Origin of the sequence: Robertmurraya sp. FSL R5-0851, from assembly GCF_038002965.1 — a bacterium.
Lineage (GTDB): Bacteria > Bacillota > Bacilli > Bacillales > Cytobacillaceae > Robertmurraya_A > Robertmurraya_A beringensis.
The window spans coordinates 2,187,459-2,302,801 of sequence record NZ_JBBOOE010000001.1 but is presented as its reverse complement, the minus strand read 5'-3'; the positions used below and the strand labels follow the sequence as shown (position 1 = coordinate 2,302,801).

The window sequence follows — 115,343 nt, the reverse complement described above, 5'->3', positions numbered from 1 at the left end:
CAGTGGACGGGAAATTCTACGGAATGGGTTATTCTGATTCAGGCGTAGCCATCATGTATAACGAAGACATGATCAATGCACTACCTGAAGATATAAAAGCATTAGTTCCATCACTGGATCAAGACTGGACATGGGATCAATTTATTGAGTTATCAAGAAAAGTGGACGAGTTTGCAAAATCGTCGAATGATCCAGTGTTTGCAAATTATGAAGCGGCTGTAAGTCTATTATTAACAGACATTACTGCAGGTGCCTATGAATTAGGAACATACTACTTCACACCACTTCTTTGGGGAAATGATGCAAACATCGTTGCTGAAGATGGTGTCACTGTTGATGGCGTCTTAAACAGTAAGAAAAGTGTAGAAGCATTAACAAAATATGCGCAATTATTTGCTGAGCCAGCACTTGCTAGTGCGACAGAATCTGAAAAAACATTCCATACAGGAAAATCAGCACTATCTGTTAGTGGATTCTGGTATGTAAATGAACTAATCAATAATTATCCTGACTTAAAATTCAAGACCGTTCGTTATCCGAAAATGAGTGAAGACTTCGACGGGTTATACACACCATCTGGTTCTTGGGCATTTGTTCGAAACGGACAAGAAGAAGACGAAGAACGCGTTAAGCAAATCGTTGAAGTCATGGAATGGTTAACAAACGACGAAGCATCAAAAGAATACTTCGCTAAAAACGGTTCTATTCCAACCAGAATTAATTCTGTTGACGCGATTGATACCAATACGGACAACCCATATCACAACGATGCATGGACCGTATTAAAGTATCAAGTTGAAAACACAAACAAATCTCGTCCGGTATCACCTGGATATCCTTATCTTTCTGAAACCTTTGCAAAAGACGTTATTCTAAAAATCGCTCAAAACAAAGCGACAGATGAAGCAACAATCAAGAAATATGTAGACGATGCATCGAAGAAAATTGAATTAGAATTTGCCAAGTACAAAAAATAATCGGTTGTTAAAAGTAAGAGGTGAGGGAATGACCTCACCTCTTACTCTTTTTAAAAAGGGGTGTGGACCATGAAGAAATTGATCAAACGTATTGTAAAAGTGAGAAATACAACTGAACACCTCAAACAAAGTGAACATTACAAAACAAGAGATATCGTGTCCGCTTACGGATTTTTAACACCTGCTTTAATACTGGCGATTCTCTTTATTGTATTACCTATTATTCTAGCGTTTACGTACGGGTTTACAGATTACTATTTATTAAAACCAAACGACAAGGAATATATTGGACTTGAAAACTTTAAGCGAATGCTGACAGATGAAGTGTTGATCCAAAGTTTTAAAAACACGTTAAAGTTTGTGGTGTTTGTTGTTCCTCTGCAACTGTCAATGGCACTTGGACTTGCTCTCATTGTTAACAAAAAAATCAGAGGTGTAGGATTCTTCCGTACTGCTTATTTTTCTCCAGCTGTTTTATCTCTTGTTGTGATCTCAATCCTTTGGACGGTCATGTTAAACCCTACATCTGGTTTAATTAATGAACTCCTTGCGAATGTTGGGATTTCCAAGCAGCCTTTCCTCTCCAGTGCGTCTCAAGCAATGTATACGATCATTGGGATCTCTGCATGGTCAGGGTGTGGGTATCAAATGATGATCTTTTTAGCGGGACTTAAAAATATTGATGGAAGCCTTTATGAGGCAGCGGATATTGATGGAGCCAATGCGTTTCAAAAGTTTTTATTTATTACCATTCCTTCATTAAAACCCATTCTGATGTTTTTAGTGATTACCACTACGATTCAGGCTTTTAAACTCATCGTTCAACCGATGGTTATGACAGGTGGAGGTCCAGATTACTCCACGATTACCATTTTGCAATATATTTATGAGTATGGATTCCGTCATCGAAACATTGGATATGCCAGTGCGATTACGTTAGTATTCACGATTTTCTTAGTCGTAATTTCAATCATTATTAAAAAGCTATTTAGAGAGGAGAAAGTAGCATGAAAATTGTAAAGAAAACCTTATTTTATCTCTTCGCCTCTATTGTGGCCTTACAATTTTTACTTCCTCTCATTTGGATGATTCTTTCTTCATTTAAAATCGATGAAGTGATTTACAAGGATATGGGTACAATCTTTGCCTTTGTTCCAAGATTTTCTGATCTTTCGTTTGACTCTTATGTGGAGTTATTAGGTTTTTATAACATCTTTAAGAACGTTGGAAATAGTTTGATTTATGCATCCGTTACAGTGGTTGTAGGATTAACCATCAATTCATTGGCAGGGTATGCTCTTGCAAGATTTAAATTTCCATTGAAGGATTGGATTTTAATTTTTATTATCGCACTTATGATTGTGCCAATTGAAGCGACCATTCTTCCATTGTTTTTAGTGGTAAATGAGATGGGATTAATCAACACAATTCCAGGTTATTTGCTGCCATTTATCATCAATGTGATGAACATATTCTTATTCAGACAACATTTCTTATCCTTTCCTGGTGAATTAATTGAATCAGGAAAAATCGATGGACTAAGTGAAGTAGGATGTTTCTTCCGAATCGTCATGCCATCAAGCTTAAATATGTATATTACCGTTGGAATTTTAACGTTCTTAGCATCATGGAATGATTTTTTATGGCCGGTAATGGCGTTATCAAACGCAGATTTGATGCCGATTCAAGTTGCGCTTAATGCAGTTTTTGCAGACACGTATAACATTTTCACAAGTCATATGATGGCAGCACTAACCATCGTAACGATTCCTATTGTTATTCTTTATATCATTTTCCAAAAATACATTGTGGAAGGTTCCATGCAAAGTGGAATTAAATAAAGGCTATTTTCTTAAACTTTGTTGCTTTTTGGAACCTAATTTTAATAATTGTGCTAAATATCAGCAGAAAATAGCATGAATTTAATAAGAAAAGAGCCTGCAAACTACATTCTTAAGCGCAAAATAGCTATTTCCACGTTAAAATCGGCTTTTAGATTTTAACAACAAGCTTTGCGAAAACAGCCTAAATAGAAGAGGTGCCCTATGAATCGACTACAAAAAGCAAACGACTTTATTAAAGAAAACAAACATAAAACAAATAATCGCCCCCTTTATCATTTTTCACCGGAAATCGGATGGCTCAATGACCCGAATGGCTTTTCCTTTTACAAAGGGAAATACCAGCTTTTTTATCAGTATTACCCGTACGACATTGTATGGAATGACATGCATTGGGGTCATGCAACAACCAATGATTTTGTCAATTGGGAGTACCTCCCTGTAGCGATGGCCAATGACAAAGCGTATGATGCAAACGGGTGTTTTTCCGGAAGTGCGATTGAAAAGGATGGGAAACTCTATCTCATTTATACAGGTCATATTGATCCTAACTTAGGGTTTGATAAAGATGAATCACAAATTGCTGAACGTCAGTGTGTGGCAGTGTCAGAGGATGGTATCCATTTCGAGAAGTCTTCATTGAATCCCGTGATTGGTGAAAAAGAGTTGCCAGAAGGGTATCTCATTTGTGATTTCAGAGACCCTAAAGTGTTAGAGCATAAAGGGGTATACTACTGTGTTTTAGCGGTAAGAAACGCGAAACGTCGTGGTGAAATCATCATGTTCCAATCAAACGATTTACTTCAGTGGAGCTTTCATTCTTCCATATTTCAAATGTCATTTGAAGAAAATACGTTACTAGAATGTCCGGATCTCTTCCATTTAGACGGAAAAGATGTGCTAATTTTCTCTGAAATGCCATGCGACCCTGAATTTGACGGAGAAGTAGAGAAAAAGACATCATATGTGATTGGACACATGGATTTTGAAAACGGAGCATTCATACCTGAGGCAAAGGGCTTGCTAGATTATTCAACGTTTTATGCACCTCAAACAACGGACGGTCAAAACGGAGAAAGACTATTAATTGGATGGATGCACCGTTGGTCAAAAGCAACGCCACCAAAAGAGTACGGTTATAACGGCATGATGAGTTTACCAAGAAAGTTACACATCAAAAACAACACACTCATTCAACAAGCTTATATTAGCCATGACGATTATTTCACAACGGTTGCTGTTCATGAACATGTTACATTAAATGAGGACTTGACCATTGAAAGCGGAAGAGCAGGATATTTATCCCTATCACTGTTATCTAAGAGTGAATCGTTTGTTGTTGAATTAAACAAGGAAGATCAAAAAGCAACACGTGTGAGTGTGAATCCATCATCCAATTCTGTTGTGATTACTTCTGATTATGGAGATAGTGAACCAATTACCGTACATGACTGCTTTAACAATGATGAAAACACACTAGAATTTTACGTGGATCTTCATTCAATTGAACTCTTTGTGAATAAGGGCGAAAAAGTGGTAACTTTTACGGCATATGAAAAAGATAAAGGAACAAGCATTGTCCTTTCAGGCAAAGGAGCCCAATTAAAAGAAGTTCGTTATGAGGCGTTTAGATCTTAATATATTGAAATAAATAGAAAAGGGGTACCCAGTAAAATTTTACTGAGGTACCCCTTCATCTTTATTTAAAATACTTTCGTAGTCCAATCCTCACAATTCCAAATATCAGTCGCAATTTCACGATAGAAATCAGGTTCGTGGGATACCATCAAGATACTTCCGCGATAGGCCTTTAAAGCACGCTTCAATTCTTCTTTTGCATCCACATCCAAGTGATTGGTAGGTTCGTCTAGAATTAATAAATTCGTTTCTGTGTTTAGAATTTTACACAATCGAACCTTGGCTTTTTCTCCACCAGAAAGGACTTCGATTTTACTTTCAATATGTTTCGTCGTTAATCCACATTTTGCAAGAGCAGCACGGACTTCAGCCTGATTCATACTTGGGAACTCGCTCCAAATCTCTTCAATACAAGTGTTGTAGTTGGACTGTTTCACTTCCTGCTCGAAGTACCCGATGTATTGATACTCACCACGTTCCACTTTACCCTCCAGCGGATCAATCAACCCAAGAATACTTTTTAAAAGAGTAGACTTCCCAATACCGTTTGCACCCACGAATGCAATTTTTTGTCCGCGTTCCATTTTTAAATTCAGAGGGCGAGAAAGGGGTTCATTGTAACCAATAACCAGATCTTCAGCCTCGAAAATCCAACGACTAGAAGCACGAGCTTCTTTGAAAATAAACTCTGGTTTCGGCTTCTCTTTCCCCAATTCAATAACTTCCATTTTGTCGAGCTTCTTTTGACGAGACATCGCCATATTACGGGTCGCAACACTTGCCTTGTTACGAGCAACGAAATCTTTCAAATCAGCAATTTCTTGTTGTTGACGCTTGTAAGCAGATTCTAGCTGTTGCTTCTTCATTTCATATATTTTTAAGAAGTTATCATAGTCACCAACATAGCGGTTCAACTCTTGGTTTTCCATGTGATAGATCAAGTTCACCACATTGTTCAAGAATGGAATATCATGTGAAATCAAGATAAATGCATTCTCATATTCCTGTAAATAGCGCTTCAACCATTCAATATGCTGTTCATCCAAATAGTTGGTAGGCTCGTCTAGTAATAGGATTTCAGGTTTTTCTAGCAAAAGCTTAGCTAGCAAAACTTTCGTACGTTGCCCACCGCTAAGATCATCTACATCTCGATCGAGTCCAACAGCGTCTAATCCTAGACCACGAGCCACTTCCTCAACTTTTGAATTAATTTGATAGAAATCATTACTATCTAACGTTTCTTGTAGCTCTCCAACTTCTGCGAGTAATGCATCGATATCGGCACCTTCATCACCCATTTTTGCATAAAGTTCATTGATCTCTGCTTCAGCATCAAATAGATATTGAAAAGCAGTACTCAAAGCGTCACGCATCGTAGTACCTTTTTGAAGTACAGCATGCTGATCTAGATAACCAACACGAACTTTTCGTGACCACTCCACTTTTCCTTCGTCAGGTTGTAACTTCCCAGTAACAATATTCATGAAAGTAGACTTACCCTCACCATTTGCCCCAACTAATCCAACATGTTCGCCTTTTAATAGTCGAAAAGACACATCATTAAAAATGGCACGATCACCGAAACCATGACTTAAATTTTGTACGTTTAATACGCTCATTTTTTTAACCCCTTATCTAATGTCACATGAAGATATCTTACTAGATTTAGACTAGATTTTCTATCTTGAATTTATTTTATTTGCAAAATGTACTATAATTATTAGGTTAAATGGAGTCTGACCTTCGTTATTAAATGGGGTTATGTAAGAAGCCAGAGACGACAAAATGTACGTTATTACTGATGAAATAGCAGATGTGGTGATCTACGCATTGCTTCTATCAAATGAGCTAGAAATAAATTTAGAGCAGGCCACCGAAAAAAATGGTAAAAATAGACAGGTGGTGCCCAGTAAGTAAATCTTTTGGATCGAGTAAAAAATATACTAAATTATAAAGTACAAAGGGGAAGAGAGATGACTAATACAGAAGAATTCAAAGATTCCGGAAAACACTTCTCGGATGAAAAGTTTTGGGGGAAATTAAAGAAGTTTGCTAAAAAAGCAGGTTCTTCCGTTGTGTATGCAGTGTTACTATTATACTTTACTCTTCAAAAACCAGAAGTACCAGTAAAAGCAAAGACCATCATCATTGGAGCATTAGGATACTTTATTCTTCCGCTTGATTTAATTCCAGATGTAGTGGTAGGCGTAGGGTATACAGATGATTTAGGCGCTCTAGGAGTTGCCTTGTTCCAAGTGGCTATGTATATTGATGAAGATATTAAGAGTAAAGCAAAAGAGAAATTACAAGAATGGTTCGGAGATAACGTTGATACATCTGACATCGATGGAAAGATTGGTTAATAAACATGAAAACTAGGGATTATGCCCTGGTTTTTTCTATTTTTAGCGAAAATTCTCTTTGCGGGAAATAGGGAATGTTCAGAAGGGATGGATATAGAAGAGGAATTGTATCAAATTCCTTACCAATCGTACTAAGATCATTTCCATTTTCTTTGAAAAATGAATGACGCATACAAGGTTTTCTCTCCCTATGCTATGAATATTTTCAAGAAAGAAATATTCAATAAAAGGCGGATCTAAACTTCATTATCTGAAATTTAGATTCGCCTTTATTCAACCAAGAGGAGTGACCCATATTATTTATTATTCCTTTCCTTTGCAAGCGATTCTCGGTCACTTGCTAATGGAGGCTGCTCTAACCATCCATTTTTTATCATTATGTTCGCTCCGTCATCAGCAAAGTGTAAAAGTTCTAAAATGAGTCGTAAGTATTTAGCACCTAGATCTCTTCTTGCATTGACACTCAAAGCAGAACCATAATATGAAAGGCTTAATTGTGCAGACAATTGAATTTGATACATCATATATTTATCTGAGAAGGTCACAGAGGTAGAGTTCGTGATCATTGATTGCCAGGAAATAGGTGAATTTAAATTATCTTCCTTAAATACCGATTCAAATATATTTATATGTTTATTGGCAATGTCAAGTCCCCTCGTGAAATGTTGACGAACCTCTTTTGATTGAGCTACTTGGATGAATCCGACTTTTAAAGCAGCATGTAAATGCATTTTCAACAAATTGAAAGAAATATCTCCAATTTCGATAGCATTCAGTGGACGACGATCTCCTAACCATCCAGTTAAAAAACTTTGGTGCTTTACAAAATCGATCGATTCGGGTGGTGTAATAATAGGAGGTCGAGTAAAAAGTCCTTTTGAAAGCATTAAATCAATGGATTGATCAAAAAGCTCCATCGTTTCGGACATACAGGTTTTGAAATACTTCCGTAAATCAGAACGAATAGAATTACTAACAGATAAAGCATACCCAGTCATTCCTTGCAAAGTCATGATATAAATATAATTTAGGTAGAAAGGGTCTTGAAAAAGACGTGGTGCGTGAATGTTTACGTCCTCTTTTTCTGTAAACCCACGTGGAATAGGGTGATTTTCTTTTAACAAAAATACTGTAATTTCTTCGACATGCTTTTTTGATATTTCAAGAGAAGTTTGGTAGATCGATTTGACTTCGTAATCTTCGATATGTTCGAGTGCATAACGAAAGAAACAAATGGACATTGTATCAAAAATGTATTGTGTCCAAAGGCTTGCAATTTCCGGAGCACTTAATCGAATTGGGCTATTTGTCTCCAAGGTTCATCCTCCGATTCACGAAATTATTTAGTATTTTTATTGTTTTCTTAGAGTATAAAAAGTATGTAACAAGTTAGAAAATCCAACCATCACAAGATTTTATAAAATAGGTTGATTTTCTAAAAATAATTATTTTATATAGAACTATTAGTATGTAAAAGTGGTTTCATAAATCGGCAGGCAAGATCTAGATTGGCTGGGATATATTTATTTTGGAGAAAAAGTCGCAACATTTACGGCATACAAAAGACCATCAAACGTTTAAAATGTTTGATGGTCTTTTATCTCTATTGTTGAAGATGATATTTTTTAATTTTAAGATAAAGTGTATTTCGACTAATTTTTAGGATCGTAGCTGCCTTACTAATATTCCAACTTACATATTCCAACGTTCTTCGAATCACCTCTTTCTCTGAATGAACCAGAGAGGTAAGGGGATCCTTTTCTTCCTGTAGAAATGGTTTATCCTGCTCGTATTCGATTTCAAAATCCAAGTCCTCCGCTTGAATCTCATTTCCATCAGCGAGAAACGAGGCCTGCATGAGAACACTTTTCAGCTCTCTCACATTTCCTGGCCATTGATACGAAAGTAGCTTCTTTTTTGCCTCTTTTGAAAGAGGCAAAGATGGGTATTCTAAATGTTTCATTAAGTGATTGGACAATTCAATCAGGTCTGAACGCTCGCGGAGAGGAGGTAGTGTCAGAACCACACCTTTCAGTCGATAATACAAGTCTTCTCGAAAACGTCCAGCTTCTATTTCTCTTCTAAGGTTTTTATGTGTCGCTGCAATCACTCTTGTGTTTATTGGGATGGGTTTCGTTCCACCTACACGGGTCACTGATTTTTCCTGTAAAACTCTTAATAAAACCGCTTGTGCCTTTAGGGACATGTCACCAATTTCATCAAGAAAGAGGGTCCCACCATTCGCTGCCTCAAATTTCCCAATCCCTCCATCACGATTGGCACCGGTAAAGGCTCCCTTTTCGTAACCAAACAATTCGCTTTCAATGAGGTTTTCCGGTATGGCGCTACAATTAACCGCAATAAAAGGCTGATCTCCTCTTGGTCCAGATGTATGTAAAGACTGTGCAACTAACTCTTTTCCTGTCCCACTTTCTCCATATACAATGATTGGGAAATCGGTTAGTGCCGCTTTTTTAACGATCCTTCTGATTTCATTCATCTTTGGGCATGACCCGACAATATCCTTAATGGTATATAGAGATTGTGGAGTCAATTTCTTATTTGTTGTTTGATTTAAAGCTAATATGGATCGATATTGTTTACGTGTTGGATCAGACACCACTTTTGTCGGATATCCCTTTGTATTGTGAAATTCTTTTCCATAACAGTCATCACCTAGTAATTTACGTGCTGACTGATTGGCACGGATGATTCTATTGTCATCATCGAGTGAAAGAAGGGGGACATTTGCCAAGTTCGCAGTCGCTTCTAGTTCTTTCATGGTCAAAACCTTTTCATTTTTTGCTATGTCTAAAAGCAAGCCATTTTGAATAAAAGTCGCCATGATGTTGGTTAAGGAGAAAATAAATGGATGATACATTTCCTTTCTTGCACTGATATTAACGGCACCAATCAGCTCACCCGTTGGTGAATATATAGGGCTTGCCGCACATGTTAGAAAATGATTTTTCACATAGAAGTGGTGATCCGCATGAGTGATAATGGGTTCTTTCGTGTAGATGGCAAGCCCCATGGCATTGGTTCCTTTGTTTTCTTCTGACCAATTAGAGCCTATGGATAGCACATCAACAGAGCTGGTTCCATCCAATTGCCCCACTCTATGTATGATGGTTCCATTTCGATCAACAATGATGATCACTAGACCCGAATAGTAGTTGGGAAAGAGTGTGTTAATAGCAGAAGAGGCATGGTTGATTAACTGTTCATTTTCTTTAATCAGATCACTCAAAGCCTTACCAGTCAAAATAGAGTCCTCAAAAGGATCGGTTGGTGAGAGGCCAAAATCATGACAACGCTTCCACGATTGACTAATGAGATTATACTTATCGAAAAGAACTTCTGTAACCATATGACAAATATTACCTCCTTTTCACATTAAGGCCATTCAGTCTTTGTCCATATTATACTATTATTTCAATATTCAGGAAATGATTAAAAGTCATTTGTCTTAAAATAGGACACCCTTTGCTCATTTATTGAACACGCTTTTACCAGGGGTCGTGTGGAATCGCTTACATAATCGCCTTTTAGAGTTGGCATCAAAATTGCAATGATATGGTTGTAAATAAAACTTCATAACAAAAGGGGAGGATTTTCACATGAGGGGAAATAGAGCAGTAGCTTACATGGGTGCAGGTAAAGTAGAGGTAATGGATATTGGTTATCCAGATTTAGTTTTAAGAGATGGACCTGGAGTCAATCCTTTAAACGTAGGACGTAAATGTGAACACGGTGTGATCTTGAAGGTAGTAACAACAAATATTTGTGGAAGTGACCAACATATGGTGAGAGGGAGAACGACTGCTCCCGAAGGACTTGTGCTTGGGCATGAAATAACGGGAGAAGTCATTGAAGTTGGTCGTGATGTGGAATTTATCAAAAAAGGGGATCTGGTGTCTGTCCCGTTTAATATTGCGTGTGGACGATGCAGAAGCTGTAAAGAGCGCAACACACATATTTGTGAAAATGTAAATCCTGACCGTCCGGGTTCAGCGTATGGTTATGTAGATATGGGAGGCTGGGTAGGAGGTCAGTCTGAATATGTAATGGTACCGTATGCTGATTTCCAATTATTGAAATTTCCAGATAAAGATCAAGCGATGGAAAAAATTAGAGATTTAACAATGCTATCTGATATTTTTCCAACCGGTTATCATGGGGCAGTGAGCGCAGGTGTTAAGCCAGGAGCGACTGTTTATATTGCGGGAGCAGGTCCTGTGGGGCTAGCAGCTGCCCATTCAGCACAACTATTAGGGGCTGCTGCCGTTATTGTAGGGGACTTAAATGAAGAAAGGCTTGCCCAAGCAAGAAGCTTTGGTTGTGAAACCGTCAATCTACGTAATCACCCTGATTTGGGAGAGCAAATTGATCAAATTCTAGGCAGTCCTGAGGTTGACTGTGCAGTAGATTGCGTAGGCTTTGAAGCATCTGCACATGGTGCCAATGCGACAGAAGCACCGGCAACGGTTTTAAATTCCATTATGCAGGTCACTCGTGCTGGGGGACGACTGGGGATTCCAGGTCTATATGTAACAGGAGATCCAGGTGGAGTGGATGAGGATGCAAAAATTGGTACATTGAGAGTTCGTTTAGGATTAGGGTGGGCGAAAGCACATACATTTGTTACAGGTCAAACACCAGTCATGCAATACCACCGTGACTTAATGCAAGCGATCTTAAGTGGAAAAGCACAGATTGCAAAAGCGGTTAATGCAACGGTCATATCCTTAGATGAAGCGCCAAGGGGCTATGCAGAGTTTGATAAAGGGGCTTCAAGAAAATATGTCATTGACCCTCATGGACTTGTGAAATAAGGCTGGCTGCTGATGGAGACACCCAGCCTGTTCAAACGATGTTTTGGTGAAGGTATCGGTACGGCTTTATTAGTTCTAATTGGTCCAGGCACAGCCGCTTTTAATGGAATAATTACGGCTAATAACAACGAGTCTACCACATTGGCTGATATTGGAGTGATAAGCTTTGCCTTCGCAATTATTGTTATGGCAATGATCTATTCAATAGGAAGATTAACGGGTTGTCACATTAACCCAGCTGTCACAATCGCACTAGCTTCAACAGGTCATTTTCCATGGAAAGAGGTAGGACCCTATCTACTTGCACAATGTGTAGGTGGTACCATTGGCGCGTTTGGAATTGTAAGCGTTTTAGGCATGGATGGAGTATTAATAGGTAATTTAGGAGCAACTGTCCTTGCCCCATCTACCGGGTATATTCAGGGGATATTTATCGAAGCCATTGCAGCGTTTATTCTTATGTTCGTCATTATGGGAGTTGCAGTAGACTCCAGGGCCCCAAAGGATTGGGGTGGGCTTGTGATTGGTTTAACGGTTGGTGGGATCATCATGATGACCGCCGGTCCTACGGGAGCATCATTTAATCCCGCAAGAACCTTCGGACCATATGTTGTCGATAGTTTACTCGGCGGCAATATCAACTGGGTTCAATTTCCTGTGTATGTAATTGGTCCAATCATGGGTGCTGTTGCAGCGGCGGTACTTTATAAGTATATATATAGTTCGGAAAAGCTACCGTTAATAAAGGAAAACTCTCATAAAGAAATAGGTAAATAGCGTAAGGATGAAAACTAGGGGATGACTCCCTAGTTTTTTTCTTTTTATTTCGTATGTCTAACTGCTGTAAGTTTAATAGTGTTTTAATCTTGAAGATCACAACTTTGTTCGATTGCCGTGTCTTAGAAAAAGCAAGTAATCTTTGATTTTCTCCATCAATTTTGACAATCAAGTGAAATATGTCTTATCAGTGAGTTATATCACACCTACTTTTTCTGATCGTTGTTAAAGTGAAATCATTATTGAATGACTATGTAAAGTCACCTAATGATTAGAAGGTAGGGGGAAGTTAAATGAGTATGTTTTGTTATCAATGTCAAGAAACAGCAAATGGAACAGGTTGTACGATTGCCGGTATTTGTGGAAAAAAAGATGATTTAGCAAATATGCAAGATTTATTGGTTTATGTGGTAAAGGGTCTGGGGATTGTTCATACAGAAGCTAGAGAACTAGGATTGAAGCATAGTAAGGTAGATGAGTTTATTGTAAATAGTCTTTTTATGACGATTACAAATGCCAACTGGGATAAGAATGACTTTTATAATAAGGTTAGAGAGGGTCTAAACATTCGTGAAGAGATCAAGTTCTCGATTGAAAAGGCTGGCTCACAATTAGCTAATACAAGTGATTTTGTGACCTGGTATGGTGAGACTACTCTTGAGTTTGAAAACAAAGCCGCTTCACAAGAGGTAAGTATTCTTGCCACAAGAGATGAAGATATTCGCTCGTTAAGAGAACTAATTACATATGGTCTAAAAGGATTGGCTGCATACCTTCAGCATGCCGCACATTTAGGCTATAAAGAGGACTCTCTGTATGCTTTTATGCAAAAGACATTGTCGCAGATCACAGATGATACATTAACATTGGATGAATTGATTGCACTTTCTATGGAAGTTGGAAAGTATGGGGTTCATGGAATGGAATTATTAGATACCGCAAATACTTCCACTTATGGACATCCGGAGGTTACAAAAGTAAACATCGGTGTTGGTAAAAATCCTGGAATTTTAATAAGCGGTCATGACCTTAAAGATATTGAACAATTATTAAAGCAAACAGAGGGCACGGGTGTGGATGTGTATACACATAGTGAAATGCTCGTCGCCAATTATTATCCAGCATTTAAAAAATATGATCACTTTGTAGGTAACTACGGAAATGCTTGGTGGGAACAAAAACGTGAATTTGAAAGCTTTAATGGTCCGATTCTAATGACAACAAACTGTATTGTACCACCGAAAGCTACCTACAAGGATAGAATGTATACAACTGGAGCAACAGGAGTAGAAGGTGTTACGTATATCGCGGAGAAAGAAGATGGAACAAAAGACTTCTCAGTGATTATTGAGCATGCGAAACAATGTGATCCTCCTATTGAGATTGAAAAGGGTGAAATTATTGGAGGATTTGCACATAATCAAGTCGCTCAAGTGGCTGATCAAGTGGTTGACGCAGTGAAGAATGGAGATATTAAACGATTCTTTGTTATGGCAGGCTGTGATGGACGCCATAAAAGTAGAACGTATTATAAAGAGTTTGCTGAAGAACTTTCTAACGATACCATCATCCTAACAGCTGGTTGTGCGAAATATAGATATAATAAGCTTGATTTGGGTGATATCAATGGGATTCCAAGGGTACTTGATGCTGGTCAATGTAATGATTCTTATTCACTTGTCATGACCGCATTAAAACTAAAGGATGCCCTTGGCTTGGAAAGTATTAATGACCTTCCATTGTCTTATAATATCGCATGGTATGAGCAAAAGGCGGTCATTGTATTCTTATCCCTTCTATATCTAGGTGTGAAGAATATTCATGTTGGTCCTACATTACCAGCATTCCTTTCACCAAATGTAACAAACTTCTTGGTAGAAAACTTTGGTGTAGGAAGCATTACGAATACAACGGATGATATTGATATGTTTATGAATGTGGTAGCTAACTAACTTTCAGTCGTTTCATTAAAATGATAAAAACAAAAGTGGGAAAACATGAATGATTAATGTTTTCCCACTTTTCTTATCTTTTATTTAAGTTACATATAATCATAAACTGAATCATCAAAATAGAGCCAGTGGTAATATTCAATCTGTGAATCTGTCATTTTAGAAATTTCTTTCTCATTGAATTTTTGTAGCTCAATTAATTTCTGCACTTTTGTATTTCTTTCAACTTGGCTCATTTTATATCCTCCTATAATATGAGAAGTAACTATGTATTTGAATGTTGTTGAAAACGTTTTCTTTTCTTGTTTTTATTATATATCTAAATATTAGATTAAACCAATATCAAATTTAGATTGTTTTTTAGAAAATAATATAGAAATATTATTTGTCTTCTTACTTTGATGATGAAAAAAGGGTATGGGTTGCCAGGCTGTAGGCTGTATCCATTCATTCAATTGGTTTATCCTTAGGTCGTTTGAATGGTGGCCCATGTTGAAACAAGCCCTTATCCTATTTTTAAAGTATAAAAAATCACTTAAATGAGTTGACAATAATAAGTACATATAATAAAATTATCTCAGGTTAAAGATATTTGGTTTCGAAATAAAATAAAAACATTATTTTTTTGATTATATATCTCGAAATCGAGATAACTGAAATAGAAGGATCATTCATGTGCATACTAAAAGTTCTACATCATGTCACAGCAATAATCCGTATTTCAGAACATAAAAGGAGGTGAAAGTAGGAAATGGGATTTTTAGATAAATTATTTGGAAAAAAACAAGAGGAGGAAGAAACAATGACAAAATTAAACATTGGGATTATTTTAGGTTCAACACGTGAAGGTCGTGTAAGTCCACAAGTAGGTGCATGGGTAAAAGAAATTGCTGACAAACGTGGCGACGCTAACTATACCATTATTGATATTGCTGATTACAAATTACCATTACTTGGTGAAGCTGGTGCAGATGCTTCAGGGGCTGCTGCTTGGTCAGAAATAATCGCTAATCAAGATGGATTCGTATTTATTGTTCAAGAATACAATCACTCGATTACTGGAGCACTGAAAAATGCATTAGACTATCTACGTGTTGAGTGGAACAATAAAGCAGCTGGAATCGTTTCTTACGGTTCCGTAGGTGGAGCTCGTGCGGCTGAACATTTACGAGGTATTTTAGGTGAGTTATTAGTGGCTGACGTTCGTGTACATCCAGCCCTATCGTTATTCACTGATTTTGAGAATGGAACAGTCTTTAAACCACAGGCCGTTCAAGAGGATTCTGTCAATCAAATGCTAGACCAATTAATTCCTTGGTCAAAAGCATTATTCACGATCCGATAATTTACTTAAAAATGTGACTGAAGTGTAAAATATGTACATGAGTATTTTTTATACCCATGTACATATTTCCAATCATAAAAGGAGTATGAAGGTTGAGCAGGTCATATTAAGCAATATTGATAGATGTGCTCAGTAGTTATGCTAAAGAATGAAACCAAGCTTACTATTGAATCTGAATTTTCAGGAGGAAAATAAAATGAACCAACTAAAGGGAATACACCACGTAACAGCTATTACCAGTAGTGCAGAAAAGAACTATGAATTTTTCACCTATGTATTAGGGATGCGTTTAGTTAAAAAAACAGTCAATCAAGATGATATTCAAACCTATCATTTATTCTTTGCTGATGATAAAGGCAGTGCGGGCACAGACATGACATTCTTTGACTTCCCAGGCATCCCAAAAGGTATGCATGGTACAAACGAGATTTCTAAGACCTCTTTCCGTGTACCAAATGATGCAGCATTGGATTATTGGGTAAAACGGTTTGATCGTTTAGACGTCAAGCATACTGGAATTAAAGAGCAATTTGGCAAGAAAACTCTCTCTTTCGTTGATTTCGATGATCAACAATATCAATTAATTTCAGATGAATTAAATAGAGGCGTAGAATCTGGTACCCCTTGGCAAAAGGGTCCTATCCCATTGGAGCATGCCATTACGGGTTTAGGTCCTGTCTTTGTTCGGATTGCGAACTTTGATTACTTCAAAGAAATATTGGAAAAAGCACTATTATTTAAAGAAACGGCTCAGGAAGGATCCTTCCATTTATTCGAAGTAGGAGAAGGCGGTAATGGAGCATCCGTTATTGTAGAGCACAATACTGTTCTCCCTCAAGCTCGACAAGGGTATGGCACCGTACACCATGCTGCATTCCGCGTAGAGGATCGCTCCGTATTGGATGAATGGACAGAAAGATTGAGTAGTTTGGGATTCTCGACATCCGGTTATGTCAATCGTCACTTTTTTGAGTCTTTATATGCAAGAGTTGCTCCACAAATTTTATTTGAGTTTGCTACAGATGGCCCTGGTTTTATGGGGGATGAACCTTACGAAACCCTTGGGGAAAAACTATCTTTACCTCCGTTCTTAGAGCCTAAACGTGAACAAATTGAAAAATTAGTACGCCCTATAGATACAGTGAGAAGTACGAGGGAAATCATCAAAGAATAGTAACTGTTTCATAATTTCAATCCCTCCGATAAATAGGAAAGAGATTTTAATAAGCCAGTACATTAAGAATGAATTTCTTGAATGTACTGGCTTATTTTTTTGTTTAGTATCAGCGAGAAAACACTCAAATGGCTTTATTTACAAGTGGGGTAAGAAGTCTAACAAATGGAGGGGTGTAATTCTACCTCATGCTTACCAAGTACATAAAAGAGACGGAGAATATAAAGACTATTACTTGTAGAATAGGTAATTATATAATAGTTTGCTATAATAAGGGAATTATATAGTGGGTCATTTGGAGGGGTATTCATGTTTGAAATTTTAGAACCCATTCTTATCAAGAGTGGATTAGCTAGAATGTTTGATTTAAGAATTAAGGATGATAACACAGCAAATTCAAGACCATGGGTTTCATATCGAGTTAAGAGTAATATTTATAAAATAAGGGCGTTTGAACTATGGGGAGAAGGTCCCGAACTATTTAGGATTTATCACGCGGATAATATAAATGGCAGCCTTAAAACATTGTTGGATTCCTTTCCAGAGGTGTCAACCTCCAAAAGATCATATACGGACTTTAAGACAGATGATTATGTTTCTTTAGCTACTAAAATAGCTGATATTCTACAATCAGATGAAATCATAATAGAGAGCAAAGCCAACAGTAAGCTAGCTCGTACATCCAAATTTGAGGGGCTTGAACTACCTGATGTGGATACATCACTAGAAAATGTCTTAGGACAAACCTTTACATGGAGAGAAGTAATTGCTATTTGGGAAGATAATTCAGAAGATAATAAGCTAAAACAGGTTTTGCGTCAAAATGGGATTTACATTCAACGATCCGAAGATGGAAAAAGTAGATACATAGGAAGTGCCTATAACAGTGACGGAATTTTAGGTAGATGGATGGCTCATTTAAATTCACTTGGTGATGCACAACATCTTAATTTGTTTGTTCTAGAAAACGGTTATAATTCAGTCATCTTTTCAGTCATTGAATTTATGGAAGGGACGGATTCTGAAATCATCAAGCGAGAGTCGATGTGGAAAAAGACTCTTGGAACGATCAATCGTGGTCCTTATAATGGAATTCAGTTAAATAATAATTAATAGAATAAGAGCGTTGGATATATAGTTAGAACAACATCCTATGCAATATTTTGATTGCAACAAAGAACGAATAGAATCAGATGCTAGTGGTCCAAGGGAGGATACATATCAATGACAGAAGAACATCACAAACATGACAATAATTTTAAACAGTTATTCAAGTTTTCCGTGAAAGACTTTATGAAGCTCTTCTACAATAAATTATATCTAGACTTGGACACAAACGGGAGATGGTTGGCATTAAGCGAGGATGTCACGTCACCTTATAGGCATCTATATCAGCACTTGCTAGAAAAAGATGATGGAAAGAAGTATTTAGACAGAGCCTTTTTGGTTCGAATGGATAATGTAGACAAAAACGAAATTATTCTTCATTTTGAGTATCAATCAACGAACGACAACAATATGGATGAAAGGGTAAGGGACTATCACAATCTTCTTACTCACACATTCAACAATATTCCTATTCTTTCAATTTTAATAGGTTTTAGAGGGTTTAAACACACAACTACAAAGAAGTTCGCTTATAATTTTATGAGTTACGGAATGAAATCTCACAAATCCTTTGATTATGATTTGATTAACTTAACTGAGCGAAAATGGGTATGGAATGCGCCGCTATTTTATAACACGAAGGACCCGAACCCCGTCGCTATTGCATTTTGGGGATTAATGTCAGATAATAAAGTTATTAAAAAAGATGGTGTTATGATGATGTTGGAAGGGCACAGGTTATTAGCCCAAATACAATCTAAGGCAGACTATCCCGAACAATTATCTCAACCTTACAAATTCCTTTTTGATTACGTTTATAACGATATGAGCTCTAAACAAATAGACGAGTTTGAAAAGGGTCTTGAGGAATTAAAGAAAAGTGATGAGGGGGAAAAAGTCGTGGAATTAATCAAAGTTGCACAAAGAGGACTGCATTACAAATCTGAAACCGATAAAATTGTAGAAGGTTTAATTAAAACTTCTCTTGAGACAAACCATGTTTCTGGGAAAGAGAAAATCATTGAAGAATTAAATCACACGTTTGATAGCAGCATCATTTCTCATTCTTGGGAATTAATTAGCCAGGACCCTACAGGAGAATCTTTAAAGAAATTCTTGAACATAGAAGAGAGCAAGGTTATCTAATCTAGCTCTCTTTTTTATTTGTCCAATTTTCTAGGAACTGTACCGCCACATCGATCCCTTCAGATAAGTCCCGTTTCTGTTTCTTGAGCTGGGTAATTAAATCGGTAATATCTTTTTGAAGCGGGTGTGTTTGCATCCGCTTAAATTCATGAATAAGCAAATTAAGTTGCTGGTAGATATCCATGCTATGAACGTGCAGTTTCTTCCTTATATCACCGATATGTCTAAACTCATACTCCGATTGCATTTCAAATACCTTCTTCAATATTTTTCCTACCTGTTCCTCTGATTCACAATTCTTTAATTCAATCATATATTCATCCGTTAAGGGAGCGTTTGGCTGAAATGGTATTGGATCTATAGAGAGTATGAGTTCATTTTTATCCGGTGATAGTTCCATCTTCTTGTTTAAGTATTCATATATAAAGCGTTTTCGCTCTTCAAATGTATCCCTAACCGGTTCCATTTCATACACCTCCTGTCAAATTCATTAATATATCTATTACCACAATATATAATTTATAACCTTTAATATATTTGGTTTCAAAATAAAATCAAAACTATATTCTTTTGGTTATATATCTCGGAAATTGATATAAATGAAATAGAGGGATCATTCATGTGCATAGGAGATATTTGTTGAAGTTGGCAATAAAGTATGAAGTAACTGAGTGTATCTGGCCTTATTCCTAACCCTGTTGTGTCCCGCAAAGGTAGGATAATGAATAGCATTGAAAAAATGATTATCAGATATTAATACAAAATATCACATTTGGTTATATAGTTTAATAATTTTTTATTTTTATATCAGCATTAAAGATAACATTTTTCTAATTTATTGCAATTTAAACCGATTAAATAGTATTATATGGTTATATACTAATCGATATGGGGTAAATACAATGACATTAGATAAAAAGGATGCTTTACCTTTATACAAACAGCTGACCGATCTAATTCGTAGTGATATTGAAGTAGGAAAGTTTAAAAAAGGTCAAAAAATTCCAACAGAAGTTGAATTGAGTAAACTCTATAATGTTAGCAGAATTACGGTACGTAATGCTCTAGAAGAGTTGGCGAAAGAAAATCTTTTAATTCGAAAACAGGGGAAAGGCACATTCGTAAACACTGAGAAATTAAGTAGAGGGATAAGTGGTTCTATAAGTTTCTCAGATATGTGTCGTGAATCTGGTTGTAAACCGGGTGCAAAGGTTATTAAGTGTGTAATTGAAGATGCAAATGATAAGGATACTGAGGTGTTACAATTAGAACCCAACTCAAAGATCATCGTAATCGAGCGTATTCGTTATGCGGATGGGGTACCAGTTGCATTTGAAATTTCCCGATTACCGGAACGCTTCACTTTTTTATTGGATGAAGACTTGAACGATACTTCCATGTTTTCAATTCTGGCTGAAAAGTATGGTATTGTCTTTACGAATCCTAGAAAAGAAATTGAGTTAACGTATTCCACATATGAAATGTCACGTTACCTTAGTTTATCATTAAGTCATCCACTTCTATTAATAACGGGTCTATCTTATGATAAAGAAGGTATACCAACCCATCGATCCATGCAATTTATTGTCGCAGACAAGTTCAAATTCGTTGTATAAGTAGATGTTTACAAGAAGCGTTGAAAGTAGCCATTCAATTGCTTTATAAAAGACTAGCACATAATTCAAACAATTTTCCATTCGTTGTTTGGGTTATGTGCTTTTTGTTCTATCGGCATTCAATTGTATTATTCTGAAAATAAATATAATTCAATGAAATCATATTGACATATTAGAATGAAGTTGTAATACTATTTGTTATAACCTATAAACTCCACGATATAACCTTCTGTAACAATTAGCATTAAGATCGTCATTTGTACCATTCACAACTAACGCTTTACAGTTGTTTTAAAAGAATCAGTGTGTTTTGACTTTATTTCTATTGAGAAAAATAGATATTAAACCAATAAAGTTACTAAATTGTTATAATATTTCAAAAAGTTATTGAAATACTCCGCATATATGGTACTATATTGTTATGGAAAGTAGATATACAATATAATACAAATAGAGAGGGAGTACATAAACATGGAAATTAAATCAATTATTAGTGAAATTAAACAGAAGGTAGATGCAGCAGGTGGATTAAAAGTAGTTTATTTCGTTGCATGTGGTGGATCTCAAGCTGCTATTTATCCGGCTAAGTACTTAATGCAGAGTGAAGCGAAAAATATAGCAACTGCAATTTATAACAGTAACGAGTTTGTACATGCTACTCCAGCAGCCTTAAATGAACAAACAATTTGTATTATATGTTCTTTAAATGCAACTCCAGAAACAGTAGAAGCTGTAAAGGTGGCAAACAATGCAGGTGCTATTACCATCGCAATGACTGGGTCACCTGATACGTTAATGGCACAAAATGGTCAGTATAAAGTGATTTATTCAAATGGAGACAATCAGGTATACTCTCAGGCAAACCAAGCGCTAGCTTTAAAATTAGGATTTGAAATCCTTCATCAATTTGAAGATTACCAAAACTATGAAGTTGCTATGGCTGCATATGATCAAATTGATGATATTGTTGCTTCTGCGAAAGAGAACCTACTTCCAAAGGCTCAAAGATTTGCACTAGATTTTAAGGATGATGAAATCTTTTATGTGTTAGGTAGTGGACCGCTATTCGGTACAGCTTATACAATGGCTTGCTGTCACTTCATGGAGATGCAATGGAAACATGCTGTTGTGTTAAACTCTGGCGAATATTTCCATGGTCCATTCGAAACAACTGACAAATCTCTTCCATTCGTATTACTAAAAAGCTTAGGACGTACTCGTCCGATGGATGAAAGGGTAGAAACATTCTTGAATCAATACGCAGAGCGATTTATCGTAATCGATGCAGAAGAGGTAGGCTTAAACGAAATCGATCCTTCTGTTGCTGAATTCTTCAATTCTGTTGTAATGATACCGGTAGAAAGATATTTCGTTTACCAAATGTCGCTTATTCGAAATCATTCAATGAATGACCGCCGTTACATGTGGAAAGTTGCGTACTAAAATAAATCACGCCTTCTTTTTGATGGATATTCGGCCTCTAACAAAGGGGCCGTTTTCCAAATAAAAAAGTATTAATAGCAAAGCGATTTTAGAGAAAAGGTGACAGGAAGTATAGATATTTAAGAAGAGGTACTATTTTTATATTTACAGAATGATTCTAAATAGGCTTTATTGACAAAATTATAAATTTTCTGTAAATATAGTTACAAAATTGTTACATATTTAAGTTTGTTAGATTAATAGGGTAATGAATTTCCAAAAGGAGGAAACTGTATGAGCTACATGGTAGGCGTGGATGTTGGGGGGACTTTTACAGATGTTACATTGGTTGATAGTAAAACGGGAGAGATCAAAAATCACAAGGTTTCTTCAACCCCTGAAGATCCTTCACGGGCCATTATGAAAGGTATAAAAGATATTCTAGAAATAAATGATATTGCCGAAAGTGATGTCCAATATTTAGCGCATGGAACGACTGTTGCTACCAATGCCCTAATTGAACGAAAAGGTGCGGTTACTGGTCTTATCGTTACAGAAGGATTTCGTGATTTACTTGAAATTGGACGTCAAACCCGTCCTAGTTTATACAATTTCTTCGAAGAAAAACCTCAACCCGTTATTCCTGGCAATTTAAGATATGAAGCTAGCGAAAGGCTTTTAGCAAATGGTGAAGTGTATAAGGTCATTAATGAAGACAGCCTACACAAAGCCATTGATGCATTAAAGGAACAAGGGGTAAAATCGATCGCAGTTTGTTTCCTATTCTCTTATTTAAATCCAGAGCATGAAAAATTTGCAGTTAAGGAAATTAAAAAGCGTTTTCCGGATGTATACGTTTCAGCTTCCCATGAGATTGTTCCTGAGTTTCGTGAATACTCCAGATTAAGTACAACAGCATTGAACGCCTACTTAGGGCCAGTAATGAAGAACTATATGGAAAACTTCTTGAATTCAGTAAAGGAATATGGAATTCCGGTGGAACCCTATATCACACAATCTAATGGTGGAATTATCTCCATTCATGAATCAGTTGCCTCACCTTTACGTACTGCTGTATCAGGCCCTGCTGCAGGAGTGGTAGCAGCTAAGAATTTAGCAGAGCTTACTGGATATAAAAATATGATTACTTTCGATATGGGAGGTACATCAGCGGACTTTAGTTTAATTGAAAATGGAGAACCTAAGATTTCTATGGAAAGAGAAGTGGAAGGTTTTCCTGCCCGTATCCCTATGTTAGATATTCATGCTTGTGGTGCTGGTGGTGGCTCGATTGCTTATATTGATAACGGTGGAGCATTAAAGGTGGGTCCTGAAAGCGCCGGTTCTACACCTGGTCCTGCGTCTTACGGTCGAGGAGGCACAAGGCCAACTGTTACGGATGCAAACCTTTTACTTGGTCGGTTAAATCCGAAAGAGATATTAGGAGGTCGTATGTCAGTAGATATGGATGCTGCAAAGCAGGCCATTCAAGAACACATTTGTAACCAATCGAAGCTTACTTTAGAAGAAGCAACAGCGGGGATTATCTCTGTAGTTAATGCTAATATGTCACGGGCCATTCGATTAATCTCTATTCAAAAGGGACATGATCCAAGAGACTTTACTCTTGTATCATTTGGTGGAGCGGGTGGATTGCATTGTAGTGCTCTAGCTAAAGAGTTAAATATTCCTAGAGTCTTAATTCCACCTTCACCAGGAACCTTTTGCTCATTAGGCTTGTTGGTTACAGATGTAAGAACAGATTATGTTCGTTCAACATTGGAAGATGCCTCACCAGAAAGTATGAATGTAGTTGCCTCGCATTTTAAGGAGTTAAAAAATGAAGGGGTTAAATTACTGGAAAAAGAGAATATCCCTGAGTCAAAACGCAAATATGAGTTGGTTATCGACGTACGATTCAAAGGGCAAAACTATGAAATTCCCATTCCGGTTGAATGGGCTGAGTTGACATCAGCTGGTTTTGCGGCATTAAAGGAACGTTTTCAAGAAGAGCATGAAAAGATTTATGGTTATGCCAAGAAGGATGGGATTTTAGAATTTGTAAACTATCGTCTAACTGCTGTAGGTCAATTACCTAAAGCAAGATTTGAAAAATCAACTGCTGCAAACGAAACGGCAATCCCTAGAGCTGCTCGTCAGGTTTATTTTTCTGAAATTGAAAGACCGGGGTATTACGAAACAAAAATCTATGATCGCAAAAATCTTAAGCCAGGGAATAAAGTTCAAGGTCCTTTAATCGTCGAACAAATGGATACAACGATATTAGTCCTACCCGACCAAACTATGGAGGTAGATGATTATGGGAATCTGATTATAAATACGTTTGGTGGGGAGGAGTAAAAGAATGGTGAATCAAGTAGATCCTATTACTCTAGAAATTGTTGGGAACTTATTGCTTTCTGTGGCTGAAGAGATGGGAATCACTCTTGTTAAAACAGCTTTTTCAACGAATATCAAAGAACGGAAAGATTGTTCAACGGCTGTTTTTGATGCAAAGGGAAATATGACAGCTCAAGCGGAGTATGTACCGATGCATTTAGGCTCAATGTTAGATGTAGTCAATGAAGTCCTAAAAAGATACCCTACAGATTCAATTTATCCAGGGGATATGTTTGTTACGAATGATCCTTACTCAGGTGGGGGGACTCATTTACCGGATATCACCATGGTTGCGCCAGTATTCGAGACAGATAAATTAGTAGGTTTTGTAGCGAACATTGCCCACCATTCTGATATTGGTGGAATGGTTCCAGGTAGTGTATCGCCTGATTCAACGACGATTTATCAAGAAGGCTTGCGTATTCCTCTTGTGAAAATTTGTTCTAAAGGTGAATTAATAAGAGAAAGTTATGATTTTATCACACTCAATACGAGAACTCCGGTCGAAAGACAAGGAGACTTAGATGCTCAGATCGCTTCCAATAAAGCGGGTGTTAGAAGACTACAAGAAGTAGTTAGAAAATATGGTGTAGATTATTTTGAAGCATGCACGGATGCACTACTGGATTATGCAGAAGAGTTAATGCGAGCTGGAATTCGTTCATTACCAAATGGTACCTATACATTTGAGGACTATTTAGATGATGCGGGAACACATTCACAGGATCCGGTTCTCATTCGTGCCCAAATCACAATTGATGAAAGCAATGCCATTGTGGATTTTGAAGGAACCAGTCCACAGGTTCCGGGACCACTCAATATGGTATATTCCGGCTTAGTTACAACCATCTTCTATTGCTTTAAGGCGGTTGCTGGGCAAAATGTTTTCTCGAATCAAGGTATTTATCGTCCATTAACAGTGAAGGCTCCAAAGGGTTCCATCGTCAATTGTACATTGCCGGTCCCGGTAGGACAAAGGATTGATACTTCGCAACGTGTGGTAGACGTCATTCTTGGGGCGCTCTCCAAGGTTGCACCTGAACGAGTATTGGCAGCATGTAACAGTGTTGTAACCTCGGCGATCTTCTCAGGAACCAACCCAAACACAGAAAATTACTTTGTCTATTTAGAAACCATTGCGGGTGGTTCGGGTGCACATGCATTTGGAGATGGACTTAGTGGAGTACAGGTTCATATGACCAACACTTCTAATCTACCAGTAGAAGCACTTGAAAGAGAGTATCCAATCTTAATTGAGAAGTATGCGCTTCGAACGGATTCGGGTGGAGCAGGCTTACACCGTGGAGGATTAGGAATTCAACGTGACTATCGTATTTTAACCGATGGCCTTTCCTATACCGGTCTTGGGGATCGACATAAGTTTGCACCTTGGGGAATTAATGGTGGAAAAGAAGGAAGTCCTGGTATTTTCTCTTTTGCAAAGAACGGAAAAGAAGAAATTAAATTAAGTTCAAAAGTATCAGAACTACCATTAAATAAAGGTGATGTTGTTAGAGTAAGTTCACCTGGATCAGGAGGTTTTGGATCACCATTTGAAAGAAATCCAGAGTTAGTTTTATTTGATGTTATTGATCAGAAGGTCTCAGTAGAAAAAGCTTTAGAAGACTATGGTGTTAGTATCATTTATAACAATGGAACCTACTCTATTGATATAGAAGAAACAAAGAGAAATAGGCTTGGTGTCTTGCAAAATAGTATTTAATAATAGAGCGCTCTCTACAGGTTTAATAAGAAAGTCAAGGTAGGAGCGCTTTTTTATCTAAATTTGTTATTAATATAATAAGAGTTTTGTGTTAATTTTCAAATAAGATTGAATATTCTCACAAGATGACTTATTATATATTATAACAAAACAATACCATTAGGCGTTCTAATAGGAGTGAGGAGGGATGTTTGTGGGGAATGCACTTCTTGATATAAAGGGTTTATCGACTGTATTTAATACAGATTATGGTGTTTTTCCAGCCATAAAGGATGTCAACTTGTCCCTAAAAAAAGGTGAAACGTTATGTATCGTAGGTGAGAGTGGGAGTGGAAAAACCATTACATCTATGTCACTTATGCAGCTTCTACCTTCTTCCGGGAAAATAGCTTCAGGTGAGATTCTTTTCCAAGATATAGATTTGGTGAAATTAAACAGAGTAGAGATGAACAAAATTAGAGGGAAGTCTATCTCTATGATCTTCCAGGATCCAATGTCAGCCCTTGATCCTGTATTTACTTGCGGAAGTCAAATAACGGAAGCCATCCAAATTCATGAGGACATTTCGAAAGAAGAGGCTAAAAGGAGAGCAATCGAACTGTTGAAGGAAGTTGGAATCCCTCACCCTGAAACCATATTCGATGCATATCCCCATGAACTCTCGGGTGGAATGTGCCAACGTGTCATGATTGCGATGGCCCTATCCTGTAAACCAGACTTATTAATTGCCGATGAACCGACAACTGCTTTGGACGTGACTGTGCAAGCTAGAATTTTAGATTTATTAAATAAAATCAAAAAAGAGTTTAATATGGCCATTCTGCTAATTACCCATGATTTAGGAGTAGTAGCCGAAATGGCTGATCGAGTTGCCGTTATGTATGCGGGGCAAATCGTCGAAGAAGCAGATGTAATGACCATATTTAAAAAGCCCAAACACCCGTATACGAAAGGGTTAATCAAATCAGTTCCACCATTACATCAGGTTGATAAAACCCTATATAGCATTCCAGGAAATGTTCCGACAATTAATTCAATGCCAAAAGGCTGTAGATTTAATCCACGTTGTTCTTTTGCTACAGATTTGTGTGTTGAAAAGGAACCAGAGTTACAAAAGATCAAATCCAATCATACGGCTAAATGTTGGCATATAAACGAAGGAGTGTGAGGAGACATTGAAAAGTAACACTCTTTTAGAGGTTAAAAATGTAAAAAAACACTTTCCTGTTAGTGATAAAAAATTATTTTCTACACATAAAAATTATGTTCAAGCAGTAAATGGTGTTAGCTTTACCATTAATGAAGGAGAAACCTTTGGTTTAGTTGGTGAATCCGGATGCGGTAAAAGTACTTTGGCACGTTTGATTATGGGGTTAATCAAAGCAGATAGTGGTGAAATCAACTTTGAAGGTAGAAATTTCCTAGAATTACGTGGGAGGGAACTACGTAAAAGCCGAAAGCAAATGCAAATGGTATTCCAGAAACCCTATGAATCCCTCAATCCTAAAATGACCGTTGGACAGATCATTAGTGCACCGTTTGATATACATGGGGTTTATAACAAACAAGAACGTGTACAAAAGGTTAAGGATTTACTAGAAATGGTGGGCTTAAGTCAGCAGTATATCAATCGATATCCACATGAATTTTCTGGAGGTCAAAGACAGCGAATCGGAATTGCGCGTGCGATTGCCTTAAACCCAAAATTAGTTATTTGTGATGAAGCGGTATCTGCGCTTGACGTCTCTATTCAATCTCAAATTTTAAATCTATTAAATGAATTACAAAAAGAATTTAAACTAACTTATTTGTTTATCTCCCATGATTTATCAGTCGTAAAACATGTGAGCGATAAAATTGGTGTGATGTATTTAGGAGAAATCGTTGAGGTTGGGGACGCGGAGAAGATCTACAAAAATCCTAAGCACCCATATACGCAAGCTTTACTTTCAGCAATTCCAATCCCAGATCCTACCTTTAAAAAGGAACGAATTGTCCTCGATGGAGATCTACCTAGTCCGATTAATCCGCCGAGTGGTTGCCGATTAAGTACAAGATGTCCTTATGTTATACCACTTTGTAAAGAAATGAAACCAGAGCTAAGTACGATAGGTTCCAATCACATGGCTGCTTGTCATTTATTCTCTGAATCCAAATTACAAAAGATCAATTAAATTTTCCGAGAAGTTGGGGGTGAGATTATTGCTTCGTTTTGTATCGAAAAACGTTGGAGTAGCTATTGTTCAAATTTTCATCGTTGCGACCCTGGTATTTTTATTGCTTCGTTTCATGCCTGGAGATCCTGCAGTTTTAGTATTAGGTACAGAAAGAGGCGCTGATCCAGCTGCTGTTGAAGCGATGCGTGCGACCCTTGGTTTGGATCAGCCACTATTAACACAGTACTTTACTTGGTTTGCAGATATACTCAGATTGGACTTTGGACAATCTCTATTTAATAACATTGATGTTACTACATATCTAGCTGAAAGGCTTCCCAAAACTCTTGAATTAGCAGTTGTTGCAATTATTATCGGGTCAATTATCGGAATCAGTCTTGGAATTATTGCTGCTGTCAAACGAGGCGGAGTTGTAGATATGATTGTTTCATCTATTGCAGCAGCTGGATTATCCTTCCCAGTGTATGTAACTGGTACCGTGTTAATTTTACTTTTAAGCTTACAATTGAATTTGTTACCTGCAAGTGGGTATACCGCTTTTTCAGAAGACCCGGTTGCCCATATCCAAAAGTTGTTCCTCCCTGCCATTACGGTAGCCCTACCGCTGGCTGCATCGATCGCGAGAATGACTCGATCCTCTATGCTTGAGGTCTTGGGCAAGGACTTTGTTCAGACGTTACGTGCTAAAGGCCTAGCTGAAAAAATGATCATTTTCAAGCATGTACTTAGAAACGCCATTATTTCTGTTATCACAGTAATAGGCTTAGAGTTAGCTAATTTAATTGGTGGAACCGTATTAATTGAGTTTTTATTCAACTGGCCTGGATTAAGTTCATTATTAGTAGAATCCATTAATAACCGTAACTATCCGATTATTCAAGGTTCAATTATCGTAATCGCAGCATTCTACATTCTTATTAATAGAGCGGTTGAAATCATTTATGGGTTAATGGATCCTAGAACACGTTAACCAAGTATTTTTATAGAAAGAGGGTGGGAGGATGGCTCGGAAGTTTTTACATCACAAAACATTCATCGTTAGTTTTATCATACTTCTTCCGATTCTCATTATTGCACTTATTGGTCCATGGATTGCCCCAAATGATCCTTTAGAAATCGATTCTACCAACGTACTAAAAAGCGGTACATCCGGGCATCTATTAGGAACCGATGAATATGGAAGAGATATACTTAGTCGTCTAATCTTAGGTATTCGTCCAACTATGCTTGTGGCAATCGGAGCAACGTTAATCGCATTTTTTGGAGGAGTCGGGTTGGGTGTAATAGCCGGTTATGCTCGAGGATTTACTGAAAAAATGATCATGCGAGCAATCGACATTGTTTTATGTTTCCCACCGATTCTACTTGCCTTAATGGTTGTTGGATTTTGGGGTTCTGGTGTAAAAAACCTTATTTTGATTATCGGTGTACTTTATATCCCGCGTTTCGCACGGATTACCCATTCAGCCACACTTCAAGTTAAAGGATTGGAATATGTACAAAGTGAACTTTCTTTAGGAGCTTCTCATTTTAGGGTCATCACCAAAGCGATTCTACCCAATATCATGTCTCCGTTAATTATCCAAATCAGCTTAACGATAGCGGCCGCTATTTTACTAGAATCTGGATTAAGTTTCTTAGGGCTAGGAGTGGTTCCGCCTGAACCATCATGGGGACAAATGATTGGTGATGCTCGAGGTTATATTTATAACAATCCAATGTATGTTATCTGGCCTTCATTATGTCTGGGTGTAACGATGCTTGCCATTAATTTAATGGGAGATAGTTTTAGAGATATCTTAGACCCGAGACTGAAGAATAAACAGTAGAAGGTATTAAAAGCGTTTACCATATATTTTTATTAAAGGGAGTGAAAGTATGGCTAAAAGATTGATGGTATTGGTTGTCTTATTGTTTGGGTTAGTAGTGTTCTTAGGAGCTTGTTCAAGTAAGGAAAATGCATCCTCTGATTCAAAATCGGGGGATGCAACAGGAGATAAATCCGGAGGTTCTTTAACGTTTGGTTTAGCTGCAGAACCTACAACCATGGATCCTTATATCCAAAATGGAACTCATGGTAGAACGGTTAAGTTTGCGATTTTCCGTGGGCTTTATAATTACAATGAAAAAGGCGAGTTAGAAGCAGAGTTAGCAGAATCGTACACAACAAATGACGAATTGACACAATACACATTTAAACTTCGAGATGCAAAATTCCATAATGGAGATCCGGTAAATGCAGAAGATGTTAAATATACTTACGAGCGTATATTAGCTCCAGATAGCAAGGCGACTTTCAAAACAGAACTGTCAATCATAAGTAGCATTGAAGTGATAGACGAAAAAACTATTTCGTTTAATCTTTCAGAGCCTTCCGCTCCTTTCATTCACTATACGGCACTTCCAGAATCTGTTGTAGTATCAAAGTCTTATACTGAAGAAAACGGAGAAGATATCGCGACTAAGCCAATGGGTGCAGGACCTTTTAAGTTTGTTTCATGGGCTCAAGGAAGCAATATCATTGTTGAAAAGTTTGATGATTACTACAAAGAAGGCAAACCTTATTTAGATGAAATCAAGTTCCAATTTTATACAGATGAGAACACACGTGTAAATGCTCTTCGTGCGGGCGATGTCACTTTGATTGAGAACGTTCCTTGGAAGGATACAGAATCCATTGGTCAGATGGAAAACCTAAAGCTTGAAAGTGCAAATGGACCATTTATGGCATTACAATTTAATACTGACTATGAACCATTCAATAATCCAAAGGTAAGACAGGCGATTGCCTATGGTATTGATCGTAAAGCCATCCTTAATATGGCATTTAGCGGACGTGGAGAGGCAATCTATGGAATGGCGATTTTAGAAGGTTATATGGGCTATGACGAAAAGTTCACTAAATACTTTAAGCATGATGTCGAAAAAGCAAAAGAGCTTCTAGCTGAAGCCGGTTATCCAAACGGGTTCAAAGCGAAACTATTATCCACTTCTCAGTATGGAATGCACGAGCAAACAGCTGTTGCAGTACAATCAGAGTTAAAGAAAATTGGTATTGAGGTAGAATTAGAACTTCCTGATTGGGCAACTAGAATTAATAAAAACGTTCAAGGGGATTATCAATTCCTAGTCGCAGGTACTTCTGGAGACATTACAGATGGTGATTGGATGAGTAACTTCTACCAAGGCGGACCGGCAAGATTAAATAACTCAGCAAACTTTGATGATGAGCAGATTAATAGCTTACTAGCTCAAGGTAAGAAGGAAAAGGATCCTGCAAAACGTGAGGAAATCTACCAACAGTTGATTGAAAGAGCAATGGAATTATCACCATTCGTTTACTTGAATTGGAGAGAACAAAGCTATGGAATGCAAAAGAATGTTGATGGTTTTGTAAACCTTGATGGTTTCCTATCTTTCCAATCAGGTTTAACTTTAGAAGACACATATCTTAACGATTAGACTCTACTAAAAAGTCATGGAGTGGAAGGTTTATGAAGTTAGTTGGAATAGGTGATAATGTCGTCGATTTCTACGAAGATCAAAGCACGATATATCCTGGTGGAAATGCTCTAAATGTAGCTGTTGTTAGTAAAAGAAATGGAGCAGAGAAGAATGGGTACATTGGAATTATCGGTGATGATTTAGAGGCAGAACATATATTAAATACTCTAAGACAAGAAGAGATTGATGTGACGAGAATTCGTAAAATGTATGGCCCAAATGGTAAAGCGTATGTTGCTTTAGATGAAAACGGAGATCGGGTCTTTAAGAAAACCAATCGAGAGACCCGAGTACAATCGATAGCAACTTTGCAATTTACGGATGCTGATCTAAATTATATTAACGAATTTGATGTTATTCATACGAGCATAAACAGCAACATTGAACATGAACTGCAAAGATTAAGTTACAAACCCATTTCTTATGATTTTTCAATAAAAAGTAAATATAGTAAAGAGTATTTAGCAAAGGTTTGTCCTTTCATACAATTTGCCTTCTTTTCCGGAAGTGGAATGAATGCGGGTGAAATTGAAGAATTAATCCAATACGTCCACACATTCGGCGTAAAAATTGTTGTGGTAACAAGGGGCGGAGAGCCAGCTATTTGTTCAGATGGTCAGAAACAGTATTTGCAGCCACCAAACGAAACAGAAATTGTTGATACAATGGGGGCAGGAGATTCTTTCATTGCAGGCTTTATTACATCCTATTTCGATACACTCGATATACCGACAGCCTTAAGGAATGCCGTGTTTTCGGCAGGGAAAACCTGCAAGACTTATGGTGCATTTGGGTATGGGAAAAAGGTGTAGAAGAATATTTGTTTATTTATTGAGGAGGGTGTTCAGCGATTGTGCTGAGCACCTTTTTGAATGTGCATAAGAGTATGTGCACATGCGAAAAGGTGTAAGATCCGAACTAACTAGTTACTTACAGAAAGAAAGAGGTGATTCGAAGAAAGTTGGATTATGTCAGCATAGACCGAATCGAAGATGCTGAAATAAAAAAACACTATTGGGTTAGAAAAACTGGTTGAAATGAGCACAGGCATTGCCATCGGAGCTGGTATGGATGCAGATGAAAAAAGGGAAATCGATCTAGACTTGAGAAGTTTTATTCTAGTGATATTTTCCAAAAGTAAAGATCTGGTTAAAATAGAATGTAATAATGCTGATAATAAGGTAATCAGAGAATAGGAGAGAGCGCGTATATGTATGAACCGAAGATGAAAGAAACAGACAATAGTGTTATTGAATTTATTGAACGGGTGGAAAATGAAAAGAAGAAGGCAGATGCCTATCAGTTATTAGAAATTTTTGAAGAGGTAACAGGTTTTGACGCAAAAATGTGGGGTCCTAGTATTATAGGCTTTGGTAGCTATCACTATAAGTATGCATCAGGACATGAAGGGGATGCGCCTTTAGTGGGTTTTTCACCAAGAAAGGCGAAAATTAGTCTTTATTTAGCCTATGAAAGTGAGGAAAGGGACAAATTATTAGAAAGCTTTGGTAAACACACGAAGAGTAAGGCTTGTATTTATGTAAATAAATTAGCTGATATCGATACCAATGTTTTAAAGGATTTAATTATACATACAGTAGAAACCTATCAGAAACTTTATCCAAATGAATAAAGTTATTTCTATTGTTCTACATCCATTTCCTGGTAATTCTCTTACTGCACTCATTTAGTTGAAGGACATTACCGAAAAAAGGCAACCTTTTAACAAAGGATGCCTTTACATAGTAAATGAGATTTAGACAAAAAAGTAAAATTGATGATTTAACATTTTTGTTTTTCATCGGAAATTATTTTGTAGGTAAATGACAACCTTCAGGAGCACAGGAATTGCTATCGTATAGAGTTGCTTCTTGTGCTTTTTCTTTCGCTAATTGTTCTTGTTGCCATTCCATGTCAATGGTGGGTGAAAATTTTTCTGGATAACGGATGTACCATCGTTGTTTGCGAATAAGAAAGTTATCTGTATCCAAAAGAAGAGCCTCATCAAGTTCTTTTAATGCTTCTTCTTTCTTGCCATTATTGGCATATTGCAATGCTAATTTAAACTTAGTTTCTGAAAGCTGTTTTTCCAAGTGACCAACATCGTTGACTGGAACAAGGTTTTCATCATCTAGAACAACTGTTTCTTCGTTACCATTGATTAATTTTTCTATTGCATTCAAATGTTCTGGGTCAGTGACATAAAATCTTTGTTTAATTAAACGAATAATGCCGTTTTTATCAATGAAAATTCCATTCGGTACGACTTTGAATCCAAAATAATTTGCCATTTCATTTTCAAGATCTATTACTGTTGTATATGATTTATTTTGTGCATATGGTTTTACTACCTCTGCCCCTTGAACATCAACTGAAACCGAAAGTATTTCAAAGTCCTGATTCTTATGTTTTTCATGAAAATCCTGCCAACCTGGCAGCTGTTCACGACATCTTCACTAGGATGCCCACATAAATATTAAAGTATTTTTCCCTTTAAAATCACTGATGGATACAGTTTCTCCGTTTATATCTTTGAATGAAAAGTTCTTGATTTTTGTTAAAAGCATATTATCCACTCCTAAAGTTATATTATGTATATTCTGTTATTGCAATTGTTCACTTTGAGAGAAAATGTTCTATATCTGTAAATGTTTAAAGAGATCCTTCTACTTACCAAAAGAAATAGGGGATTATATGCGAGTTTCTTTAATAGGAGTACTAAAACCTTATTTATATAAAACCTCACCGTTTGGCATCAAAATGAGGTTCTCTTGGATTTTTAAGTTAAACCTCACTTGTTTAAATAAGATGTCTTGTCTTTAATCGAGTAGCTAGTAAAAGAAAGTAAGCGGAGTATTTCCGGTTAGATGCAGAACGGAGCCCGTTTCGGGGGTTAATAACGGGAGATTTTCCGTTTATACAAAGGAAAAACCCCTATTTTCATGTTTTTTGAGTCTACAGGCGGAATTTCTCCGTCTATATATGCTATTTTTTATTGTATTTACTAATTAAGCGAAATTTTTCCTTCTATTTATCAGATTGGGTGTATAACCTGATCTCACACAAATAAGTGCGGGCCTTTTTGATCCTAGATGCGGGGAATCAGAATTTATTAGGAGGGGTTCTTTTGAAAGCAGAAAAAAGTCTAAGGGTTTGTGAAAAAGGACATAGGTATTACAAAAGTAGTGAATGTCCAAGTTGCCCTACCTGTGATAAAGAAAATAAGCCTGAAAGCGGATTCCTTTCGAAACTCAGTTCACCTGCTAGAAATGCATTGGTTCACGAAGGAATTGACACTTTGCAAGAATTATCAAAGTTCACCGAAAAAGAAATATTAAAAATCCATGGTATTGGACCAGCTTCCTTACCAACTCTGAGAACTTCATTAGAAGAAGGTTTATCATTTAGAGAATAAATAATTGCTTGGTAGATGAAGTATTTTGTAGCAAATACGTAGATAAGGAGATTTAGTTCTTCATAATAACCTGTTTTAGTTATATTTACTTTGTAAAGGAGTGTGTTCATTATGGTTGGTGTAGAACTTTATATGGTTGTGAAAGATAGCTTTAAAGGTTGATGAAACGGATAACGATAGTTCAAGTTAACCGCCTTTTCAAAGGGCGGTTTTCTTGTGCAACTGTAACATTGAATAATGGAGCTGAATGGGTTGCTATTCCAAAGCACTTAGGGCATAGATCACTAGAATTCGCACTTTTTCCTTGTTAATAAAACTCTTTGTATGGAGCTAAAAAGAAGGGCATTCTAATAACTAAAAAGGGGGGCGATTCATGTTGGGTCGAAAAATTCTATTTCTACTATTTTGCACACTTATCTTTTCAAAGGTAGCAAGCGCAGAAGTACCCTTAACAGCTGCGTTTATTCGTGATCAGCAATTATGGATAAAACAAGGAGATCAAGAAACGCAACTGACTCATTCACGATATGTGCATTCGCCAAAATGGTCCTATGATGGCCGATTCATTGCTTACATTGATGGTGATGAGCAGAGGGAGAAAAAGGATCTATTCATATATGATTTAGAGAAAAAGGAAAGTTATCAGCCATACATAAAGGTGGAAGCAAATGATTTCAAATGGTCACCTACAAGAAATCAACTAGCTTATAATGATAGGGGCTTACTAAATGTGACTCATATGGAAGATGGACGACCCATGGGTTTTGAGAACGTTTCATTAGGTGTGAGTGGATTTGAATGGTTTCCAAACGGGAAAGAATTTATTGTCTCATCACAATCTAATTTGCTTCCAACCGGTTGGGGACCTATCGAATTGTATAAAATTCCAGCGGATGCTAATCTAAAAATTGATAAAAAGAATCATTTGTATACCATTCAGACCAATGATGATTTATTCGCGATAAGGACGGATTACTTTAAATGGAGCCAGGATGGAAAGTGGGTTAGTTTTATAGGAATTCCCACAGCTTCTTGGTCCAATGATAGTAATTCACTTTGCGTACTCTCTCCTGATGGGAAGAATTTCCAAGAAGTAGGAAAAATGCTTTGGTATAAAGATTGGTTCAAATGGGCTCCATCTAAGAATCAGTTGGCTTATATATCTGGAGAAGGTAGATTCTTCGTGGAAAATAAGAGAACAAAGATTGCCGAGATGCCTGTTGCTTTGCAGCAGAAAGAATATACCCCAAAAGGTTATGTTGACCTAGACCTGGAATGGTTTTCACCAGAGAAGGTGATTGTGGCGCGTTCAAAGGAAAATCTAGAGTGGAAAGAAGGGCCCGTTCCAACCATGTTTACAAGTCTTTATTTGATTGATATAAAATCTGGAGAACAAAAACGGATGACTTCTCCTGGAGAACATAAGAGAGATGTAGCCCCACAAGTAATCAATGACTATGTAACTTGGGTTCGTCATATTGGAAAGGAAATAATAGGTGATGTTTGGATACGGGATGGATTAAAAGGAAAGGATCAGTTGTGGATCAAACATGTTGATGATGCACCAGTATTTTTAAAAGGAACAATGGGAGCCACCAATCCATAGGATGATGCACCAGACCCTTTAATAATTTCTAATATCTTTTGTAAAGAGGTTGGATCTCCACCATTCAGTTCGGTCTGAATATTGTGGGGATCCTTTTTTCTATTAGATAAAGATCTAACATGATTAATAAACAGGTTCTATAAATGAACAAAACCAAATTTTAAAAACACAAGAGTAATATTTTATAAATCAAGTAGGAATTTAATCTGTTAATATTTAAAATAATTAGAAACTAATAATAGTGGAAATGTTAAAAGATCAAAAGAAGATTTTAAAACAAAGTATTCGGAATTTTCTATACTATCTAGTTAAGGGGGAACATGCTTGGCTGAAATCTTGATTGTTGATAATGATATCGAAGCAAGAAAAGAGCTATGTCAGTTAATTAGAGAAAGTAAGTACAGCTATTTAACGACCTATGAAGCCAGTACCGCCCAAAGAGGATTACTACTTCTCAAGCAAAATCAACCTAGTGTCCTTATCATCGATCTTTCTTTACCTGAAATGAATGGCATGAATTTTGGAAGGGCGGCTTTGGAGCTTTATCCTAATCTTCCTATAATTATTGTCACACAGTTAAAAATGTTTGATTTAGCACAGGAAGCAATTAATTCCGGTTTTTCCTCCTATTTATTGAAACCGCTTACTAAAAATGAGTTGATTCATACCTTTGATCGCGTGTTACCAAAAGGGATCAGTAAGGAAGTCACGCAAAGCATGAATCCAGTAAACCGATTGGATTCCAATGATTTGAAGAATCCGATTGAAAGTGCCATCCAGTTTATTCAATCGAATTATGGTGAGCCACTCTCCTTAAAGGGAATTTCCGATCAAGTTTATTTAAGTCCTTCCTACTTTAGTAAACTCTTTAAGGAAGAAACGGGGATGACCTTTGTAGAATACATGTCTTTTGTCAGAGTCCAAAAGGCCAAAGGGATGCTAAGACTCTCTGCCCTTCCTATAGATATTATTGCTCATAATACAGGTTTTTCTAATCAAAGCTATTTTTCAACCACGTTCAAAAAGATCGTTGGGAAAACACCAAGTGAATACAGGGACCAATTTCATTGGGAGTATCACAAGGAAGTCAAAGTTTAGGAGGTGGATAAATGATTTCAATACATAAAGAAATAATGAGATGTCAACAAAATCAACTGAGGGGTGTTCTCGGTACGATCATTTCAACAGAAGGTTCTACCTATCAAAAGCCAGGGGCTAAATGCTTCATTTCCAGTGACGGAACCTTAACTGGCCTCTTAAGTGGGGGCTGTGTTGAAAGTGATCTTATCGAACATGCGTATAAGGTTCTAGAAAGCGGAGTTCCACAAACCCTCCATTATAATTTCCAAGATGAGGGTGACATTGTTTGGGGGCTTGGACTTGGCTGTAATGGAAAAATGAATATATTACTTGAACCGTATGAACCTGAGATGAACCTAGCATCCCGTATTATAGAAGAGTTTTTTACCACTTCCTTAACCAAGCAAATTGGGCAGCTAATCGTTGTAGAGGCGAATAAGCCTCATTTGATTGGGAAGCGATGGCTGCTTGATCCTCAAAATGACCAAGAAGAATTACTGAATATCGAATATCCTGAGATTTCTAATTACTTTTTACAAAATAACATTCCATTAAAACCTGGAGTTACCTTCGTGGGTGGAGAGCATCAACTTCATATCTATAGCGAAATCACGACTCCACCTCCTAACTTAACCATATTTGGTGCTGGCCCTGATGCTATTCCACTTGTACGAATAGCCAAACAATTACATTGGTATGTCACCTTGGTCGATCATAGAGCTGCCTATGCAAACTCTTCTCGATTTCCAGAAGCAGATGAGATTATCGTCTATAGCAAAGATCAATACCCACCGGTTACGATCACAAGTCAATCCTACGTTGTGTTAATGACCCATCATTTCTTACAAGATCAAATGATTTTAGAAGGATTGTATCAATCAGATGCTGCTTATATTGGTTTACTTGGTCCGAGAAAAAGAACCAGGGAGCTGATTTCAACCAGTCAGAAGCTGAATACTATTGATGATTTTTCAAACATCCATAGTCCGATTGGGCTTGATATCGGTTCAAAAACACCAGAAGAAATCGCCTTAAGTATCTTAGCAGAAATCACGTTGGTTCACCGCGGGGGATCTGGATTAAAGCTCACTGAGTTAAAGGGAAGTCTATCGTTCTCCCCAAAAAGGGGTGTGATGAATTATTGAAGCTCAACATCAAGTATGGGGTGTAATCCTAGCTGCTGGCTTTTCCAGAAGAATGGGAACGGCAAAAATGCTACTACCTTATAGAGGGAAATCGATTCTTCAACATGTGATTGATCAGGGGTTAAGCTCTTCATTATCTGGCATATCCGTTGTCATTAATCCGGATGTCCCTGGACTTTATCAAGATGTGTCTGTCACGGGAGTGAATCAGATTTTGATCAATGATCAAGCTTCGAATGGGATGTCCTCTTCTTTCAAGCTAGGCTTACGTTCCATACCGAATCATATAAAGGCTGTCGTATTTTTATTAGGAGATCAGCCACTTCTTACGTCTGATGAGATTAATAAGGTGATCAATGATTACTATTGGCAAAAGGACAGACCATTAATCGTGCAAGCCTCCTATCAAGGAGAGAAGGGACATCCAGTCTTATTTGATAAGAAACTGTTTCCTTATCTTTTCGATGCAAAAGGGGATGAAGGTGGTCGTTCGGTTTTGAAAAAATTCCAAAAAGAAGTGTTTTATTCAGAAATGGGGAAAAAGCAAATCCCAGATATTGATACGTTAGTAGACTATGAACATTTACTTCGGGAGGAGGTCGTGTAATGGAAAAAGTCATAGGCCAAGCGGTTACAAGAGTAGAAGATGGAAGACTCTTAACCGGACAAGGGAAGTATATTGATGATATTGGAACACCTGCTAACACCGCCCATATTGCCATTTTAAGAAGTACGTACCCACATGCCAAAATCATCTCCATCGATACCTCTGAGGCGATGAATCTACGTGGTGTGAAGGGAATTGTGACGGGAAAAGATATCTTGCCCTATGTTCAACCCTTTAGCGTGGGGGTGAGTGCTCCAGTAAAGTATTATCCGATGGCGATTGATAAGGTGCGCTATGTAGGTGAACCGGTCGCAGTCGTGGTGGCGAAAAATCGTTATATTGCAGAGGATGCTTTGGAGAAAATTAAGGTTGTCTATGAATCTCTTACACCCATCGTAGATATTGAGAAATCGTTAGAGGAGGATGCTCCACTTCTTCATGAACATATCGGTTCTAATATTGCGAACCATCGAACCTTTCATTACGGAAAGGTGGATGAAGCCTTTGAAGAGGCGGATCGCATTGTTACACATAAGTTTCACTTTCCGAAATATTCAGCCACACCCGTAGAAACCTATGGAATGATTGCGCAATATGAGGAGAGTTCCAATCAATATACGATTCATGCCAATTTTCATGGCCCCTTCGTTATTCAATCGGTCATGGCGGGTGCCTTAAAAATACCTAGTAATCGATTAAGAATTATCGTTCCAAAAGACATTGGTGGCAGTTATGGAATTAAGGCTGGAACTTATCCATATATGGTTTTATGCGCCGTCGTTAGCAGAATTGTTGGCTGTCCTGTGAAATGGATTGAGGACCGCCAAGAGCATTTATCTGCTAGTTCGAGTGGAACCGACCGTGTCACTTATATAGAAGCTGCTGTCAAGGAAGATGGGAAGGTACTAGGTTTGAAAATGAAGTTAATTGATAATGTAGGGGCTTATATTCGAGCACCTGAGCCCGCGTGTTTGTACAGAACGCATGCCAATTCAACCGGTGCCTATGATATTCCTAATTTAATGATTGATGCTTACGCCATTATGACCAACAAGCTACCAACAGGGCTGATTCGAGGCTATGGGGGCCAAGAATTATATTTTCCACTAGAGCGAATCATGCAAGAAATTGCCCATCAATTACAGCTGGATCCTGCTGATGTGCTCAGAAGAAATTTAATTAAAAAAGAACAATTCCCTTATCAAACAGCCTCTGGCGGTATGTATGATAGCGGAGATTATGAAAAGGGCTTTGAGCTTGCCTTAGACATGGGGAACTACAAGGAAATTGAACAAAAAAGAGAAGACGCCAGACAAAGAGGAAAATTATTTGGGGTCGGCTTAGCCTGTATTGTTGAACCGTCAGGCTCGAACATGGGGTATATCACCATTGCCCTCACACCGGAGGAGAGAGCTTCCTCTTTACCGAAGTCAGGCTGTGCCGAAGCAGCGACGATCTCCATGGATCCGATGGGCTGTGTGAATGTTCGCATCAGTACGACGCCTTCTGGGCAAGGTCATGAAACGGTTTCTGCCCAAATTGTCTCAGACGTATTAGGAATACCAAGAGAACAAATTAATGTCGTCGCAGAGCTCGATACCTCAACGAGTGCCTGGTCGATTGCTTCAGGCAGCTATTCCAGTCGATTCGCGTCTCTTGGGTCTAGTGCGGTATTTTACGCCGCGCATAAAGTAAGAAAAAAATTAATCAAAATCGCGGCTTATCATCTAAAAGCTAACGAGGATGACTTAACCATTGAAAATGGATCCATCGTTTCTAAAAAGGATCCTTCCATCAAATATTCAATGAAAAGAGCGGCAGGTTCTGCTCATTGGAATCCGCTCTCTCTACCAGATGGCATGGAGCCGGGAATTTATGAAACCTACTATTATACCGCAAAGGTCGCAGAGCCACCGGATGAAAATGACTTAGTGAACTCATCTGTTACCTATGGTTTTGTTGCAGATATGGTGACCGTTGAGGTTGATCCTGATACTGGTGAAGTTCAGATTATCGATTATTTTACCGTACACGATGCTGGGAAACTATTAAATCCGTTAATTGTAGATGGTCAAATATACGGGGGACTGGTTCATGGGCTAGGAGGAGCTATGTATGAAGAGCTTGCCTATGATGAGAAAGGCCAATTTTTAACCGGGTCCTTTATGGATTACTTATGCCCAACCGCACCAGAAATTCCAAACATCACCATTAAACATATCGAAACTCCCTCGCCTCTTACTCCCCTAGGAGCGAAGGGATTAGGAGAAGGAAATACGATGAGTGCACCAGCCGTTATTGCCAATGCCGTGAATGATGCGTTAAAGCCGTATGGAGTAATGATTGATACTTTACCTTTAAGTCCGAATCGAATTTGGAATCTATTAAATCAGGCGAAAGAAAAGAAAGGGGCGAATCAAGTATGAATGGAGAAGGAAGCTTAACGCTTGAAGCAGGATTGCAACAATCATGGGATATTCTACTAGATCCAAATGTTTTGCAAAAATGTATTATGGGCTGCAATAAACTAACTCAAGTCGAGGAAAACAAATATAAGGCGGAGTTAGCGATTGGAATTGCAGCGGTTAAAGGAAAATATGAATCTACCATCGAAATCGCCGATATTGAAAATCTAAAAAGCTATAAGTTGATTGTGAAGGGTGAAGGGGGACCAGGAAATGTGGAAGCAACCGGTGTCATTCATCTGGAGCACCAAGACGAAAATCAAACCTTACTGTCGTATACGTATGAAGCAGAAGTAGGCGGAAAGGTCGCGATGGTCGGTCAACGAATGTTAAGCGGGGTGGCCAAACTGATTATTCAAGACTTTTTCAAGAAGTTTGGGAAAGAGTTAAAGAACATCGAAAAAAGTGCTTGATGAAAAGAAAGGAGGGATGATAGCGATTGAAACCAGCTCAATTTGACTACTATTGTCCAAAAACCGTAGATGAAGCACTTACTCTATTAGAAGAATCTGGTTTTGATGGAAAAATCATTGCAGGGGGCCAGAGTCTCGTTCCCATCATGAATATGAGGCTGTCTACCCCTGATTGTTTAATCGATATTAATCGCTTGCAGGATTTAGACTTTATCGATTACGAGGAAGGACTTGTAAAAATCGGAACCTTGACAAGACAAAACCGGGTGGAGACATCGGATCTCATCCGTCAGCACATCGGTTTATTGAGTGAAGCGGTTCCGTTCATCGGCCATGTCCAGACTCGGAATCGTGGAACCATTGGTGGTAGTTTGGTTCATGCAGATCCTACCGCCGAAATCCCTCTTGCCTTAATGACCATGGGTGGTTCCGTTCATATCGCATCCACAGATGAAGTGAGAACCGTAAATGCGGAGGATTTCTTTGTCACCTACTTAACAACTGATGTGATGCCTACGGAACTTTTAACGGAGATCCATATTCCTATCTGGGAGGGAAGAGTGGGTTATTCCTTTCAAGAAATCTCACGCAGGCACGGGGATTTTGCTTTAGTTGCCTCTGCTTGTCAACTAAGCGTGGATGATCAAAATCGTATTTCAAACGCACGATTGGTTCTTGGTGGTGTCGAATCGGTTCCTTTATTAGTGACAGAGGCGAATGAACTTTTACAAGGCGAAAGATTAACGGATTCGCTTCTAGACAAAGTGGCATCCATTGTTTCAAAAGTGATTGAGCCTGAATCCGATCTCCATGCTTCAGCTGACTATCGGAGACATTTAGCTCAATCATTATCAAAACGAACGTTACAAGAGGCATATGTAAAAGCTGGGAGGTGATGACCATGACGGTTCATGAAGTGGAAGTGAAAATTAACGGAAAAACATACAAAGAAGAAGTCGAATCCAGAATGTTACTAAGTGACTTCTTGCGAGAAACCTGTGGATTGACCGGAACACATGTAGGTTGTGAACATGGTGTTTGTGGAGCCTGTACGGTCATTGTGAATGATTCGGCTGTTAGAAGCTGTTTAATGTTTGCTGTTCAAGTGGATGGCCAAGAGATGCAAACCGTGGAAGGCTTAGCGCAGAACGGTCAGCTCAATCCCTTACAAAAGAACTTTGTCCAATGCCATGGATTACAATGTGGATTTTGTACACCTGGAATCTTAATGTCCACTACAGATTATTTGAAGAAACATTCAACCCCATGTAAAAAAGATATTCAAGACATGCTGTCTGGGCATCTCTGCCGATGTACTGGTTATGACGGCATTGTAAAAGCGATTGAAAAAACAGTAGAGGATCAAAAAATAAACATCTAAATGTTTGAAGGGAGTTGCATGAATGAATCTTTCAACGATTTTTAATTTTGCGGTGGAAAGGCATCCGAATCGGGTTGCAGTTGTTGAAGGGAGTAGACGCTACACCTATAACCAATTAGACAAAGAAATTATGAAAGTAGCAGCTTCTTTACAAAGAATCGGAATTCAAAAAAATGATCGGGTCACGCTTTTATTAAAAAACCGCCTTGAGAATGTCATCCTATATTGGGCCATCCAGTCCTTAGGGGCTGTTTACACCCCAATCAATTTCAGATTATCGGCAAAAGAAGTGGAATATTGCGTAAATGATTCCGAATCTAAGGCAGTGATCTATGAAAAGGCAAGTGAAACTTCGGTATTAAAAGCAACCTTTCATACAAAACCCATTTTATTAGGGGTCGGAGAAGTAGAAGGGGCAGATATTTACTATGATGAGCTCGTTCAGAGAAGTCCTGAAACCTTTGTTAAACCAGAAATCCATGATGATGATATCGCTCTTATGCTGTATACATCAGGGACAACCGGGAAACCAAAAGGAGTACCAAGAAGCAATAAAAATGAGTATTCGGCAGCGGTTGCTCACATTATACAAAATAAATACGAGGATAATGAGAGCACACTTGGTACGATGCCCCTTTACCACACGATGGGGATGAGATCTCTTCTATCGATCGCCTTTTTAAATGGGAAATATGTGGCTTTACCTGATTTTGATGCAAAAGAGGCACTAGAAATCTTAAGCTATGAAGAAATTACCTGTGTGTATTTAGTTCCTACTCTCTTTCACGATATGCTGAATCACAAGGATTTTCACCAATACAATCTTCAGAGGTTAAAGAAAATCGGGTATGCAGGTGCATCGATGACCACCGCCTTAACGGAAAAATGTGTCGAGCTATTAAAGCCAGATGTATTTGTTAATCACTATGGTAGCACAGAAATCTATACCTTCTCTATTTGCCCAAATGTGGCTGAGAAACCCGGATGCGCCGGGAAACCAGGATTTCATCAACGGATTCGCTTAGTGACAGCAGATGCGGAGGCGAATTCTACACCTGAGGACCAGATTGGAAAAGGAGAGATTGGGGAGATTATTGTTTCTCTTGATTCGATCGAAAGCTTCAAAGGATATTGGAACAGACCGGATGCCACGAAGAAGGCGATTCGTGAGGGCTGGTATTTTACTGGTGATCTAGGTGTCATGGATGATGATGGTGACTTATATGTAGTAGGCCGAGTCGATGACATGATCATTTCAGGCGGAGAAAATATCCATCCACTAGAAGTGGAAGATGTCCTTTCAAAGCATCCGAAGGTTTACGAAGTTGCGGTAGCTGGTGAAGATGATGATCGTTGGGGTCAAATTGTAACCGCATTCATTGTTCCGAAGGATGGAACTGTAACCGTGCAAGAGTTAGATGAATTTTGTAAAAATAATCCGAAATTATCAAATTTTAAACGACCAAGAAAATATGTGTTTATCAAGCAAGTTCCAAAGAGTCCAGTAGGAAAAATCCTACGACGTAAATTAAGAGAAGGCGAGTTTGAAGTCTTTCAGAAAGATAATAATTTAGTAGGTTAAAAGAGAGGGGAAATCATAATGGTAGAAACTGCAAAAAAATATGATCATATTAGAGTAGAGAAAAATATAGAGAAGCAAACGGCAACCATTGTGTTTGATCGTCCAGAAAAAATGAACTATATCAGTATGCTGGCAAGAGCCCAATTTGCTGAAATATTTAAGGAACTAGATCAAGATGATGAAGTTCGCGTGATTATTATTAAGGGTGAAGGGACTCAAGCATTTAGCGCAGGAGGAAGTATTCCTGAATTTATGGAAACACATCAGGAAGAATTATCACATCTCGCGGTTCATGTTGCAGCCCCGGAACGTTCACCAAAGCCCGTTATTGCTCAATTACAAGGATACACATTTGGAGTGGGATTTGAAATTGCCATGGCCTGTGATTTTAGAATAGCAGCAGATGATACGCTTATGGCATTACCTGAAATGAATCTTGGTATGATCCCAGGAAGCGGTGGAACCCAACGTGTAGCAAGAGCGGTAGGATTGACTAGAGCCAAAGACATGATTATGAGAGCCAGAAGAATTCCAGCTGATGAGGCCTATCAATGGGGATTAGTAACAAAAGTGGTGTCTAAAGAGGAATTAGATAAAGAAGTGGAATTATTAGCCGAGGAGCTAGTGAGATTTTCACCGCTTGCTCAAAAGGTATGTAAAGCGGTGTTAAATGCAGCAGAGGAATCGCCGCTAAGTGCTGGACTAGATATTGAAGGAAAAGCATACGGACTGTTAAGAACAACAGATGATTTCCGTGAAGGGGTAGCTGCATTTGCTGAAAAGAGAAAACCTCATTTTACAGGGAAGTAAGAGAAGGGGAGATTACCTCCCCTTTTTGGGGGGCGAACCTTAACTTCAATTTATGATTAATTTTCCGAATTTTCAAATAAAAGGAGGATTCGAAATGAGTGAGTTTAATCTAGGTCAAAGTTTAAAAGGTGTGCCTAAATTCTTAAATCTTAACACCTTAAGCGCGGGAACTCTTGCAGCTATCTTTGGATGTACAGGTCCAGCGTTGATTGTTATTGGTGGTGCAGCAAGTGGAGGATTAACCCATCAACAAGCGATTTCTTGGTTATTTGCCATCTATTTCTTCGGAGGACTTTTAGGTATTTATTTAGCTTTAAAATATCGTCAACCCATTGCTGGTGCGTATTCGATTCCAGGTGCGGTGTTGGTTGCAGGTGCCCTTACGCAATTTTCATTAAATGAAGCAGCTGGAGCTTATTTCGTTGCTGGTGTCCTAGTTCTTATTCTCGGTGTGACAGGACTCATCGGAAAAATCATGAGGTGGATCCCTTTACCAATTGTCATGGGAATGATTGTTGGAGCCATGATCCGTTTTGGAACGGGTATGATTACCTCTATTGAAGCAGCACCATTAATTGCTGGTTCTGCTGTTGTTGTCTATTTACTTTCCTCAAGATATCTCAAAAAAGTGCCACCTATTGTCTCTGCATTTGTCGTTTCCATGATTGTAGCCCTACTTTTAAATCAATTCAAAATGGGAGATGTTGAAAGCGGATTCATAACCCCTCAACTCGTTATGCCAAGCTTTAGTCTCGATGCCATTGTTTCCATCGCTATTCCACTTGCTCTGTTAGTCATTGGGGCAGAAAATGCACAAGCCACGGGGGTATTAATGGCTCAAGGCTATAAACCACCAGTCAATGCCATGACGGTTTGGAGTGGAATTGGAGGAATTGTCACCTCATTCTTTGGAGGTCATAATGCAAATATAGCTGGTCCGATGACAGCCATTTGTTCATCTCAAGAAGCAGGTGAGAAGAAAGAAGGTCGCTATGCAGCGGTAATTGTAAATGGAACATTATTTGCTTCCTTTGGTTTATTTGCAGGTGTCGTTGTTCCATTTGTCTCTGCCATGCCGGGAGTATTAGTTGCTACCGTCGCAGGTCTTGCTATGATTGGTGTTCTCTTAAGTTCCCTCCAAGCCGCTTTCTCTGATAGTAAATTTCAAATAGGGGCTTTCTTCGCATTAATTATCGCCATGTCAGGTGTAAGCTTCTTTAGTGTAAGTTCACCGTTCTGGGCCATTATTGGTGGGGTGGTTGTGTCTTTAATCATTGAAAAGAGTCATTTTACGGTTAAAAGTGAAGAAACAAAGAGAGATGAAACTGCTGGGGTTGAAGTGGTTTGATTGAAAATAATTATTGGAATACTTAGAGGGGATAGCCTTAACGGGTTATTTCCTTTTTTATGTTTATTTCAATAAGGATATTACTAAATAATTTACTAGTTGGGAATTAATCATTAATAAAAAAATCGTACTATACCAGTGTTTATACAATAAAAAAACTATATTAATTTTTAGAAAATTTAGTTTTTATACTTGTAAGCCCTTCCATAAGATGTTATTATTCAAATATACCCAGTAAATATTTTAGTAATCCGTAAGTAAAAAATTTACGGGTGTCGAAAAGAACATGAAGAGGGTTATGAGATGGCTACTATCAAGGATATTGCGGACAAGTCGAATGTGTCGGCATCTACGGTTTCACGGGTCTTAAATAACGATGATACGATTTCCGTTCAGGATGAAACGAGGGAACGTATTTTTCAGGTCGCTAAGGAACTTGGATACGAAACGATTTTAGAAAGACGGTTGAAACAAAAACAGCAGACTTCGAAACATGTCGGGATTATCGTTACCCAATCATTGGACGAGGAGATCAATGATCCCTATTTTTTATCGATCCGCCAAGGCATTGAAATGGAACTTGCGAGTCATGGGATCAGAACCGTTACGCTCCGTTTACATGAAACGGAGACCAATCAAATGATTGACGGCCTTGATGGACTCATTGTCGTGGGCAGGGTAAAAGAAATGGCGCTCAAGGCGATCAGTAAAGTGGAAAATGTGGTGTACATTAACCATTCGCCTAACGAGGATTTGTATGATGCGGTGGTGATTGATTTTGAAAAGGCCACAGAGAAAGCGATCAAGCATCTATTAGCCACCGGCTACAAGAGAATCGGGTATATCGGAGGAAGGGAGAAGGAGCATAGTAAAAATCAAAAGTTCCTCTCTGAAGATAAACGTCTCACTACCTTTGAACGCTTGATGAAAGAACAAAAAATGTTCCAACCAGAGGCAGTTTTGATCGGTGAGTATACAATGGCACAGGGTTATGAATTAATGAAAAATGCAATTAAAATGAGGAATTTTCCCGAGGCGTTTTTTATTGCCAGTGATCCGATGGCGATTGGGGCGTTAAGAGCCTTACAAGAAGCCAATCTCAACGTTCCTGAGGATGTAGCCATTATCGGCTTTGACGATATTGAAGCTGCCTCATTCGCAAGTACACCTTTGACGACCATCAGAGTGCATACGAAGGAGATGGGGAAAACAGGAGTAAAACTTTTACTAGATCGCTTGAATGGAAGAGAACTTCCATTAACTGTGACCTTGCCGACTGAATTGGTGATAAGGGAAAGCTGTAGGAAAAATAAATAACTTTTTAGGAGGTGGTTCTAGGAATTTACGACCATGTAGATCTTGTTCACCTAATTAATGCCCACCCTGCACAGCATGAAAGCTTACAGGGTGCAAAGTGACTGCCATCACATTGCATTGGGCGAAAACTAACTACTCCACCAATGAACGGGAGCTAATTCTATTATATAGTTGCTCCCAAACGTCAGCAAGAAAATGAACTCATTTGAATAGGTAATTTTACTTATTGTTTAAAAAATGACTGAGGGGGCGTTTATTTTGAAAAAGCTTTTAAAGACGGTGGCGGTTGCAGCCGCGTTGACAACGATTGTGGCTGGATGCAATAAAGCATCCGGGGGGAATGAAGCAAACAGTGATCTGACGGTTGTAAACTTGTATTCGACGGTAACGAATGAAGCAGATAAAATCACGCTGCAAAATGTCGTAAAAAAGTTTGAAAAAGAAAATCCTGATATCGATATTAAAGAAAATTATCCTGCTGACGGGTATGAAGGAATGCTGCGAGTCAAAATGGCGGCAAATGATATGCCTGACTTATTTGATACCCACGGCTGGGCAATTCACCGTTACGGGGAATATGTTGAAGATTTAAAAGATATGGACTGGGTGAAGGATCTGGATCCAGCACTGGAGCAAATTTTAAAAGATGAATCTGGAAAAGTCTATGCGTACCCTCTAAATCAGGCAAAAGACGGACTTACATATAACGCAACCTTGCTAGAGGAATATGGAATTGAGCCGCCGACCACCTTTGATGAGTTCGTGACAGCACTTGAAACCATCAAGAAAAAAGGAAAGGGCGAAGTGACTCCACTTTGGTTTGCTGGTTCTGATAAATCCGCATTCGGACAGTATTTTGATCAGTTTTCCACACCACTCTTAATTACTGGAGAACAAAACTATCAAAAAGAATTGCTAGATGGCACGTTTGATTGGTCAAATTATACGTTTTTAGCAGAAAAACTAAAGGAAATGCACGAGAAGAAGCTCCTGAATGAAGATATATTGACGGCCCAGAATCATCAGATGGTCGACTTAATGGCGCAGAATAAAATTGGATTTATCGTTGGCGGCGGAATGCTCGGTCCTTCTGTTGAAGAGGTAAACCCAGAGGTCAAGCTTGGGGTTATTCCCATGCCTGTGATCGAGGAAGGCGACGAGCCGAGCTGGATTGGTGGCGAGCGTCATACATTAGCGGTTTGGAAAGATTCTAAAGTCAAAGAAGAAGCGAAAAAGTTCTTAGAATTCATTTCGCAGCCGGAGATAGTGAAAGAGATTGCGGAGGGGACGTCTCTTCCAAGTGGTCTGACCAATACGGAATCGAAAAACTATTACTCTGAATACTACGAAAAATACGCGGATGTGAAAGTGGAACCTTACTTCGACAGAATTTACCTTCCAAGCGGTATGTGGGATCCAATGGGTGCTACTGGTCAGGAATTATTGTCTGGAACAATGACACCGGACGAGGTTTCGAAAAAGATGGAAGAGGAATATAAGAGATTGCTAGCGCAGAAGAAATAGTTTTGTGAGGGAGGAAGGTTTTCGCCTCTCCTCCAAATCTAACATTCTAGGAGTTGGTGACGTTGATAGGAGTGGAGACAAGAAGCAAGTCGATGGCCGGCTCTTCTGTAGAAGTGGAAAGGAAACGTAAAACGCGGAAGGAATCCTCGCTTTGGTGGATGTATCTTCCCGCTCTAGCTGCTGTCTGCTTTTTCATCCTTTACCCATTTTTAAACGGAATTAAAATTTCTTTTACCAACTGGAACGGGTTTTCACAAACGTACGACTATGTTGGCTTCAGTCAATATACGAGGATGCTGAAGGATCCGGATACGTGGCTGGTCGTAAAAAACACCCTGCTGTATGGTGTGGGCAGTACCATTTTGCAAAACGTGATCGGTCTTGGGTACGCCCTTTTATTAAACCAAAGAATCTACATGAAAAATTTTACGAGGACAATTGTGTACCTTCCAGTGATTATCAGCCCGCTGATTATGGGCTATATCTTCTACTTTTTCTTTGCCTTCCAAGGCGGGGCACTGAATGATCTGCTTGTATTTTTCGGATTGGATAAAATTAATGCATTAGGTGATCCAAAAATAAATATTTGGTTGATCGTTTTCGTTAATACCTTCCAGTTTGTTGGAATTGCGATGATTATTTACCTGGCTGGATTGCAAAGTATTTCAAAGGATTATTACGAAGCCGCACAAATTGACGGAGCGTCTAGTTTTCAGCAATTTAAAAATATCACCCTGCCGATGTTAATGCCGTCGATCACCATCAACATGGTGATCAACATTATTGGGGGATTGAAATTGTTCGATGTGATCATCTCGCTGACAGGCGGCGGACCGGGCTATGCTTCGCAATCCATGTCTACGTTTATGTATGATCTTTATTTTAATAGACAAGATGCAGGATATGCCGCGACGCAAGGTGTATTTATGGCCATTATCATTTTGATTCTTAGTCTGGCAGCGCTTGTGTATTTCAAACGGAAGGAGATTGAGGCGTAATGGACTATATGGGTAAAAAGAAAAAGTGGTTACTCTCAGGAGTCGCGCTTTTGATCTCAGCCTTCCACCTTATTCCTTTTTATATTTTGATTACGACCGCATTAAAGGAAAGGGGAGATTTTAGTTCGAAATGGGTGTTTCCCAAGGTCCTGGCGTTTGAGAACTTTGCAGAGGCGTGGGAAACGGCGAGTCTTGGCAATGCGCTCTCGAATACTTCGATTATTACCTTTGTAAGTGCTTTATTATTGATTGTTTTTGGCTCGATGGCCGCCTATCCCTTGGCCAGAAGGCAGACGAAACTAAATAAATTTGTTTTCATGATCTTTATTGCGGTGATGGTGATTCCGCCTTTAACCGCTTTGGTTCCATTATATAAGCTCGTAGTCGACATCGGAATGATGAATACGCTCGAAATTGCCATCTTGAATAATGTGGCGTCCTTCCTTCCATTAACCATATTCTTGTATTCAGGCTTTATTCGCTCGACGATACCTAAGGAATTGGAAGAAGCCGCAAAAATGGATGGTGCTAGTACACTGGGAATCTTTTTCCGAATTGTATTCCCTTTATTGAAGCCGGTTACGGCATCCATTTTAATCATTTCATGTGTATTCATTTGGAACGATTACCAATTCGCCATCTTCTTCCTTCAAGCAGAAGAAGTGAAGACCAGCACCGTTGCACTGGCAGGATTCTTTGGGGAAAATGCCAACCGAATGAATCTTGTTGCTTCCGCAGCCATCATGGCTGTCCTTCCAATGGTCGTATTGTTTCTACTATTACAGAAGCACTTTGTTAAAGGGTTGGCATCTGGATCGGTTAAAGGATAATTTACGAGAAAAAGCTTCATATATTTAAACAAACTCACTTAAAAAATTGGAGGTTCACTTATGTCTAAAATTACTTTTCTTGGAGCAGGTAGTACCGTATTTGCAAAAAATGTGTTAGGAGATTGCATGTTTGTTGACGCGTTGGATGGCTTCGAATTTGCCTTATTTGATATTGATGAACAACGTTTGCGTGATTCCGAACAAATGCTAAACAATTTAAAGGAAACACTCGGGAAAAACCTAACGATTAAAGCGTATACGGATCGGAAGGAATCTTTAAGAGGCGCGAAATATGTTATCAATGCGATCCAGGTTGGAGGCTATAAACCGAGTACCGTGATCGATTTTGAAATTCCGAAAAAATATGGCTTACGGCAGACCATTGCCGATACAGTTGGAATCGGCGGAATCTTCCGTAACCTACGAACGATTCCGGTGATGCTTGATTTTGCAAAGGATATGGAGGAAGTTTGTCCGGATGCCTTATTTATGAATTATACCAACCCGATGGCTGTGCTGACTGGGGTCATGAATCGATTTACCAATATTAAAACGGTTGGCCTCTGTCACAGTGTGCAGGTTTGTACAAAAGATTTGTTTGAGGCATTGGGGATGGATCGTGCAGGTGTGAAGGAGAAAATTGCCGGGATCAATCACATGGCGTGGTTGCTTGAGGTTAGCAAGGATGGCGTGGACTTGTATCCTGAAATTAAGAGAAGAGCCCGTGAATTGCAAAAAACAAAGCATGGCGATATGGTTCGATTTGAATTAATGGATAAATTCGGGTTTTATGTGACGGAGTCATCTGAACACAATGCGGAATATCACCCGTACTTTATCAAATCTCGTTACCCTGAGTTAATTGAGCGTTTCAATATACCGCTAGATGAATACCCACGTCGCTGTGAAAAGCAAATTAATGATTGGGTAGCCATGAGGGAGGATCTGGTTAATAATCATTCCTTGAATCATGTTCGTTCTCGTGAATATGGATCGCGCATTATTGAAGCCATGGAGACAGATGTTCCGTTTAAATTTGGTGGGAATGTCTTAAACACCGGAAGACTGATTAGCAATCTTCCAGAAAAAGCTTGTGTCGAAGTGCCTTGTATCGCGGACCGCAGCGGAATCACTCCAACCTATGTGGGGGACCTTCCAGAGCAGCTCGCAGCATTAAACCGTACGAATATCAACACACAACTCTTAACCATCGAAGCAGCAGTCACGTTGAAAAAGGAATATATTTACCAGGCTGCCATGCTTGACCCGCATACCGCCGCTGAGTTATCCATGGACGACATTATCTCTCTATGTGACGACTTAATTGAAGCACATGGTGAATGGCTGCCGAAATTTACAAGTGAGAATGGTGTAGCTGTTACGTTATAGTTCCTAGTTCCATCATAAAGGAGACCGGATTCTGAATGAATCCGGTCTCTTCGACTTAGCGGCAAATGAGTTTTAATAGACGGAAAAATTCCGCTTAATTAAAAAATACGATAAAAAATAGCTTTAATAGACGGAGAAATTCCGCCTATAGACTCGAAAAACGTGAAAATAGGGCTTTTTCCTTTGTGTAACCGGAAAATCTCCCCTTATTAACCCCCGAAACGGGCTTCGTTCTGCATCTAACCGGAAAAACTCCGCTTATTATACTTTGGAAGCTACCATCCTTTTAATAACTTACTTATCTTAATAAATTCACATCTGAGTCTGATCAAGCACATGTGGGGAGGAAAGATTATTATATAATAAGAAAATGTAAATTCCTAACATAAAATTAACATTCCATCCTCGCCAAAACCTTCTGAAAACCACCTATTCTAGTAAACAACACTTTCTAAAAAGGTAAAGAAAGCAAAAATAAAAATGTTTCCCTTTACAAGAAATTTTCAAAAAATTAGTCGTGCGTCTAATGTCTCTTAATATCGATCTATTACACTTACATCTATAGTTTCGGAGAGGAGGCTGGATTACATATCCAATCCGTGTATTCAGACGAGCAATAGTAGGCATCGTTCATAGAGAGACTTGCAAAAATTACATACGATTCATTAAATCAACCTTTCAATTCACAAAAACAACATTCTTAAGGAGGAAGGAAACATGAAAAAAGTAAAAGGTGGATTACTATTAGGTCTTGTATCATTCGCACTTGCTGGTTGTGGGAGTGAGGAAAGTAATGCAACGAGTGAAAGTGCAGCTGCCATTGAAGGAGATCTATCTTTTTACACCTCACAACCAGATGAAGATGCACAAAAATTAGTAGATGCATTCACACAGAAATATCCTGATGTAACTGTTCAAACGTATCGTTCAGGAACAGAAGAGGTCGTTAGCAAAATTAAAGCGGAGCAAAAAGCGGGAGATATTCAAGCAGATGTCTTATTAGTAGCGGATTCGGTCACGTTTGAGGATTTGAAAGAAGACGATCTATTACTTGAATATAAGTCAGAGGAACTCAGTGAAATTCCTTCTAATCTAGTCGATCCAGATGGCATGTATGCGGGGACAAAGGTGATGGCGACAGCCTTAGTAGCAAACACAGCGAATGTATCGGAAATGCCGGACTCATGGGATGTTTTAACAGATGAGAGCTCTAAAGGGGAAACTATCATGCCAAGTCCTTTTTATTCAGGAGCAGCTGCTTATAATTTAGGTGTATTTACACGAAATGAAACTTTCGGCTGGGACTATTTTAAGAGTTTAAAAGAAAATGACATGACGGTGACAAAAGGGAATGGAGCGGTTCTTCAAGCGGTTGCAGGTGGTGAAAAATCATATGGGATGGTTGTGGACTTTATCGTTGCACGAGCAAAAGCTGAAGGGTCTCCAGTAGAACTGATTTATCCAAAAGAAGGAGTACCAGTGATCACAGAACCAATCGGGATTATGAAGGATGCGGAAAACGAAGCAGCAGCCAAAGCGTTTGTTGATTTCGTTTTATCAGAAGAAGGTCAAGAATTAGCCGCGGAAATTGGTTATACACCAATACGCAAAGGTGTGGAAGCGCCAGAAGGGTTACAAACGATTGACGAAATGAATGTGATGGATGCAGATATTAGTGAATTATATCAAGCAAGAGAAGATGATAAAAAGGAATTTGAAACCATTTTTGGACAATAGAAGTTCTTCATAGCTATAAGGCTACTCAAATTCTTCCGTTGAGTTAGCCTTATTTCATAAGGTCATAATCATCTAAGGAGAGAAATCCTGAATGTTGCAAAATGTTATGAGTCGAGTTCAAAACCAAAATAAATGGTTGTTATTCATAGGTGTAGGTTTCGTCGTGGTCTTTTTTGTTTTACCTATATTTAGACTGGTTTTTCTAAGCTTTTCTTCCGAGGGTAGCTTCACCATAGGAAATTATACGTCCGTCCTTCAAGATCGTTCTACATGGAAAACGATTGAAAACACGTTATATGTCGTTGGAGGTTCGTCGATTATTGCGATCGTCTTAGGGGTGATGACGGCTTGGGTAGTAGCGTACACCAATATTAGGCGAAAAAAGCTGATTCAAGTTTTTATTTTTTTACCTTTTATTATTCCGTCTTATATCACAACCTTAGCATGGACTCAGTTCATGAATAAAAATGGATTTTTCGCTCATCTATTAAGCTTGCTTCCGGGATCAGTAGAACCTTTGAATATGTATAGTTTACAAGGAATCATTATGGTTATGGGATTCTCGCATTATCCACTTGTCTATTTATTGACGGTGGGTGTTCTTAGAAAAATTCCTCGTGATCTGGAATATGCGGCAAGGGTGTCAGGAGCAAGCAAGTGGCAGTCTTTCCAAAAAATCACCCTTCCGCTAGCAATACCTGGAATAGCGAGTGGTGGGTTTCTTGCCTTTCTTGCCAGCTTGGATAATTTTGGTATTCCTGCGTTTCTTGGAATACCAGGTAATATCCGAGTGCTAAGCACATATATCTATGAGCAAATCGTAGGGTTTGGGCCAAATTCCTTTGAACGGGCAGCGACTTTATCGGTGATTTTAGGATTCATTGCCTTAACAGGTACGTTTGTTCAGTGGTTGCTACTCAAAAAGGCTAAACATACGGAAACAGCGGTAGAGGATAAAGAACCTCGATTCCTATTAACTAAAAGAACCCGTCTTACGATTGAACTGCTGTTATGGAGCTTTTTGCTAGTAACCACCATGGTTCCGCTTCTATCTATGCTTTCTGCCTCACTGATTAAAGCATATGGGTTGCAGTTTGCACTTGAAAATATAAGTTTAAAAAACTATCAATTTGTGTTGCTTGAGAATCAAAAGGCCATCACTTCTTTAAAAAACAGTGCTAACTTAGCGATCTTCACGGCGGTTGTTTGTTTGGTGATCGGTACGGGAATAGCTTACGTTAGGACAAAAAAGCCCTCTATGATCTCAAAAGGGGTAGAAATGATTATTGGCATTCCTTATGCCTTACCTGGTACGGTTTTAGCCTTAGCGATGATTTTTGCTTGGATGGAACCCATCCCGGGTTGGAATCCCGGAATCTACGGAACCATCACGATTTTATTCATCGCTTATGTGACCCGTTTTTTAATTTTACAGGTCAGGGGAAGCATTACCGCGTTTATGCAGGTTGACCCTTCGATGGAGGAAGCAGCGAGAGTGAGTGGTTCGAATGGATTTTATAAATGGCAGCAAATTTTAATACCATTGATTTTTCCTGGAGTCATCAGTGGTGCATTACTTGTCTTTTTAACCGCACTAACGGAACTAACGGTTTCCTCCCTTTTATGGTCTAGTGGATCGGAGACGATCGGGCTTGTGATCTTCAATTTTGAACAAGCAGGGTATTCCACTTACTCCACTGCTTTCTCAAGTATCATTGTTTTGTTTATTTTATTAGCCATTATGATGGTAGCGGTCTTGCAAAAGGTATGGGATAGGAGGATGTTGCATCATGACCACTCAAATTAAGAACGTAAATAAAAATTATGGTTCCTTTAACGCCTTGCGTCAAATCAACTTGGATATAAAAGAAGGGGAGTTTGTTGCAATTCTTGGGCCATCAGGCTGTGGGAAAACCACATTGCTTCGATTATTAGCTGGTTTTGATTCACCATCTTCAGGAGATGTGTGGATGAATCATAAATTAATCGCGAACTCAACCTTCTTCTTGCCACCCGAAAAGCGTAATATCGGAATGGTCTTTCAATCCTTTGCTTTGTGGCCGCATATGAATGTAAGGGATCATATTCGTTTTCCTCTAAAACACCATCAATTTTTAAGTGAAGAACTGAAACCCAGCATCGATCATCGAGTGGACGAAGTGTTAAAAATGGTAAATATGCATCATCTTGGAGAAAGAATGCCAAGTGAACTTTCAGGAGGTCAAAAACAAAGGGTGGCTTTAGCACGTGCGATCGCTCCTAAACCCGCCTTATTGTTAATGGACGAACCACTTAGTAGCTTAGATGCTGAATTGCGAATGGGGATGCGAAAGGAGATTCAGCAACTTCACCAAGTGACAAAGGCTTCAATTGTGTATGTGACACATGACCAAAGTGAAGCACTAGCCATGGCGGATAAAATCGTTGTCATGAATAAAGGAAAGATTGAACAAGTAGGAACTCCGAAGGAAATTTATAGCTCACCAACCACATCATTCGTTGCCTCCTTTGTGGGGAAAGCGAACTTAATAAAAGGAAAATGGGAAGGTACGGCCTTTTATCCATTTCATCAACCTTCTATTAAATGGGATGGAACGGCGGTCACCTCAGAATTAAGAGCGAAAAACCTCTTTCCAGCTCGACCCGAACAACTAGAACTCTCATTGAGTGACGATGGTGTAAAAGGAATAATCACGAATGTGCAATATCAAGGAAAAGAGATTCACTATACGATTATGGTTGAAGGGGAGCAGTGGGTAGTTCATCAAGATATTTTTGCTGAATTTTCCATCGGGGAAGAAGTATATGTTCATTTAAAGGAATGGACATATGGTAAGAGAATGGATGAGAGAAAAGAACTTCATTTTGCATGAATCAAAAAACAGGGCTGACTTAAGGAAGGTATAAGTCTGCCTTGTTTTATTTTTTTACCAGAATAGAAAATTAATATTTATAGGTGTACAATCAATCACATTATAGGTTAATGATATTTTGGTTAAAAATATAATTGACCAACATAAAAAAAGTTTAGTAATATAGGATTTACAAAGGAAAACGTTTTCTCCAATTCGAGGTGGTGATTGTATGTCCATTACTATTCAAGATATTGCTAAAGAGGCACAGGTTTCAATCTCAACTGTTTCAAGAGTCATTAATAAATCAAAAACAGTTAGTCCGGAATTACAGAAGAGAGTAGAAGAAGTAATTAAAAAAAATGATTTCAAGCCTAATTCCTTAGCAAGAGGTTTAATTACTAATCAAACAAACATTATCGGAATTATAGTACCGGATATCTCAAATCCCGTATTCGGTGCTTTAACGAAGGGAATTAACAGTGTTTGTGAACAAAAAAATTATACTTTAATGGTTTGTGAATCGGGGGGGAAACAGGAAAAGGAAATTGAACTATTAAAGATATTAGGAGATAAAAAAATAGATGGTGTTTTATTTGCAGGAGTCGATGTAAACCCTACTCTAATAGATGGAATGAAAAAGAATGAATTCCCAGTAGTTTTGGTCACTCAAGAAGCATCAGGTGGGGAAGAAATATTATATACAGTCGTTCATGACAATATTCGGGCAACATACGATGCGGTCTCTTTTTTAATTGAAAATAATCATAAAAAAATCGCATTTATAGGCGGACCCGAAAATGATTATTCGTCTGGGCAAAAACGGATGAAAGGATTTCAGTTAGCCTTAAAAGAAAACGAACTTGTAGTTCCGGATTCATATATTGAACATGGGGATTTCACCTTTGACTCCGGATATAATTGTATGAAGAGAATTTATGAAGAAAATTTAGTATTACCAACTGCAGTAATGGTCTGCAACGATGTAATGGCTATTGGGGCGATCAGATTTTTAAAAAGTGCTCAAGTTTCAGTTCCTGACGATATTTCCATTTTAGGGTTCGATGACTCAGAAATAGGAAAATACTTTACCCCTGAATTATCGACGGTTAGAATTTCTTACTTTGATGAGGGTGTTAAAGCAGCAAAGACGCTTTTTAAGCTTATGAGTAAAAAGAATACAACGATACCAAAGACACAATTTGTACCACATAAAATAATTAGAAGAAATAGTGTGCGTAGAATATAGATAAACTTTAAAGATCAGGAAATCCTTTTCCTGTTCTTTTTGTTTTTCTTTTTTATTTTTTACATAAATGACACTATTTTAGTATTTAGAGGGTAGAATTAAAGAAAACCTATTAAAATAATATAAATTTTTTAAAAATTTTGATTGATTTGAGACATCCTTATAATCTATAATTCTATTTAACGGAGGAAAACGTTTTCACATTAGGAAAACGTTTTCCTAAATTTAATTTAAGGTGGGGGATACTTAATGAAGCAAAAAGTTAAAAAATTATTGGCACCATTAGTTGCAGGTTCACTCATTTTTTCTTTAGCAGCATGCAGTGGTAAATCTTCAACTTCAAACTCGGAATCATCAAATGAACCTGTGACAATCACGTTCTCATTTGACCAAGGAATTGGAAAACCGGCTCAACAATTGATCGATGAGTACAATGCAAGTCAAGACAAAGTGAAAGTGGAAACGAATATTTTGCCACAGGATGCAAACGTGGTTCATGATGATTTCGTCAACAAGTTAGCTTCTGGTGATACAAGTGTAGATGTTATGGCTGTGGATGTGGTCTATGTATCAGAGTTTGCTGCCGCTGGCTGGTTAGAAGATTTAACTCCACATTTTGATGAATCTACACAAGATAAGTACCTGCCTGGAACCATTGATGCGGCAACGTACGATGGGAAACTGGTATCGTTCCCATGGTTCACTAATGCAAGCGCTCTATTTTACCGTAAAGACGTGCTCGAACAACTGGGAGTACAACCGCCTACTACATACCAAGGATGGATGGATCTTTCAGAAAAAGCAAAGGGTGTAAATGGGGTTGAATATGTGGCAGATTTCCAAGCCGCACAATCGGAAGCTTTGGTTTGTAACTGGGTAGAATTTGTAGCGAATAATGGAGGGGAAGTATTAGACTCTTCTGGCAAACCAGTTGTAAATTCTGAAAACAATATCGAAGCTACAAAAATTATGGCTGATTTAGTGAAAAATTATGCTCCAGAAGGAATTACCACCTATACAGAACCAGAAAGTGAACAAGTATTTTTAGATGGTAAAGCTTTATTTTTACGTGATTGGTCTGGATTCTGGAGCCAAGCAAACCGTGAGGGTTCAAAAGTAAAAGACCTAGTTGGAGTAGCTACTTTACCAATTGGTCCAAATGGGGATGAACCACATTCAACTTTAGGTGGCTTAAATCTTGTCATCAATAAAGCCATAGACGAAGACCAAAAAGAAGCAGCTGTTGACTTCATAAAATATTTGTCTGGTGAAAAAGCACAAAAAGAAATGAATTTAATCGCGGCACAACCACCAGTATTACAATCGGTTTATACAGATCCAGAAGTTCTAGAAGTCAATCCGTTTTACGAAGAGTTTTATGGAATTATTATGAATGGTAAAGCAAGACCGATGTCTCCTAAGTACGCAAAGGTTTCTGATGCTATTCAAAGAAATATCCACTCTGCTTTAACTGGAGAAGTGAGCGTGGAAAAGGCGCTAGATAAGACCCAAAGCGAACTTGAAGAGTTAAGCAAATAAGAAAAAATGAATATCACCTGCAGAATACCTGACTTTCTGCAGGTGATTTCATAAGAAAGGATAAATGTGGGAATGAAAAGTTCACTGCAAAAACAGGAAACGAGAGACGCCTGGATCATGATGTCCCCAGCGATTATCATGTTGTTGATTATTGCTGTTTATCCAATCGTAAGAACTTTTTGGATTAGTTTGCATGAAATGGTGTTGACAGACCCAGGTTCTGGATTTCCGTTTATTGGGATTGAGAATTATGTGAAATTGTTTCAAGATCCAAGAGCATTAGCTTCCATTGGTTTTACATTTAAATTCACGATAACGACCGTTGTATTGGAATTGATCATTGGTGTGGGTGCTGCACTCATCATGAATAAAACGTTTAAAGGACGAGGAATGGTCCGGGCAGCCATTTTGATTCCATGGGCGATTCCAACAACTGTATCTGCTCTTATGTGGAAATTTATCTATAATGACCAGTATGGCTTGTTTAATGATGTGTTATTTCGAATGGGGATTATTGATGAATATAAAGCTTGGTTAAGTACAGAGAGCGGTACCTTCATGGCGCTTGTGATCACAGATGTGTGGAAGACGGCTCCGTTTATGGCTTTATTAATACTAGCTGGACTTCAAATGATCCCGAATGAATTGTATGAATCTGCCAAAATTGATGGAGCAAATGCCTTTCAGTCGTTTGTGAAAATTACTTTGCCAATGGTAAAAAGTACGATATTAGTTGCTTTGTTATTCAGAACATTAGATGCATTTAGAGTCTTTGATTTGGTTTCCGTTATGACCGGTGGGGCCAATGGATCTGAAAGTGTATCTTTATATGCGTATAATAACCTGATGAAATTCCTAGATTTCGGATATGGTTCTGCGCTGTCTATTCTGATTTTTATCATCGTCTTTATCATTAGTCTGATTTACATGAAAGCTTTAGGCAAAAATCTAGCTTAGTTTCAGGAAAGGAAGGTATAAGATGGATGTTAAAACGAAGAAAATGCTAAAAAATTCCTTGTTTTATATCATGGTCCTCTTGTTTTTAGTCTTTATTATGCTGCCATTTATCTGGCAATTTTTAACGTCAATAAAACCGCTGTCGGAAATAGCATCTATACCTGCAAAATGGTTTCCGAGCAAAATAAACGTCCAATTTTATTTTAACGTGTTTGAAAAACATCCGTTTGCACGGTATTTATTAAATAGTTTTATCGTTGCTTCGATTACAACATTTTTAAGCATCTTGATTGGCGCTTCTGCCTCCTATGCTTTGGCAAGGCTCCGCTTTAAAGGGAAAAAAGTAGTGCTTATGGCGATTTTAAGCATTTCGATGTTCCCTACAATTTCAACCGTAAGCCCATTGTTTTTAATTTTAAAGAATCTGGGGTTATTGAATACATATGCCGGGTTAATCATTCCTTATATCACATTCGCTTTGCCGTTATCGATTTGGTTGTTAACTAATTTCTTCAGTCAATTACCGAAAAGCTTCGAGGAAGCAGCTATTCTTGACGGGTGTACTAGGATGCAAATTTTCTTTAAGATCATGCTGCCATTAATCAAGCCTGCCACATTCTCGGTAGCTTTGTTGGTGTTTATCAATTCATGGAATGAATATATTTATGGATTAACGTTTATGACAGATGACAATATGAGAACGGTACCGGTGGGAATTTCTCTATTCCCAAGTAACTATGAACTTCCATGGGGTGATATGGCTGCCGCTTCGATTGTCGTAACCGTACCGCTAATTATTTTAGTCTTATTATTCCAGAAGAGGATTATTGCAGGGTTAACATCAGGTGGAGTAAAAGAATAAAGGAGGAGTCAACATGGGGAAAATTCGATTTGGACTAATTGGTTCTGGGTGGCGTGCTGAATTTTACATACGAATTGCGAGGGCGATTCCTGATCAATATGAATTAACAGAAGTATTGATCAGGGATAAAGAAAAAGGGGAGAAATTCGCTGAAACCTTTGGGGTGAAAGTGGTGAATTCTTTAGATGACTTGATGCAAAGTAATCCAGATTATGTGGTATTGTCGATTAAGAGAGGTACAGTTACCGATTATTTGATAGATTTATTCAAAAAAGGGATTCCAGTTTTATGCGAAACGCCTCCTGGCGAAACCATTGAATCGTTGGAAGAACTGTGGGAACAAGCGAAAAAATACGATGCAAAAATACAAATAGCCGAACAATATTTTCTTCAGCCTTTATATGCTTCCTGGCTGAAAGTCATTCAAGACGGAAAACTTGGAGAAGTAAGTAACGTTAATCTATCATCGCTGCATGGATATCATGGAACGAGTATGATTCGGAAGTTTCTTAATATTGATTTTGATAACTGTGTGATGTACGGGAAAAGGTTTTCCTTTGATGTAACAGAGACATATGGGCGTGAAGGCATGCTTTTCGACGGGGAGACTTTTTCTTGTAGAAGAGACCGTTTGACTTTGGAATTCGAAAACGGAAAAGTCGCGTTTTTTGATTTTTCCGACCCTGCTCAGTACCACTCATTTATACGAACACGTCAATTGACTATACAAGGGGTTAGAGGAGAAATTGACGATTTGACCGTTCGATATCTTACACCTGATAACGTACCTGTTACACAAGAATTAAACCGAATCGATTTGGGAAGATACAGCAATCAGGAATGGTCGCATTTCGCACTGATGCTAGGCGAAGAATTTGTTTATAAAACTCCTTTCAAGAATGCTAGATTGAATGATGATGAAATTGCCGTGGCTACCTGCATGCTTTTGATGGGTGAATATTTGTCTACCGGCAAGCCCTTTTATTCGTTAGATGAAGCATTACAAGATACATATCTTTCTCTAATGATGGAAGAGGCTCTTAACCATCCGAATATAGAAATTAGAACGTCAATCAGAGCTTGGGCGGAGGCGTAACACCTCTTTATTAAGAGATTCGTCGATCTCATCAAGTTGATCAGATTCTGAAATGAATACGATACTTTTAATTGGGAATTTTCTGTACTGGATTCGGCCAATGATGAAATCAGATTTTATGGAAAAAACATGATGTGCGTTGCACGTTGTTTATCGATTTGAAAACAAATCAATCAGTCATTAATTATGTAGATGAAAACGGGGAAATTGCTCAATATTTGATATAAAAGGGAGAGAGTATGTATGAAATTACCAATCAATGAAAGTGGATTAGCGGCTAGTCAACTTATTTACGGATGCATGGGGCTTGGAGGGGGATGGAATCGAGATCCGATCCAATCTGAGCATATTACGCAAGCACACGAAGTAGTGGAACTTGCGCTGGAAAACGGAATTAATATGTTTGATCATGCTGATATTTATGCATTTGGAAAAGCGGAAACAGTCTTTGGTCAAGTATTGAAAGAAAAACCAACTTTACGTGAAAACATGATTCTTCAATCGAAACTTGGGATTCGCTTTCCTGATGAGGAAAAAGGCTTGCCTGCACGCTATGATTTTTCAAAGTCTTATATACTTGATAGTGTCGATGGTATTCTTTCTAGGTTAAATATAGATTATTTGGATGTTCTCTTGTTACACCGTCCAGATGTCCTTATGGATTCAAGAGAAGTAGCAGAGGCTTTTCACCAATTAAAATCTTCAGGAAAGGTCCGTTACTTTGGTGTTTCGAACATGAGTGCCGGGCAAATCCGTTTATTGCAAAATAACTGCAATGAGAAGCTCATTGTCAACCAATTAGAAATGAGTCTAGATAAAATCGGCTGGCTTGAAACAGGGGTGCATGTGAATCAAGTGGCTGCACGTGACAATGTGCTCCCTGAAGGAACGCTTGAATATTGTCAATTAGAAAATATCCAACTGCAAGCGTGGGGTTCACTGGCAAAAGGAATATATACAGGGCGCGACCTTGAAAATGCCGGCGAGAATGTTAAGAATACGGCTTTGTTGGTGCAAAGGTTCGCAGAGGAAAAACAAGTTTCGCAGGAAGCCATTGTGCTGGCGTGGTTGATGAAGCATCCGGCAGCGATACAACCGGTTATTGGAACAACAAACCTTGCACGGATTCAGGGGTGTGTCGAGGCATTAAAGGTGACGCTTAGTCGTGACGAATGGTACACCTTATATGTTAGTTCAAGAGGAGTAAGCTTGCCATAGAACAGTAAGCAATAATTAACCAAGATAGTTAATAAGTAAAATAGATTACTAACAAAGAAAGGGTCCTTATACAGGGCTCTTTTATTTTGTCTTGAAGGTGGTACGGTATCGGTTACGTTAGTGACAATTGAGAATTGCGGTAAAGTTCCACACGTGAGAAAAAGAGAGATTACAATCGGAGAAGGGGAATATGTATTCAGAGGGTGAAGTAGGTAATGTAATAGATAAGTAAATTACAAGATATTGAAAAAAATGTAGAAAGGTATTGGATAGTAAAAGATACAAAATAACTATGTGAAAGTCGAAAGAATATATGGACCATGTGATAGAGACTCAATGAGAGAAATATATAAATAATGATGGACCAGGACAATCATTACTATTAATTCTTCTATATGTTCCCAACTTAGATTGGGAACATAATAAAAAATATAGTGTGCTATGTATATACTGTAATATATACATGTATAATAAGGGAGAGGCTGGAATCGTGTTCGATTGGGATAGACACAATATATGGAAAGTAGAAAGACACAATCTTTCAACGGAGGAAGTAGAACAAGTGTTTTACGATCCCAACAGATGTAAACACAATGCATACGACGGAAGAAGAAAGATAATTGGAATGACCGAAGATGGACGATTGCTAACTATTGTTTATGAGAAAAGAGAGAAAAAAATTAGACCAATCACAGGTTGGGATTCAGAAGAACCAGAAAAACGTGCCTATAACAGAAGAAGGAGGAGTTAATCATGACTTTATCAAACAGAAAAGAACCAGAGTTGAATAAAAATGGAAAAATCATTATCCACCATGAATCTGAAATTCCAAAAGGAATGACCGAAGATGAAGCAGTTGAGTTTTGGGAAACCCATAGAATGAGCGAAGAACTGCTAGAAGACAGTTACATTCCTGAAGATGACGAAGATGACCTACCACCCCCTAGAAAGACCTCAACAAGTACAAAACCAATTAATATAAGATTCGAAGAGGATTTGTTAGAAAGATTACAACATTTAGCTGCAATCAAAAGCATTCCTTACCAAACCCTATTAAAGCAATTTGTAACGGAAAGAGTTTACGAAGAAGAAAAAAGAGAAAAGGTACTATAAACCACCAAGAAACGGTGGTTTTTTTGTTGTGGATAAGAAAGCCCTAAGCTAGCTCTAAAGTTAATGAAGCAATCCCTACTATTCTCCTATTTAGGCTTTACCTGACCATAAGATTTAACTTTTTACTGCACTCGGCAATCTTTTTGAAATTAAGTTAATGATTTGAGCAGTTTATACATGTAAGCCTTCAAGACAGTTTTACTGTTTGTTTATGGATTAGATTTTCAATTTTTAGGTAACTTATAAAAGTACACAAGCAAAGATAGACATTTTATTAAGGAAGTGCAGTGGATGAATCCAAATATCCGACTAAGCCAAGGTGAGAAGGTATTAGGGACTGAATATACCATATTAGATTTTTGGCAATGGGGATTTTCCAACATCTTAACAAATAATTTAAGAGGGATATTTGCAGAATTTTTAGTTGCTTCGGCACTTGGGACTGTAAATCAATCCAGAATAGAATGGGAAGCTTATGACTTGATCTATAAAGATAAGAAAATAGAGGTGAAATCAGCTGCTTACATTCAGGCTTGGTATAGTGGTAAACCATCGAAGATCAGCTTTAGCATCGGGCATAAAAAGGAATTTGACTACGAAACAAATAAATATAGTCCAGATGCCAAAAGGAATGCAGACATCTATGTCTTTTGTCTAATGAAAGAAAAGGATCCTACTATTATTAATCCACAGGATACTAGCCAATGGGAATTTTACATTGTACCAACAACAAAACTAAATGATACCTTTCCCCAACAAAAGACATTAACTTTAAGGTCATTACAAAAAGTAGCAGAGCCTGTATTATACTTGGATATTATAAAGGTAATTGGTGGTTTTTGCTAATAGAGTCTCCACCAAGGAGTAAAACATGAAAAATAGGGACGGTTCCTTTTGCTTCTAACAAGAGCGAGGGAACCGTCCCTTTTAAAAATCATAATACATCTATCAATTCAGTTTCCGAATAGATAGAAATAAATACTACGGCTTTACTATCTCCAATGTTTTTAACGTAGTGGGGGACACTCGCATTCCAACTAAAGGAATCACCTTCTTCTACAATAAATGAATCCTCTCCTTGTTCAGCCAGTATTTTTCCTTCCAAAACTAAGTGACACTCTTCTCCCTCGTGTGAATGAGGTTCTCCAATGGAAGTTCCTGGGGGGAATTCAACGATCATCGTTCTCAGTCCGCCTTTGGATGCTAAGTGCTCAATTTTTAAATGATTAAAAGAAGAATTGGTTCTTTCCTCTTTCCGAACCACACGCATATGCTGCTTCTTTTCTAACAGTAAATAGGGTAGAGGGACATCTAAAAACGTTGCAATGGTACTTAATGTATTAATAGAAGGTGAAGTATTGTTGTTCTCTACATTGCTAATAAATCCTTTAGAAAGACCTGTTCCTTCACACATCTGAGAAATGGTGATATTTTTTCTGTTTCTTATGGCTCGAATTTTGGCTCCAATATCCAGACGAATCATCTCCAATGTTTTCAATTATGAAACATAATTATATATTAGCAAATAAACTGTTGACATACTATATCTTTGGTTGTTATCTTATAAACAACAAGTATTCATATTAAGAAACAATTTTTTTGTTCAGGTGTTTTCTAATAGAGAATTGTTTTCTATATGAGTAAATATTTTAAGGAGGGATGAGGTATATTGAATTCACCAATGATTTATGAACTTCGTAAACCATCTCAAATTGAGCCAAATAAAACCTATCCTGCTATTTTTGTGATGCATGGTATGGGAAGTAATGAACAAAATATGCTGCCGCTTGTTCAGGGACTAGAAGATACGTTTTACATTTTTAGCGTTCGTGGTCCTTTAGCTCAACCACCAGGTTTTGCATACTTTACCATTCAAGGCTTTGGTAAACCACATAGAGAAGCATTTGACCATGCAATCAGTGAGTTGACTACCTTCATTGATTATGCAACTGACAATTATCCAATCAACCCAGATAGCATATATTTACTTGGATTTAGTCAAGGAGCGATTTTGTCCATGACGCTTGGCTTAACATTGGGGAACCGAATCAAGGGGATTGTTGCCCTAAGCGGTTATATTCCTGGATTCGTTAAAGAAGAATACAACATGAAACCTGTTAATCAGCTTTCATTGTTTATTTCTCACGGTAAATTTGACAACGTACTACCGTATGAATGGGGAGTAGACAGTCATGTGTTTTTCCAAGGGCTAGGGTCACAAGTTACTTTTCAATCCTATTCAGAAGGACATACAATTTCAGTAGAAAACCAACAAGACTTGATGAAATGGATTCTAGCTGATTTAAATAATTAACCAATTCTAATCAGAGTTTGGAGATTCAAAAAAGTAATCTCAAAACAAAATTAAACCACGGAGGAAAAAGAAAAATGGAAAACAAGTTTGAATTAAGTTCTGTCATTTTACGAGTAGTATTAGGAATCATCTTTTTTATTCACGGATTCGTTAAATTCCAAGGTGGGATTGAAAATACGGTAGGATGGTTTAGCAGCATAGGGCTTCCAGGGTTTCTTGCTTACGGTGTGGCTTTAATAGAAGTTGTGGGAGGACTTGCCTTAGTACTTGGGTTATTTACAAGATGGGTTTCCGTTCTTTTTGCGGTACTTATGCTCGGAGCCATCTTAAAAGTGAAATTAGCGGCAGGTTTTTTAGGAAATGGTCAAATGGCTGGATATGAATTAGATTTAGCATTTTTAGTAATGGCCGTATCTCTTGCTCTAACAGGTTCTAATACTTTTGCATTGGATCAGCTTATTTTTAAAGGACAAAAGACGAAAAGTGCAACATCCCTAAATTAAATGATGTAAAAAATATCAGAGCATTACCTCCATTCAGGGGTAATGCTTTATTTATTTGGGTAACAAAGTAAGGGTAGAACGAGTGGTTGGCAAAACAGATGTAAACTATCGTACGGGGGAATCATACGGGACGCTTGACCTTATATGACTGGTTACTATTAAACAGAAAAATTACCAAGGGATATATGGAGATTACTAGTAAAAATTATATAAAATTTAAGTTTCCTCTTTTCTTCGGAAAACAAGTGTGATGATTAACTAGTTGAGACAAATATGAAAAAAGGGTGACTCTATTTGTCCCCTTTTTCCTTTTTGAAACGATCATATTCTAATTTCCTCAAGATAATTATATATCGTTTGCTTTGATACCTTTAACGTGTCACTTATCCGATCGATGGCTCCGTTAATTAAAAACACCCCTTTGTCATCTAATAGTTTGACAAAGGAAAGCTTATCTTCTCTTTTCATATGATCGATGGGAGTGCCAATTTCTTGGAGTGTATCTTCAATAATATGATGAAAGATTTCCCCAATATCTTTCGGATACATTTCAGGTATCGGATTCATTCCAACAATATCCGGGGTCATGGTTAAATTGTGAAGCATTTGGTTGGCTGAAATAAGAGCGGAGATATCAAAATTGATGCCGATACAACCGATCACTTTGCCTTCTTCATTCCTTATGAAGGAGATGGAGGCTTTTAAGATTTTTCCGTCAATCGTTCGTGTCGTAAAGCCAAGCATATCCTTTATTTGATCTCCATGTGTATGCAATTCTTTTAACATAACATCAGTAACAGGCGCTCCCGTCTTTCTCCCCGTTACGTTTCCATTCAAATAGATTAACGATGATTGAAAATGAGTTAAATCATGTATCGTGACCTCACAATAACTCCCGAATGTAGCTACGATCATATCCGCAATGGGCTTATATCTTTTTAAGAGGGGATTCTCGTCTCTTTCTAAACTATTCATTAAAACAACCTTCTTTCTATATAATCTCCGATGATCTATGTAATGAATTATACCATACCTTGTTAAGTCGAAGACCCTGGTTTTTGATGAAAATAAAGTGATTTTGATTTTTTATCAAATTTATAAGCTTAATTTTAAAAATAACAAAAACTAGTTTTAATTTTTATAAAAAATTATGTTATGTTTTCTTACAACTGAATAGCACGACCGATCAAGTTCCCTTATATTAAGCGTATAGTAAGAATGTTTATTGGAGGAAGTTTAATATGGTTGATTCTATTAAATGGCCCAATGGGAAGAAAATAGCGGTACTTCTCACCTTTGATGTAGATGCAGAAACTGCACATTTTGCTGATCAGCACAACATCAATCGGCCTTCGGTCTTATCGATGGGAACCTATGGCAGGAGAGTTGGTTTAAATCGTGTTTTAGAAGTGTTGAGAAAGCATAACGTTCCTGGGACGTTTTTTGTTCCAGGTGCAACAGCAGAACTTGACCCTACCGTCCTCGAGAGAATTATTGACCAACATCACGCCATTGGACATCATGGATATCTACATAAAAGATCGGATATGTTGTCTATTGAAGAAGAGGAGGCTGAGTTGGTTAAGGGTATTGAGGTTCTCCGCAAATATACAGGAAAGAAACCCATGGGCTATCGAGCGCCTTTATGGGAAATGCACTCAAGAACACCTGATTTACTAAAAAAACATGGTTTTGTATATGATTCAAGTCTGCAAGCTGATGATGTACCGTATTTAATCGATGGTGGGGACAATAGCCATTTACTAGAGATACCAGGGACTTGGCTGCTAGATGATTGGGAACAGTTTGCTTTCTCAGGTGATTGGACAATGCCGTTTCAAATCGAAGAACCTGATAAGGTCTTTCGATTGTGGCAAGCGGAATTCGATGGTTTATATGAGGAGGGACGATGCTTTAACTTAACGATGCATCCTCAGCTCATTGGCCGTTCGTCAAGAATTGCATTGTTAGATAAATTAATATCTTATATGAAGGAAAAACCACATGTTTGGTTTACTACTGGAGATGAATTGGCACAGTATTGGCAAAAAGGAGAATTAGAATTTGAGTATATTCCTTTCCCAAATACAGATATTCTATTTCCACTTGAAAAAAAAAATCTTAAGGAGATGACTAGAGGATGATATTAAAAAATGCAAAGCTGTATGGCCAGAAAGGATTATGGAGTATTGAGATTAAGGAAGGAGAAATTAGTAGAATCATTCCGGCTGATCAGCCCATATCAATTAATGATAAAGTCATAGATTTAACAGGAAAAATCGTTTTACCACCTTTTATAGAACCACATATTCATTTAGATTATGTCCTAACGGCGGGAACTCCTAGATGGAATCAATCGGGTACCTTATTTGAAGGGATTCAGTGTTGGTCTGAAAGAAAGTTGGTTGTAAAAGAAACCAAGGAAGATATTAAAAATCGAGCTTTAAAGGCATTGAAAATGCAGATGAAACATGGTGTTCAGTATGTTCGAACCCATGTCGATACAACGGATCCAAGCTTACTTGGTCTACAAGCTTTATTAGAAGTAAAAGAAGAAGTGAAATCTTGGATGGACGTACAAATTGTCGCCTTTCCACAAGAAGGAATTTATGCGTATCCCAAAGGAGATGAGCTGTTAGAAGAGGCTTTAATCATGGGGGCAGATGTAGTGGGCGGTATTCCACATTATGAGTTTACTAGAGAAGATGGTGTTCAATCGGTCAAAAAATCGTTCGAACTAGCCTATAAATATGGGAAAATGGTAGACATCCATTGTGATGAAATTGATGATGAGCAATCAAGGTTTTTAGAAGTGGTGGCAGCAGAAGCGTATAAGTTAGGAATGGGAGAATTAGTTACAGCCAGCCATACCACTGCGATGGGTTCTTATAATGATGCGTATACGTATAAGCTTTTCAAACTATTGAAACAGTCCAACATCAATTTTGTTTCCCTTCCAAAAGCGAATCTACATTTACAAGGAAGATTTGATAGCTATCCTAAACGTAGGGGCTTAACACGAGTGAAAGAACTTCTACAATCCGATATAAATGTTTGCTTTGGATTAGATTCCATTATGGACCCGTGGTACCCGCTAGGCAATGGTGATTTATTAAGAGTGGTGGAAGTAGGATTACATGCGTGTCAGATGACTGGTTATAACGATATAGTTACAGCCCTGAATCTCATTACGGTGAATGGAGCCAAGACTTTAAATATGAAAGAAAGTTATGGCTTGACAGTTGGAAACCAAGCGAACTTAGTTGTACTGGATACAGATTCTGAATATGAAGCCATTAGATGTCAATCATCCATTTTATATTCCATCAGAAATGGGGAAGTTCTTGTTGAAACGATCCCGGCGGAAGTAAAAGTGAATATCCCCACTTTTACAAAATAATGTGATACTAACACTTCTGTGAGAAATGACACCGAGCGTCTCGCTAAGATGCTCTGGTGGAATTCAAAAAACGTGAATGTTGATACCAAAAATCTAATCTTATAAATACCTTAGGGGGTTTTAATTATGGAGCATATGGATAAAGATTTTGCATTAGAGCCAATTCCACAGGGGCACCGTAGAGGCTTTCTATCCATGTTTTTTGTCATGCTAGGTTTTACTTTCTTCTCTTCTAGCATGGTAGCTGGAGGAACGTTGGGTCAAGGGATGGGCATGAAGGAATTTATTGTCATTGTTTTGATCGGTAATTTAATTCTAGGTATTTATGCCGCGTTTCTTGGACTAATAGGAGCCAAGTCAGGACTAACTACTCATTTATTAACCAGTTATTCGTTTGGTAAGAAAGGCTCGTATCTTACTTCCTTTTTGTTAAGTGCGATTCAAGTGGGATGGTTTGGTGTGGGTGTGGCCACATTTGCCTTAATGGTGAACAAGGCAACGGGAATTAGCTTGCCCTTACTCATCATTGTATCTGGTATTTTAATGACCTCAACCGCTTATTGGGGGATGAAGGCATTAACCGCGCTTAGTATCGTGGCTGTCCCTGCCATTGCTATTTTAGGAAGCTTTTCGGTGTTCAAAGCGACGGCAGATGTGGGTGGCTTTACGGCTTTAATGCAACTAGAACCCACCGAGAGTATTTCTTATACGTTAGCTTTATCCATTTGTATTGGGTCATTTATCGGAGGAGCCACGTTAACGGCGGATTTTACGAGATTTTCAAAAAACAAAAGGGACGGCTTCCTAACTACCTTTATTGCTTATTTTATTGGTAACTCATTAATGTTTACTTTCGGTATGGTTGGAACATTAGCCATCGGTTATGCAGATATTTCTGATGTTATGGTTTCTCAAGGATTAATTATTCCAGCCATTATCGTTTTAGGTCTAAACATTTGGTCCACCAATGATAATTCACTCTATACATCGGGCTTGGGCTTTTCTCACATTACCAAATTACCAAAGAATAAAATCGTTTTATTTAATGGAATGCTAGGTACAGTGCTTTCCATGATTGTCTATAATAACTTCATTAGCTGGTTAACTATTTTAGGATCGACCATTCCTTCCATCGGTGCGATTATCTTAGTGGATTACTTCTTATTAAGAAGAAAAACGGGCTATCTTCAAACAGAAGTTAAAAATGTTAATGCAAATGCTATTGTTGCATGGGCCGTAGGTATAGTGGCAGCCAACTTATTACCTGGTATACCACCCGTTAATGCAATAGTAGCTGCCGTTATGGTCTATATTGCAGCTACATCACTTGAAATTGTAGCGAAGAGAGGTAGTATCGTAAAGGATGAAGTTACGACACCAGTTGAATAAGGCAATGTTATTTGACGGAGTGAAAACTTCGTCTATTTTTTTATTGGGAAACAGGGTTTACTTGAGGAAGTCTAAATTTTACATTTTCGTGAACTTCCTATTTATAGATTTACTTTCCATTTCAAGGGTGGTACACTTGATTCTATTAAAAACAATATATGGTGTTCGTTTTATACAGGTACTACTATATGTAGTTTAATAGGGAAATTCGGTGTGATTCCGATGCTGTCCCCGCAACTGTGAAGCTGACGATGATTCAATGCCACTATGCAACTGCATGGGAAGGGAATCGGAGAATGAAGCCAAGCCAGGAGACCTGCCTATATAAAACAGATGAATCATTTCTTCGGGGATTGAGGAATGGAGACGTAACCATTTTTTTATTTCTGAACGTTTCCATTTTAGGCTATCTCTTTTAAAGAGATAGCCTTTTTATATGACGACGAAAAGAGGGATTTGATGAAACTTTATGCTTAAACCATCTGAACTGCTGCTAGAAAACCTCCCTATTAAAAATGTAATCAACCACCATTCTTCACCTACATATCCTATTACGAAAGAACGTGATGATTTTGCTAATGATGAATACCTTACAAGAAGTAATCAAACGAGATAAATGTATGGTTCCGTTTTGTCCTGAAAAAATCATACAGGCTGTTGAAAAGGCTGAACGAGCTACAGAACCAGGAATGACAACGAACCTAGCTCAAAAGGTAGTGGAAGCTTTACATACACAAATCCAACAAAGGCAAATTTCAGTAGAAGAAATTCAAGACTTTGTTGAAATGGAGCTAGTGAAGAATGAAAGAATCGACGTAGCAACTGCCTATATTTTATACCGTGAAGAAAGAACGAAAGCTAGAAATGGAAAATCATTTGATACGATGGAGCAGATTATTCGTGCGGAATCAAACGATATTACGAAGGAAAATGCCAATATGAGTGCGGAGACACCTTCGGGTATGATGATGAAGTTCGCAAGTGAAACAACAAAAGCTTATACGACAGCCGAATTGTTGAAACCGGAACATCATTTCTTGCATCGAACGGGAGCGATCCATATCCATGACCTGGATTATTATCCAACTCGAAGCTTAACTTGCTTACAACATCCGCTTGATCAACTGCTCGAAAAGGGAATGGAGGTGAATCATGCTGCACTGCGTCGTCCCAACGGGATTCATGGGGCGGCAATTATGGCGTGTATATCTCTTGAGACTGCTCAAAATGAAATGCACGGAGGACAAGCCATTCCAGCATTTGATTTCTATATGGCTCCATTTGTTAAAGTAACGTATGAAAAAGAATTAAAGAAGGCTTGTGAATTTACGGGAAGTGATTTTGATAAATTAATGGCTGTTCCTATTTCTGTTTATAAGGAAAATGATTTGGATGGTTTGAGCGGAGAGGAAAGAGTCATTCAATATGCATTGAATCGTACCATAAATACGGTGTATCAAGCGATGGAAGGGTTTATACATAACATGAACAGCATTCATTCGCGCGGCGGGAATCAAGTTGTTTTCTCTTCCATTAATTACGGGACAGATACCTCTCCAGAGGGACGATGTGTGATGGAGCAGCTACTCCTTTCAACAGAACGTGGCGTTGGTTATGGGCATACAGCTATTTTTCCGATTCAAATTTTTAAAGTGAAAGACGGTGTCAACTTGAAAGAGGGCGATCCTAATTATGATTTATTCCAATTAGCTTGTCGCGTAACGGCAAAACGTTTCTTTCCAAACTTTATCAATTTAGATGCGCCCTTTAATCAGCATGAAAAATGGAGTGCCGGAGATCCAACACGTTATCTGTATGAAGCAGCTACCATGGGTTGTCGGACTCGTGTATTTGAAAATATTCATGGAGAAAAAACTTCCGTTGGTCGGGGGAATGCTTCCTTTACTTCTATTAATCTAGTGCGAATCGCATTAGAGACATGGGAAGAAGGAAAAAAAGAAAGAATTTCTGAAGGTGAGAAATGGAGCCGTTTTTATGAAAAACTTGAGTATTTACTAGAAGAAGTGGGTGAACAATTAAAAATCCGCTTTGATTTCCAAAAACAAGCTTTCGCGAAACAGTTCCAAACGGTCATGAAATATTTATGGCGGGGTGGAAGTGAATTAAAACCAGAAGACTCTATTGAAAAGGTAATCAATCAATCTACTTTAGCAATTGGATTTATTGGATTAGCAGAATGTTTACTCGTTTTAGTGGGGAAACATCACGGAGAATCGGATGAAGCACAAACAAAAGGGTTGGAAATCGTCACTTTTATGCGAGATAAATGTACGGAACTAAAAGAACGATATCAACTTAACTATAGCTTACTTGCTACACCCGCCGAGTCGTTATGCAAAAAATTTCCAAAACATGATCGAGAACGTTTTGGTGAAGTAGAAGGAATTAATACTCGAGAATACTATACCAATTCAAACCATGTCCCAGTCTGGCATCACTTGACTGCGGTTAAGAAAATGACCATTGAAGCACCGTACCATGCCTTAACGTTAGGTGGACATATTGCGTATATTGAATTAGATGGAAAAGCATTAGAAAACTGGCAGGCGATCGAAAAAATGGTGCTCATGGCCCATCAATTAGATATCGGCTATTTCAGCTTAAATCATACGATCTGTCGATGCATAGATTGTGGACACGAAACAAGCGATGCCGATGCAACCATATGTGAATACTGTCATGGCGATCGGTTGGATGTTATCCAACGTATTACTGGATACCTGGTTGGTACAACAGGCAAGTGGAATGATGGTAAAAAAGCGGAATTACTAGATCGAGTGATTCATTCATAAAAGGCAGGGGGGACGAAATTGAAAATCGGAGGTTTCTATTCTGATTCTATCTCGAATGGTGTAGGGTGGAGAGCGGTTCTCTTTGTATCAGGGTGCCCGCATCATTGCCTTGGATGTCATAATCAAGAATCCTGGGATAAAGACTATGGTGAACCTTATGTGGAAGATGATATTTACAACCAAATGATGGAGAATCCTTTTTTAGATGGATTAACCTTATCCGGTGGAGAACCTTTTCTTTATTGCCAAGAGCTCTTTTCGTTAGTGAAACGTGTAAAAGCAACGGGATTAAATATTTGGTCGTATACAGGCTTTACATTTGAAGAACTTTTACGTTGGGCTGAAAGGAATGCGGATGTACAACAATTTCTACAGGAAGTAGACGTATTAGTGGATGGTAAGTTTTTAATCGAGAAAATGATACCGAAGAAACGTTTTCGGGGAAGCAGTAATCAGCGGATTATTGATGTACAGGCTTCCTTGAAGAAACAAGAGGTTGTATTATATATGGCTTAAGGGAAAGAGCCTGTTTTTATTCCTAGTATGTTTCCATTCAGGTGCTTTCTTATTAAAAGACACAAGAATCGTATGCACTTATCTGTTGGGGGATCAGGTTAAGCACCCGAGCGGAAAAATAGACGGAGAAATTCCGCTTAATTAGTAACTTGTACTAAAAAAGGCATAAATAGACGGATAGATTCCGGCTATTGGCTCGAAAAAATAGAAAATGGGGGATTTTTCTTTGCATAAGCGGAAAACTTCCCCTTATTTAACCCGAAACGAGCTCGATTCTGCATTTAACGGAAAAATCTCCGCTTATTTCACTTTTGCTGGTTACTCGAGAACTCATAAATCCAAGAGAACCTCATTTTTGTCCGAGGCGGTGAACGGTATCACAAGTAAGTGAGGTTTTATAAAAGGCTGTTTTCGTAAAGTTTGTTGTTTTGAAAAAATCCCAAATGCCGTCTCTTCTTTCTATATAGGGAAAGAGCCTATTCTGAACAATCATTCTTCAAAATAGGCTCTTTCTTTTCTTTTATACCGTATCTAAATTATGATCCTTTTATCACGAGCAATCTTTCTCTCGTTTGTTTGGCTGCTTCTACCATTACCTTCAGTGAAGCAATGGTCTCATCCATCCCTCTTGTTTTTAACCCGCAGTCAGGATTGATCCAGAACAGCTTTGGGTTAAGGACTTGAAGGGCACGATCAATGTTTCTTGTCAGTTCTTCAAGCTTTGGTACACGTGGACTATGAATATCATAGACACCGAGACCGATGCCTTTGTCATACGTATGTTCTTCGAAGGCGTGAATCAATTCACCATGACTTCTAGATGTTTCGATTGAAATAACATCCGCATCAAGCGCTGTAATGGCATCGATGATATTTTTGAAATCTGAATAACACATATGTGTGTGAATTTGTGTTTCATTTTGTACGGATGTTGTGGCAAGTTTAAAAGCATAAACCGCAGCATCTAAGTAACTTTCCTTTTTCTCCTGTTTTAGTGGTAGCCCCTCACGAATGGCTGGTTCATCCACTTGAATCATACGGATTCCATTTTCCTCAAGAACTTCCACTTCTTTTCGAAGCGCCAGGGCAATTTGATTAGCAACCTCATAGCGTGAAATATCATCTCGTACAAACGACCAGTTTAAAATGGTAATAGGACCTGTCAACATTCCTTTTACAGGCTTGGTTGTTAACGACTGGGCATATACCGTTTCTTTGACAGTCATCGGTTCTTGAAAGGATACATCCCCATAAATAAGAGGTGGCTTGACACAACGGGAACCATATGACTGGACCCAGCCGAATTTGGTAAATTGAAAACCGGCCAATTTTTCACCAAAATATTCAACCATATCTGTCCGTTCAAATTCGCCATGCACGAACACATCTAGACCCAGTTCTTCCTGAATGTCAATCCATTTTTTCATTTCCGCTTTTATATATTCTTGATAATCCGCATCAGTTAACTCGCCTTTACGCCATTTTAAACGCTGTTTCCTCACTTCTTGTGTTTGTGGGAAGCTTCCAATTGTGGTCGTTGGAAGAAGGGGCAATTGAAAAGTCTCATCTTGAATCTGTTGACGAACCTCAGATGTTGTCTCCCGTTCAGCTCTAAACGTACGCAAGTTTTGAATGTCTTCTTGAACTTGTGTGTTGTTACGAGAGGCTGAATGATTTAGTGCTTGAATCGCTTTTTTACTTGCTGAAATTTCTTTCTGTATGGTTTCTTTCCCACCTTGTAAGCCTTTGGTCAGTAGAACAATCTCCTGTAATTTTTCATCAGCAAACGATAATGCCTCTTTTAACACTTCCTCAAGTGTTTCTTCATTCTTAACGGTTACAGGTACATGTAACAAGCTGGATGAAGGCTGTAGGATCAGACGGTCTTTTGAGACAACTTCCGCAATTTCTGAAAGAAGGGAATACTTATCATCTAGATTCGCACGCCATATGTTACGCCCATCAATGATTCCGGCAGCTAGCACTTTATCTTGTGGGAAGCCAAACTTTTTCAAAGCAGCGAGGTTTTGATTGTTATCATGTACAAAGTCAAGTCCAATTCCTTGAACAGGAAGGGAGATGACCTCTTCATAATGGTCAATGCTTTCAAAATAAGTTTGTAAAATCACCTTAATGTTCGGAGCTGCATCATTCAACTGTTTATAAACATCGTGAAATAGAGCCATGTCTTCTTCTGAAATCGTTGTAGCTAGGATTGGCTCATCGATTTGTACCCATTCGACACCTTCTTCTTGTAATTCAGTTAAAATAGTAGCGTAAAGTGGGACAAATTGATCAACTACTGTTTTTAAGTCATTGTCTTTATAGCCCTTTGATAGTTTTACAAAGGTAATGGGTCCTAAAATCACTGGTTTTCCGAGAATATCCAGTTTTTGTTTCGCCTCTTTATAAAATTGAAGGGGACGGTTCTCCACAAGGGAAGGGACTGCCTCGTAAAGTTCTGGAACAATATAGTGATAGTTTGTGTTAAACCATTTAGTCATTTCAGATGCAACCGCACCTTTCGTACCTCGTGCGATATCAAAATATGTTTCAAGTGATACTTTACCTCCCGTGTATTCATATCGTTTCGGTACAAGACCGAACATGGTAGCTGTATCGAGAACATGATCATACAAACTGAAGTCACCAACAGGGATGAAGTCAATTCCTTGTTCCTTTTGTTTCTGAAGAGAGGAAAGGCGGATTTCCTCCATCTGTTGTAAGAATGTCTCTTTTTCTAGTTTGCCTGTCCAAAACTGTTCGAGCGTTTTTTTCCATTCTCGGTTTTCACCAATTCTTGGATAACCTAAATTTGAGCTTTTTACCATCGTTATTTTACACTCCTTGTTTGATTGTATTTTCGTCTTCAACAAAAAATCTCCCTTTTCAATGAGAAAAGAGAGATTCATACGCATAGTTAACTAGAGTTGAGACAGTCTGGTTTTCTCAACACGTATTCCTCACTCCTCTCTATACATCCGTAGAGTACAAGTGCATACAACAGACAGGTCTCCTGACTCTGGTTCACAGCTTCTTATCCCTTCCCATTTCATAAATATGAAACAGTGGTTCATTGATAAGTCGCTCCCCATTACAGTGGCGGGACCGTGCCGGATTTTCACCGGGCTTCCCTTTTAAGCTAAGTACATGACATACAAAGCATCTGTTGCATTTTGTATTAAGTTTTAATAGAAAAATATAAATATGGCTTATCTTATAAACAAAAGACCTCTCTATTAAAAAATAGAGAGGTCCTTATCCTCTCTTATTTATCAAAGCTATATGCTTTGCAGGAATTAGCACCTTTTTAACAAATCTGTTAAATGGTTGCCGGGCTTCATAGGGCCTGTCCCTCCACCTCTCTGAATAAGAGTATATTGTATATTGATATTTACATGTTTGAATTTGTTAATCATATTAGCATGTTAAATTCAGGTTGTCAAAAAGAATTTTGAAAATTCTTTGAAACAGATCCGTTTATCCAAGTAAATAGAACATCTCTCAAACTACTAAAGATGTTATCCTTCATGTCCATTTCTGCACCATAAAAAACTCTCCTTATCTTAAGATAACGTGTTTATTTTTGAGGTGTAAAACTGTAAAAGGAAGTACATACACAAAGTTAAAAAGGATTGGAGATGCAAATATGTCTATTTCCTTTATTATTAAAGCACCCGAAAGTGATACAAGTTCATAAGCACTAACTGAGTTTGATAAATAAGCGGAAAAATTTCTCTTAATCTTGAAATTGTACTGAAAATAGCTAAAATAGCCGGAGAGAATCCGACTATTGACTCGAAAATCCAGAAAATGGGTAACTTTGCTTTGCTTAATCGGTTAAACTCCGCTTATATACCCCGAACCAAGCTCTATTCGGGAGCTTAACCGAAAAATTTCCGCTTATACGATTGATTTGGGAAGGAACGGGCGGTGCTCATCCTGAAGGACCTTACCTTTACAATATTAACAGAACCTACTATTTAACGATTGCTGAAGGAGGAACAGAATACTTTTGTTGGCAAAAGACAACAGCACTTTGATTGTAACATCTCCACACTTTTTGAGTTTTCACCAACCGAGGAAGGGGAAGAGGCTGGACTGACCGTCTTCATGAATGAGCGATTTCATTATGAGATCGCGGTGGGAATCCGTAATGGGGTGAAAAAGGTCTTTGTCAGACGTAGGATTGGTTCCCTTTGGAAAGTAGAGTCGGAGAATGAGTATGAACAAGATTCTATTATTCTGTCGGTTCAGGCAGATGCCAAAAACTTTACATTCACTTATCAATCACGGGGTAGGGAGTCGATTACCATAGGTACTGGAGAATGCTGTCTTATATCAACGGAAGTAACAGGTGGATTTACAGGGGTTTTCTTAGGACTTTATGCCACAGGAAATGGATGTGCTTCTAAAAACCCTGCGTATTTTGATTGGTTTGAGTATCGGTTGTAATAGTTCATGGAGCACCATTTCTTAGGGTGCTCTTTTTGGACTTTGGTTTTTTTATTTGTGTAATGGTAAATATGATGTTAAGTGACCTTACATGAATAATGAATTTTGTTAATTGTTAGATTAATATTTTGTACAACAAGTATTTCTGTATGGTCGACAGTCGACAAGAGAGAAATGTATCTCAGGGGAGGTGTAAGAATGAACAATGAGTTATTCAATAATAACGCATTATCAAACTTGATTAAAGAAACAATTATGAGAGATATTCTTTTAGGAAAATTGCTTCCAGGTGAAAAATTGGTAGAAGCCCAATATGCTGAAGCATTTGGTACCAGCAGGGCACCAGTTCGTGAAGCGTTCTATTTGTTAACGGTTGAAGGAATTGTAAAAAGAATTCCTAGGAAAGGAACCGTAGTACGGGGGTTTTCTTCTGAGGAAACAAAGGATTTGATCGAGATTAGATGTTTCCTAGAAAATATGGCTCTTGAAAAATTAAGGAATAAAAATAATGAAAACTATCTCCAAACTATGGAGGATATTATCAATAAAACAAAGGAAATTAATAAACAAAGTTATGAGTATGCGGAACTAAATTACCAATTTCATCAGCAATTGATATTAGCAAGTGAAAGTGAAGTAATTAAATCGAATTACGATCGTTTAGGGAATATCTTGTTATCTATTCAAAATGTAGCATTTATGAAAGAGGAAGATGTTAGAAAATCGATTAGTGAACATGAACAATTAGTTGAATATTTATATGAGAAAAATATTGATGAAGCGAAAAAGTTACTTGATTCTCATAACCGAAGTGTATTTGACAGAGTCGAAAGAAATGTTCAGGTTTACAAAGAACATATTGAGAGCTAATCAATTAATTACAACAAAAAATTAGGAGAGTAGAATGGAGAATATTGTATTGCTGTCAATTGGTATGATTGCAGCTATGTTTGGTTCACTGGTTGGGCTTGGTGGTGGTTTTATTATTGTCCCTAGTTTAGCGCTTTTATATAGTTATCCCGTTGCGGACATTATTGGAACATCCATGGCTGTTTTAGTGTTTATCTCCCTCACGAGTACGTTTGTATTTGCTAAGCAAAAAAGAATCGATTATAAAAGTGGTGGCTTATTTGCATTTGCTATGGTACCGGGTTCTATACTTGGAGCTTGGATAGCCGATTTTATTACAAGTAAGGCATTCTTTATATCTTTTGGATTATTCATGTTATTGATGGCCATCAGCTTAATTGTGAAGCCTAGTAAGGGAATATCCCTCATGCCGACAACGAATAGAACAATAGTAGACTCAACAGGTAAGGAATATTCATATTCTTTTAATCTAAAGGTGGGTACCTTTATTGCCATCCTGGTTGGATTCTTATCGAGTTTATTTGGTATTGGTGGGGGATCGGTCATTGGTTCCAACGATGGTATTATTACTGACCTTTCCTGTGCATATCGCGACTGCAACCTCCTCATTTTTTATTTTGATTACAGCAGTGATCGGATCCATTTCTCATATGATGTTTGACCATATTTTATGGGAGAAAGTTCTATTTCTAGCACTTGGTTCAGTAGTAGGGGGACACTTTGGAGCAAAAATAGCAGCCAAAGTTCCAGAAAAAACAATACTAGGTGTTTTATCTACTTGCTTGATTGTTGTCGCCGTACGATTGATGTTTAATTAATTAGGGTAGCCATGAAATATAACCTAACAAGATATGGATTAGAAAAGATGGAATTAAAGAAAAATCACTAGTGTTGCATTAATTTAATTTCACTATTAAAAATACTCAAAATGTTCAACTTTATTATATTGTGCAAAGAAAAAGTCCTTTATAATGGATAAGTCAGGTGGTAACCCGTCCAAATCCACTAAAAAGGACACATCTCATGGACAAGATTACACGAAAAACTTCATTTGGACAATGGTTTTCACCAATTAATATTCAATTATTTGAAGAACAGGTGAAAACGATGAAATTAGATTACTATACGAAAAAATTAACGACAGAGTCTTTCCTAAAATTACTACTTTTTGCCCAGCTAGAAGAAATCGAAAGCCTGCATGCGCTAGGTGATTGTCTATTCGATGACCAACTTCAAAAAGGGATTGACCTTGATTCGATCAGTATTTCTCAGCTGTCACGGCGATTAAATGGCATGAACCCAGATCTATTTCAAAGGCTTTTCCTTGATTTGGTCGTACAAATTCATGCCAAGACACACTATACGAAACTGGTCATGCCGTTAAAAATCATTGATTCAAGCACATTGCCACTTAATTTGACCAATCATAAATGGGCAAAGTTCCGTAAGACAAAAGCCGGTGTGAAGTTGCATCTACGCCTTGTGTTTATGGAAAAAGGTGCGTCCTATCCAGAAAAAGCAGTCATAACAACGGCAAACGAACATGATCGTGGTCAACTTGAAATCATGGTCGATGACAAGGAATGCATGTATGTGTTTGACCGTGGCTATCTAGACTACGAGCGCTTTGATCGCATGACAGATGGCGGTTACTTTTTTCTATCAAGGCTAAGAAAAAACGCCGTTATACGGGAGGTTTATGATTTTAAACTACCCGAGGATTCCGCTGTTTTATCAGATCAAATGGTCCTGATTGGTACAACCCAAAACCGTGCTGAAAATTACTTTCGCCTTCTAAAAGTGCTTGATTCCAAAGGAAATGAACTCCATTTAATCACCAATCGCTTTGATTTGAACGCTGAAGAAATTTCAGAGATGTATAAATCAAGGTGGGCCATTGAGTTGTTTTTTAAATGGATCAAACAGCACCTTAGCATCAAAAAGTTCTACGGACAAAGCGAATGGGCCATTCAAAATCAAGTGTTTATCGCACTTATCGTTTTTTGCCTACATGTTCTTGTTCAACTTGAGACAAATAGTAAGCGAAAAACCTTAAAAATTAGCCGTTATCTACGGGCTGCCCTTTGGAAACCAGCCCATATTTGGCTCCGAAAAATTGAAGGAAAAGCCATTCCTTGATAAGAAAGTTGTCGTCGTCACACAGGTCTAATTGTAAATAAATTTCCAAATGGATGGAGCCACCTTTGTTGGGTATTTACTTTTTTGGCTCTAAATAGAGAATATAATTAAACTGAAAATTACGAAATTATTTATGCAACACTAGTGGTTCAATATTATTATTTTGTGCAAAGAAAAAGTCCTTTATAATGGATTAGTCAGGTGGTAACCCGTCCAAATCCACTAAAAAAGGACCATCACATGGACCAGATTACACGAAAAACTTCATTTGGACAATGGTTTTCACCTATAAATCTTCAATTATTTGAAGAAAACGTGAAAACGATGAAATTAGATTACTATACGAAAAAATTAACGACAGAGTCATTTCTAAAATTACTACTTTTTGCGCAGCTACAAGAAATTGAAAGTCTGCATGCGCTGGGTGATTGTCTTTTCGATGACCAGCTTCAAAAAGGGATAGACCTTGATTCTATTAGTATTTCTCAGTTGTCACGGCGGTTAAACGGCATAAACCCTGATCTATTTCAAAGGCTTTTCCTTGATTTAGTGTCACAAATTCATGCCAAAACGCATTACACGAAACTCGTGATGCCGTTAAAAATCATTGATTCAAGCACATTGCCACTTAATTTGACCAATCATAAATGGGCTAAATTCCGCAAAACAAAAGCAGGTGTAAAGTTACATTTGCGCCTTGTGTTTATGGAAAAGGGTATATCCTATCCTGAAAAGGCCGTTATGACAACGGCAAAAGAACATGACCGTGGTCAGCTTGAAATCATGGTGGATGACAAGGAATGCATGTATGTGTTTGACCGTGGTTATCTAGACTACGAGCGCTTTGATCGCATGACTGATGATAGCTACTTCTTTCTTTCACGGCTACGCAAAAATGCAGTCATACGGAACGTATACGATTTTAAGCTACCCAAGGATACAGCTGTTTTATCAGACCAAATGGTGTTGATAGGTACGACTCAAAACCGTGCTGAAAATTACTTTCGGCTTCTAAAAGTGATTGACTCAAAAGGAAATGAACTTCATTTAATTACAAATCGTTTTGATTTAAGCGCCGAAGAAATTTCAGAAATGTATAAATCACGGTGGGCCATTGAGCTGTTTTTTAAATGGATCAAACAACATCTCAGCATCAAAAAGTTCTACGGTCAAAGCGAATGGGCGATTCAAAATCAAGTATTTATCGCACTAATTGTTTTTTGCCTACATGTTCTCGTACAAATCGAGACCAGAAGCAAGCGAAAAACCTTACAGATTAGCCGTTATCTAAGGGCTGCATTGTGGAAACCAGCGAATGTTTGGCTTCGAAAGATTGAAGGAAAAGCCATCCCTTAAATATGCAAATTGTCGTCGTTGCAAAAGTCTAATTGTAAATAAATTTCCAAATGGATAGGGCCACCTTTGATTGGGTATTTACTTTTTTGCCTCTAAACAGGGAAGGTGAGTAAACTGAAAATTATGACACTATTTATGCAACACTAGTGAAGAAAAATATGTAATTTAATCTTACAACTATGTAGATGGTAAAAAATTTATCTGCTAGTCTAATAACAACTTAATGGAAAGCTGAATGTTATTCAAAGTAAATTCGCTTGATCTCTAGACAGTGAGAAAGACTCATATAATTAAGTTGATTAGTCAAATAAACTGTCGACAATCGACATACTCAAACCAAGTTTGAGTTTAATAAAAGAAAGGGGCTGTTCATGTGACAAAGGAGATTTGTTTTGAAAGTGCACGAAGTCTAGCCAGTAAGATTCGTGAGCGAAAGCTCTCTGCTCGAGAAGTGGTTGAAGCTCATTTGGAACAAATTAAACAGATAAACCCCACAGTCAATGCCATTGTTTCCCTGGATGAAGAGCGAGCGTTGCATTCAGCTATAATTGCAGATGAAAGGCTTGCTTCGGGAAAAGATGTTGGTCCCCTACACGGTCTACCTATTGCCATTAAAGATACCCACAATGCAACAGGGTTTTTCACTACATATGGATCTCCTATTTTCCGTGAGAACATGGCTTCCTCAGATGATCTTATTGTTGAACGATTACGTGCAGCCGGAGCTATAGTGATTGGAAAGACAAATGTCCCCGAATTTGCTGCTGGCTCACATACTTTCAATAAAGTCTTTGGTGTCACGCGAAATCCCTACAATCCTAAAAAAACAGCGGGAGGCAGCAGTGGTGGCGCAGCCGTAGCCGTAGCATGCGGAATGATTCCGTTAGCAGATGGAAGCGATATGGGAGGATCCTTGAGATATCCGGCTTGTTTTAATAATGTTGTAGGCCTTCGAACCTCGCCTGGGAGGATTCCATATCCTAAGGCAGCGTTATACTCGCCGTTAGGAGTACAAGGCCCTATGGCAAGAGACGTAGATGATGCTGCTTTTATGCTGTCAGTTATTGCTGGACCGGATCATCGTTCACCTCTATCCATTGAGGAACCGGGAAGCGTATTTTCAACCAACTTTAATCGTGATTTGAAAGGATTACGAATTGCTTGGTCAGCCGATTTAGGTGGTATTCTCCCTGTTGAATCTGAAGTGAGAAGAAACCTTGAACAACAAGTTCGTATTTTTGAAGAAATGGGTTGTTATGTTGAAGAAGCATGTCCAGATTTAGGGAATGCTGAAGAAGTTTTCCAAGTCTTACGTGCTTATGAATTTGAGCTTACCTATTCAGATCTTTTTGATCGCTTCAAAGAAATGATGAAACCAAGTTTCATTTGGAATGTGGAAAAAGGACGAAACTTGAACGCCATGAAGATGGGGCGCGCCGAAAACTTTCGCTTCCAACTTTACAATCACATGCGTGCTTTCTTTGAAAAATACGATGCGTTATTATTACCGGTCAGCCAAGTTCCAGCCTTTGATGCAGACATTGAGTACCCAGATAGTATTGATGGCGTCCAAATGGAAAACTATATTGATTGGATGCGGTCTTGTTATTATATTTCTGCTACCGGGAATCCTTCTTTGTCCGTTCCGAGTGGTTTTACAAAAGAGGGACTTCCTCTTGGGATTCAAATTGTCGGCCCACCTAGAGGGGATTATGAAGTATTGAGAATTGGGGCTGCTTATGAACAAGCAACGGGATACGGGAAAATGCGTCCTACACTGGCTTTAAGACAGGATGTAGAACTATCTTAGGTATTATTGAATAGAAAAATGGTCTCTTTTATTTTCTGATAACTAATAATATTCAGTTTAAAGAATGTTATTGGTTTAAATAAATTTTTGATAAAGGGAAGGTGCATTCATATGTTAGATAAGCTTTTTGACAGATTACAAGAATTATATCCAGAAATGGTGGGTTTTCGCCGAGATCTTCATATGTATCCTGAGCTTTCTCATCATGAAGTCAACACACCTAAAAAGGTTGCAGAGTTCCTGACCAAATTAGGAATTGAAGTAAGAACTGAAGTTGGAGGAATTGGAGTTGTTGGGTTATTAAGGGGAGGAAAGCCAGGAAAAACCGTTGCGCTTCGTGCGGATTTTGATGCTCTCCCCATCCAAGAGGAGACGGATATTGAGTATAAATCACGTGTTCCTGGAGTCATGCACGCCTGTGGCCATGATATACATACGGCAGCATTACTAGGGGTCGCTACCGTGTTAAGTGAAAACAAAGACCTAATCCCAGGGAATATCGTTTTCCTCCATCAGTTTGCAGAGGAAGTCATTCCAGGGGGAGCGAAGGCAATGATTGAGGATGGCTGCCTTGATGGTGTAGATGTGGTGTACGGTGCTCACGTTTCATCCATTCAACCTCTGGGACTTATCGGGGTCAAAGAAGGAGATGCGATGGCTGCTGGAGATACGATTGAAATTGAAATTTTCGGTCGAGGGGGACATGCGGCAACTCCTCATTTAACGGTGGACCCAATAACTGTTGGGAGCCAGTTGATCGTAAATTTACAGCAAGTAGTAAGTAGAAAAGTAGACCCTGTGAAACCAGCTGTTGTCTCTATTGCTGCTTTCAACGCGGGTTCAGGATTTAACGTAATTCCAGATAAGGCGAAGATTACAGGAACGGTTCGAACATTCGATGAAGATGTCCGTGATATGATTGAGCAATTGATTGGCGATATTGTCGAATCAACTTGTAAAGGGTTGGGCGCAACCGCTGCGTTTCGATATGTAAGAGGCTATCCAGCTGTTAAAAATGATCCAGCTGAGACAAAACGGTTGGAAGGGTTGGCCAAACATCTATTTGGTGAAGAAAATGTTCATGCCTTACCACCACAAATGGGAATGGAGGATTTCGCGTATTATTTACAAGAAAAACCAGGCACCTTTGTTTACGTTGGCGGTGCTTCAGAATTAATTGAGAAATACCCGCATCATCACCCGAAATTTAATGTTGATGAGCGCTCGATGATTGATATCGGTAAGCTGTTTATCTCTGCTGTATTTGATTATTTAACAGAAAGGGAAAGTAGCCAAACAGAGCTAGTTCAAACCTCAGCAAAGTAAAGCTTAACAAATATTGAGAAAAGGCAATTACTCTATTTTAAAACTTCAAGGTAAAAGGATAGCTCCTATTACCTTGAAGTTAAAAAAGAAACTAGATGGCAAAAAAGTAGTCTACTATTAAGGAGGTCATAAAATGGAAGAGGTATTAACTTTAGCAAACAGTACCCCGGTATGGATTATAGCTAGTGTATTTGCTTTCATTGTCATTTTCCAAGCACTGATCTTTATGCGTATAACTTCAAAAACAGCACCAAGTATTGGAATGACCTCGCTTGAAACGAAAAGAGCGATAAGGACCGGATTTATAAGCAGTCTTGGTCCTTCATTTGGAATTGTTGTCGTTATTATTTCGCTTATTGCAGTCCTCGGTGGTCCGATGACTTTGGCGCGTATCGGAATCATTGGGTCAGCGGCAACTGAATTAACGGCTGCAGGGATTGGAGCGAACGCCTATGGTGTGGAGTTAAACTCATCTGAATTTGGCCTAGTTGCATTTACTAATGCTGTTTGGACGATGTGCCTAGGGGGAACGGGTTGGCTAATTTTTACAGCTTTATTTACAAAGTCCCTAGGGAAAGCACAGAAAAAGATTGAGAAGAAGAATGCGACCATGATAACAATTGTTTCTACTGCAGCCATGCTTGGAGCCTTTGGTTATCTTGCCAGTCAACAAATGGCAAATGGTTTTAGTGAAACATTAACAGTTATTATCTCGGCGGTCATGATGATGATGATCTTAACGTTAGCGAAGAAAATGAATATTCGCTGGCTTTCTGAATGGGCATTGGGTATTTCACTTGTGGTCGGTTTGACGATTGGTTATCTATCGACGCTTATTTAATAATAGGAGGGATGTAACAAATGGCGGTTACAAGGTCAGTAGAAGTTGAAGTGACAAGTAGTGTTGATTTTAGTTCTGACACAATGGGGATGGAAACTTTTCATAAACAGTCCGATTTTTGGGGACGGCTAACTTTATGGACACTTATTGCCGTGTCGTTTGTTCCCCCATTATATTTTTCCTTTATACTAGGGTATCATCCGGGGTGGTCAGCTATTCTTGGAGGTTTAGTCGGTTACGCTGCCTTTGTAGGAGTTATGTGGTTTTTAGAACCGATCACCTACTACCCAATTTTAGGGAAATCCGGTACGTATATTGCATTTCTTACAGGAAATATTGCCAATATGTGTCTTCCATGTGCAGCAGCTGCTCAAGAGTCTGTAGGTGCTGAGCCTGGAACGAAGAAGGCAGAACTCGCTGGTACTTTAGGGATCGCGACCGCTTCATTAACCAATATTATCGTGGTCATTGTATCTGTTTTAGGAGGAACATTCCTTCTTTCTATTATCCCGCAATCCGTTCAAGACGCTCTTCAGTTTATCCTTCCAGCTATCTTTGGGGGCGTTCTTGGTCAGTTCGCAATGAAAAAACCATTATACGGCCTTATAGCACTCTTGATTGGGATGGCCGTTTTGTTTTCCCCAATCATGGCTTTATTTAAGCTCGTATTATGCGTTGTCTTAACGGTAGGCGTTGTGCTTTTTATGGAAAAATTAAAAGGAACTAAAAATGCATAATAAAGTATTTTAAGAGGTCTGTCATTTTGGCAGATCTCTTATTATAGGTACCATTACAGATGTCTTATTCTCGACAGTCCGAGTGCTCCATTTTTCCATAAAATGTTTTCAATCATATGCCATTGATGATTTTCACATCGTATCATTAATACAATTTCAGATGATAAAGATTTTGCTCCTCTTTTATTTCTTTTAATTAATAACATTTTTATTAAAAAGCCTATAAGCAAGCCACTAACTGCACCGATAATGCCCCAAATAATGGGACCCCATTCTAAGATATAGCCATATATTGCTCCTAATAGCATCATACATGTGCCCAATATGGCGGCACCATCAAACAAACTGAGTCCATCTGCTTTATGAATCGAATCAAACAGTTGTCGATGTTCCCTTTTCTTATCAAGTGGAACTGCTAAGATCTGATCATTTGGAACTTCATAAAGTTCCAGTTCAGTTATAATTAATTCAATAGAGATTGAATTTTCAAAGGTAGCAATGACAAACAAAATATTCACACTCCTTTTATATGGGAGGTTTAAAATTCTTATTTTGGTATTTATTTCGTAAGTATAAGGACATTTCTTTTTCAAATAGTTTGTTGTGCTCAACTGCCGACACATAAGAATCATAAATGACAAAAAGGTAGATCGATGGGAAGTATAATGTCCATTGCATATCAAGAATGTCTTTAGCCTGATTAAAATTCCCCAACATGGAAAGGTGTATGGCATGCAGAATATGTCCAAAATAACAAATTCCTACTGTATAAAGAAAAATAAAAAATCCAGATATGACATTATGAAGGTACAAATGTCCGAGACCGGGGAATAGAGCTGACCATACTAAGGCAACCCATGGTTTTCGTTTATCTAAATAGTTCATGTCCCATGCCCCCATTTTTAAAGGCAAAATGGGTGCATCTTCTCGGTCCGCTAAGATATATTGTTTATTTAAATCTATGGTAGTACGATAACTATCCCATATACCGAACATATAAATAGATACATATAGCATTAACCAGCGTTCATCTAATACTTCTTTAGCTTTGTCAAAGTTACCTAATAACGAATATAGGATACCAAGGTTTACATTAGACATTTGATTGATGAATGTTTCCCATAAAATTAAAATAAAGGCAGCAGCATACCGGTGATGCATTAAATGTCCAAATCCAGGATATGAAAATGAAAAAAAAGCTACAACCCATGGATTTTTCAAATGAATTTGACCCGTTGTAAATTGAGATAAAAAAGCCCTTTGTCTTCGGTAGGGAGAGAGTTGATTCATAATTTATTTCGTACCTCGCTGGTTGTATTTGCATATTTGATAATTGTGTTTCCTCTATATTTTACTTTTTACTAAATACTCTATTTTTAAATTCTCCTACTAATAAATTCTTGATTCAATTAAAATTGATAACAAATGGTCAATTAACGAAATAGCAAAAGTTAAGTTTTAAGAGAGGTTATGAAACAATTAAATAACAATCGGTCAAACTGCTGAGTAAAGAAGGGTTATTCCGATAAAAATTGAATTAAATAGAATATTGATAAAGATCTTGATTGGGAGGATTATAAGTGGGCGATATCGATAAAAGAAATCGATTTGACGAAGCTCCATTTAGCTACAAAGTGACTAAAAATAATACGGTTCTTATCGATTATTATGGAAAACAAGTAAAATTATTAAAAGGGAAAGATGCTGAAAAAATATTACAAAAAATTAAAATAGCTCAAGATGAAAAAGCAGTACAACTTATATTGGCAAAGATAACAGGAAATTTTAAAAGAGGAAATGAACGAGTGACGAACCCTAAGAATTTGTGAACATGATCGTCAAAGTTGCAGGAGAACCATTCCTCCTATAGGTGCTCTTTTTAATTTTAACTTCTGGGGCTCATCAAACCGATTGTCTTTTCTTATAATGGTTTACAATATACTGCGTCATCCCATAAGCAACCATTGAAATGGTAAAATCTAAAAAGAATAGATGAACAATGGTAAGTCCCTTAGTGATGGAGACGAGACTTACTAAAATTTCAATTGGTGCAAAAACAAAAGCAAATAAAGCGCTAAGTCCTGTCGTCCATAAAATGAAAGGTTTTTCTTGATTTGTGCAATATTGATAAAGAAGCATAAAGGAAACAGGTAAAATGGATGCAGTTGTTCCAAATGCTTGTGGCAAGAATGGCATGAGGAAATAATAATGGTCTATATAACCTTGTCTTATAAGCGCTAGATCTGTATATGTCCATAAAATATGAACGGTATAACCAAAGAATAGAATTTCAAAGGTTCTATTACGGTCAAGCTTAATCAGAAGCACAACCAATGGAACAAGTAAGCAGAGTAGTAGGAACCAGAACTGCCAGTTTCCCCAGTCAGAATGCTCATGCCAATAAGAATGCATTAGAGAGGTAACTCTCTTACTCGATTCGTTAATTTCCTTCCAATATTGCTTAACTGGCATGTTATCACCTCTTTTTAAGCTGAAAAGCTATAAATGCTTGATTCATGGGAAACCTTTCCAATTTCTTACTTCAATCACATGTTATTAAATTAGCCAAGCAACTTCTTTTTATGCAAAAAAACAGTAAAGTAATGGATCATTTAATTGCAAAAAATACATTGGAGACATTAAATTTCTATAAATTCAAACAAATCAAAAAATGTAAGCGTTGACAAATATTAGTAAATTTAGTAGATTTATATTGAAATCTATATCATTCAAAGGAATGTTACCTCTTTTGGGCATAACCTGAACAGATTTGAATCTATTTCTTGATTCATTCTGTTTGGGTTTTTTGTTTTTAAAAAGAATGGAAGTGAGGTGTTAAATATACATAGAACTTGTCCTATTCGGTAGTAACACACCTTTTGAGTGATCAAGATTTTAATATGTTTCATTTCTTAAAAAATTTCTTGAAGGAGTGAGGTAATAGTGAAAAGAGTCGTTAAATACTTATTGGCTTTAATGCTCGCAGTTGGTTTAGTAGGTAGTAATGTTTCAGCAGCATCTTTAAATTCTACTAATGAAAGGACACAAGTTTCATCCTCTCAATCTTATAAAAAAGGAATCACTCAAGAAACAACATACGGAAATGTAAAAGGATATGTGAATGTCGAGGAAAATGCCTTGGTTTGGAAGGGAATTCCATACGCAAAAGCCCCAGTTGAAGATTTGAGATGGAAAGCTCCAGAAGACCCATCTCCATTTGAAGGTACCTTTGATGCCACAAAGCCTGGCAACATTGCCATTCAGTCTTCTGCTCAAGGCATTATAGGAAGCGAGGATAGTCTAAATATAGACATTTATCGACCAAATACCAATAAAAAGAATCTCCCTGTGTTATTTTTCATTCATGGAGGTAATAATCAAACCGGAACAGCCCAAGAAATTACAGGTGAGGCCTTTGTCAATGACTTAGATGCTATATTTGTTTCAGTCAATTACCGACTTGGACCATTAGGATTTAATCCTCTTCCAGCCCTAAATACAGGTAACGACTTAGAGGACTCAGGAAACTATACGCTACTAGATATTGCTAAATCCCTTGATTGGGTTAAGGAGAATATCAAAAGCTTTGGTGGAAATCCCAACAACGTGACCATTTCTGGATTTTCTGCTGGAGGCAGAGATGTCATGGCAGCGTTAGCTTCTCCTATCTTTGAAGGGAAATTTCAAAAGGCCATTGCCTTCAGTGGCGGAATGACAATGGCCGATCAAAATGATAGTGTGAAAGTGTTCGCGAAAGCCATTGCTCCATTAGTTGTACAAGATGGGAAAAAATCGACAGAAGAAGAAGCCTATCAATGGCTACAGACGGATGATGAGGAAGTAAGAAAGTATCTCTATTCTTTATCCGCTGAGAGATTAAGTAGATTAATGAGTAATGCAGCCATTCGAATGAGTGTTTTCCCTCATTTGTATAATGATGGGGTCGTTCTTCCAAAAGAAAAATTTGATACAAAGAATTATAATTCGGTTCCTTTAATCATGTTGACTGGTGCATCGGAATTCTCTTTCTTTGCTTATGGAGACCCGTATTTTGCAGGTAGTGTACTAGACAAAACCAAGTATGCTGAATACGTTTTTGCTAAGAAATTTGGAAGTAAGCTATACGGTTTGTTTAACACTCAGGAATCAGCTGAAAAAATGTATGACAACTATAAAGCGCCAATATATACTGTTGAAATGCCTTTTGGAGAAGAACTGACGAAAACAACGGATATGTCTCTTTTTGGTTCATTCCATGGAGTCTTTGTTCCTCTTCTAGATAGTAATAATAAAACGTACCTATCTATGATGAAGGAATCGTATAGTCTAGAAGGAGCAAAAGAACTAAGCAGTCAGTTCAAAGAATATTTAGCTAACTTCCTTCATAAAGGCACCCCTAATGGCAAAAAATTAACCGAATGGAACCCATGGACTAAAAAGAAGCCTGCTAGTTTAATATTAACTGCAAATGAGACAAATGCTATTGCAAAAATGTCTAGAGTTTCAACGAATAAAATAGATGTGATCGATGAGATAGAAAAAGATACTTCTATATCTTCAGAGGCAAAGAAAAAGATCATTAGTGAAGTGTTGAATGGACGTTGGTTCAGTGCGGAGCTAGATGAATACTATGGAAATAAGAGCTTGTGGGTTGAATAGTTTCTAATTTAATCAAGTGAAATGTAGCACAGGTCATTATAACGACCTGTGCTATGTTAGTTCGTAGGCTAAGTAATAATAGAACACAATGAACGTTTGAGTATTGTGAATTGGGCGTCGCTTATATACACCTAACTCATTTAAGTACGAACATGTAATTAAACATATTCGCCTTTTGCAAATTGTTTTTTGTATTGCATAGGTGTAAGACCGGTTATTTTCTTAAATGTTTTTGAGAAATGTTTTACTTCAAAAAATCCTACATTTATTCCAATATTAGAAACTAGTTCGTTACTTGATTCAATCATCTCTTTTGCTTTTTGAATACGAAATGTAATTAAGTATTTTCTAGGGTTAATCCCCATTTCTTTCGTAAAAATTTGACTAAAATAGGAGAGATTCAATTTAAGATGTTCTGCAATCATGTTTATCGAAATGTCTTCAGTGTAATGATCGTGTATAAAATCTATTGCTTGAAGAACTAGCGGATTTTTAATCATATATCGATTAGAAATTTCTCCTCGTAACAGATGAATAGACTCTATGAGGTTCGTATATTTTTGTTCAATGGATGAATAGACCAGCTCTTGTGGCGAATTGTTTTCGATGAGGCGATTTTTATATAAATTTCCGAATCTTTCAAGTAAGGCTGCGGATATCGTTGTTTGACAATAATAGTAGATATTATAGCTACAACTAGGTTTGATCATGTTCAAAAAAAGATCTTCTAGCAATAATTCTAATCTTGGATCGGTGATATTATGGTCAATCAGTTCTTTTATTTGTTGTAAATAATCGTCTATTTTTATGTGGTCAACTTTTTTCCTAGAAGTTTCAATTAGTTCAGGTGTCAGAAACTCTGCTTCTCTGCAAAAGAAGTTGTATATTTTTAAACGGTGGTACGATTCATAGGCGAGTCTGATATCTTCAATCGTTTTAATGAAAGAACTTCTATAACGAAACGCTGTTTTACAGTTTAAGACAGCATTTAACTTCTTCATTAATTCTCCCTGTTTTTGAATACGGGTGGCTTCACTATTAGAAGGTATGTCATTAATAATCAAACAAAGATGTGTCGGAGTAATATAAAAGACTTCGCCACCATTATAATTATCCAGGACGAACTGACATTCTTCACAAAGTTTTTCTCCTACATAGTAATAGATGTTTTTGTTTAAATCATGATCAACATACTCAATCTCCGCTAAATTCCACAAACATAAGAAGAAGCCACTATCATTTAGTTGTAAAGAAGCTTGTTTTTTATAATTCCTGTTTCGTAACCCCACGCAAAATATCATTCATATACTCTGTCTTTTCTAATTTTTTTAAACGAGAGCTCATGATGGAATTCGTTCTTGAGTTTTCTCCGATATAACTAAAGTAACAATTATAATCTTTCTCAAGAGCGGTAGAAAAAAAGTATTTTAGTTTATCAAGTAAATCAAAATCATCATATGTAGTTGTAAAATAGGTGATTTCATCATCTGAGATCGTTTCAAATGCAAAAAGAAGGGGAGATATATTTGCCTCTGCTAAATCAGCAAAAAAGTTTTGAGCATGATATATGGGTGTTCTAAGTTGGAACATGACTATATCTGCTTTCAATTCTATCATTTTATCGATAAGTCTTTCATAGGAAACAGAATTGTAAACGATTTCAAAATCATCGCTGTGAAATGGTGCAGATGCATATAATAATCCTTGTATCTTTTCTTCTGTATATATAACCATTTTTTTTGCCATCGTAATACACCTCCCAAATCGTTCTGAAACTCTTATTAATACCATTATAATGTTGTCTTTTAAATTCAGCAAATTCAGAAAAGTAGAAAAAACAACACTTATTTCTAAAAAAAACACGATTTTTATGAAAGCGTATTCATTATAATTTAAAATAAGAAAGTTGCTTCAAACAAAAAAGGGGGGTAACGATGGAACAAAACGTAACTGTTTATAAACCGGAGGAAACATTAGTAGATTCAAAGGGGTATATTAAAACAAGTCCAAAACCAGGTTTTTACAAGCTAGATAGAAAAGAAATCATGGGGTATTCATTAGTCGATTTTGCAATGAATCTAGTATTTCAGGCAGTACTTATGTTTATTACTTTTTACTACACAGATGTTTATGGCCTGACAGCTGTCGAAGTCTCATTGATGTTCCTATTATCAAGATTTTGGGATATGATCAACGATCCAATGATGGGGGCTATAACGGAGCGGTTGAAACCTAAAAAGGGGAAATATAGACCTTATATATTATGGGGTGCTATCCCGTTTGCTTTAATGGCGATTTTAACCTATACCGTTCCAGACATGGGTCATGCAGGTAAGCTAGTGTGGGCCTATGTAACGTATAACTTACTTAATATGTTATTCACATTCATTATCCAGCCATACATTTCATTAACAACGGTTATGACAGCAGATCCACAAGAAAGAACAAAATTGAACTCAATTCGCATGATGTTCGCGCAAGGTGGCGGAGTGGTGGTTGCATTGTTCATTCCGATTTTATCCGCTTATTTTGGGAAAGAGGACCAAGCTACAGGTTATCAAATAACCGTTATTCTCTTATCGATTATTACTGCAGCGATTTTAATCTACAGTTATACGACCATTAAAGAACGGATTGAATCAACTTCCCATCTTGATCCTGTCAAGATAAAGGACATTTTCATCCAGTTAACGACAAACCGTCCAAGCATTATATTGTTTCTTTTATTCCTGGGAGTCTATGGATATAATACGGTTGCTTCAGCCTCAGGTATTTATTATATGACCTATAACGCAGAACGCACCGATCTCATTGGGTTATTTTCATTATTAAATGTATTGCCTTCGGTTATTGCTGTTCCATTTGTGCCCTTACTTGTTCGAAAAATAAAAAAGAAAAATACTGTCGCTTTAGGGTTGACGATTGCAGCACTTGGTTCATTAGCACTTTACTTTATTCCTGTATCAGCCATTACACTGATGATGGTTGCAAAGGGAGTGGCGTCATTTGGCTACGGAATTTTAATGGGGATTTTATGGTCCATCATTCCTGATGCTGTTGAATATGCAGAATATAACACAGGTAAACGCTATCCAGCGATTGTATACACGACAATTGGCCTTGGTTTAAAAGCATCAATGACCATTGGTGGAGTCATTCCGACTTGGGTATTAGCAAGTGTAGGGTATGTGCCGAACGTTGCACAATCTGCAGATGCGCTAGGTGGAATTCTATTCCTAGTTTCGGGATTACCAGCGATCATTTGTTTTGTTACACTAGTGATCTTTATGGTGTTTTATAACTTAACAGAAGAGCGTGTCGAACAAATCATGGATGAGTTGGCTATTCGAAATGGAGCAAAGAATTAATAGTTTAGGAGGAATTAGTGCTTTGGAAAATAATTTAAACGATTTTTCACTGGATGCCTTTTCATTGAAGGGAAAAGTTGCCATAGTCACAGGTGCAAATCAAGGGCTTGGAATGGCATATGCAGTAGCTTTTGCAAAAGCAGGGGCTGATTTATATATCCCACATTTTACAGATCATGTGTCAGAAGTAAAAGAATTAATCGAAGCAACAGGTCAAAAAGTTGCATTTATCCAGGGAGATTTAACAGATAAGTCTTATGTCCAAAAAGTGGTAGAAGGATGCATCAATGAGTATGGGAAAATTGATATTCTCGTAAATAATGCTGGTGTTGGAATATTTGCAGATTTTATGGATTATCCCGACCATTTGTGGGAAAAAGTCATGGATGTCAACTTAAACGCAGTGTATTACTTGAGTCATCTCGTTGTGAAGGAAATGGCTAAACAACGTTCAGGAAAAATAATCAATATTGCTTCTGCACTTGCTTTTACGGCTGATAAAAAATGTCCACCTTATACAACAAGTAAGCATGCCATTGTCGGGTTGACCAAAGTATTTGCGAATGAAGCAGGTCAGTATAATATCCAAACAAATGCCATTGCACCAGGGTTTCTAGAAACAGAAATGACAAAAGGATTTCAGGAAGATCAAGCATTCTACACGAAGATTGAAGATCGTATACCAGTGGGACGTTGGGGAGTATCATCAGATTTAATGGGTACAGCAGTATTTCTTGCCAGCAGTGCTTCTAATTATATCAATGGCTGGACGATTAATGTAGATGGCGGATTTGCCACAACACTCTAGGAGGGAACATATTGAAAACAATTGCCGCAGTAAAGATCGGCCGATTAAATGATCCGAATGAGGAAACACGAGGAGCGGTAGAAGTCATTGATTTTCCTGAGCAACAGCTTGGGGCAGAAGATGTCAAAATTCAAGTGGCATACTGCTCCATTTGTGGGTCTGACCCACATCTTGTGGAAGGCGTGTTTGGATGGGAGCCTCCATTTGGACTTGGTCATGAAGTATCTGGAGTTGTTGTAGAACTTGGACCAAAAGCGACGAAAAAGGGACTGAAAGTAGGAGACAGGGTAGCAGGGAACTTTTTAAAGTTTTGTGGAACCTGTTACTACTGTTTAGACGGTCGAGAGCAATTTTGTGAAAACGTACATGATTACAACAGACCAGGTATGTCTGAATACATCGTTTGGCACGAGTCACAGGTGTGGAAAGTACCTGATACTGTCTCTCTTGAAGAAGCATGCTTACTTGAACCCATTTCAATTGCTGTACGAATTGTTGATAAAGCAAATATGAGAGTAGGACAGCGTGTGGCCATTTCAGGTGGCGGTCCAATCGGCTTATTAACGCTACAGGTACTAAAAAGATTTGGTGCAACATCACTTACATTGATTGAACCAATTGAAGATCGACGAAATCTAGCAAAATCATTCGGAGCGGAGCATGTCATCAATCCGCTTGAAGAGGATGTTAGAGAAGTAGCAAATACCATTACAGATGGACGGGGTTTTGATATCGTCATAGAAGCATCAGGTTCTCCGCGTGCAGCAAATGTAGCGACAGAGATTGCATCAAGAGGGGGCACCGTTTTATATATTGCAATGTTCCCAAAGGATTACGAAATGCCTCTAAACCTTTATAAAAAATGCTATGAACAAGAATTAACCATTTCGGGTACTTTTGTCGCACCTTATGCGTTCCCACGTGCGATCCAATTGATGCCTCATCTTGATTTAGAGCCTTTTACACAAAAAATCTTCCCGCTTGAACGCGGAGTAGAAGCTTTCGAAGCTCATATGAGTGGGAAATATCCAAAAGTACTAATTAAGTGTAATTAATAGAAAGTAAAAAGGAGAGAAAATGATGAATAGTACTGTAAATGAATGGACGATTCAAGAACTGGAAAACAAAGCAATTGATATTCGTAAAGATTTATGTACCTTTATTTATCGAATCGGCATCGCAGGTCATTTAGGTGGAGAATTGTCAATGATTGATATGGCGGTGGCCCTTTATTATAAATATATGAATTCACTAGTGTTGCACTAATTTAATTTCAATATTAAAAAGACTCAAAATCTTCACTAATTTTATTTTGTGCAAAGAAAAAGTCCTTTATAATGGATAAGTCAGGTGGTAACCCGTCCAAATCCACTAAAAAGGACACACGCATGGACAAGATTACACGAAAAACTTCATTTGGGCAATGGTTTTCAGCCATGAATCTTCAATTAATTGAAGATCAGGTGAAAATCAAGAAATTAGACTATTATACAAAAAAGTTAAGGACAGAGTCCTTCCTGAAACTGCTGCTCTTTGCGCAGCTAGTTGAAGTCGAGAGCCTGCACGCTCTTGGTGATTGTCTTTTTGACGAACAGCTTCAAAAGGGAATTGAACTAGATTCGATCAGTATTTCTCAGTTATCTCGACGGTTAAACAGCTTAAATCCAGATCTGTTTCAACTTCTTTTCCTCGATTTAGTGGGGCGGATTCACGCCAAAACCCACTATACAAAACTGGTTATGCCTTTGAAAATCATTGATTCGAGTACATTGCCACTTAATTTGACGAATCATCGGTGGGCAAAATTTCGGAAAACTAAAGCAGGCGTAAAGTTACATCTTCGTCTTGTCTTCATGGAAAAGGGATCTTCCTATCCGGAAAAAGCCGTCATCACCAAAGCCAGTGAACATGACCGAGGTCAGTTGGAGGTTCTGGTCGATGACAAAGAATGCATGTATGTGTTTGACAGAGGATATCTGGACTACGAGCGCTTTGACCGTATGACGGATGATGGATACTTTTTTCTCTCTAGACTACGCAAAAACGCTGTGATCCGAGAAGTCAGTGATTTTCCATTACCTGATGATTCATCTGTTTTGTCTGATCAAATGGTGTTGCTCGGAAGCACACAAAACCGTACAGAGAATTACTTCCGTCTTCTAAAAGTGGCTGATTCAAAAGGGAATCTGCTTCACCTCATCACAAACCGTTTTGATTTGAGCGCAGAAGAAATTTCAGAGATGTACAAGGCCCGCTGGGCCATTGAACTTTTTTTCAAATGGATCAAGCAGCACTTAAACATCAAAAAGTTCTACGGCCAAAGCGAGTGGGCGATACAGAATCAGGTGTTCATCGCGTTAATCGTCTATTGTCTCAATGTTCTCGCGCAGATCGAGACGGACAGCAAGAGGAAAATTCTGCAGATTAGCCGATATTTAAAGGCAGCATTGTGGAAGCCGGCTACGATCTGGATTCGAAAAATAGAAGGAAAGGCTGTTCCTTAATCAGCCAAACTGTCGGTGTCACCTCAGTCTAATTGTAAAATAATTTCCAAATGGATAGAGCCACCTTTGTATGGGTATTTCCTTTTTTGGCTCCAAATAAGGAAAATAATTAAACTGAAAATTTAAATATTATTCATGCAACACTAGTGATATGAATTATGATCCGAAAAATCCAGAAATGCCTGAACGTGACCGACTTATTTTAAGTAAAGGACATTGTGCAGAAGCACTATTTACCATTTATCAAGATATGGGTATGTACACAATGGATTATATGGTTGATCATTTTGAAACACTAGAGACAGCGAAATTCAGTATGCATCCAAATCGAAAATATGTGGATGCAATCGAAGCATCTACTGGTTCACTAGGTCATGGGATGCCAATAGCGACAGGATTGGCCCTTGGTGCAAGGATGTCAAATGAAAACTGGCGGACATTCTGTATTATCGGTGATGGTGAACTTCAAGAGGGAACGAACTGGGAAGCATTTATGACCGCAGGACATTATCAACTTGGTAATCTAGTAGCGATTATTGATAAAAATGACCTGCAAATGTCCGGTCCTACGAATCTAACAAATTCCATTGATCCACTGGATGAGAAAATGAGAGCGTTTGGCTGGGAAGTGATTGAGGTGAATGGAAATGATATGGGTGAAGTTTGTGTGGCGCTAGAATCACTTCCTCCATCTGATCCACATATTCGAAGAAAACCCATTTGTATTATCTCAAATACAACAAAGGGTAAAGGCGTATCGTTTATGGAAAATGTCGTAGGTTGGCATGCAGGGGTTTTGAACAAAGAAGATTTGGAAAAGGCAATAGAATCTATCGAAAACACAAGAAAGGTGAGATAAATTATGGCTGTAGAAGTGAGCTTAAACTTTGACCAAATATTATCATCTGCACGTGAGGTATATGGAACGGAATTGAGAAAAATGGCTGACGAAGGAATGGACTTTGCGTTTGTTTGTTCAGACAACGTGGCTCCATCTTCTGAAGTCGGAAAATTAATGAAAGCGTACCCAGACCGTTGTATCAATGTTGGAATTGCTGAAGCCAATCAGGTTGGGTTGTCTGCAGGTCTTGCGTTATCAGGAAAAGTAGTTTTTACACAAGTATTTGGACCATTTTTACCCCTTCGTGCAGCAGACCAAATTCATGCAGATATTGCTTATAACGATGTCCCCGTTCGTTTAATCGGAACCCATGCGGGCGTAACGTCAGGTGGAGGACCGACTCATAATGCGATAGCAGATCTTTCGTTTTACCGTGCAGTTCCCAATTTAACTGTTGTTTGCCCGGCGGATGCCAATCAATGTGCGAAAGTGGTTAGACAGTCAATGAATTATCCAGGACCAATGATTATCCGTATCGCCCGAGGTGCTGAGCCAGATGTATATGCGGATAATGATTACGAATTTGAATTTGGTAAATCCATTACCATTAAAGAAGGTTCAGACTTAACATTAATCGGTACAGGAAGCGCAGTGTACTGGTCATTGAAAGCAGCACAAAAATTAGAACAGAACGGAATTTACGCTAGAGTGATAGATATGCATACCATTAAACCGTTTGATGAAGAAGCCGTTCTTAAGGCAGCAAATGAAACGGGATGTGTCATTACGGTTGAAGACCAAAGTATCAATGGAGGTCTCGGAGGGGCAGTAGCGGAAATCATTGCGGAATCAAATATTCCTACTAAGTTTAAGCGCATTGGGTTACCAGATGAATTCGCGGTATTAGGTGAGCCAAATGATGTTTACAAATACTATGGCATGGATCCAGAGGGTATTGCGAAAACAGTACGTGAGTTTTTAAATCGGTAATTAATAGTGAAAGGGGAATGACCAAATGACACAACTTGTTTGTCAACAATGTGAACAGGTAATCGATTTTATATCCTCAGAGAAGTGCAGCATAATATATGGTCACTGTACTAGTTGTAGTCATGAAAATAGAGATATTGAAGAAGAATTATCAGAAACGTAGATTGTGAGGAGCCGACAAGACATCCTATTTTTATCTTGTCGGCTTATTTTTGCACTTGGTCGGAAGGATTACAATGAAATGTATACGGAGGGAGAAAAGCTATGCAACAGTATGAATTGTTAACTAAAAGTTATATTAACGGAGAATGGGTGAGTGGCGACAGTGGACGTGTATATAAAGATTTGAACCCGTATGACAACTCGGTTATTGCTGAAGTGAATATTGCATCTAAAGAACAGATGGAACAAGCATTTGAAACCGCTGCTGCAGCGCAAAAAGAATGGGCAAAATCAAATGTGGAAGAGAGAAAAGCAGTTGTAGAAAAAGCAATTGCTTACTTAAAAGAAAATCGAGAAGAGATTGTTCAGCTCATCAGTCGTGAAACAGGGGGAACCCTTTTAAAAGCGAATGTTGAACTTCATCTTACAATTGAAGTAATGGAAGAAGCCCTTCATTATACTGATGAAGCATGTGCTGTACGTGAAGTCTCCACTGGTGTAGAAGGAAAAGTAAATCGTATTTATCGATTACCTTTGGGTGTCATTTTATCTATTTCACCATTTAATTTCCCAATGAACTTATCAATGAGAACAATCGTACCAGCAATTGTCCTTGGTAATGCGGTAGTTCATAAACCGGATATTCAAGTCGGTCTAGTCGGTGGTGTTGTACTAGCAAAAGCATTTGAACAAGCGGGACTTCCTGCTGGAGTTTTTAATATGCTATTAACAGATGTTGAGGAGATGGGTGACGATATGTTGACTCATCCCATTCCACAATTAATTAGCTTTACGGGTTCAACAGCAGTGGGGCGTCATATTGGTGGAATTGCTGGCCGAAATTTAAAACGGGTGGCACTTGAACTAGGTGGTAACAGTCCATTTGTTGTGTTATCTGATGCCAACGTGGACCAGGCCGTTAATGCAGCGATATTTGGGAAATACATTCATCAAGGACAAATTTGTATGATTATTAACCGGATTATTGTGCATAAAGACCAGTATGAATCTTTTGTTTCAAAATTTGTAGAGCGAACAAAAGAATTGACTACAGGTAATCCGCTGGATCCAAGTACAATCATTGGACCACTTATTAATGAACGTCAGCTCGAAAAAGCGCTAGGTTACATAGAGGAAGCGAAAAAAGAAGGAGTAACCGTAGCCCTTGAAGGAAGACGTGAAGGTAATGTACTAACACCTTCTATTTTTATAGACGTAAAGAATGATGGGGAACTAGCTCAGAAAGAATTATTTGGACCGATTGCACTCATTATTAAAGCTGAAAGCGATGAAGAAGCGATTGAAATGGCAAATGATACTCAAGCCGGTTTAAGCTCGGCTATATTTACAAGTGATCTTGTAAAAGGGGAACAGTATGCCCTTCAGATAGATGCAGGAATGACACATATTAACGATCAAACCGTCAATGATGCACCCAATATTCCATTCGGTGGTAACAAATCAAGTGGAATGGGTCGCTTTGGAAACCCATGGGTAGTCGATGAATTTACAACAATGAAATGGGTATCTGTCCAAACAAAAGAAAGGAAATACGCTTTTTAATAGTAGATAATTCAAAGTAATGTTACATCTTTTGGGCATAAACTGAACAGATTTGAACCCACTTCTTGGTTCATTCTGTTCAGTTTTTTTGTTTTATAAAAAGAATTGAAGTGAGGTGTAAGGACTCGGTGCCATTAGTCTTCACAACTCCCATGATTGCTTCATACGAATTCTACAAAATAGATTTATCTGTTAAAATTCAGCTAAAATAAGAATGATGAACTAACACAAACATTTCAATCCTTCTATGGGAGAAAGAATGATTTAATCCATGAATTAGAACCGTTTTTAGTTGGTCTATAAAGTGAAGATACCGTAAGTCAGAATGGGATAAATATCAATGGTTAACAGGCTTTAATGAAATGGTAAAATAGAAGATGCTCCTCCAGCTATCATATCTTTAAGGAATATACGGGGTGCATTATATATATTGTTGTTAAAAACATGAAAAAGAAGATACCCTTAGAACATATCGGTAGTTGCTCAAGCCAAGCGGGAAAAATAAATGAATAAACGAATTGCCTTGCAGGTTGAGGCAAATAAGCTTAAAAGTGTAAAACGGGCATTAATGGAAAGGGAGTAATAGCTTCATGGACAATAAACTGAGTGGGGAATCCACAGATCTTACTAAGAGAAATCTTGAACGGTTAAAAGAATTATTTCCAGAGGTGTTAACAGATGGAGATAAAATCGACTTTGATCAGTTAAAGACCGTACTAGGAGAAGCCGTAGAGGACAAGAGTGAACGCTATCAGTTCACTTGGCATGGGAAGAAACAAACGATTTTGGGAGCACAAAAACCATCGAAAGGGACTTTAAGACCAGACCCTGAGAAAAGTAAAGGCTTTGATTCAACAGAGAATTTATACATAGAGGGAGATAACTTGGAGGTATTGAAGCTTTTACAAAAATCGTATAATGGGAAGATTAAGATGATTTATATTGATCCTCCGTATAATACGGGAAAAGACTTTGTTTATAAAGATAACTTCAGAGATGGTGTTCAAAATTATTTAGAGCAAACACGTCAAATAGATGCAGAGGGCAATCGCCTGACTACCAATACGGAAAGTAATGGTCGGTTTCATACAGACTGGTTAAATATGATGTATGCACGATTGAAACTTGCTCGTAACGTACTCACGGATGATGGAGTTATTTTTATTAGCATTGATGATAGTGAACAAGAAAAATTAAAAATGATTTGTAATGAAATTTTTGGTGAAGGGAATTTTATTGCTCAAATCATTTGGGAAAGATCGTTTGCACCGATCAATTTAAAGAAGCATTTCTCTGAATCTCATGATTTCATTTTATGTTATGCAAAAGACAGGAATCAATTAATCTGTAACGGGTTGCCTCAAACCGAAGAATTGCTTGCGAGGTATAAGAATCCAGATCATGATCCGAGAGGTCCATGGCAGAGCGATAACTTCTCTGTTGGTCCAGCGATTGAAGAAAAAAGATATGAAATTACCACACCAGGGGGAAGAAAAATCTACCCGCCGGATGGTCGCTGTTGGCTTCTTACAAAAGAAAGATATCAGGAATTTCTCGCTGACAATCGAATTTGGTTTGGAGAAGACGGGAATAATGTTCCCCGTGTTAAAAGATTTTTGTCTGAAGTGAAATCGACTGTCACGCCAATGACGATTTGGAAACATGAAGAGGTGGGACACTCTCAAAGCGCTAGTCAAGCACTTAAGAAATTATTTAATGAAAAATCTTATTTTACATATCCGAAGCCAGTCGATTTGATTAAACGATTACTATTGCTCTATACCAATTCAGATTCCATTGTATTAGATTTCTTTTCAGGTTCGGCAACGACCGCCCACGCGGTGATGCAGCTAAATGCAGAGGATGGTGGCAACCGGAAGTTTATTATGGTCCAGTTACCAGAACTTCTAGAAGAGAAATCAGAAGCTTATAAAGATGGTTATCGAACGATATGTGATATAGGGGAAGAACGTATTCGTCGTGCTGGTGAGAAAATCAAACAAGAATCTGCTGGTATAGATCCAGAGAGTCTCGATATTGGATTTAAAGTACTAAGATTAAGTTCATCCAATATTAGAGAGTGGAATACAGATTTTGAAAATATTGAAGATGAGTTAGATTTATTTGAATCTCCGTTTATGGATGAGAGATCTGAGTTAGATATTGTGTATGAAATAATGCTGAAACATGGCTTAGAGCTCACCTATCAAATCGAAGTATTCGAAGTGAACGGAAAGAATGTGTATGACATTGCTTTTGGCAACTTATTTATTTGTCTGGCCGACCATATTGATACAAGGGTTGCCCAATCCATTATTGATAAACGGAACGAGTATGGAATTGAAACCAGTAGTGTCGTATTTAGTGATGCTGGCTTTGGTGGGAATGATTCAGAAAAGTTGAATTGTATGGAATTGTTAAAGGATGCAGGTTATCCAGAAGATAATCTGTTGACGATTTAGAGGTGAGTGGAATGAAGATCCAATTTGATGAGCTTAGTTACCAGAGTGATGCGATTAACTCCATTATCAATGCATTCGATGGTCAACAAGTACGGAAATCTGAATTTACCATTATGGATCAAGATGCACAAGGAAAGTTATTTGGTGATAAGGGGATCGGAAATAAGATTGATTTATCCGTAAGCAAATTATTACAAAATGTACAGCAGATTCAAATTGAGCAAGGAATTCCCATTTCAGAGTCCATTCCGATGCCCACTCCACAGTTTAATATCGAAATGGAAACAGGAACAGGAAAAACCTTTGTCTATTTAAAATCCATTCTTGAACTCAACAGAAAGTATGGGTTTACCAAGTTTATTATTGTCGTCCCTTCGGTTGCGATCAAAGAAGGGGTAATGAAATCGATTGGTATCACCAAAGATTATTTTAAATCACAAATGCAGGGTATTGTGTATCGGGCATTTATGTATGATAGTAAAAACCTCAATCATGTACAGGCCTTTGCAACAAATGAGGATATCGAAATCATGATTATTAATATTCAGTCATTTAACAGCAATGATAATATTTTTAATCGTACGGACATGGATGCTTTATACGGAATTTCACCGAAAGAATTAGTTAGTGAAACGAATCCTATCGTGATTATTGATGAACCTCAAAGTGTCGATAACACGGAAAATGCGCAACAAGCGATTGCAGCACTAAACCCTTCAATCGTCTTTCGTTTTTCAGCAACGCATAAAAATAAGAGCTATCCTTTGCTCTATAAACTTGGTCCGGTAGAAGCCTATCAGCAAAAGCTGGTAAAACAAATAGAAGTGGCAGGAATCAAAAAATCAATTGACGGCAACGAAGCATACATGATGTTGAAGGGAATCAAATCGACAAAAGCTTCGATTACAGCCACCATTGAGATGCTTGTCAAAAACAAAACTTCGATTGAGAAAAAAGAAATCAAGCTTAAAAAAGACGATGATCTCTACTTGAAGTCCAAACGGATTGCCGCTTACGAACAAGTCGGCTTTGTAAAAGATATCTCTGCTGAACCCGGAAATGAATATATCGAGTTCTCAGGAAATCCGTCCATCATCCGATTGAGTGAAGTGCTAGAGAATGATCTGTATTTGAAACGTGGACAAATTCGAAAAACCATTGAAGAGCACCTAAATAAGGAACTGAAGCTGAATCCACTCGGGATTAAGGTATTGAGTCTCTTCTTTTTAGATAATGTATCAAGTTATCGTCAGTATGATGAAAATAATAAAGTGGTCAATGGAGAATATGCAACCATCTTTGAAGAAGAGTATGAAGATGTGATTTCCTCGGAGAAATATAAAGTGTTGCGCGACCGTCATATTCCAGTTTCAGAAATTCATGATGGGTATTTTTCGGTTGATAAAGGCCGCTATAAAAATACAAATGGTTCAAGTCAAGCGGATGAGAGTACGTACCAAATCATTATGAAAGATAAAGAGGATTTGCTTACTTTTTATGACGAGTCAAAGGGAAATGTTAAAAAAGCTCATAAGCTACGCTTTATTTTCTCTCACTCCGCATTAAAAGAAGGTTGGGATAATCCTAACGTGTTTCAAATCTGTACACTGATTGAGACAAGAGATACCATTACGAAACGACAAAAGATCGGACGTGGTTTACGGATTGCGGTGAATCAAAACGGGGAACGTATGCCAGGGTTTGATGTTAACACGCTAACCATTATGGCTAATGAAAGTTACGACGAATTTGCCAAAGGGCTTCAGCAAGAATACGAGGAAGAAGGCGTTGATTTCGGGCTGTTTACAGCGGATATATTTAGCTCCTTAGTCGTTGAAGTGGACGAAGAAACAGGATTTAAAACGCCACTTGGCCATGAAAAATCAAAAGAACTGGTGGGGTATTTGAAAGACCAAAACTTCGTAGATGCCAAAAATAAAGGGACGGAAAGCTTGGCGAAAGCGATAAAAGACGGTTCTTTTGATATTCCGGAGAGCTTTAAAGAAATGGCAGTGGATATGAAAGAGAAGATTATTGCGGCCATTGGGCAAAAGTTCAATGTGGATAAGATTGAAATTAAAGACAATGCCAAAAAAGTTTCGGTTAAATTAAATAAGGAAGCTCTTGCTGGTCCATTTTTAGAGCTGTGGGAGCGAATCAAGTATAAAACCAGTTACTCGATTCAATTGAATTCGAAGGCTTTTATAGAACAAGCGGCAAGTAAATTAAGTGATGAACTAGAAATTCGAATGGTAAAGCTTGAATACGAGCGTCATCGATTAGAAACAACGGGGGCAGGGATTGAAACAATTGTTGAAGAGCAAACACCATTCGCGATGTCTGAAAACCAGTACAAAAAAGCTCCTGACATTTTGACTTTTCTACAGAATGAAACAAAGTTAACACGTAAGACATTAATTGCCATCCTAAAACAAAGTGATACGTTGCGTGATTTTAAACGAAACCCACAAACGTATATGATGGAAACCGCTCGTATCATTAATTCCGCCAAACGATTAGCTATGGTTGATGGAATTAAATATGAGAAATTGCCACATGGTGAAGTGTATGAACAATCCTTATTTGTACAAGAAGATATTGAGAGCTATACGGATTCAATCGTTCGTGTGCATGACAATCGCTCTCCATATGACCATGTTGTGGTGGATTCAAATGTAGAAAGAGACTTTGCACAGGCTTGTGAAACCGATAAAAACGTAAAATTTTACATCAAACTTCCACAAGAGTTTAAAATCAAAACTCCGTTAGGAAGATATAACCCTGACTGGGCACTATCTTTGGAGCAAGAAGGAACGGACAAGCTCTATTTTATTGTTGAAACGAAAGGCAGCACGTCAGCGGAAGGTGTACGTACGACAGAAATGGCGAAAATTCGGTGCGGTGAAAAACATTTTGCGGCAATAGATACAGGGATTACCTTTAAACGAGCGAACGAACAGCGCTCCATATATTCTTGATTTTAAGAGGTGGGAGGTAAGAGGATGGCAGAAATTAAGTATGAAATTCAAGAAACAATCGGTTCGATTTCGCACTCTCCTAAAGGATGGTCAAAGGAGTTAAACCTGATTAGTTGGAATGGAAAAGCACCTAAGTACGACCTCCGCGAATGGGCTCCTGAACATGAGAAAATGGGTAAAGGTGTCACGTTAACGGTAGAGGAATTGAAAGAATTAAGAAATCTATTAAATGGGTTGGAATTATAAAGGGATAAGGCCGGCTATGTAAGCCGGCCTTATTACCTTTCAACCTCATGCTTGAACGAACGTTCCTTGCCTGTTATTTCGCAAGAATGGAGTTGGTTCACCTACACTGTAAAGCTGCAATTTATGCATGGCTCTCGTGCAGGCGGTGTAGAAAACTCTACGAAGACTCTCAACTCCGTAAACTTTCTCTGAAGCGTCATAAATAATGACCGCTTCGAATTCGATGCCTTTGGATAAATACGACGGAATAACAACCACTCCTTGTTCATATTCGATCGAGCCACTCCTTAAAAGCTTAATGCCGTCGATGTCGGACAAAGCTTCATAGGCACACTTACTTTCCTCAGCGGATTTGCATATGATCGCAATACTATTATAATGAAGACTTCTTAATGTGGCGACTTTGGAAACGATGGAGCGGTGCAGCTCTCTGTGATCAAGCACTTGTGTTAGCACGGGTAGTTCTCCGTCGCGTTCAAAAGGGATAATCTTATCACCATTAGGCACTAGATTACGGGTAAATTCGATGATCGGTTTGGTGGATCGGTAGCTTTTTGCCATATTGATGACTTCCGTTTCACTCTGTCCATATAAGTTGATAAGAGGATGGAAATCATTCATTTCTCTGGCATGGGCAAAAATTGCTTGGTTAAAGTCACCTAGCACAGTCATTTTTGCTGAAGGAAATAAACGCTTGAGAAACTCGAATTGAAACGGTGAATAATCCTGCGCCTCGTCAACAAGTACGTGCTTGATCGAGCCGTTTGAATGAAAGCCAAGAATCAGCTCTTGCATGAGTAAGAACGGGGTAGCATCTTCGTACGTTAATTTGCCTTCATCAAGCCTTTCGATCGTCGTTTGGCAAATCTCCGCCCACTCGGCGGGTGTTTCGCCGTCAATCCACTGATGGATTTCTTCAGGATCCGCAAAAAGCTGTCTACAAAATACAACGCCCGAACGCGTTTTCGCAACGGCTTCCATTTCTGGTGAACAATCAATCGGGCCAATGCGTCCGGCTCGATTTCATAATCGACCATTTCTTCCCTTGTGAATCCTCGTTTTTTCGCTAAGAAGGTATGTGCCTTATGGTATTCCTCATTACTTAGCAACTCGATTTCCTCCTGAACCCATGACTTCGTTCGTTCATCTTTTTCGGCTTTATTGATTAGCTTCACGAGCCAATCCTTTAATCTTTCAATCCTGTTTGGGAAGTGCAGGGAGGTATCGGTATGATAAAACCTGTCTGAAATTTGTTGAGCGGTCACAATCGGCCTTCCTCTAAACATAATGTCCTTGAATACCATGCCAGATAATTCCAGAGATTTTCTGTAGGAATGTAGCGCTTCAAAGAAAAGAAGAGATGCTTTGAAGCGGATGCTCGCTACCCTTGATTGGTACGAAGGGGTATTTGTGGCCGTTAACACATATTCCAATTGCTCGTAGGGATTTTCAATGTGAAACTCTTTACTTAGTCGGTGGTCCAAGTATTCCTGAAAGGTGACTTGTTGCATATTTTCTTCGCCAAGTTCCGGTAGCACATTGGACACGTAACTATTAAACATGGAATTAGGGGAAAATAGAATAATTTGATCCGCATTCAGATGATCTCGATATTTGTAGAGCAAATAAGCAATCCGCTGTAGGGCAGCTGATGTCTTGCCACTTCCAGCTGCACCGTGAACGATAAGCAGTCTTCCACGATCATGACGGATGATTCGATTTTGCTCCTGTTGAATGGTGGCTACGATATTGTGCATATGTTTGTCCGTTCCATTTCCTAATACCTGCTGTAAAACCTCATCTCCAATGGTGAGACTTGTATCAAACATCGATTGAAGAACGCCACCACGGATTAAATATTGCCACTTTTTCTCCAAAATGCCTTGAATCGTACCTCCAGGTGTAACATACTGAGCCGGGCCGGGCTGGTAATCGTAATAGATACTCGAGACTGGTGCTCTCCAGTCATAAATAAGGAAATACTCGCCACTTTCATCTGTAAGAGTAGAGATTCCGATATAGATATGCTCCTGAGTGGGATTTCCTTCTTCCAGGAAATCAATTCGGCCGAAGTAGGGAACCTCTTTCATTCGGCGCAGTGTAGTCAATCTCTTGGAAGCATGTTTGTGGCTGCTTTGACTTACCGAAAGAGCCTGTGCCTCTTGTCTCAACCCAATGATGGTTTCAAGAAAATCGTCAAAGGTATCAAGATTCACCTTGATTTCATCCCAAAAGTGTTTGCGGATATGAACGACTTCGTTCCGATGCTGAGTTGTTTCTTCCTCCAATTTGCTGATGTGATCCTTAATCACTTGCATGACACTTTCCACTCGTTTTTGCTCCTGCTGTAACGCTGAATTCATAGGCAAACACTCCTTAAAAAATAAATAATGGGGGTTGACGAACGAAAGAGTTATGTTGTATAATTAAAGTAGGGAAAATATACAAAATTTTAATTTTACAATGTGTATCTATATAAATTTACCATAAGATCTTTCGTTTTTCAATGGATCGGACGTATTTTTATAGTGAAACAGAGTAGTATTTTACGTTTTGACGTGAATACTACTCTTTTTTTCTACGAAGCAGTTTCAGGAAAGATTTAATATCAAGAAAAATATAAGAAGAAGTAAAGGGTTGGTGACTATCATTAATTGCGAAAAATTTGTTTATCCAGCATTTATACAACAGGACGATGACGGAGTGTTTGGTGTTTATTTCCCCACTTTGTTTTCTGAAGCTGGTTGGGACTTTCCTTTATCTCGAGGAGAAACCAAACGGCAAGCGATAAAAAACGCAAAAAAAGATTTGGCTTACTCTTTGGCAGGCATTTTATATGATAATGAAGATCTTCCTGAACCCGTTCCTATTCAAAGTAAACACCTATCCAAAGGAATGGAATTAATCGATATAGAGACTTCCTTTGAACCGTATGCAGACGAAATCCAGGAACATTTAAAAGGGCGTCATTGGCATATTGGCTATTACGTTGAAGAACAGAGTGAATATATAGAAGCGATTGGGTTTAAAAATGACCAAGGGATGTGGGATATCTTTTTTGAGGATTTTTCTAAGGAAGAGGAGAATCCTGAGTATCCGGAAAAAACGTTGCTTTTTACAGTCAAGACACATTCCGAAGCAGAGGAGAAATTTTATCATTTTGTTGAAGAGGTGTTTCTAAGGGGCCGTGCTTAGATAATTTTAAACGAACACGTCTTGGCAGGTGTTCGTTTTTTATTCACAATAGCAAAGGATAAAGGCATAATGCTTTAAAATCGGAAAGGGTAATTAGTTCATATTATCTATGTTTGGACCTGTAATTGTCGATGTATGAATTTACAGTCAAAAACGAACCAATCAAGAATAATATTATTCCTGTAATACTAGTAGGATACAAGAGTTCCCACATATAAACCCCTCCTTGTTTATATCGTATTAAGATTCTTTATTATTTAAAATCATATCATGTTGAGATATAATTAACAACATAAAAAGAGTGTATTCCTTGTTTTCAGTCAAAGAAAATACCTATGAAAATTAAGCTCTACATAGTGAGATATTTTAAGTCTTAAAATGAAAGGAGACTACATTCATGCCATTAGAAATCATCCGCCATGATCTGACAAAGATGAAGGTAGATGCGATTGTAAATGCTGCGAATACGGAATTAAGAATGGGCGGTGGTGTTTGTGGGGCTATTTTCCAAGCGGCTGGTGTGAAGGAGCTAACACATGCTTGTGAAAAGATTGGACGCTGTCCGGTT

99 protein-coding genes, 1 pseudogene and 3 riboswitches (2 of these 103 cut by a window edge) are annotated in these 115,343 nt (G+C 38.1%); of the genes and pseudogenes, 85 read left to right on the top strand and 15 right to left on the bottom strand.

Going from position 1 to position 115,343, the window contains the following annotated elements; translation table 11 throughout:
- The 4 genes from MKX65_RS11600 to MKX65_RS11585 form a co-directional block, all read left to right on the top strand.
- Positions 1 to 977, top strand: the 3' portion of a protein-coding gene (locus MKX65_RS11600) for an ABC transporter substrate-binding protein (RefSeq protein ID WP_340903717.1). The gene continues 403 nt to the left of window position 1, outside the view; the window shows 977 of its 1,380 coding nt (coding positions 404–1,380); its start codon lies off the left edge, out of view; the stop codon is at positions 975 to 977.
- 69 nt (positions 978 to 1,046) lie between these two features.
- Complete coding sequence (locus MKX65_RS11595; RefSeq protein WP_340903715.1) at positions 1,047 to 1,988, top strand: carbohydrate ABC transporter permease; 942 nt, start codon at positions 1,047 to 1,049, stop codon at positions 1,986 to 1,988.
- Positions 1,985 to 2,818 carry an ABC transporter permease subunit gene (locus MKX65_RS11590; protein ID WP_160547789.1) on the top strand — a complete coding sequence of 278 codons (834 nt, stop codon included), beginning with the start codon at positions 1,985 to 1,987 and terminating at the stop codon, positions 2,816 to 2,818. The genes MKX65_RS11595 and MKX65_RS11590 overlap by 4 nt, the downstream gene beginning before the upstream one ends.
- Positions 2,819 to 3,022: 204 nt before the next feature.
- Positions 3,023 to 4,456 carry a GH32 C-terminal domain-containing protein gene (locus tag MKX65_RS11585; RefSeq protein ID WP_160547788.1) on the top strand — a complete coding sequence of 478 codons (1,434 nt, stop codon included), beginning with the start codon at positions 3,023 to 3,025 and terminating at the stop codon, positions 4,454 to 4,456.
- A 65-nt stretch (positions 4,457 to 4,521) separates the two neighbouring features.
- On the opposite strand, the gene MKX65_RS11580 is transcribed toward MKX65_RS11585, so the two are convergent.
- Positions 4,522 to 6,075 (bottom strand): ATP-binding cassette domain-containing protein, encoded by a 1,554-nt coding sequence (locus MKX65_RS11580; protein WP_160547787.1) that lies wholly within the window; start codon positions 6,073 to 6,075, stop codon positions 4,522 to 4,524.
- A gap of 354 nt (positions 6,076 to 6,429) precedes the next feature.
- Between MKX65_RS11580 and MKX65_RS11575 the strand changes: the two genes are divergently transcribed.
- A complete protein-coding gene (locus MKX65_RS11575) occupies positions 6,430 to 6,819 on the top strand; it encodes a DUF1232 domain-containing protein (RefSeq protein WP_160547786.1) in 390 nt (129 codons plus the stop codon).
- A 296-nt stretch (positions 6,820 to 7,115) separates the two neighbouring features.
- On the opposite strand, the gene MKX65_RS11570 is transcribed toward MKX65_RS11575, so the two are convergent.
- Both MKX65_RS11570 and MKX65_RS11565 read right to left on the bottom strand, forming a co-directional pair.
- Positions 7,116 to 8,135: a DUF3231 family protein gene (locus MKX65_RS11570; protein ID WP_160547785.1), complete on the bottom strand. Its 1,020-nt coding sequence runs from the start codon at positions 8,133 to 8,135 to the stop codon at positions 7,116 to 7,118.
- A 287-nt stretch (positions 8,136 to 8,422) separates the two neighbouring features.
- Positions 8,423 to 10,189, bottom strand: a complete 1,767-nt coding sequence (locus MKX65_RS11565; RefSeq protein WP_160547784.1) for a sigma 54-interacting transcriptional regulator — start codon at positions 10,187 to 10,189, stop codon at positions 8,423 to 8,425.
- A gap of 250 nt (positions 10,190 to 10,439) precedes the next feature.
- On the opposite strand from MKX65_RS11565, the gene fdhA reads away from it, so the two are divergent.
- The 3 genes from fdhA to hcp all read left to right on the top strand — a co-directional run bounded on the left by fdhA (position 10,440) and on the right by hcp (position 14,383).
- Complete coding sequence (gene fdhA, locus MKX65_RS11560; protein WP_160547783.1) at positions 10,440 to 11,654, top strand: formaldehyde dehydrogenase, glutathione-independent; 1,215 nt, start codon at positions 10,440 to 10,442, stop codon at positions 11,652 to 11,654.
- 12 nt (positions 11,655 to 11,666) lie between these two features.
- The gene (locus MKX65_RS11555; protein WP_160547782.1) at positions 11,667 to 12,431 is read left to right on the top strand and encodes an aquaporin; all 765 of its coding nucleotides are present in this window, start codon (positions 11,667 to 11,669) and stop codon (positions 12,429 to 12,431) included.
- Positions 12,432 to 12,730: 299 nt separating this feature from the next.
- Complete coding sequence (gene hcp, locus MKX65_RS11550) at positions 12,731 to 14,383, top strand: hydroxylamine reductase (protein ID WP_377057964.1); 1,653 nt, start codon at positions 12,731 to 12,733, stop codon at positions 14,381 to 14,383.
- A gap of 89 nt (positions 14,384 to 14,472) precedes the next feature.
- Here hcp and MKX65_RS11545 read toward each other — a convergent pair whose 3' ends face one another.
- Positions 14,473 to 14,619 carry a BH0509 family protein gene (locus MKX65_RS11545; RefSeq protein WP_160547780.1) on the bottom strand — a complete coding sequence of 49 codons (147 nt, stop codon included), beginning with the start codon at positions 14,617 to 14,619 and terminating at the stop codon, positions 14,473 to 14,475.
- 515 nt (positions 14,620 to 15,134) lie between these two features.
- Between MKX65_RS11545 and MKX65_RS11540 the strand changes: the two genes are divergently transcribed.
- The 4 genes from MKX65_RS11540 (at position 15,135) to MKX65_RS11525 (ending at position 19,155) form a co-directional block, all read left to right on the top strand.
- Positions 15,135 to 15,728 carry an NAD(P)H-dependent oxidoreductase gene (locus tag MKX65_RS11540; RefSeq protein ID WP_160547779.1) on the top strand — a complete coding sequence of 198 codons (594 nt, stop codon included), beginning with the start codon at positions 15,135 to 15,137 and terminating at the stop codon, positions 15,726 to 15,728.
- Between the two features lie 196 nt (positions 15,729 to 15,924).
- Positions 15,925 to 16,902, top strand: coding sequence for a ring-cleaving dioxygenase (locus tag MKX65_RS11535; protein WP_340903712.1), 978 nt, complete (start codon positions 15,925 to 15,927; stop codon positions 16,900 to 16,902).
- 309 nt (positions 16,903 to 17,211) lie between these two features.
- Positions 17,212 to 18,015 (top strand): GIY-YIG nuclease family protein, encoded by an 804-nt coding sequence (locus tag MKX65_RS11530; protein ID WP_340903711.1) that lies wholly within the window; start codon positions 17,212 to 17,214, stop codon positions 18,013 to 18,015.
- 111 nt (positions 18,016 to 18,126) lie between these two features.
- Positions 18,127 to 19,155, top strand: a complete 1,029-nt coding sequence (locus MKX65_RS11525) for a hypothetical protein (RefSeq protein ID WP_340903710.1) — start codon at positions 18,127 to 18,129, stop codon at positions 19,153 to 19,155.
- Between the two features lies 1 nt (position 19,156).
- Here MKX65_RS11525 and MKX65_RS11520 read toward each other — a convergent pair whose 3' ends face one another.
- The gene (locus tag MKX65_RS11520) at positions 19,157 to 19,621 is read right to left on the bottom strand and encodes a hypothetical protein (RefSeq protein ID WP_160547775.1); all 465 of its coding nucleotides are present in this window, start codon (positions 19,619 to 19,621) and stop codon (positions 19,157 to 19,159) included.
- 436 nt (positions 19,622 to 20,057) lie between these two features.
- Here MKX65_RS11520 and MKX65_RS11515 point away from each other — a divergent pair, with 436 nt between their 5' ends.
- From MKX65_RS11515 to MKX65_RS11465, 11 genes are all read left to right on the top strand, one after another.
- Complete coding sequence (locus MKX65_RS11515; protein WP_340903709.1) at positions 20,058 to 20,771, top strand: GntR family transcriptional regulator; 714 nt, start codon at positions 20,058 to 20,060, stop codon at positions 20,769 to 20,771.
- A 471-nt stretch (positions 20,772 to 21,242) separates the two neighbouring features.
- Entirely contained in the window at positions 21,243 to 22,214 is a 972-nt protein-coding gene (locus MKX65_RS11510) for an SIS domain-containing protein (protein WP_340903708.1), read from the top strand.
- A gap of 273 nt (positions 22,215 to 22,487) precedes the next feature.
- Positions 22,488 to 24,554: a hydantoinase/oxoprolinase family protein gene (locus MKX65_RS11505; protein ID WP_340903707.1), complete on the top strand. Its 2,067-nt coding sequence runs from the start codon at positions 22,488 to 22,490 to the stop codon at positions 24,552 to 24,554.
- Between the two features lie 4 nt (positions 24,555 to 24,558).
- On the top strand, positions 24,559 to 26,316 hold the full coding sequence (locus MKX65_RS11500; RefSeq protein WP_340903706.1) for a hydantoinase B/oxoprolinase family protein: 1,758 nt from the start codon (positions 24,559 to 24,561) through the stop codon (positions 26,314 to 26,316).
- A 193-nt stretch (positions 26,317 to 26,509) separates the two neighbouring features.
- The gene (locus MKX65_RS11495; RefSeq protein WP_377057934.1) at positions 26,510 to 27,484 is read left to right on the top strand and encodes an ABC transporter ATP-binding protein; all 975 of its coding nucleotides are present in this window, start codon (positions 26,510 to 26,512) and stop codon (positions 27,482 to 27,484) included.
- A gap of 7 nt (positions 27,485 to 27,491) precedes the next feature.
- Complete coding sequence (locus MKX65_RS11490; protein ID WP_340903703.1) at positions 27,492 to 28,490, top strand: ABC transporter ATP-binding protein; 999 nt, start codon at positions 27,492 to 27,494, stop codon at positions 28,488 to 28,490.
- A gap of 28 nt (positions 28,491 to 28,518) precedes the next feature.
- Positions 28,519 to 29,463 carry an ABC transporter permease gene (locus MKX65_RS11485; protein ID WP_340903701.1) on the top strand — a complete coding sequence of 315 codons (945 nt, stop codon included), beginning with the start codon at positions 28,519 to 28,521 and terminating at the stop codon, positions 29,461 to 29,463.
- A 31-nt stretch (positions 29,464 to 29,494) separates the two neighbouring features.
- Positions 29,495 to 30,322, top strand: a complete 828-nt coding sequence (locus MKX65_RS11480) for an ABC transporter permease (protein ID WP_160547767.1) — start codon at positions 29,495 to 29,497, stop codon at positions 30,320 to 30,322.
- Positions 30,323 to 30,371: 49 nt separating this feature from the next.
- Positions 30,372 to 31,955, top strand: coding sequence for an ABC transporter substrate-binding protein (locus tag MKX65_RS11475; protein WP_340903700.1), 1,584 nt, complete (start codon positions 30,372 to 30,374; stop codon positions 31,953 to 31,955).
- 32 nt (positions 31,956 to 31,987) lie between these two features.
- Positions 31,988 to 32,809, top strand: coding sequence for a PfkB family carbohydrate kinase (locus MKX65_RS11470; RefSeq protein WP_340903699.1), 822 nt, complete (start codon positions 31,988 to 31,990; stop codon positions 32,807 to 32,809).
- Positions 32,810 to 33,207: 398 nt separating this feature from the next.
- Positions 33,208 to 33,630: a DUF1801 domain-containing protein gene (locus MKX65_RS11465; RefSeq protein WP_340903698.1), complete on the top strand. Its 423-nt coding sequence runs from the start codon at positions 33,208 to 33,210 to the stop codon at positions 33,628 to 33,630.
- Positions 33,631 to 33,805: 175 nt separating this feature from the next.
- On the opposite strand, the gene MKX65_RS11460 is transcribed toward MKX65_RS11465, so the two are convergent.
- On the bottom strand, positions 33,806 to 34,435 hold the full coding sequence (locus tag MKX65_RS11460) for a TlpA disulfide reductase family protein (RefSeq protein ID WP_340906228.1): 630 nt from the start codon (positions 34,433 to 34,435) through the stop codon (positions 33,806 to 33,808).
- 689 nt (positions 34,436 to 35,124) lie between these two features.
- On the opposite strand from MKX65_RS11460, the gene MKX65_RS11455 reads away from it, so the two are divergent.
- From MKX65_RS11455 to MKX65_RS11315, 29 genes are all read left to right on the top strand, one after another.
- Complete coding sequence (locus MKX65_RS11455) at positions 35,125 to 35,412, top strand: RNA polymerase alpha subunit C-terminal domain-containing protein (protein WP_340903696.1); 288 nt, start codon at positions 35,125 to 35,127, stop codon at positions 35,410 to 35,412.
- 373 nt (positions 35,413 to 35,785) lie between these two features.
- A complete protein-coding gene (locus MKX65_RS11450) occupies positions 35,786 to 37,018 on the top strand; it encodes a translocation protein TolB (RefSeq protein WP_340903695.1) in 1,233 nt (410 codons plus the stop codon).
- Between the two features lie 324 nt (positions 37,019 to 37,342).
- The gene (locus MKX65_RS11445; RefSeq protein ID WP_340903693.1) at positions 37,343 to 38,116 is read left to right on the top strand and encodes a response regulator transcription factor; all 774 of its coding nucleotides are present in this window, start codon (positions 37,343 to 37,345) and stop codon (positions 38,114 to 38,116) included.
- 11 nt (positions 38,117 to 38,127) lie between these two features.
- Complete coding sequence (locus tag MKX65_RS11440) at positions 38,128 to 39,243, top strand: XdhC family protein (protein ID WP_340903691.1); 1,116 nt, start codon at positions 38,128 to 38,130, stop codon at positions 39,241 to 39,243.
- Positions 39,236 to 39,850: a nucleotidyltransferase family protein gene (locus tag MKX65_RS11435; RefSeq protein WP_340906227.1), complete on the top strand. Its 615-nt coding sequence runs from the start codon at positions 39,236 to 39,238 to the stop codon at positions 39,848 to 39,850. The genes MKX65_RS11440 and MKX65_RS11435 overlap by 8 nt, the downstream gene beginning before the upstream one ends.
- Positions 39,850 to 42,276, top strand: a complete 2,427-nt coding sequence (locus tag MKX65_RS11430) for a xanthine dehydrogenase family protein molybdopterin-binding subunit (RefSeq protein WP_340903689.1) — start codon at positions 39,850 to 39,852, stop codon at positions 42,274 to 42,276. The genes MKX65_RS11435 and MKX65_RS11430 overlap by 1 nt, the downstream gene beginning before the upstream one ends.
- Entirely contained in the window at positions 42,273 to 42,728 is a 456-nt protein-coding gene (locus MKX65_RS11425; protein ID WP_160547756.1) for an SRPBCC domain-containing protein, read from the top strand. The genes MKX65_RS11430 and MKX65_RS11425 overlap by 4 nt, the downstream gene beginning before the upstream one ends.
- Positions 42,729 to 42,754: 26 nt before the next feature.
- Positions 42,755 to 43,624, top strand: coding sequence for an FAD binding domain-containing protein (locus MKX65_RS11420; protein WP_340903688.1), 870 nt, complete (start codon positions 42,755 to 42,757; stop codon positions 43,622 to 43,624).
- A gap of 5 nt (positions 43,625 to 43,629) precedes the next feature.
- The gene (locus MKX65_RS11415; protein ID WP_340903686.1) at positions 43,630 to 44,109 is read left to right on the top strand and encodes a (2Fe-2S)-binding protein; all 480 of its coding nucleotides are present in this window, start codon (positions 43,630 to 43,632) and stop codon (positions 44,107 to 44,109) included.
- Positions 44,110 to 44,131: 22 nt separating this feature from the next.
- On the top strand, positions 44,132 to 45,691 hold the full coding sequence (locus tag MKX65_RS11410; protein ID WP_340903684.1) for a class I adenylate-forming enzyme family protein: 1,560 nt from the start codon (positions 44,132 to 44,134) through the stop codon (positions 45,689 to 45,691).
- Positions 45,692 to 45,709: 18 nt separating this feature from the next.
- Positions 45,710 to 46,501, top strand: coding sequence for an enoyl-CoA hydratase/isomerase family protein (locus MKX65_RS11405; protein ID WP_340903683.1), 792 nt, complete (start codon positions 45,710 to 45,712; stop codon positions 46,499 to 46,501).
- Between the two features lie 94 nt (positions 46,502 to 46,595).
- Entirely contained in the window at positions 46,596 to 47,849 is a 1,254-nt protein-coding gene (locus MKX65_RS11400; RefSeq protein WP_340903681.1) for a benzoate/H(+) symporter BenE family transporter, read from the top strand.
- 303 nt (positions 47,850 to 48,152) lie between these two features.
- Entirely contained in the window at positions 48,153 to 49,166 is a 1,014-nt protein-coding gene (locus tag MKX65_RS11395) for a substrate-binding domain-containing protein (protein WP_160548844.1), read from the top strand.
- Positions 49,167 to 49,424: 258 nt separating this feature from the next.
- A complete protein-coding gene (locus tag MKX65_RS11390; protein WP_340903680.1) occupies positions 49,425 to 50,690 on the top strand; it encodes an ABC transporter substrate-binding protein in 1,266 nt (421 codons plus the stop codon).
- Positions 50,691 to 50,782: 92 nt separating this feature from the next.
- On the top strand, positions 50,783 to 51,688 hold the full coding sequence (locus MKX65_RS11385; RefSeq protein WP_160548869.1) for an ABC transporter permease subunit: 906 nt from the start codon (positions 50,783 to 50,785) through the stop codon (positions 51,686 to 51,688).
- Complete coding sequence (locus MKX65_RS11380; RefSeq protein ID WP_340903679.1) at positions 51,688 to 52,518, top strand: carbohydrate ABC transporter permease; 831 nt, start codon at positions 51,688 to 51,690, stop codon at positions 52,516 to 52,518. Before MKX65_RS11385 ends, MKX65_RS11380 begins: the two co-directional genes overlap by 1 nt.
- Positions 52,519 to 52,578: 60 nt before the next feature.
- Entirely contained in the window at positions 52,579 to 53,907 is a 1,329-nt protein-coding gene (locus tag MKX65_RS11375) for an alpha-glucosidase/alpha-galactosidase (protein ID WP_340903677.1), read from the top strand.
- Positions 53,908 to 54,624: 717 nt separating this feature from the next.
- Positions 54,625 to 55,644: an ABC transporter substrate-binding protein gene (locus MKX65_RS11370; RefSeq protein WP_340903676.1), complete on the top strand. Its 1,020-nt coding sequence runs from the start codon at positions 54,625 to 54,627 to the stop codon at positions 55,642 to 55,644.
- A gap of 91 nt (positions 55,645 to 55,735) precedes the next feature.
- Positions 55,736 to 57,451, top strand: a complete 1,716-nt coding sequence (locus tag MKX65_RS11365) for an ABC transporter permease (RefSeq protein WP_340903675.1) — start codon at positions 55,736 to 55,738, stop codon at positions 57,449 to 57,451.
- Entirely contained in the window at positions 57,435 to 58,517 is a 1,083-nt protein-coding gene (locus MKX65_RS11360) for an ABC transporter ATP-binding protein (protein ID WP_340903674.1), read from the top strand. Before MKX65_RS11365 ends, MKX65_RS11360 begins: the two co-directional genes overlap by 17 nt.
- 211 nt (positions 58,518 to 58,728) lie before the next feature.
- On the top strand, positions 58,729 to 59,745 hold the full coding sequence (locus tag MKX65_RS11355) for a substrate-binding domain-containing protein (protein WP_160548851.1): 1,017 nt from the start codon (positions 58,729 to 58,731) through the stop codon (positions 59,743 to 59,745).
- A gap of 249 nt (positions 59,746 to 59,994) precedes the next feature.
- Positions 59,995 to 61,284 carry an extracellular solute-binding protein gene (locus tag MKX65_RS11350; RefSeq protein WP_160548852.1) on the top strand — a complete coding sequence of 430 codons (1,290 nt, stop codon included), beginning with the start codon at positions 59,995 to 59,997 and terminating at the stop codon, positions 61,282 to 61,284.
- Positions 61,285 to 61,356: 72 nt separating this feature from the next.
- Entirely contained in the window at positions 61,357 to 62,241 is an 885-nt protein-coding gene (locus MKX65_RS11345; protein ID WP_340903673.1) for a carbohydrate ABC transporter permease, read from the top strand.
- A gap of 22 nt (positions 62,242 to 62,263) precedes the next feature.
- The gene (locus MKX65_RS11340; RefSeq protein ID WP_377057882.1) at positions 62,264 to 63,103 is read left to right on the top strand and encodes a carbohydrate ABC transporter permease; all 840 of its coding nucleotides are present in this window, start codon (positions 62,264 to 62,266) and stop codon (positions 63,101 to 63,103) included.
- Between the two features lie 13 nt (positions 63,104 to 63,116).
- Positions 63,117 to 64,199, top strand: a complete 1,083-nt coding sequence (locus tag MKX65_RS11335) for a Gfo/Idh/MocA family protein (RefSeq protein WP_340903672.1) — start codon at positions 63,117 to 63,119, stop codon at positions 64,197 to 64,199.
- A 243-nt stretch (positions 64,200 to 64,442) separates the two neighbouring features.
- Positions 64,443 to 65,417 (top strand): aldo/keto reductase, encoded by a 975-nt coding sequence (locus tag MKX65_RS11330; protein ID WP_160548855.1) that lies wholly within the window; start codon positions 64,443 to 64,445, stop codon positions 65,415 to 65,417.
- Between the two features lie 490 nt (positions 65,418 to 65,907).
- Positions 65,908 to 66,168 carry a BrnT family toxin gene (locus MKX65_RS11325; RefSeq protein WP_160548856.1) on the top strand — a complete coding sequence of 87 codons (261 nt, stop codon included), beginning with the start codon at positions 65,908 to 65,910 and terminating at the stop codon, positions 66,166 to 66,168.
- A 2-nt stretch (positions 66,169 to 66,170) separates the two neighbouring features.
- Positions 66,171 to 66,530 carry a CopG family antitoxin gene (locus MKX65_RS11320; protein ID WP_160548857.1) on the top strand — a complete coding sequence of 120 codons (360 nt, stop codon included), beginning with the start codon at positions 66,171 to 66,173 and terminating at the stop codon, positions 66,528 to 66,530.
- A 291-nt stretch (positions 66,531 to 66,821) separates the two neighbouring features.
- On the top strand, positions 66,822 to 67,376 hold the full coding sequence (locus tag MKX65_RS11315) for a hypothetical protein (RefSeq protein WP_340903671.1): 555 nt from the start codon (positions 66,822 to 66,824) through the stop codon (positions 67,374 to 67,376).
- An 88-nt stretch (positions 67,377 to 67,464) separates the two neighbouring features.
- Here MKX65_RS11315 and MKX65_RS11310 read toward each other — a convergent pair whose 3' ends face one another.
- On the bottom strand, positions 67,465 to 68,004 hold the full coding sequence (locus MKX65_RS11310; RefSeq protein ID WP_160548871.1) for a cupin domain-containing protein: 540 nt from the start codon (positions 68,002 to 68,004) through the stop codon (positions 67,465 to 67,467).
- 195 nt (positions 68,005 to 68,199) lie between these two features.
- Between MKX65_RS11310 and MKX65_RS11305 the strand changes: the two genes are divergently transcribed.
- The gene (locus tag MKX65_RS11305; RefSeq protein WP_340903670.1) at positions 68,200 to 68,844 is read left to right on the top strand and encodes an alpha/beta hydrolase; all 645 of its coding nucleotides are present in this window, start codon (positions 68,200 to 68,202) and stop codon (positions 68,842 to 68,844) included.
- A gap of 74 nt (positions 68,845 to 68,918) precedes the next feature.
- A complete protein-coding gene (locus MKX65_RS11300) occupies positions 68,919 to 69,347 on the top strand; it encodes a DoxX family protein (RefSeq protein WP_340903669.1) in 429 nt (142 codons plus the stop codon).
- A gap of 321 nt (positions 69,348 to 69,668) precedes the next feature.
- On the opposite strand, the gene MKX65_RS11295 is transcribed toward MKX65_RS11300, so the two are convergent.
- The gene (locus MKX65_RS11295) at positions 69,669 to 70,322 is read right to left on the bottom strand and encodes a PAS domain-containing protein (protein WP_160548861.1); all 654 of its coding nucleotides are present in this window, start codon (positions 70,320 to 70,322) and stop codon (positions 69,669 to 69,671) included.
- 266 nt (positions 70,323 to 70,588) lie between these two features.
- Here MKX65_RS11295 and MKX65_RS11290 point away from each other — a divergent pair, with 266 nt between their 5' ends.
- From MKX65_RS11290 to nrdG, 5 genes are all read left to right on the top strand, one after another.
- Complete coding sequence (locus MKX65_RS11290) at positions 70,589 to 71,491, top strand: polysaccharide deacetylase family protein (protein WP_160548862.1); 903 nt, start codon at positions 70,589 to 70,591, stop codon at positions 71,489 to 71,491.
- Entirely contained in the window at positions 71,488 to 72,747 is a 1,260-nt protein-coding gene (gene codA / locus MKX65_RS11285) for a cytosine deaminase (protein WP_160548863.1), read from the top strand. Before MKX65_RS11290 ends, codA begins: the two co-directional genes overlap by 4 nt.
- A gap of 126 nt (positions 72,748 to 72,873) precedes the next feature.
- The gene (gene codB, locus MKX65_RS11280; protein ID WP_160548864.1) at positions 72,874 to 74,136 is read left to right on the top strand and encodes a cytosine permease; all 1,263 of its coding nucleotides are present in this window, start codon (positions 72,874 to 72,876) and stop codon (positions 74,134 to 74,136) included.
- A 159-nt stretch (positions 74,137 to 74,295) separates the two neighbouring features.
- Positions 74,296 to 74,474: riboswitch (cobalamin riboswitch) on the top strand.
- Between the two features lie 228 nt (positions 74,475 to 74,702).
- Positions 74,703 to 76,949: an anaerobic ribonucleoside triphosphate reductase gene (locus MKX65_RS11275; protein ID WP_340903668.1), complete on the top strand. Its 2,247-nt coding sequence runs from the start codon at positions 74,703 to 74,705 to the stop codon at positions 76,947 to 76,949.
- 18 nt (positions 76,950 to 76,967) lie between these two features.
- Positions 76,968 to 77,465: an anaerobic ribonucleoside-triphosphate reductase activating protein gene (gene nrdG / locus MKX65_RS11270; RefSeq protein WP_340903666.1), complete on the top strand. Its 498-nt coding sequence runs from the start codon at positions 76,968 to 76,970 to the stop codon at positions 77,463 to 77,465.
- A gap of 536 nt (positions 77,466 to 78,001) precedes the next feature.
- On the opposite strand, the gene metE is transcribed toward nrdG, so the two are convergent.
- Complete coding sequence (metE, locus tag MKX65_RS11265; RefSeq protein WP_340906223.1) at positions 78,002 to 80,302, bottom strand: 5-methyltetrahydropteroyltriglutamate--homocysteine S-methyltransferase; 2,301 nt, start codon at positions 80,300 to 80,302, stop codon at positions 78,002 to 78,004.
- Between the two features lie 152 nt (positions 80,303 to 80,454).
- Positions 80,455 to 80,650: riboswitch (cobalamin riboswitch) on the bottom strand.
- A gap of 80 nt (positions 80,651 to 80,730) precedes the next feature.
- Positions 80,731 to 80,841, bottom strand: a riboswitch (SAM riboswitch).
- Positions 80,842 to 81,455: 614 nt separating this feature from the next.
- Between metE and MKX65_RS11260 the strand changes: the two genes are divergently transcribed.
- From MKX65_RS11260 to MKX65_RS11215, 10 genes are all read left to right on the top strand, one after another.
- Complete coding sequence (locus MKX65_RS11260; RefSeq protein ID WP_160548867.1) at positions 81,456 to 81,920, top strand: beta-xylosidase family glycoside hydrolase; 465 nt, start codon at positions 81,456 to 81,458, stop codon at positions 81,918 to 81,920.
- Positions 81,921 to 82,118: 198 nt separating this feature from the next.
- Positions 82,119 to 82,790: an FCD domain-containing protein gene (locus MKX65_RS11255; RefSeq protein ID WP_160548868.1), complete on the top strand. Its 672-nt coding sequence runs from the start codon at positions 82,119 to 82,121 to the stop codon at positions 82,788 to 82,790.
- Positions 82,791 to 82,824: 34 nt separating this feature from the next.
- Entirely contained in the window at positions 82,825 to 83,451 is a 627-nt protein-coding gene (locus MKX65_RS11250) for a sulfite exporter TauE/SafE family protein (protein WP_340903665.1), read from the top strand.
- Positions 83,348 to 83,608, top strand: a complete 261-nt coding sequence (locus MKX65_RS11245) for a sulfite exporter TauE/SafE family protein (protein WP_340906222.1) — start codon at positions 83,348 to 83,350, stop codon at positions 83,606 to 83,608. Before MKX65_RS11250 ends, MKX65_RS11245 begins: the two co-directional genes overlap by 104 nt.
- 205 nt (positions 83,609 to 83,813) lie before the next feature.
- Complete coding sequence (locus MKX65_RS11240; protein ID WP_340902899.1) at positions 83,814 to 84,929, top strand: IS4 family transposase; 1,116 nt, start codon at positions 83,814 to 83,816, stop codon at positions 84,927 to 84,929.
- Between the two features lie 240 nt (positions 84,930 to 85,169).
- Positions 85,170 to 86,285 (top strand): IS4 family transposase, encoded by a 1,116-nt coding sequence (locus MKX65_RS11235; RefSeq protein WP_340902901.1) that lies wholly within the window; start codon positions 85,170 to 85,172, stop codon positions 86,283 to 86,285.
- 373 nt (positions 86,286 to 86,658) lie between these two features.
- Positions 86,659 to 88,095, top strand: coding sequence for an amidase (locus tag MKX65_RS11230; protein ID WP_340903664.1), 1,437 nt, complete (start codon positions 86,659 to 86,661; stop codon positions 88,093 to 88,095).
- Between the two features lie 111 nt (positions 88,096 to 88,206).
- Complete coding sequence (locus tag MKX65_RS11225) at positions 88,207 to 89,421, top strand: amidohydrolase (protein WP_160548089.1); 1,215 nt, start codon at positions 88,207 to 88,209, stop codon at positions 89,419 to 89,421.
- A gap of 133 nt (positions 89,422 to 89,554) precedes the next feature.
- Positions 89,555 to 90,262 carry a DUF5058 family protein gene (locus MKX65_RS11220; RefSeq protein WP_340903662.1) on the top strand — a complete coding sequence of 236 codons (708 nt, stop codon included), beginning with the start codon at positions 89,555 to 89,557 and terminating at the stop codon, positions 90,260 to 90,262.
- A gap of 20 nt (positions 90,263 to 90,282) precedes the next feature.
- On the top strand, positions 90,283 to 90,999 hold the full coding sequence (locus MKX65_RS11215) for a small-conductance mechanosensitive channel (protein ID WP_340903661.1): 717 nt from the start codon (positions 90,283 to 90,285) through the stop codon (positions 90,997 to 90,999).
- A 53-nt stretch (positions 91,000 to 91,052) separates the two neighbouring features.
- On the opposite strand, the gene MKX65_RS11210 is transcribed toward MKX65_RS11215, so the two are convergent.
- A complete protein-coding gene (locus MKX65_RS11210) occupies positions 91,053 to 91,508 on the bottom strand; it encodes a hypothetical protein (protein WP_340903660.1) in 456 nt (151 codons plus the stop codon).
- 16 nt (positions 91,509 to 91,524) lie between these two features.
- Entirely contained in the window at positions 91,525 to 92,220 is a 696-nt protein-coding gene (locus tag MKX65_RS11205) for a hypothetical protein (RefSeq protein ID WP_340903659.1), read from the bottom strand.
- Positions 92,221 to 92,579: 359 nt separating this feature from the next.
- Here MKX65_RS11205 and MKX65_RS11200 point away from each other — a divergent pair, with 359 nt between their 5' ends.
- Positions 92,580 to 92,828, top strand: a complete 249-nt coding sequence (locus MKX65_RS11200) for a hypothetical protein (protein WP_340903658.1) — start codon at positions 92,580 to 92,582, stop codon at positions 92,826 to 92,828.
- A gap of 73 nt (positions 92,829 to 92,901) precedes the next feature.
- On the opposite strand, the gene MKX65_RS11195 is transcribed toward MKX65_RS11200, so the two are convergent.
- A complete protein-coding gene (locus tag MKX65_RS11195; protein WP_340903657.1) occupies positions 92,902 to 93,471 on the bottom strand; it encodes a hypothetical protein in 570 nt (189 codons plus the stop codon).
- 471 nt (positions 93,472 to 93,942) lie between these two features.
- On the opposite strand from MKX65_RS11195, the gene MKX65_RS11190 reads away from it, so the two are divergent.
- Positions 93,943 to 95,658 carry a carboxylesterase family protein gene (locus MKX65_RS11190; RefSeq protein ID WP_340903656.1) on the top strand — a complete coding sequence of 572 codons (1,716 nt, stop codon included), beginning with the start codon at positions 93,943 to 93,945 and terminating at the stop codon, positions 95,656 to 95,658.
- Positions 95,659 to 95,816: 158 nt separating this feature from the next.
- On the opposite strand, the gene MKX65_RS11185 is transcribed toward MKX65_RS11190, so the two are convergent.
- Positions 95,817 to 96,959, bottom strand: a complete 1,143-nt coding sequence (locus MKX65_RS11185; RefSeq protein ID WP_340903655.1) for a helix-turn-helix transcriptional regulator — start codon at positions 96,957 to 96,959, stop codon at positions 95,817 to 95,819.
- On the bottom strand, positions 96,922 to 97,404 hold the full coding sequence (locus MKX65_RS11180; protein WP_340903654.1) for a hypothetical protein: 483 nt from the start codon (positions 97,402 to 97,404) through the stop codon (positions 96,922 to 96,924). Before MKX65_RS11180 ends, MKX65_RS11185 begins: the two co-directional genes overlap by 38 nt.
- 188 nt (positions 97,405 to 97,592) lie before the next feature.
- Here MKX65_RS11180 and MKX65_RS11175 point away from each other — a divergent pair, with 188 nt between their 5' ends.
- The 12 genes from MKX65_RS11175 to MKX65_RS11125 all read left to right on the top strand — a co-directional run bounded on the left by MKX65_RS11175 (position 97,593) and on the right by MKX65_RS11125 (position 111,580).
- Complete coding sequence (locus tag MKX65_RS11175) at positions 97,593 to 99,026, top strand: MFS transporter (protein ID WP_340903653.1); 1,434 nt, start codon at positions 97,593 to 97,595, stop codon at positions 99,024 to 99,026.
- Between the two features lie 22 nt (positions 99,027 to 99,048).
- Positions 99,049 to 99,834: an SDR family oxidoreductase gene (locus tag MKX65_RS11170; protein ID WP_340903652.1), complete on the top strand. Its 786-nt coding sequence runs from the start codon at positions 99,049 to 99,051 to the stop codon at positions 99,832 to 99,834.
- An 11-nt stretch (positions 99,835 to 99,845) separates the two neighbouring features.
- Positions 99,846 to 100,889, top strand: a complete 1,044-nt coding sequence (locus MKX65_RS11165; RefSeq protein ID WP_340903651.1) for a zinc-dependent alcohol dehydrogenase — start codon at positions 99,846 to 99,848, stop codon at positions 100,887 to 100,889.
- A gap of 25 nt (positions 100,890 to 100,914) precedes the next feature.
- Positions 100,915 to 101,100, top strand: coding sequence for a hypothetical protein (locus MKX65_RS11160; protein ID WP_340903650.1), 186 nt, complete (start codon positions 100,915 to 100,917; stop codon positions 101,098 to 101,100).
- A 122-nt stretch (positions 101,101 to 101,222) separates the two neighbouring features.
- Positions 101,223 to 102,338, top strand: coding sequence for an IS4 family transposase (locus MKX65_RS11155; RefSeq protein WP_160549960.1), 1,116 nt, complete (start codon positions 101,223 to 101,225; stop codon positions 102,336 to 102,338).
- 151 nt (positions 102,339 to 102,489) lie between these two features.
- Entirely contained in the window at positions 102,490 to 103,197 is a 708-nt protein-coding gene (locus MKX65_RS11150) for a transketolase (protein ID WP_340903649.1), read from the top strand.
- A gap of 3 nt (positions 103,198 to 103,200) precedes the next feature.
- The gene (locus tag MKX65_RS11145) at positions 103,201 to 104,169 is read left to right on the top strand and encodes a transketolase C-terminal domain-containing protein (protein ID WP_160548078.1); all 969 of its coding nucleotides are present in this window, start codon (positions 103,201 to 103,203) and stop codon (positions 104,167 to 104,169) included.
- A 25-nt stretch (positions 104,170 to 104,194) separates the two neighbouring features.
- Positions 104,195 to 104,332, top strand: coding sequence for a GapA-binding peptide SR1P (locus tag MKX65_RS27075; protein ID WP_160548077.1), 138 nt, complete (start codon positions 104,195 to 104,197; stop codon positions 104,330 to 104,332).
- 101 nt (positions 104,333 to 104,433) lie between these two features.
- Positions 104,434 to 105,894, top strand: coding sequence for an aldehyde dehydrogenase family protein (locus MKX65_RS11140; RefSeq protein WP_160548076.1), 1,461 nt, complete (start codon positions 104,434 to 104,436; stop codon positions 105,892 to 105,894).
- Between the two features lie 590 nt (positions 105,895 to 106,484).
- Positions 106,485 to 108,356 (top strand): DNA methyltransferase, encoded by a 1,872-nt coding sequence (locus MKX65_RS11135; protein ID WP_160548075.1) that lies wholly within the window; start codon positions 106,485 to 106,487, stop codon positions 108,354 to 108,356.
- Positions 108,357 to 108,367: 11 nt separating this feature from the next.
- Positions 108,368 to 111,334, top strand: a complete 2,967-nt coding sequence (locus MKX65_RS11130; RefSeq protein WP_160548074.1) for a restriction endonuclease — start codon at positions 108,368 to 108,370, stop codon at positions 111,332 to 111,334.
- Between the two features lie 24 nt (positions 111,335 to 111,358).
- Positions 111,359 to 111,580 (top strand): PC4/YdbC family ssDNA-binding protein, encoded by a 222-nt coding sequence (locus tag MKX65_RS11125; protein WP_160548073.1) that lies wholly within the window; start codon positions 111,359 to 111,361, stop codon positions 111,578 to 111,580.
- Between the two features lie 45 nt (positions 111,581 to 111,625).
- Here the strand turns inward: MKX65_RS11125 and helD are convergent.
- Positions 111,626 to 113,943 (bottom strand): annotated as a pseudogene (helD, locus tag MKX65_RS11120) (RNA polymerase recycling motor HelD).
- A gap of 277 nt (positions 113,944 to 114,220) precedes the next feature.
- Here helD and MKX65_RS11115 point away from each other — a divergent pair.
- Positions 114,221 to 114,775, top strand: a complete 555-nt coding sequence (locus tag MKX65_RS11115) for a type II toxin-antitoxin system HicB family antitoxin (RefSeq protein ID WP_340903645.1) — start codon at positions 114,221 to 114,223, stop codon at positions 114,773 to 114,775.
- A gap of 397 nt (positions 114,776 to 115,172) precedes the next feature.
- A protein-coding gene (locus MKX65_RS11110) for a macro domain-containing protein (protein WP_340903644.1) crosses the window boundary here: on the top strand, positions 115,173 to 115,343 show its beginning. The gene runs 831 nt beyond the window's last position; only the first 171 of its 1,002 coding nucleotides appear in the window; its start codon is at positions 115,173 to 115,175; its stop codon lies off the right edge, out of view.

Coding starts and splice junctions, on each gene's coding strand:
- MKX65_RS11125 (WP_160548073.1), top strand. CDS start 111,359: ATGGCAGAAATTAAGTATGAAATTCAAGAAACAATCGGTTCGATTTCG.
- MKX65_RS11370 (WP_340903676.1), top strand. CDS start 54,625: ATGAAAAAAGTAAAAGGTGGATTACTATTAGGTCTTGTATCATTCGCA.
- MKX65_RS11180 (WP_340903654.1), bottom strand. CDS start 97,404: ATGGCAAAAAAAATGGTTATATATACAGAAGAAAAGATACAAGGATTA.
- MKX65_RS11195 (WP_340903657.1), bottom strand. CDS start 93,471: ATGCCAGTTAAGCAATATTGGAAGGAAATTAACGAATCGAGTAAGAGA.
- MKX65_RS11340 (WP_377057882.1), top strand. CDS start 62,264: ATGGATGTTAAAACGAAGAAAATGCTAAAAAATTCCTTGTTTTATATC.
- MKX65_RS27075 (WP_160548077.1), top strand. CDS start 104,195: ATGACACAACTTGTTTGTCAACAATGTGAACAGGTAATCGATTTTATA.
- MKX65_RS11145 (WP_160548078.1), top strand. CDS start 103,201: ATGGCTGTAGAAGTGAGCTTAAACTTTGACCAAATATTATCATCTGCA.
- MKX65_RS11500 (WP_340903706.1), top strand. CDS start 24,559: ATGGTGAATCAAGTAGATCCTATTACTCTAGAAATTGTTGGGAACTTA.
- MKX65_RS11465 (WP_340903698.1), top strand. CDS start 33,208: ATGTATGAACCGAAGATGAAAGAAACAGACAATAGTGTTATTGAATTT.
- MKX65_RS11385 (WP_160548869.1), top strand. CDS start 50,783: ATGGCCGGCTCTTCTGTAGAAGTGGAAAGGAAACGTAAAACGCGGAAG.
- MKX65_RS11555 (WP_160547782.1), top strand. CDS start 11,667: ATGGAGACACCCAGCCTGTTCAAACGATGTTTTGGTGAAGGTATCGGT.
- MKX65_RS11515 (WP_340903709.1), top strand. CDS start 20,058: ATGACATTAGATAAAAAGGATGCTTTACCTTTATACAAACAGCTGACC.
- codB (WP_160548864.1), top strand. CDS start 72,874: ATGGAGCATATGGATAAAGATTTTGCATTAGAGCCAATTCCACAGGGG.
- hcp (WP_377057964.1), top strand. CDS start 12,731: ATGTTTTGTTATCAATGTCAAGAAACAGCAAATGGAACAGGTTGTACG.
- MKX65_RS11425 (WP_160547756.1), top strand. CDS start 42,273: ATGAATGGAGAAGGAAGCTTAACGCTTGAAGCAGGATTGCAACAATCA.
- MKX65_RS11380 (WP_340903679.1), top strand. CDS start 51,688: ATGGACTATATGGGTAAAAAGAAAAAGTGGTTACTCTCAGGAGTCGCG.
- MKX65_RS11510 (WP_340903708.1), top strand. CDS start 21,243: ATGGAAATTAAATCAATTATTAGTGAAATTAAACAGAAGGTAGATGCA.
- MKX65_RS11530 (WP_340903711.1), top strand. CDS start 17,212: ATGTTTGAAATTTTAGAACCCATTCTTATCAAGAGTGGATTAGCTAGA.
- MKX65_RS11225 (WP_160548089.1), top strand. CDS start 88,207: ATGTTAGATAAGCTTTTTGACAGATTACAAGAATTATATCCAGAAATG.
- MKX65_RS11255 (WP_160548868.1), top strand. CDS start 82,119: ATGAACAATGAGTTATTCAATAATAACGCATTATCAAACTTGATTAAA.
- MKX65_RS11220 (WP_340903662.1), top strand. CDS start 89,555: ATGGAAGAGGTATTAACTTTAGCAAACAGTACCCCGGTATGGATTATA.
- MKX65_RS11535 (WP_340903712.1), top strand. CDS start 15,925: ATGAACCAACTAAAGGGAATACACCACGTAACAGCTATTACCAGTAGT.
- fdhA (WP_160547783.1), top strand. CDS start 10,440: ATGAGGGGAAATAGAGCAGTAGCTTACATGGGTGCAGGTAAAGTAGAG.
- MKX65_RS11295 (WP_160548861.1), bottom strand. CDS start 70,322: ATGAATAGTTTAGAAAGAGACGAGAATCCCCTCTTAAAAAGATATAAG.
- MKX65_RS11595 (WP_340903715.1), top strand. CDS start 1,047: ATGAAGAAATTGATCAAACGTATTGTAAAAGTGAGAAATACAACTGAA.
- MKX65_RS11335 (WP_340903672.1), top strand. CDS start 63,117: ATGGGGAAAATTCGATTTGGACTAATTGGTTCTGGGTGGCGTGCTGAA.
- MKX65_RS11175 (WP_340903653.1), top strand. CDS start 97,593: ATGGAACAAAACGTAACTGTTTATAAACCGGAGGAAACATTAGTAGAT.
- MKX65_RS11355 (WP_160548851.1), top strand. CDS start 58,729: ATGTCCATTACTATTCAAGATATTGCTAAAGAGGCACAGGTTTCAATC.
- MKX65_RS11540 (WP_160547779.1), top strand. CDS start 15,135: ATGGGATTTTTAGATAAATTATTTGGAAAAAAACAAGAGGAGGAAGAA.
- MKX65_RS11290 (WP_160548862.1), top strand. CDS start 70,589: ATGGTTGATTCTATTAAATGGCCCAATGGGAAGAAAATAGCGGTACTT.
- MKX65_RS11525 (WP_340903710.1), top strand. CDS start 18,127: ATGACAGAAGAACATCACAAACATGACAATAATTTTAAACAGTTATTC.
- MKX65_RS11475 (WP_340903700.1), top strand. CDS start 30,372: ATGGCTAAAAGATTGATGGTATTGGTTGTCTTATTGTTTGGGTTAGTA.
- MKX65_RS11130 (WP_160548074.1), top strand. CDS start 108,368: ATGAAGATCCAATTTGATGAGCTTAGTTACCAGAGTGATGCGATTAAC.
- MKX65_RS11375 (WP_340903677.1), top strand. CDS start 52,579: ATGTCTAAAATTACTTTTCTTGGAGCAGGTAGTACCGTATTTGCAAAA.
- MKX65_RS11395 (WP_160548844.1), top strand. CDS start 48,153: ATGGCTACTATCAAGGATATTGCGGACAAGTCGAATGTGTCGGCATCT.
- MKX65_RS11410 (WP_340903684.1), top strand. CDS start 44,132: ATGAATCTTTCAACGATTTTTAATTTTGCGGTGGAAAGGCATCCGAAT.
- MKX65_RS11315 (WP_340903671.1), top strand. CDS start 66,822: ATGAATCCAAATATCCGACTAAGCCAAGGTGAGAAGGTATTAGGGACT.
- MKX65_RS11240 (WP_340902899.1), top strand. CDS start 83,814: ATGGACAAGATTACACGAAAAACTTCATTTGGACAATGGTTTTCACCA.
- MKX65_RS11135 (WP_160548075.1), top strand. CDS start 106,485: ATGGACAATAAACTGAGTGGGGAATCCACAGATCTTACTAAGAGAAAT.
- MKX65_RS11520 (WP_160547775.1), bottom strand. CDS start 19,621: ATGGAACCGGTTAGGGATACATTTGAAGAGCGAAAACGCTTTATATAT.
- MKX65_RS11345 (WP_340903673.1), top strand. CDS start 61,357: ATGAAAAGTTCACTGCAAAAACAGGAAACGAGAGACGCCTGGATCATG.
- MKX65_RS11320 (WP_160548857.1), top strand. CDS start 66,171: ATGACTTTATCAAACAGAAAAGAACCAGAGTTGAATAAAAATGGAAAA.
- MKX65_RS11250 (WP_340903665.1), top strand. CDS start 82,825: ATGGAGAATATTGTATTGCTGTCAATTGGTATGATTGCAGCTATGTTT.
- MKX65_RS11430 (WP_340903689.1), top strand. CDS start 39,850: ATGGAAAAAGTCATAGGCCAAGCGGTTACAAGAGTAGAAGATGGAAGA.
- MKX65_RS11330 (WP_160548855.1), top strand. CDS start 64,443: ATGAAATTACCAATCAATGAAAGTGGATTAGCGGCTAGTCAACTTATT.
- MKX65_RS11405 (WP_340903683.1), top strand. CDS start 45,710: ATGGTAGAAACTGCAAAAAAATATGATCATATTAGAGTAGAGAAAAAT.
- MKX65_RS11575 (WP_160547786.1), top strand. CDS start 6,430: ATGACTAATACAGAAGAATTCAAAGATTCCGGAAAACACTTCTCGGAT.
- codA (WP_160548863.1), top strand. CDS start 71,488: ATGATATTAAAAAATGCAAAGCTGTATGGCCAGAAAGGATTATGGAGT.
- MKX65_RS11565 (WP_160547784.1), bottom strand. CDS start 10,189: ATGGTTACAGAAGTTCTTTTCGATAAGTATAATCTCATTAGTCAATCG.
- MKX65_RS11450 (WP_340903695.1), top strand. CDS start 35,786: ATGTTGGGTCGAAAAATTCTATTTCTACTATTTTGCACACTTATCTTT.
- MKX65_RS11155 (WP_160549960.1), top strand. CDS start 101,223: ATGGACAAGATTACACGAAAAACTTCATTTGGGCAATGGTTTTCAGCC.
- MKX65_RS11440 (WP_340903691.1), top strand. CDS start 38,128: ATGATTTCAATACATAAAGAAATAATGAGATGTCAACAAAATCAACTG.
- MKX65_RS11150 (WP_340903649.1), top strand. CDS start 102,490: ATGAATTATGATCCGAAAAATCCAGAAATGCCTGAACGTGACCGACTT.
- MKX65_RS11480 (WP_160547767.1), top strand. CDS start 29,495: ATGGCTCGGAAGTTTTTACATCACAAAACATTCATCGTTAGTTTTATC.
- MKX65_RS11470 (WP_340903699.1), top strand. CDS start 31,988: ATGAAGTTAGTTGGAATAGGTGATAATGTCGTCGATTTCTACGAAGAT.
- MKX65_RS11580 (WP_160547787.1), bottom strand. CDS start 6,075: ATGAGCGTATTAAACGTACAAAATTTAAGTCATGGTTTCGGTGATCGT.
- MKX65_RS11245 (WP_340906222.1), top strand. CDS start 83,348: ATGGTATTATTACTGACCTTTCCTGTGCATATCGCGACTGCAACCTCC.
- MKX65_RS11545 (WP_160547780.1), bottom strand. CDS start 14,619: ATGAGCCAAGTTGAAAGAAATACAAAAGTGCAGAAATTAATTGAGCTA.
- MKX65_RS11350 (WP_160548852.1), top strand. CDS start 59,995: ATGAAGCAAAAAGTTAAAAAATTATTGGCACCATTAGTTGCAGGTTCA.
- MKX65_RS11505 (WP_340903707.1), top strand. CDS start 22,488: ATGAGCTACATGGTAGGCGTGGATGTTGGGGGGACTTTTACAGATGTT.
- MKX65_RS11235 (WP_340902901.1), top strand. CDS start 85,170: ATGGACCAGATTACACGAAAAACTTCATTTGGACAATGGTTTTCACCT.
- MKX65_RS11590 (WP_160547789.1), top strand. CDS start 1,985: ATGAAAATTGTAAAGAAAACCTTATTTTATCTCTTCGCCTCTATTGTG.
- MKX65_RS11215 (WP_340903661.1), top strand. CDS start 90,283: ATGGCGGTTACAAGGTCAGTAGAAGTTGAAGTGACAAGTAGTGTTGAT.
- MKX65_RS11275 (WP_340903668.1), top strand. CDS start 74,703: ATGATTTTGCTAATGATGAATACCTTACAAGAAGTAATCAAACGAGAT.
- MKX65_RS11585 (WP_160547788.1), top strand. CDS start 3,023: ATGAATCGACTACAAAAAGCAAACGACTTTATTAAAGAAAACAAACAT.
- MKX65_RS11365 (WP_340903675.1), top strand. CDS start 55,736: ATGTTGCAAAATGTTATGAGTCGAGTTCAAAACCAAAATAAATGGTTG.
- MKX65_RS11160 (WP_340903650.1), top strand. CDS start 100,915: ATGAATAGTACTGTAAATGAATGGACGATTCAAGAACTGGAAAACAAA.
- MKX65_RS11300 (WP_340903669.1), top strand. CDS start 68,919: ATGGAAAACAAGTTTGAATTAAGTTCTGTCATTTTACGAGTAGTATTA.
- MKX65_RS11415 (WP_340903686.1), top strand. CDS start 43,630: ATGACGGTTCATGAAGTGGAAGTGAAAATTAACGGAAAAACATACAAA.
- MKX65_RS11185 (WP_340903655.1), bottom strand. CDS start 96,959: ATGATATTTTGCGTGGGGTTACGAAACAGGAATTATAAAAAACAAGCT.
- MKX65_RS11400 (WP_340903681.1), top strand. CDS start 46,596: ATGAGTGAGTTTAATCTAGGTCAAAGTTTAAAAGGTGTGCCTAAATTC.
- MKX65_RS11360 (WP_340903674.1), top strand. CDS start 57,435: ATGACCACTCAAATTAAGAACGTAAATAAAAATTATGGTTCCTTTAAC.
- MKX65_RS11140 (WP_160548076.1), top strand. CDS start 104,434: ATGCAACAGTATGAATTGTTAACTAAAAGTTATATTAACGGAGAATGG.